The sequence below is a fragment of the Citrobacter sp. KH_055_1 genome, assembly GCF_057838705.1.
Map to the genome: position 1 here is coordinate 4,425,280 of NZ_CM174473.1, position 115,343 is coordinate 4,540,622.

A 115,343-nucleotide genomic window follows, 5' to 3' on the forward strand; every position below is an offset into this window, starting at 1 on the left:
ATCCTCGCATTGTCTGCATTGACGACGATGATGTTTTCCGCCTCGGCTCTCGCCAAGATTGAAGAGGGCAAACTGGTTATCTGGATCAACGGCGACAAAGGCTATAACGGCCTCGCTGAAGTGGGTAAAAAATTCGAGAAAGACACCGGCATCAAAGTCACCATTGAACATCCGGATAAGCTGGAAGAAAAATTCCCGCAGGTTGCCGCGACCGGTGACGGCCCGGACATCATCTTCTGGGCACATGACCGTTTTGGCGGCTACGCGCAATCGGGTCTGTTGGCTGAAGTTACGCCAGACAAAGCGTTCCAGGACAAACTGTTCCCGTTCACTTGGGATGCCGTACGTTACAACGGTAAACTGATCGCCTACCCGATCGCCGTTGAAGCACTGTCGCTGATTTACAACAAAGACCTCGTGCCAAACCCACCGAAAACCTGGGAAGAAATTCCTGCACTGGATAAAGAGCTGAAGGCGAAAGGCAAATCCGCCCTGATGTTCAACCTGCAAGAACCGTACTTCACCTGGCCGCTGATTGCTGCCGACGGCGGATACGCGTTCAAGTTTGAAAACGGCAAATACGACGTCAAAGACGTGGGCGTGGATAACGCTGGCGCGAAAGCGGGTCTGACCTTCCTGGTCGATCTGATTAAGAACAAACACATGAACGCGGATACCGACTACTCCATCGCTGAAGCGGCCTTTAACAAAGGCGATACCGCGATGACCATCAACGGTCCGTGGGCCTGGTCGAACATCGATAAGAGCAAGGTGAACTACGGCGTAACGCTGCTGCCAACCTTCAAAGGCAAAGCGTCTAAACCGTTTGTCGGCGTACTGAGCGCCGGTATTAACGCCGCCAGCCCGAACAAAGAACTGGCGAAAGAGTTCCTCGAAAACTACCTGCTGACCGATCAGGGTCTGGATGAAGTGAACAAGGACAAACCGCTGGGTGCCGTCGCGCTGAAATCCTTCCAGGAAGAGTTAGCGAAAGATCCACGTATCGCGGCCACCATGGGTAACGCCGAGAAAGGCGAAATCATGCCGAACATCCCGCAGATGTCTGCATTCTGGTATGCCGTTCGTACCGCAGTGATCAACGCCGCCAGCGGTCGTCAAACCGTTGATGCTGCGCTGAAAGATGCACAAGGTCGTATCACCAAGTAATGCTGTAGCGCACGTGCCGGATGGCGGCATGAATGCCTTATCCGGCCTACAAATCACTGTAGGCCTGATAAGCGCAGCGCCATCAGGCATTTTTGCCGACAGATGTTCAAAGTTGTAGAGGAAGATCCCCATGGATGTCATTAAAAAGAAATACTGGTGGCAAAGCGACACGCTGAAATGGTCAGTGATGGGTCTGCTGGGTCTGCTGGTGGGCTACCTTGTTGTTTTGATGTACGCTCAGGGGGAGTACCTGTTTGCCATCATGACGCTTATTTTAAGCTCTGCTGGCCTGTATATTTTCGCCAACCGTAAAGCCTATGCCTGGCGCTATGTCTATCCTGGCGTGGCTGGTATGGGGTTATTTGTTCTGTTTCCACTCATTTGCACCATTGCAATTGCCTTTACCAACTACAGCAGTACCAACCAACTGACCTTTGAACGCGCCCAGGAAGTCCTGATGGACCGTTCTTATCAGGCGGGTAAAACCTACAACTTTGGTCTGTATCCGGCGGGTACGGAATGGCAACTGGCCCTCACCGACGGTGAAACAGGTAAAAATTATGTCTCCGACGCCTTTAAATTTGGTGGCGAGCAGAAACTACAACTGAAAGAAGCCGAAGCGCTGCCAGCAGGTGAACGTGCCACGCTGCGTATCATCACGCAAAACCGCCAGGCGCTGACCCAACTGACCGCCGTGCTGCCGGATGACAGCAAGGTTATTATGAGCTCGCTGCGCCAGTTCTCCGGTACGCAGCCGCTGTATACGCTTGCTGATGACGGCACGCTCACCAACAATCAGAGCGGCGTAAAATACCGTGCCAATAACGATATTGGTTACTACCAGTCACTCGCGCTAGACGGTAGCTGGGGTACAGAGAAACTCAGCCCAGGCTATACCGTCGCCATCGGCTGGGATAACTTCACCCGCGTCTTTACCGATGAAGGCATTCAGAAACCGTTCTTCGCGATCTTTATCTGGACCGTCGTCTTCTCGGTGCTCACCGTCATCCTGACCGTTGCCGTCGGTATGATTCTGGCCTGTCTGGTGCAATGGGAATCGCTGAAAGGCAAAGCGATTTATCGCGTGCTGCTGATTCTGCCTTACGCCGTGCCGTCGTTTATCTCGATACTGATTTTCAAGGGGTTATTTAACCAGAGCTTCGGTGAAATCAACATGATGTTGAGCGCGCTGTTCGGCATCAAGCCGGCCTGGTTCAGTGACCCAACCACCGCGCGTTCGATGATTATCATCGTCAACACCTGGCTGGGCTATCCGTACATGATGATCCTGTGCATGGGGCTGCTGAAGGCGATTCCCGACGATCTGTATGAAGCCTCGGCAATGGATGGCGCTGGCCCATTCCAGAACTTCTTTAAGATTACGCTGCCGTTGCTGATCAAGCCGCTGACGCCGCTGATGATCGCCAGCTTTGCCTTTAACTTTAACAACTTCGTGCTGATTCAGCTGTTGACCAACGGTGGCCCGGACCGACTCGGTACCACCACGCCAGCCGGTTATACCGACCTGCTCGTCAGTTACACCTACCGTATCGCCTTTGAAGGCGGCGGCGGTCAGGACTTCGGTCTGGCGGCGGCGATAGCCACCCTGATCTTCCTGCTGGTCGGTGCGCTGGCCATTGTGAACCTGAAAGCTACACGTATGAAGTTTGATTAAGGGAGATAACGACAATGGCTATGGTCCAACCGAAATCACAAAAGTTACGTTTATTCGCAACGCACTTAGGTCTGCTGATTTTTATCGCGGCAATTATGTTCCCGCTGCTGATGGTCATTGCCATCTCGCTGCGCGAAGGTAACTTCGCCACCGGCAGTCTGATCCCGGAAAATATCTCCTGGGAGCACTGGAAACTGGCGCTGGGCTTTAGCGTGGAACACGCGGATGGCCGCGTGACGCCGCCTCCGTTCCCGGTGCTGCTGTGGCTGTGGAACTCGGTGAAAGTGGCCACCATTACCGCGATCGGTATCGTGACCCTCTCCACCACCTGTGCTTACGCCTTCGCCCGCATGCGCTTCCCAGGTAAAGCCACGTTGCTGAAAGGCATGCTGATTTTCCAGATGTTCCCGGCGGTACTGTCGCTGGTGGCGTTATATGCCTTGTTTGACCGTCTGGGCCAGTACATTCCGTTTATCGGTCTGAACACCCACGGTGGCGTGATCTTCGCCTACCTTGGCGGCATTGCGCTGCACGTCTGGACAATCAAGGGGTATTTCGAAACCATCGACGGTTCACTGGAAGAAGCGGCCGCGCTGGATGGCGCAACGCCGTGGCAGGCATTCCGCCTGGTGCTGTTGCCGTTGTCGGTGCCGATTCTGGCGGTGGTGTTCATTCTGTCGTTCATCGCCGCAATTACCGAAGTCCCGGTCGCCTCACTGTTGTTGCGTGATGTGAACAGCTATACCCTGGCAGTCGGTATGCAGCAGTATCTCAATCCACAGAACTATTTGTGGGGCGACTTTGCCGCTGCAGCCGTGCTTTCTGCTATTCCGATCACCCTGGTGTTCCTGCTGGCCCAGCGCTGGCTGGTTAACGGCCTGACGGCAGGCGGTGTGAAAGGCTAAGTTTCATCGATGTACCCGCCCGGCAACGGGCATGCCACTGCAACCCTCAACTTATGTTATCCCAACCTGTGACTGTTTTTCGGCGCTCTACGGAGCGCCCTTTTTTTATGTAATTTTGCATTGCTGTTACGATTATTTTCTTTCGTGCTCGCCATCACTGCAATTTTATTTCTCGCCTGAGCGGACATTAATTAAACAGAGTGAAGATCACAGAAAAGACAAAACGTAATTGCAATGTAAAAAATGATAATTGTCATACCTGCCTGTTAAATCCACCATCACAACACTGATAAAAAGAGCTGTATCTTCTAAGGCAGGTCTGAATGAATACCCAATATAATTCCAGTTATATTTTTTCGATTACATTAGTTGCCACATTAGGAGGACTGTTATTCGGCTACGACACCGCCGTCATCTCCGGTACCGTCGAGTCCTTAAATACGGTTTTTGTCGCCCCACAACATCTGAGTGAATCCGCCGCAAACTCACTGTTAGGCTTCTGCGTCGCCAGCGCGCTAATTGGCTGTATCATCGGTGGTGCGCTGGGTGGCTATTGCAGTAACCGCTTTGGTCGTCGCGATTCACTCAAAATCGCCGCGATCCTGTTCTTTATTTCCGGCATCGGTTCCGCATGGCCGGAATTAGGATTTACCGCCATTAATCCGGATAATGCTGTTCCTGTTTATTTAGCCGGATACGTCCCCGAATTTGTTATTTATCGCATTATTGGTGGTATCGGCGTCGGTTTAGCCTCCATGCTCTCACCGATGTATATCGCAGAACTGGCCCCGGCACATATTCGTGGAAAACTGGTTTCCTTTAACCAGTTCGCGATTATTTTCGGGCAACTGATGGTCTACTGCGTAAACTATTTTATTGCCCGTTCCGGCGACGCCAGCTGGCTGAATACCGATGGCTGGCGTTATATGTTTGCCTCTGAAAGCATTCCCGCCCTGCTGTTTTTAATGCTGTTGTATACCGTACCGGAAAGCCCACGCTGGCTGATGGCGCGCGGCAGACACGAGCAGGCGGAAGGTATTCTGCGCAAAATTATGGGCAGCAATCTTGCTACCCAGGCGATGCAGGAGATCAATCAGTCACTGGAGCACGGTCGCAAAACAGGCGGGCGTCTGCTGATGTTTGGCACTGCGGTCATCGTCATCGGCGTCATGCTGTCCATCTTCCAGCAGTTCGTCGGCATCAACGTTGTTCTCTACTACGCGCCGGAAGTTTTTAAAACCCTGGGCGCCAGCACCGACGTCGCGCTGTTGCAGACCATCATCGTGGGCGTAATCAACCTGAGCTTCACCGTGCTGGCGATCATGACGGTCGATAAATTTGGCCGTAAACCGCTGCAAATTATTGGCGCGCTGGGTATGGCCATCGGCATGTTCAGCCTCGGTACTGCGTTTTATACCCAGGCTTCTGGTCTGGTGGCGCTGCTGTCGATGCTGTTTTATGTTGCGGCATTCGCCATGTCCTGGGGCCCGGTGTGCTGGGTACTGCTGGCTGAGATTTTCCCCAACGCGATCCGTGGCAAAGCGCTCGCCATTGCGGTGGCCGCCCAGTGGTTGGCGAACTACTTTGTCTCCTGGACCTTCCCGATGATGGACAAAAATTCGTGGCTGGTTGCCCATTTCCACAACGGTTTCTCCTACTGGATTTACGGTTGCATGGGCATTCTGGCGGCGCTGTTTATGTGGAAGTTCGTACCGGAAACCAAAGGCAAAACGCTGGAAGAACTCGAAGAGCTGTGGGAACCCGCAGCAGAGAAAACGCAGCCCGCGTCTGCGCAGTAATCAACGTAAACAACACGCCGCAGCCCAATGCGGCGTGTTATTTTTTACTCACGCTTCAACCGTTTGGAATTACACAGCCACAGCGTGATCACCAGCAGCAGGATCGCTGCGGAATAGATCAACACGTCCATGGGAGCTTTATGATCGACGATGATCAACCGCACAATCGCCGTGATCCCGATATAAACAAAGTAGCGCAGCGGAAAGTGAAAACCTGACTGAAAGTACTTCACAATCAGCGCGATAAATTCAAAGTAGAGGAAGTAAACCACCAGCCCTTCCACCAGCTCATATTTGCTGGTTTGTTCCGGCGCGAACAGCACATCCGCCAGATGCAGCGTCTCTTTGCCGAGGAATACCACCAGAATCAGCCCCAGACTCAGTAGCCCAAGATTCAACACAGTCTGTAACATCGTGGAGATAAACTCCACGCGCGGACGAGATATCGGCGTCATAGCAGCCCCTTTTGCTCAATGGCGAAGTTCCTGTATAACGCAAAAATGTGACGGAGATCTACATTTTTTGTTTATGTTTTGTTCACTCAACGGTTCTTGCCGGATGGCGGCTTTGCCTTATCCGGCCTACCGTAGGCCCGGTAAGCGTGGCGTCACCGGGCGATCAACATTCACATCAACGGAAGTTCTCACTCCTGTCACTGGTCATATCGTACAAACCAAACTTACGCCCAAGCTGCTGACCACCGTCGCGCGTCAACGGCGTCCAGCCAATTGCCGCACGGCTGCGGGTTGGTCCCGAGGAGAAGAGATCCAGCGGCACGGAGACATACACGCCTTTGGTGAAATCACCTTCCCCATACTCATCCGGTGATGCATCGGTGAGGGTTGCATAACCGCCGACCACCACGCCGCTGTCGAAGCGTTTGGCGATTTCAAGGGTCCCGCCTTTATCGCCCGCCAGGTACTGCCCCACGCTGGCTTTTACCAGTACATCCTGGGCAAACGACGGGTTCCAGTACGCCGTCAGATGTCCGGTCTTCACGCTGTAGTCGGTGAATTTCATCATGTCCTGCGCACTGCGCCAGTCACGCTGCTTCACATAGTTGGCGTCAACGCCAAACGCCCAATTGCTGTCCAGTGGACGGTACAGCACTTCAGCCCCTGCGCCGCCAAACATGGTTTCCAGATAGCCACCGTACACTTGTCCGTAAAACCCGTTGCCGAGTGACTGGAAGTAGTTGGCCTGCAGGTTATTCACATACACATCGTTCTGCACGTAGTCACGGACGTGAGTACGGACCCGCGGCAAATGTGAATCACTGGGCGGATTGGTGTAGTTAAACTTGTCGTAGTTATTGGCCAGGTTAGCAAACAGACTGCCGGTCGTGAGCAGATGGTCTGTCACCCACAGATCTGCCGTTCCCATGACACCCAGCTGATACATATAGAAGTTTTCCGGGCCGCCCACGGACTGGTTGAGTACCGGATCAATGTGAAAATCAAAGCGTGATTTATCGATATACCAGCCCTGCTCGGTGGTCTGCGGCACCACGGGCTCCACGCGCTTTTGCACCAGCGGTGTTTCATGGCCCAGCGGCTCGCCTTGCAGATGATCCTGCAGACTCGCAACATCTGTTTCGGTGGTGACCTGCGGTAAATTCAGGCGATTTTCCGTAATACGGATCGTACGAATCCCCTCAGGGAGATCGTTCATTACGATCCGATTTGCCCGTTCGATCCCTTCCCGCGAGTCACGGTATTTCACCTGTTCGCCGGTCACGTACAGCGTATCGCCCTGCACCTGGAGTTTCGGATCCGCCAGCCCGGCGTTGTATTTCAGTAGCGTGAGCTGATTCGCCACCACCGAATGTTGCAGGATGGCATCCTGCGGCTGGGGCTGATATTGCGGTCGCGCGTTGTCGTTATACGTTGGTCGCAGATCGTTGAAGTTCGTGCGTAGCGTGACACCGAACATAAAGGTATTACCGCGCTCGTAGCTGAGGTTAACGTCGGCCCAATCGGTGACGCGGTAAATGGCGCCGACGTTAAACTTGCTCTTCTGATCCAGCTTGCCGGCAAAATCCTGCTGGTAGTTGTTACCCTCATATTCCAGCTTCAGGCGCAGCGGCTGCCAGGGCGTCTGGTATTCCACGCCGCCAAACAGTGACGCAGGGCCGTGGAACATCTGGCTACCGTCGATGGAGCCCGCCTGTTTATAGCTGTTATCGCGATAACAGAATTTATCGCTGTACGAGCACAGCGGATTACTCACATTACCGCTGGTACCAAGATATCCCCAGCCAAGACCAAGCGAGAAATCAAACGGCCCCCAGGCTTTGTTGGCCACGATGTATTCCGCATCAAACAGACCGGTTCCGCCGATATCCCGTGCGCCAACCGCGACCTGCGGCATCCAGTAGCTCTCTTCCCACAATCGCAATTTGAGATCGAACGCTTTGTCTTTATACGTCTGATCGCCTGAAAATGACTCCACGCTACTGTATTTTTTGGTGCGCACATCGGTATAGCGTAAGGTCGTTTCCAGCCACGGGAACAACTGCACCGACGCGGAGTAGTAACGGTACTGATCGTTATCGCGGTAGTTGAGGCTCATTTCCCCTTCACGCGCCATCCGCGCGGTTGGCGTTTGCAGCAGCCCCACACCGCCAAAGTCAGACTGGGAAGGCCCAATCGGCGCAGGGTACGTTTCACCGTGGCAGGCCGTGCTGATACCCAGCGCCAGCAGGCTGAGCAGATAAGTTTTTCTCATTATTCAGGTATCCGCTGGGTCAGAGTACGAAGAATGTCGGCATTGATTTGATCCGGGGCGCGGCTCCAGACAGAGTCAGACAGCCCAACAAAAATGATGCTGCCGGGCATCGGCTCAACGTGACGTTTATTCCAGTAAGCGACCGGTACTTTTTGCGTGCGTCCATCGGGATAGACCACCCACGCATAGCTGCGATCTGCACCGCTCAGCAGACTTTGTCCGGCGAGATAGCTGGCGATATCACGCCCTGGCATAAACGGCTGTTTACCCGGATGATTGATCGCGCCAAACAGGGTGATTTCCGTTGGCTGAGGCCCAACCCACAGCGTGTAGTTGCCCTGCAACGGCGGATTCCCCCGTTCACTCACCCGCACCGCGTCCGGGTCGAGATTCACCCGCTGTCTGCCGGTTACCTTCAGGGTCTGAATTTGCTGGCGTAGCGTGTTGATAGCGGCTGCATCGTCGCCGCCTTCTTCTGCACTCAGCGCCGCCAGCCGTCCCAACAGCGTCTGTTGCTGGCGCTGCGCGGTAACCGTCGCCAGCTCTTCCCCGATCACCGCCGCGGGCCACCAGCTATTCGCCAGCGTGGGTTGACCCACCAGATCGATAAGATGTTCCGCGCCGGTCAGCGTTTTCGGTTCTGCACTGCCTGAGGTGATCACTTTTACCGTTCCTGCGGCAAAAACAGATGCCGCACAAAGGCTAAAAGTCAGCGCGGTAATCATTCGTTTCATCATGATTTTGCCGCCTTGATCAGCGTGGTCTTCACCGGGAAATAATTCGCACCCAGATACTGCTCTGACTGGCGAATCATCCCGTCACTGTCGATCCAGTAACGGTTATGCCAGCGAGTCCGATCGGTGGTGACTTCTTCATCCAGTACGCGTACCGGGGTATCTTCGCTGGCAACCCGAATGCTGTCAGTGCCGTCCCATCTGAAGACCGAACGGGCAGTGGCGTAGCGCACCTGCTTATGCTCGGTCCAGCCCATCGTGCGGGTCCAGGTGACGCCATCAACAATCTGGTTTGGTTTGATAAGCGGGTCCGCCGCCAGATTATTCACCGCGATCAGGTTGTCTCCGCCCAGCAGCGTTTTCACCAGACGCCCGTGTTGCGTTACGAGCATGGCCTGGTCCTGGGTGACCCATTTCTGCTGCCCGTTTTCAGCGAAAGCGAGCACCACAAACAGCTGCGGACCGCCGTTAAGCTGCATGTACTGGCTGGCGTAAGGCATGTTGTGGATATCATCATCCGTCATCTGTACGCCGGGAGTACCCAACACGCTTTGCCACAGCGAATGACCCAGCCCTTCGGTGGTAGCTGAACACGCCTGTAATAACAGACAAACCAATATGAGCGCTGGTCGCATCACGACGTTTCTCCGCATTATTGCCGGGTGGCGCGACGCTTACCCGGCCTACAAATCCCACAGGCTTTTGGAAATTCAAAATAACCACACCGAAGTGTGGTTATGGTTAATCCCCTTCATACTTCAGGGGCTACGTACCGGAATTACTGGGTACTGGTGGTCGTGGTGGTGGTGGTTCCGGTATTCGAACCATCGCCACCGCCGGTTGCCGCCAGGGCGACCCCCACCGCGGAGCTTACGGTGCTCACGCTGGTTGCGGAGGAACTTCCTGCCGAAACCGACGCGGCTGCCGACCCTGCCGCCTCCCCCACCTGAACGGGGGCAGCATAGACAGAGGTCGTCGCAAGCGCAGATATAGCCAACAGGCCATACAGTACTTTTTTCATCACAATATCCCTTCATTGTATGAATGGAGATTTACCCAAAAGAATTTCGGGCGAGATCGAGTATACACAACCGAAAGTGTGTAAATTACGCCGCGCAGGAATTTAGGATAATTAGAAAAAAGTGGGAGATAACATTATTAAAAAATACACAAATCAATATAAATCAATCACATGTAATAAATACATAAATAATGCAATATCCGTAAAATCTGAAAATCATTGTGTTAAATCTAACGTGGTATAATTATTTTAGGATTAAACTCAATTAAATCCCATGTAATGCGGAAGACAAGATAAATTATCTTATAAAAAAAGCCGATAATAATATCGGCTTTTTTTATAAGTAATCAGTAAATTCATTCGAATTGCAGCAAGGCGGCAAGCCCGTTAATCCCCGGGAGCATAGATTACTATGTGACCGGGGTTAACGAACGCAGCCAACACCGCTGCGGTTCGAAGGAAGAAGCTGATTAACGCCAGGACTTATAACGGTTAATCAAACCGTTAGTCGAGCAATCATGGCTGTTGATCTCTTGATCATCGTTCAACTCAGGCAGAATGCGGTTCGCCAGCTGTTTGCCCAGCTCTACGCCCCACTGGTCGAAGGTGAAGATGTTCAGGATAACGCCCTGAGTAAAGATTTTATGCTCATACAGCGCAATCAGTGCACCCAGGCTGTACGGAGTGATTTCGCGCAGCAGGATAGAGTTCGTAGGACGGTTGCCTTCGAACACTTTGAACGGCACAACGTGGTCCAGCGTCGCCGGATCTTTACCCTGGTCGCGGTATTCTTGTTCAACCACTTCACGAGACTTGCCAAACGCCAGCGCTTCGGTCTGGGCGAAGAAGTTAGACAGCAGCTTCGGATGGTGGTCAGACAGCGGGTTATGCGTGATAGCCGGAGCGATGAAATCACACGGCACCATTTTGGTCCCCTGGTGGATCAACTGATAGAACGCATGCTGACCGTTGGTCCCCGGCTCACCCCAGATGATTGGGCCAGTCTGGTAATCCACCGCATTGCCGTTACGGTCAACGTATTTACCGTTGGATTCCATGTTGCCCTGCTGGAAGTAGGCCGCAAAGCGGTGCATATACTGGTCGTACGGCAGAATGGCTTCGGTTTCGGCACCATAGAAGTTGTTGTACCAGATACCGATCAGCGCCAGCAGTACCGGCAGGTTTTTCTCCGCTGGGGTAGTGGAGAAATGTTTATCCATGGCGTGCGCGCCGGACAGCAGTTCAACGAAGTTGTCGTAGCCCACGGACAGGATGATCGACAGACCAATCGCTGACCACAGGGAATAACGACCGCCAACCCAGTCCCAGAACTCGAACATGTTGGCCGTATCGATACCGAACTCACCGACTGCTTTCGCATTGGTGGACAGCGCCGCGAAGTGTTTTGCCACGTGTTTTTCATCACCGGCGGTCGCCAGGAACCAGTCGCGCGCGCTATGGGCGTTGGTCATGGTTTCCTGGGTGGTGAAGGTTTTAGAGGCGACCAGGAACAGCGTGGTTTCCGGATTCACTTTCTTCAGTACTTCGGCGATGTGCGTACCATCGACGTTAGACACAAAGTGCATATTCAGGTGATTTTTGTACGGACGCAGCGCTTCGGTCACCATGAACGGACCGAGGTCGGAGCCACCGATACCGATGTTCACCACATCCGTAATCGCTTTGCCGGTGTAGCCTTTCCAGCTGCCGGAGATAATCGCTTCAGAGAAGGATTTCATCTTCTCCAGCACCGCATTCACTTCCGGCATCACATCTTTGCCGTCCACGATGATCGGGGTATTGCTACGGTTGCGCAGCGCCACATGCAGCACTGCACGATCTTCCGTACGGTTGATCTTCTCACCGGAGAACATGGACTTGATAGCACCGCTCAGGTCGGTCTCTTTTGCCAGGTCCTGCAGTTTCGCCAGCGTTTCTTCGGTGATGCGGTTTTTGGAAAAATCCACCAGCATCAAATCGTCAAACGTTGCGGAAAACTTGACGAAACGATCGCTATCTTTCGCGAACAAGTCCGCGATCGTAACGTCTTTCATCTCTTCAAAGTGTTTTTGTAGTGCCTGCCAGGCTGAGGTCTGCGTTGGATTGATGTTTTTCATTAGCAATACTCTTCTGATTTTGAGAATTGTGACTGAGATCGATTGTAACGCCAGTCACAGAAAAGTGTGATTGTTTTAGTGCCGTTGTCCTGGCGTCCATCAAACAGGGGTAATTATAAGCTCGGTTACTCAGGGCTACAGCAGCATGAAAAATCCGCATAATCCCAGCATTGACAGTATCCCTCACACCTTTTATTTATAAATACGGTATTTGCGCCTGCACCGGTTTCCGTTCTGCCCTTGTGCCATGGTCGCTCTATTCATTCCCTGACACGAGGTAGTTATGACTGATGTAGTTGTCTCCAAGTTTGGCGGTACCAGCGTCGCGGATTTCGACGCCATGAACCGCAGCGCTGATGTGGTGCTTTCCGATGCTAACGTCCGTTTAGTGGTGCTTTCCGCTTCAGCGGGTATTACTAACCTGCTGGTCGCTTTGGCTGAAGGGCTGGAGGCAACTGAACGCTTCGAGAAACTCGACGCTATTCGTCAGATCCAGTTCGATATTCTGGAGCGTTTGCGTTATCCAAACGTGATACGCGAAGAGATCGAACGTCTGCTGGAAAATATCACCACGCTGGCGGAAGCGGCTTCGCTGGCGACCTCAACCGCGCTGACTGACGAACTGGTCAGCCACGGTGAACTGATGTCCACCCTGCTGTTTGTCGAAATCCTGCGCGAGCGTAATGTTCAGGCGCAGTGGTTTGACGTGCGTAAAGTGATGCGTACCAACGATCGTTTTGGTCGCGCAGAACCAGATGTCGTGGCGCTGTCTGAACTGGCCACGCTGCAGCTGGCACCGCGCCTTGAAGAAGGTCTGGTGATCACCCAGGGCTTTATCGGCAGCGAAAGCAAAGGCCGCACTACCACGCTGGGGCGCGGCGGCAGCGACTATACCGCCGCCTTGCTGGCAGAAGCCCTGCACGCCACGCGCGTCGATATCTGGACCGATGTACCGGGCATTTACACGACCGACCCGCGCGTGGTGCCAGCCGCAAAACGCATTGATGAAATTGCCTTTGAAGAGGCCGCAGAACTGGCGACCTTCGGCGCAAAAGTCCTGCACCCGGCGACGCTGCTCCCTGCCGTGCGTAGCGATATTCCGGTGTTTGTCGGCTCCAGCAAAGACCCCAAAGCAGGTGGCACACTGGTGTGTAATAAAACCGAGAATCCACCGCTATTTCGTGCCCTGGCGCTGCGTCGCAAGCAAACGCTGCTGACGCTGCATAGCCTGAATATGCTGCATTCTCGCGGGTTTTTAGCGGAAGTGTTCGGCATCCTGGCGCGCCACAATATCTCGGTGGATTTGATAACAACCTCAGAAGTCAGCGTCGCACTGACGCTGGATACCACCGGTTCAACGTCCACCGGCGATACGCTGCTCACGCAATCCCTGCTGATGGAGCTGTCTGCGCTGTGCCGGGTCGAGGTAGAAGAAGGTTTGGCATTGGTCGCCCTGATCGGGAACGACCTGTCTAAAGCCTGCGGCGTGGGAAAAGAGGTGTTCGGCGTGCTGGAACCGTTCAACATCCGCATGATTTGCTACGGCGCATCCAGCCATAATCTGTGCTTCCTGGTGCCGGGCAGCGAAGCCGAGCAGGTCGTACAGAAACTGCATCATAATTTGTTTGAGTAATACCAGCCGGATGGCGGATGCGGCGAAACGCCTTATCGGGCCTACGGTGAATTCGGAGGCCCGATAAGAGGCCATACCATCGGGCAACACAGTCATGACATCACTGTCTCATATAACAGTCGGTCCAGTTCCCTGACATCGCCTTCCCGGCTATCCGGTAACACCGGTGGCGTTTCGCCTCGCGCCAGCTCCTCGCGGATAAACGCATGCAGCAGTGGGCGACGCAGTCCATATTCCGCTTCCCCTGCCCGCTGCTTGCGTTCCAGCAGGTCGTCTATCTCCTGACGCAGCGGCGCATCCAGCTCGCTCCCCGCCAACAGTTCGGCAAAGCGCATGGGTGGCACGCCTTTTCCCGCTTCGACCCAACGCACGGCCAGCAACGGACGCAGCACGTAGAAGTATTTTTTTAGTCGCACTTCATTGCCTTGCAGATAGCCACGGAAGTTTTTTCGCGCCATCGAATAATAGTGCCAGCGGGCACGCACAGGCGAAAACCATTTTGGCACCAGCGCTTTCAACGCAGACACCGTCGCGTCATCCTGCTGATAAACCACCGGCGAATCCAGCCACTCGATAAGCGTCGGGTTAGCCCCTTTCAGCAGACCCAGCGCTTTTCGCCACTCCCAGCCACACACGTCCAGTTCATCGTCTATGGGCAGTTCAATAACATCACGCGGCGCTTCCACCCGCAGATACCATTCTGGCGGATGAACGTACAAAAATCGCACGTCGTAATCACTGTCCGGAGAGGCGAATCCCCAGCCACGGCTGCCAGATTCACAGGCGTACAGCACCTTCACGCCATCGCGCTGTTCCACCTTTTTTAGCTGGCGCACTACCCGTTCGCGCATCGCAGCGTTCACTCCGTTATTGCTCATTTTACTTATCCTTTTATATTCACCAGACCGTGAAGAACCTGGTCCAGACCGCCAAATACCGAGATTTTATCGATACGCTCCGCCACTCTCTCGAGGGTTTCCAGCTCTTTTAAACGCAGCGCCACCGGGTTGTTTTCCATCACTTTCGCTGTGTTCAACAACGAGCGCGTGGCGGCCGTTTCTTCACGTCGACGAATGACGTTGGCCTGCGCCGATTTTTCGGCCTCCACCAGCTGCGACAGGATGGTTTTCATATCGCCGGGCAGCACGATATCCTTCACGCCCAGCGAAGCGACCTCAATGCCAAACGGCGTCATGCGGTTTTTCACCTGCGTGCTTACCACGTCGTCAATCACCTGCTTATCTTCCAGCAGTTCGTCCAGCGTTCGGGTACCAACCGCCTCGCGCAGCGCAAACTGCAGCTCACGGTACAAGTGATCCAGTGGTTTTGTCAGTTGGCCAAACGCCTGTAACACACCGCTGTAGCGCCAGTTCGCCGCCAGATTCAGACGCAGGTTAACCTTATCTTTGGTCAGGATCTCCTGCCCGCCGACCTCCAGAACCTGCAAGCGGGTATCAACGACTTCCGCTTCCACCAGATGATTCACCTTCCAGTACGCACTCAGCCCCGGCGGTAACAGCGCCTGCGTCTCACCATCAATTTTCAGCACACCGACGTGCCAGGCCGGAACCTGCACCGTTAAGATCGCATCACGACCTTTTACCGCACCGCTACGGCGTGGCTGTAACACGGCATTCATCACGTCCGTTGGGACCTGGACCTGACGCGTATCCATGCGTACCAACGTTAACGCCTCCTCGGCTCGCCAGTACAGGCGACGGGTTGAAGGCGGTAAAATTTCCTGCAAGACGCCGTTCACATACAGCGCACCGGCTTCGGTATCGGTTAAATCTGACGCCACACAGTACTGTTCCACCCACGCAGGCTGGAAGCGACGCAGGTACTCTGCCAACGCCTCAGGAACATCGCTGCCATCGGCATTTACCACCAGAACATCCGGTGTGTTAAACCACGGCAAACGGTGTTCACCTGCATCCAACACCTTGTAGTAGTCACCCTGGCGGGATAACAGACCAAGCTGGCCTTTACGAATAGTGATTTTCTTCATCATTTATTATTCCTTATTGTGAGTCAGGCGCGGGAGCAGGGGCGAAGCGGCAGGGGAATTCCCTTTTGCCTGTCGCACGGCGTCATTACCGGCAGCCTGTTTTTGGGCGGTGCTGACTGCGCACGAACCCGTTTTATTTCTATGATTAACAACCAGTTTTCATTTGGAGGATGAAATTGGGAATCGAACCCACTTGGTGGTCATCGGCTGACGGAACACCCCGGGAAAACAGCCTGTGCCGTTCCTGACGTGCCGGCGGGGTTTAACCCCCTGCGTTTTCAGCGTTGTTGACGTATCAGGTATTGCCATAAGCGTGCCAGAAAGAAAAATCATCAAATTTATTTTTTATTCCATTGATTAATATAGTTTTTATTTTTAACCCTCAGATTAATGATTGCCGTTGCGCAGAGATTTTTTTATCTTTCAATATCGATATTTATCTTTATGGATAAAGTATGAAAAAAAGGCGGGTGGTGATTGGCGTTCTGGGCACGGTGCTGGATAAGCGCGGTAAACGGGCGAATCGGTTTAAGAAATGGCGCCCTACGGTTGGACTGTGCCAGCAGGCTGATTTCCCCATCGACAGACTGGAACTGCTCCACCAGCCGCGCGACGAAAGCATGGCACAGCGGCTGATTGAAGATGTCGCCCTGCTCTCTCCTCATACCGAGGTGCGCCCGCATGCGGTGACCATTAACGACCCGTGGGATTTTGAGGAGGTTTACGCCGCGTTCCTCGACTTCGCCACCCACTACACATTTGATACTGAAAACGAAGAGTATCTGGTGCATATCACCACCGGCACACACGTGGCGCAGATTTGTTGGTTCCTGCTGACGGAGGCGCGCTATCTGCCGGCCAGCCTTTTGCAATCCAGCCCGGCACCGCGAGGTTCATCTGATGAGGCCGTCGCCGCAGGCGTCTGCTCGGTTATCGATCTCGATTTAAGCCGCTATACCACGCTGACCAGCCGCTTTCAGCGTGAGCAGCAGCAATCGGTCTCCTTCCTGAAAGCCGGTATTGATACCCGTAATGCCACGTTTAATACGCTCATCGACCGTATTGAGCGCGTGGCGCTGCGCTCGACCGATCCGATTCTACTGACAGGTCCCACCGGCGCGGGGAAATCGTTCCTCGCCAAACGGATTTTTCAGCTACGCCAGTCACGCCATCTGGTGGCCGGTAAACTGGTAGCGGTTAACTGCGCCACACTGCGCGGTGACAACGCGATGTCGACGTTATTTGGACACGTCAAAGGCGCGTTTACCGGCGCGCTCACGCCACGCACCGGGCTGTTGCGCGAGGCTGACGGTGGCGTGTTATTTCTCGATGAGATTGCCGAACTGGGGCTGGACGAGCAGGCTATGCTGCTGAAAGCGATTGAAGAAAAAACCTTTTTCCCGTTTGGTGGCGACAAAGAGGTGCACAGCGATTTCCAGTTGATTGCCGGGACGCATCGCGATATGCAGCAGTGGGTGGCAGAAGGTCGTTTTCGCGAAGATCTCTACGCGCGCATCAATATGTGGCGCTTTGCCCTGCCCGGTCTGGCGCAGCGGCGGGAAGATATCGCACCCAACGTGGAGTATGAGCTCCAGCGCTTTTCCAGCCTCAAACAGGCGCAGACTCGCTTTGATAAAGAAGCGCGCGAGCGCTATCTGGCTTTCGCCTGTTCACCAAAGGCGCTATGGCGCGGCAACTTTCGCGAGCTGAGTTCATCCGTTGCACGCATGGCGACGCTGGCCGAACAGGGGCGCATCACGCTCGCGCTGGTCGAAGAGGAGATCGCGTTATTGCAGGAAAGCTGGCAGCTCACCGATTCACAGCCGGAATTCGATCTGGACATTGACCTGTTTGATAAGCGTCAGTTAGAAACGGTGATCGATGTCTGCCGACGCAGCGCATCGTTGTCTGAAGCGGGCCGCGAGCTGTTTGCCGTTTCCAGGCTGAAGAAAGCCAATCCTAACGACGCCGACCGCCTGCGCAAATATCTGGCCCGTTTTGGGCTGAGCTGGGAAAACGTCCGTAGCCAATCATAAAATTAAAAAAAGTACCGGGTGACGCATGCTTACCCGGTCTGGATGCTATCAGCCAGCCCAGGATTACCGTACACTGGGTTAATCGGCAAACTGAGGGCAACCGTATGGCACTCCCCCGCATTACCCAAAAAGAGATGACCGAGCGCGAACAGCGCGAACTGAAAACGCTGCTCGACCGCGCGCGTATTGCACACGGTCGACTGCTAACCAACGCGGAAACCAACAGCATTAAGAAAGAGTACATCGATAAGCTGATGCTGCAGCGCGAAGCTGAGGCTAAAAAAGCCCGCCAGTTGAAGAAAAAGCAGGCTTATAAACCGGATGCGGAATCCTCGTTTTCCTGGTCAGCGAATACGCCAACGCGCGGCAGACGTTAACGCCCTTTCTTCTTACGCCCCGGCTGAACAAAACGTTTACCGTTGGATGCCGGGCGCGCTTTCTCTTTCTCAGCAGCTTTTTCGATTTTCACCACCGGGCGCTTAATGCCTGCAGTTTTTGGCTTCGCTTTCGGCTTCGGTTTCGCTTCCGAGGAAGAGTTCTCAATCAGCTTGAACAGATCGATCAGCTCATCATCGGTCAGGTCACGCCATTCACCCAGCGGCAAACCAGACAAGCCGATGTTCATGATCCGCGTACGTTCAAGTTTTACCACTTCATAGCCAAAATGTTCGCACATCCGACGGATCTGACGGTTCAGGCCCTGCACCAGGGTGATACGGAAGACAAACGGTGCCTCTTTCCTGACCTTACATTTCTTGGTGACGGTACCGAGAATGGGGACGCCCGCCCCCATGCCACGAATAAAGTCATCGGTTACGGGTTTATCGACCGTCACCAGATACTCTTTCTCATGATCGTTACCGGCACGCAGGATTTTATTCACCAGGTCGCCGTGGTTAGTGAGAAAGATCAGCCCCTGGGAATCTTTGTCCAGACGACCAATCGGGAACACGCGCTTACTGTGGTTAACAAAATCAACGATGTTATCGCGCTCACCGTCTTCAGTGGTGCTGACAATACCGACCGGTTTGTTCAGCGCGATAAAAACCAGATCTTCCGCTTCACGCGGCTCAATCAACTGACCGTTCACTTTCACGACGTCGCCAGGCATCACCTGATCGCCAATGGCGGCGCGTTTGCCATTCAGGAAGACATTCCCTTGTTCGATAAAGCGATCCGCTTCGCGACGCGAGCAGATTCCGCTTTCACTGATGTATTTGTTTAATCGGATGGATGAGTCGGGCAGCATAATTTCTCCTGTATACACTTCATCCTTCAAGCTGTCTCTGCGTTGGCTGCCCTCACTCACCCAGGTCACATAGCAATCTATGCCCCCAGGGATTCGCTCCCTTGCCGCCTTGATACAACTTGAATGATCTTGTGTATTAAAAGCGAAATATACCCTACCTTGCGGGCGATAAAAATAATCGTGAACGCCAGTCCCGACACTATTTGCGATCTGTCACGCCTTTCAACATAATCAGCCCCGTCATAGCGCTCTAATAACCATTAATCAGAAAATCAATTGCATCTCGAAGTTCAGCCCTGTTTGCGGTCAGGTCTCCCACACAGTTACCCATATTTTTCAAAGGGATGCCTGTCATCATGTGCGTCATCACCACATAGGCTTGCCCACCAATACTAACAACAGGACAAATTTTAGCTGGAGGTACTTCGTCAGGGAACTGACTGAGCGCTATAACGGGTGCAACCAGTACATGCCGCAAAACAGCGGCCACCGGATGCTGTAAGCTAATTAAAAACGGATAAACACTTTTTCCACTTCCAGTGTTCTCATAAGCGCAATACTGCTCCATCAGAATGTCCTTTGAAAATCACTGAACGAACCGTTTTCTTCCACCCATTGATTTAATACTTCTATCGATTTTTTATTATCCCGCAACCATTCTTCGCGTCTGTTCTCACGAAATTTTTCGATTAGGGCTTCGGTTAAAACAGCTGACAGATTGATTTTAAGCTTACGTGCCTCTTCCAGTATCTCTGGAGCCAGAGAGACATTAACTGATTTTTTTACCTTAGATACAGTGCGCATGATAACCCCCATAGTAATGCGCATGACGTACCTAAGGTTAGCGTAATAAGCGAGCATTTTCTATTCCCCGACCAGCAAATCATCATGTCACAGTAGGGTGGTTGCACAGACCCGTCACGCCCCGAAGAAGAAGTCTGCGAGGCGCTTTCCAGATTAGTTTAGGGGATCGCGAGCAAACAGCTGCTGGTCCGCTTTCGCTTCCAGCTGTGCCAGTGCAGGAATCAACTGGCTGATGTTCACCAGACTGTGTCCTAACTGACATACGCTTTCATACGCAAAATGTTCCTGACCTTCACCCGCCATAGTCAGCAGGCTTTCGCCCATAAAATTCAGCGTCTGGTACAACCCTGCCAGCGCCTCTTCGCAGCCAAACGATAGCACCAGATTTTCTTCGGTGGTGAGATGGCTACAATCAAGATGGCGGAACGCCTCGGCAAGAGGAAAATGAAGCAGGTCAGCCTGCGAAACAGGAGAAAAAGACGCGGAACAGGCGTTAGTGGTACTATTAGCATCAGCCATAGCATTACCTCGTATAATGTTGTGGTGAGAAGCTCGGTATGTGTTCGCGCACTGCCGGGCTTCGTTGTTTCTGTAAGACAATTGACTTACACTTGTCTTACGACCATCAATGTAAGTCAGGTGTCAGACACATGTCAACGGTAGAGTTTAAAAAGAAAGGTAACAAACAAATCGCTTTACGTGTCGAACCGGAACTGGAAGCAGGGATCCAGAAAGCACTTTCAATGGATGGTGATGCTTCAATATCCGCATGGATTAAGCGCATTATCAGGAAAGAGCTGAAGCAGAAAGGGATTGAAGTGTAAGTGGCAGTGCTTGGTATCGTTTTTCTGTAGGTCTGTTTAGAGCGATGAGCCGACATGCAATTCAGAATAAGATGTAGTTATTCAAACCATCACAGGTATATCGCTGCTTCATCGCATCAATAAACATTCAGGAAAGGTCAATGTCTTCAGTTTTACAACATCGTTTCATTCTTACAGGTGGCCCAGGATCAGGCAAAAGCACGATAATTGATACGATGATAAAACGAAGATTTGGGTGTTCTAAAGAAGCTGGAAGAGGTGTGATTCAAGACCAGGTTAACATCGGCGGCGATGCATTACCGTGGGCTAACCAGAGTGCATTTGCAGAACTGATGCTATCTTGGGAAATGCGTTCGTGGCATGAAGCGGAAGGGCAAACACAACCCTGCTTCTTCGACCGTGGTGTTCCTGATGTTGTGGGTTATTTACGTTTTTCTGAGCTTACCATACCGAGGCATCTGGAAAACGCTATCGAGAAATTTCGCTATAACCGAATCGTATTTATTGCACCCCCGTGGCGTGACATATATGTACAGGACACAGAGCGCAAACAATCTTTCGATGTTGCCATCGCGACATATCACGCCATGGTGAAAACATATCGTATGTATGACTATCAGTTGATTGAATTACCATGTGATTCAGTAGAGGAACGTGTGGATTTCATCCTTTCCAGGATAGAGCATATCAAATATAGCCTAAATGTTTAAAAATTCTCTGATAGATATCGTGTACCACTTTACTTTTATTTTCATGATATTTTTGAATGTTAAAGCTGCAACCTTTGATTGCCTCAAATTTGGTATCAGCATAAAGTTTGCAGTCTTTTTCTGACTGTCTAAGCCAATCTCGGAAAAGCAAATGCCGAGCTGTTTCAGGGGTGTCTTGAGTAAAAATATGTAGGTTAACTCTAGGATTTTCATGATGAAAAAGACGATGACCATGAAAGCGAGGTTCACGAACAATTAGTCTATACCCAAGGTTTTCAAGCGCTAACAAATATATTTCTTCATCCGCGGCATCGGCAACCGTCACGTCAATATCAATAACGGGTTTAGCTGCCAGGCCAGGTACTGCCGTAGAACCCACATGATCAATTTTTAGTAGATTCGACCCTAATTTATGCTTAATTTTAGATTCCAGTGCTGAATATATTTCCGGCCACGAGGGATCATAAGCAACGACCGCAATATTCTCAATCGGCGGTACACCATTAACAAAGTAGCTATCCTGAGGATTGATGACATAATGCTCCATCATCTCTTTTTTGCTAACCATGAACTGATATCCATAGATCATTCAAATTATGAACGATAGTGTACAGGAGATGGGGTTGGATGTCTCTCAAACGTCGGCTCCTGGCACAAGAGGACAAGTTAACTGAGCTGAAGGTCCGCTGTGAGCGAAGAGCGGACACGCTAGGTATTAACTCGAGCAGTAATACCCTTACTTGTCATATCGCTGCGATGCGAAACCCCACAATCTAGGGCCTGCTGTGTTTTAATACTGCTGCGGTTCATCATTTAAAGGACAAATTATGCTATTTATCTTCAGTGGATTGCCTGGTAGCGGGAAGAGCACGATCGCTCAGGCTTTGGCAAAGCAGTTAAGCGCATTTTACTTGCGAATCGACACGATTGAGCAAGCCATACTCAAAGCCGAAGAAGATGACCATGAAATGGGTCCTGCTGGTTATTTTGTCGCTTACTCACTCGCCAGAGAGAATCTGCTATTAGGAGCAACAGTAATCACTGACTCAGTGAACCCACTGGCGTTAACCCGTGATGCCTATCGAGAAATCGCTTTATCCGCAAGCACCGGCTTTTTAGAAATTGAGATTGTATGCTCCGATGAGATAGAACATCGTAAACGAGTAGAAACCAGAGTATCTGAAGTAGAGGGGTTAACCCTGCCTGACTGGAAAGATGTCACAGATTTGACTTATGAACCATGGAACAGAGAGCACCTCATTTTAGACTCATGCAGTTTATCCAGTGATGAATGTGTCTCGCGGATCATCGACGTTCTTTCCCAATGACTCAGTCTTGAGAAACACTCCAGCGAGGATTTAGCAATGTCCGTTGTTGGCACAAAGCAGCCCCTCTTCCCTGTTATCGTTTCCCGAACCAACCGTAGCATTCTAGAAAATGACACCGTCTTGCGAGGCGCATTCCAGAACCTCACTTCCAACATCGTGAGCCATATCAGTGAGGCGTTATACTGACGGTGGTAACATGACCGCGGTTTGTAATTTTTTGATTACATGGAGAAATGATGGAACTGCTTTTATTGAGTAACTCGACGCTGCCGGGCAAAGCCTGGATGGAACACGCGCTACCGCTGATTGCTGAGCAACTGAACGGTCGCCGTACTGCGGTGTTTATCCCGTTTGCTGGCGTGACGCAAACCTGGGATGAGTACACGGCGAAAACGGCCGCCGTCTTTGCTCCCATGGGCGTCGACGTCACGGGTATTCATACCGTTGCCGATCCGGTGGCGGCAATTGAAAATGCAGACGTGGTGATTGTCGGTGGTGGTAACACCTTCCAGTTGCTGAAAGAGAGCCGCGAACGCGGGCTGCTGGCGCCGATTGTTGACGTGGTCAAACGCGGCGCGCTGTACATCGGCTGGAGTGCAGGTTCCAACCTCGCCTGCCCAACCATCCGTACCACTAACGACATGCCGATTGTCGATCCAAAAGGCTTTGATGCCCTGGGCCTGTTCCCACTGCAGATTAACCCGCACTTCACCAACGCGTTGCCGGAAGGCCACAAAGGCGAAACGCGTGAACAGCGTATTCGCGAGCTGCTTGTGGTTGCGCCAGAGCTGACGGTAATTGGTTTGCCAGAAGGCAACTGGATCAAGGTGAGCGATGGTCAGGCGGTTCTTGGCGGCCCGAACACCACATATATCTTTAAAGCGGGTGAAGACGCGGTTGCCGTTGAAGCAGGCCACTGCTTTTAGTGGATTTGTTGTCTGATGCCGGATGGCGGCTGCGCCTTATCCGGCCTACAAGATTGACGACAAAATTGACGGTTATCCGTAGGCCCGGTAAGCGTAAGCGCCACCGGGCAACATTTCACCTGTCCCCGTTAGTAATCATCCCGTTCGTCGTCTTCGTCCGGTTGCTCCAGCACGCTGTAGGCAACGGAGCAAAATAACGAGTTCAGACGCTGCATGTCGCCTAACAGCGCGAGGTGCAGGGAACTGGTTTCGATGCTCTGCACGTTTTGCTGATGCAGGCGATCGACGTGTGCGTGCGAATAACGACGGTTAAGAATACGAAAACGGTGTTTGCTGCGACGCAGTCGACGGGCGCTGGTCACGTCACCAGAGAAGAACACTGACATCGCCAGCTTCAGGTTGTTGAGCAGCTGATCGTAGAGCGCATCCAGCTCTTTCAGACCTTCCAGAGAAAAGGCCCGGCGCGCGGCCAGCGACTTATCGGCAATCTCGCTCCCCATGCGTTCGACGATATCGGAAGCCTGCTCCAGGTTGAGCGACATCTCGATAATCTCCGCCCAGCGCTTTGACTCCTCTTCCGCCAGCTCATCTTTTGGCATCCGCGCCAGGTAAAGTTTGATCGCGGTGTACAACACGTTGATATCGTCGGCCATCCTGCGCAGCTCTTTTTCCTCGCGCGGCTCACCGTGCATCACCCGCTTCAGCCCCTCCATCATCTGCTCCATGGCGTCACCAATACGCAGGGCTTCGCGAGCCGCATTCGCCAGTGCGAGCGTAGGGGTATCGAGTGCGCTGACGTCCAGATGCTTGGGCTTCAGATGGCCGTCCAATTCCGGCTCATCGCGGATAATACGTTTGCAAAAGCGCGCCATCGGTTCGGCGAACGGCACCATTGCCACGCAGCGCACCAGGTTGTAGAAGACGTGGAAGTAGATAACCAGTTCGGATTTTGGCAGCGGCAGTTCATCCATCAGATTCGCCAGCGGATGCACAAACGGCAGAATAATCAGACTGCCCACCAGCTTAAACAGCAGGCTGCCGAGCGCCACGCGGCGGGCGGCAGCGTTGGCGGCACTGTTATTGAGCATCGCCAGCAGGCCGGAGCCGAGGTTCGCACCAATCACCAGACACAGCGCTACCGGGAACGAAATAATACCCGCGGCTGTCAGCGTTGCCGTCAGCAGGACCGCCGCCAGGCTGGAGTAACTGATAATCGCGAACATGGCACCAATCAGCGCATCGAGCATGATATCGCCGGTGAGCGAGGCAAAAATGACCTGCACCCCGTTGGCCTGAGTGATCGGCGTGACCGCCTGCACAATCAGCTCCAGCGCCAGTAAAATGAGCCCCAGCCCGATGCCTACGCGCCCCAGTTGCCCAACGCGGGACTGCTTACGCCCGAGGAAGAAAACAACGCCAATGAAAATCAGCAGCGGCGACAGCCACGAGAGGTCAAAGGTCAGGATACGCGCCATCAGCGCGGTCCCGACGTCAGCGCCAAGCACAATCACCAGCGCAGGCGTCAGCGCCACCAGATCCTGGGCGACAAACGACGTCACCAGCATGGTGGTGGCGTTACTGCTTTGCACCAGAGCAGTAACGCCAATGCCCGCGCAAAAGGCGAGCGGCTTCTTTTCAACGCTACGGCTGAGCACGGTACGCAGGCGTGCGCCAAAGACGCGCATCACGCCGGTACGCACGATATGGGTACCCCAAACCAGCATCGCCACAGCAGAAAGCAGGTGTAACAGAGTTAGCACGGAATCAGGTTCTCCTTATCGTTATATGCTCCTGAGGCTCATGACACCAACGCGCACAAGTTCCCTTCAGTATAAGGGTTTAAACGTAATAAAGAGACAGGGCACTCATTGAGCGCCCTGTTTGTTGTAAAGAAAGATAACAGTTTTGTGAATCAGTCGGCGTCGTAGCCTAAGTTAGGCGCTAACCAGCGCTCAACCTCTGCCACGCTCATGCCTTTACGGAAGGCATAATCTTCAACCTGATCGCGTTGAATTTGTGCGACGGCGTAGTACTTGCTGTCAGGATGACTGAAGTACCAACCGGAAACCGATGCACCAGGCCACATGGCAAAAGATTCAGTGAGTTTCATACCGGTGTGCGTTTCTACATCCAGCAGTTCCCAGATGGTCGCCTTCTCGGTGTGCTCAGGGCACGCCGGATAGCCCGGAGCCGGACGAATACCTTGATAGTTCTCGCGGATCAGTTCGTCATTACTGAGGTTCTCGTTCGCCGCATATCCCCAGTAAACTTTACGCACCCGTTCATGCAGATATTCAGCGAAGGCTTCCGCCAGACGATCGGCAATCGCTTTCACCATAATTTTATTGTAATCATCATGCTGTGCGTCGAACGCGTCAGCCAGCGTGTCTTCTTCCAGGCCGCCGGTGACGGCGAAAGCGCCAATGTAATCCGCTTTGCCGGAGGTTTTCGGTGCCACAAAGTCAGACAGGCAGTAGTTAGCAAAACCAACCTTCTCCGTCTGCTGGCGCAGATGGTGGCTGACGGTCAGGACGTGCGTCCGCGTTTCATCCCGGTAGATCTCAATGTCATCACCTACGCGGTTAGCCGGGAACAGGCCAACGACACCACGCGGGTTCAGGGTTTTCTCGGCGCTCAATTTATCCAACATGTCGTTGGCATCTTTGAACAGGCGTTTAGCCTCTTCACCCACCACCTCATCTTCCAGAATGCGCGGATATTTCCCGGCCAGCGACCAGGTCATAAAGAACGGTGTCCAGTCGATGTAGTTGCGCAGCGTTTCAATGCTGGCTTCAACTTCCTGCACGCCCAGGCGGTGCGCCACTGGCGGGGTATAGTTTTCCCAGTCGAAGGCCAGGTCGTTATCACGCGCGGCCTCCAGCGTCACCGGCGGGGTACGCGGTTTTTTACGCGCATGCTGAATACGCACAGTTTCGTACTCTTTACGCGTGCGGGCGACAAAGTCATCGTGTTGGGTATCAGACAGCAACGCAGCCACCACGCCGACGGTGCGCGAGGCGTTCTGCACATAGACCGTCGGGCCGCTGTAGTTCTGCTCGATTTTCACCGCCGTGTGCGCTTTTGAGGTGGTCGCGCCGCCAATCAGCAGCGGAATAGTAAAGCCCTGGCGCTCCATCTCTTTCGCTACGTTGACCATTTCGTCCAGCGACGGGGTGATCAGCCCGGAAAGGCCAATCAGGTCAGCATTCACTTCGCGTGCGGTGCGCAGGATTTTCTCTGCCGGCACCATCACGCCAAGATCGATAATTTCGTAGTTGTTACACTGCAGCACCACGCCAACGATGTTTTTACCGATGTCGTGCACGTCGCCCTTGACGGTGGCGATCACCATCTTGCCGTTGCTGGAGCCTTTCTCTTTGCTGGCTTCAATGTACGGTTCAAGGTAGGCCACCGCCTGCTTCATCACGCGAGCAGACTTCACCACCTGCGGCAGGAACATTTTACCGTCGCTGAACAGGTCACCAACCACGTTCATGCCGTCCATCAGCGGCCCTTCGATAACCTCAATCGGGCGCGCAGCCTGCTGACGGGCTTCTTCGGTATCCTGCTCGATAAACTCGGTAATGCCTTTCACCAGCGAGTATTCCAGGCGTTTTTTCACGTCCCAGCTGCGCCATTCTGCCAGTTGCGTATTAGCTGTTTCGTCAGTTTTGCTGCCGCGATATTTCTCTGCCAGCTCCAGCAGGCGTTCGGTACCGTCATCGCGGCGGTTGAGGATCACGTCTTCAACCGCATCGCGCAGTTCGGCAGGCAGATCGTCATAAATCGCCAGCTGACCAGCGTTCACAATGCCCATGTCCATGCCGTTGCGAATGGCGTAGTACAGGAACACTGCGTGGATCGCTTCGCGCACCGGGTCATTGCCACGGAACGAGAACGACACGTTGGAGACACCACCGGAGATTAGCGCATGCGGTAGTTCGCGTTTGATGTCTTCACAGGCACCGATAAAGTCCTGTGCGTAGTTGTTGTGCTCTTCGATGCCGGTCGCGACGGCAAAGATGTTCGGGTCAAAGATAATGTCTTCCGGCGGGAAGCCCACTTCTTCGGTGAGAATTTTGTACGCCCGGCGGCAAATCTCAATTTTACGCGCGCGGGTGTCGGCCTGGCCCTGTTCATCAAAGGCCATTACCACCACGGCAGCACCGTAGCGACGGACCAGTTTTGCATGGTGGATAAACGGCTCAACGCCCTCTTTCATCGAGATGGAGTTAACGATGCCCTTACCCTGAATGCACTTCAGCCCTTTTTCAATGACGTCCCATTTCGAGGAGTCGATCATGATCGGTACGCGAGCAATATCCGGTTCACCGGCGATCAGGTTGAGGAAACGCACCATCGCCGCTTCGGCGTCAAGCATCCCCTCATCCATGTTGATATCGATAATCTGCGCGCCGCTTTCCACCTGCTGGCGAGCAACATCCAGCGCTTCGCTGTATTTTTCTTCTTTAATCAGTCGCTTAAATTTGGCAGAGCCGGTGACGTTAGTACGTTCACCGACGTTAACAAACAGGCTGTCATCACCAATGTTCAGCGGCTCAAGGCCTGAAAGACGGCAGGCAACCGGCAGTTCCGGCAGTTGACGCGGCGGTAAACCTTCAACCGCACGGCTCATGGCGGCAATATGTTCCGGCGTGGTGCCGCAGCAGCCGCCGACGATGTTCAGGAAACCCGCTTCAGCCCATTCGCGGATTTGCTTCGCCATGGTGTCAGCGTCGAGATCGTATTCGCCGAAGGCATTTGGCAAACCGGCATTCGGGTGCGCGGTGACATAGCAGTCGGCAATCCGCGACAGTTCCTGTACGTACTGGCGCAGCTCGTCCGGGCCTAACGCACAGTTGAGGCCGAAGGTCAGCGCGTCAGCATGGCGCAGTGCGTTATAGAAGGCTTCGGTGGTCTGCCCGGAGAGCGTACGCCCGGAAGCGTCGGTGATGGTGCCGGAGATCATAATCGGCAGCTCAACGCCCAGGGCTTCAAATTCGGTTTTTACCGCAAAAATAGCGGCTTTGGCATTAAGCGTGTCAAAAACGGTTTCGATCAGGATCAGGTCGCTACCGCCTTCCACCAGCGCTTTAGTGGATTCACGGTACGCGGCCACCAGCTGATCAAAAGTAATATTGCGGTAGGCGGGATCGTTGACGTCCGGTGAGATAGACGCGGTGCGGTTAGTCGGACCGAGAACACCCGCGACATAGCGCGGTTTATCCGGCGTACGCGCTGTCCATTCGTCGGCGCAGGCGCGCGCCAGTTTTGCCGCGGTGAAGTTGATTTCCGCCGACAGGGATTCCATCTGGTAATCCGCCATGGCGATAGTCGTCGAGTTGAAGGTGTTGGTTTCAATGATATCCGCGCCCGCTTCAAAGTAGGCATGATGAATCGCGGTGATAACCTCCGGCTTGCTCAGCACCAACAGGTCGTTGTTGCCTTTCAGATCGCTCGGCCAGTCGGCAAAGCGTTGGCCGCGGAAATCGTCTTCACTCAAACGATAACCCTGGATCATGGTGCCCATACCGCCGTCCAGCACCAGAATACGTTCTTTTAACTGCTGACGTAATTGTTCAACTTTGCTGCTCACACTCACTCCCGACAACGCTCAACCAGACCGAAAAAAGGCCAACAAAGCATACTGGCATAAACCAGTGAGGTGGAAAAGCAAACAACGACCAACATGAGACATGTTCAGCTTCACTCATCCGATCAGTACAGGAACTCTTGCATTATAATTGAATAAAACGAAAATGATTTCCACGATACAGAAAAGGAGTCTGCCATGGTTGCCACTGTCCCCGCGAAACGCGGTAGAAAACCCGCCGCCACAACTACGCCTGCAACCGGGCAGGTTCAGTCTTTGACCCGAGGTCTGAAGCTGCTGGAATGGATTGCGGAATCCAACGGCAGCGTAGCGCTGACCGAGCTGGCGCAGCAGGCCGGTCTGCCCAATTCCACCACGCACCGTTTATTGACCACCATGCAGCAGCAGGGTTTTGTGCGTCAGGTGGGTGACTTAGGACACTGGGCCGTGGGCGCCCATGCGTTTATCGTCGGTAGTAGTTTCCTGCAAAGCCGCAACCTGCTGGCAATCGTCCACCCGATTCTGCGCAAGTTGATGGAAGATTCCGGTGAAACAGTGAACCTGGCGGTGCTGGATCACAGCGACCATCAGGCGATTATCATTGATCAGGTACAGTGCACACAGCTGATGAGAATGTCTGCCCCTATCGGTGGCAAACTGCCGATGCACGCCTCTGGCGCGGGGAAAGCGTTCCTGGCGCAACTCAGCGAAGAACAGGTTACCAGCCTGCTGCACCGCAAAGGCCTGCACGCGTATACCCACGCCACGCTGGTCTCGCCGGTGCATCTGAAAGAAGATCTCGCCCAGACCCGTAAGCGCGGTTATTCGTTTGATGATGAAGAACACGCGCTGGGCCTGCGCTGTGTGGCGTCGTGCATTTACGACGAACATCGCGAACCGTTCGCCGCCATTTCGATCTCCGGCCCGATCTCCCGCATTACCGACGACCGCGTCACCGAGTTCGGTGCGATGGCAATCAAAGCGGCCAAAGAGGTCACACTGGCATACGGTGGGATTCGGTAAGATGGGACTGCCGGGTGGCAGCTACGCCTGGCCCGGCCTGCTATCCAAGGTTGGGATGATTTGTAGGTCTGATAAGCGCAGCGCCATCAGGCACGGCGCACATTGCCGGATGGCGGCGCAAAGGCCTTATCCGGCCTACGGTCGGTTTCATAACGCACGCTAAACCGCTGGCGGCGCCGATAGGCGTAAACGTCTTCCACGTGCCCTTCACGGATCCGCGTTTGCAGACCTCGCCAGTAGTCGGCGCAGAACAAATCGGCATGCATCTCTTCAAATAACGGTCCAATACGCGGATCGGCGCACAGCCAGTGACGAAATTCTTCCGGAAATACATCTCCCGGCGAGACGCTGTACCACGGTTCGCTGGCCAGCTCATCCTCCGGGTAACGCGCGGGCGGGATATGGCGGAAATTCACCTCCGTCATGTAGCAAATTTCATCATAGTCGTAGAACACCACCCGCCCGTGTCGGGTCACGCCGAAGTTTTTAAACAGCATGTCACCCGGGAAAATATTGGCGGCAGCCAGTTGGCGAATAGCGTTACCATATTCTTCTATCGCATCCCGCAGCTGCTGGCCTTCGACCTGCTCCAGCCAGATATTTAGCGGCACCATCCGCCGTTCGATATACAGATGACGAATCACGATCTGCTCGCCGAGATCGGTCATTTTTTCGGGTACTTCCTGCTGCAACAACGCCATCAGCGCCGGGGAAATTTGCCGTTTATCCAGCACAAAATTTTCGAATTCCTGGGTATCGGCCATGCGTCCCACGCGATCGTGCTCTTTGACCAGTTGGTAACAGGCGCGGACGTGGGCCGCAGACATCTCTTTTTGCGGCGCAAATTTGTCTTTAATAATTTTGAAGACCCTATCGAATCCAGGCAGAGTAAACACCAGCATCACCATGCCGCGTATTCCCGGCGCTTCGATAAACTGTTCATCGCAGTCGGCCAGATACAGCAGATATTCACGGTAGCTTTCGGTTTTCGCATGCTTCTGACAGCCAATCGCCATATACAGCTCGGCGGTGGTTTTACCGGGCAGGATCTCACGCAGCCACTCGACCAGTGCCGCAGGCAACGGCGCGTAGACCATAAAGTAAGAGCGGGCAAAACCAAACACAATGCTGGCTTCCGCCGTAGTCGTCAGACAAGTATCGACAAACAATTCGCCTTCGTCAGTGCGGTGAATAGGCAGTAAAAACGGCAGCGTGACCTCTGGTGTGATCAGTTTTCCCACCAGCCAGGCGGCCTTATTGCGATAAAACAATTCGTTCGCCACCTGCAAATGGCAGCGCGCCAGCACCGCTTCGCCAACAATTTCCGTCAGGTGCTCGATGATGTAGCGAATATCACGCTGTTTATTCTGCCATGGCAGACGAAGGGGGAGATCGCTGAGCACGCGCGTGAGCAGCCCTTCCCAGCCTGAATCTGGGAAAAAGTCTTTCGCCAGCGGGCGCGGGATAGTACGAAATCGACGTTCTGACTGAGAGCTGAAAATAAACAACCGCTCGGGCGTCAGCGAGCGGTGATCAAATAACCGGCAGTACACGGAGTTAAAAAAGCTCTCGGCAATCTCAAAGCGCGGATAGTCCGGCAGCAGCTGGGTGTAATGCTCTTTTACACGAAGTAAAAATGCCGCATCGGTACTTTTGCCGTCGGTAATGCAGCGCAACTGTTCCACTACCAGACCAACGTGATGATCGTAGAGATGGATACGGCTTTTCATCGCCTGCTGCACAGCATGCCAGTCAGCGTGTTCAAAACGCTGCTGCGCGCCGGACGTCACTTCCAGAAACCGGCCATACTGCGCATCAAAACCTTGCAGGATGGTTTGGGCAATCAGCAATTCCAGGCCACGCGACATCTTTTGCCCTCGTTCAGAATCGAATAATGCCGGATGGCGCATTCGCGTATCCGGCCTACACAGAACTGTAGGCCCGGTAAGCATTACGCCACCGGGCATCAGGTCGATCAGAACTGTGATTCTTCAGTGGACCCGGTCAGCGCAGTAACGGATGACGCGCCACCCTGAATGATGGTCGTCACTTTGTCGAAATAACCGGTACCCACTTCCTGCTGGTGGGATACGAAGGTGTAGCCATCTTTCGCCGCCGCAAATTCTGGCTGCTGAACTTTCTCAACGTAGTGGCGCATGCCTTCGCCCTGTGCATAGGAACGCGCGAGGTCAAACATGTTGAACCACATACTGTGGATGCCCGCCAGGGTAATGAACTGATATTTATAACCCATATCGGACAGCTGTTGCTGGAAGCTGGCAATGGTTTTGTCATCCAGGTTCTTCTGCCAGTTAAACGACGGCGAACAGTTGTAGGCCAGCAGTTTGCCCGGATATTTAGCATGGATGGCATCGGCAAAGCGGCGCGCCAGTTCGAGATCCGGTGTGGAGGTTTCGCACCACACCAGGTCAGCATACGGGGCGTAGGCCAGTCCGCGACTGATCGCCTGCTCAATACCCGCATGGGTACGGTAGAACCCTTCGCTGGTGCGCTCGCCGGTAATGAACTCGCTGTCGTAAGGGTCGCAGTCAGAGGTAATCAAATCCGCTGCGTCAGCATCGGTACGGGCAATAACCAGCGTCGGGACGCCCATCACGTCTGCCGCCAGACGGGCCGCCACCAGTTTCTGGATAGCTTCCTGAGTCGGTACCAGCACCTTGCCGCCCATGTGACCGCATTTTTTCACCGAGGCGAGCTGATCTTCGAAGTGAACCGCCGCTGCACCGGCTTCAATCATCGACTTCATCAATTCAAACGCGTTCAGGACGCCGCCAAAACCGGCTTCGGCATCGGCAACGATCGGCAGGAAGTAATCCACATAGCGCGGATCGGTTGGCTCAATGCCGGTTGACCATTGGATCTGATCCGCCCGACGGAAGGTGTTGTTGATCCGATCCACCACGGCGGGCACAGAGTTCGCCGGGTACAGCGATTGATCCGGGTACATGCTGGAGGCCAGGTTGGCGTCTGCCGCCACCTGCCACCCGGAAAGGTAGACCGCTTCAATACCGGCTTTCGCCTGTTGCAGCGCCTGACCACCAGTCAGTGCACCGAGGCTGTTGATATAACCTTTCTTCGATCCGCCGTGCAGCAAACGCCACATTTTCGCTGCGCCAAGCTGCGCCAGCGTACATTCCGGGTTGACCGAGCCACGTAACTTCACCACTTCCTCCGCGCTGTACGGGCGGGTAATGCCTTCCCAGCGTGGTTGTGTCCATTCTTTCTGTAAGTCTTCGATTTGTTGGGTACGGGTTTTCATGTGCAGATGCTCCATATTATTCTCCTGGCTTCCCAGGCGTTATTGGTGAAGGCAGTTTGGTCACGGCCAGCGCGCAAAAACCGGAGCGTACTTATAGTACGTGAGGATTTTGAGCACTGCCCGGGGCTAAAATGGCGAACAAAATAGCCTGGGCTGTTAAGCCAGTAAGCGGTAGCCTGGCAAGGTAAGGAAGTCGATCAGTTCGTCAGAGGTGGTGATTTGCTCCATCAGGCGTGCGGCGTCATCAAAGCGCCCGCTGCTGTAGCGGTGTTCACCCAGCTCGTCCTGAATCACCCGCATTTCTTCGGCCAGCATCTGACGGAACAGCGGTTTGGTCACCGGCTTACCGTTGCTGAGGGTTTTCTGATGGTGGATCCACTGCCAGATGGAGGTACGGGAGATTTCGGCAGTTGCCGCATCTTCCATCAGGCCATAAATCGGTACGCAACCGTTGCCAGAGATCCACGCTTCGATGTACTGCACGGCAACGCGAATATTGGCGCGCATGCCTTCTTCAGTACGTTCCCCTTCGCACGGAGCCAGCAGTTGTTCTGCGGTAATCGGCGCATCCTCTTCTCGGGTGACAAACAGCTGATTTTTGTTGTTGCCCAGCACGTCGTTGAAAATCGCCATGGCGGTATCTGCCAGTCCAGGGTGAGCAACCCAGGTCCCGTCATGACCGTTATTGGCTTCCAGCGCTTTATCCGCTTTAACTTTTGCCAGCACCTGATTGTTGCGCTCAGCGTCTTTGCTGGGGATAAACGCCGCCATACCGCCCATCGCAAAAGCACCGCGTTTATGACAGGTTTTAATCAGCAGACGCGAGTAGGCGCTGAGGAACGGCTTATCCATCGTTACCACCTGACGATCGGGCAGAACACGATCCGGGTGATTCTTGAGGGTTTTGATGTAGCTGAAAATGTAATCCCAACGACCGCAGTTGAGGCCGACAATATGGTCACGCAGCGCGTGCAGGATCTCATCCATCTGGAAAACGGCTGGCAGTGTTTCGATCAGCAACGTGGCTTTTATCGTGCCGCGTGGCAGATTAAATCGGTCTTCTGTATAGCTGAAGACTTCACTCCACCAGGCCGCTTCTTGCCAGGCCTGCGTTTTCGGCAAATAGAAGTAAGGACCACTGCCTTTAGCCAGCAAGGCTTTGTAGTTGTGGAAGAAATAGAGGGCAAAGTCGAACAGACTGCCGGGAATCGCTTCCTCACGCCAGGTGACGTGTTTTTCCGGCAGATGCAAGCCACGTACGCGACAAACCAATAACGCCGGATCGGGCTTCAGCTGGTATATCTTGCCAGCTTCGTTGGTGTAACTGATGGTACCGTTCACCGCATCGCGCAGGTTGATTTGCCCGTCGATCACTTTACTCCACTCGGGAGCCAGTGAATCCTCAAAGTCAGCCATAAAGACTCTAACGTTGGCGTTGAGCGCGTTAATCACCATCTTGCGTTCAACGGGTCCGGTGATTTCCACGCGACGATCCTGTAAATCATCAGGAATACCGCGAATCTTCCAGCCACCTTCACGAATGGAAGCTGTTTCCGAAATAAAATCAGGCAACTTACCGTCATCAATATCCTGCTGCTGCTGAATACGCGCGGCGAGAAGTTTATTGCGTTTTGGCGTAAATCGAGTCACCAATTCGGTCAGGAATTCCACCGCCTCTGCGGTCAAAACCTGCTGTTCCTGCTCGCCATGCGGCCTGGTAAAAACCAGCTCATCGGTTGTTGTTGCCTGTTGATTCATTGCGTAGTTCCTCGTCATTGATCCAAACACATCCCCAATGCGAACGAAGGATCGTTGTGCGGTTTTCGTTCAGCACAACTAAGACTACCCATTTAAATTTCAAAATCAAAAACAATTTCCATTTTTAATTTAATTATCAATTAACTTATTGATAACAATCATAATAAAAATTAATCACACAGTGAGGTGCGTTTCGGAAATAAAAAAAGCACCCGAAGGTGCCTGATTCAACATGCTGAAACGCTTAAGGATCGTTTGCTACAGAAGATTAATCCAGCGTTGGATTCATGTGGCGCAGATCGTATGGCGTGATCTGGTAGACGTAATAGTTGAGCCAGTTAATAAACAGCAAATTGCCATGGCTACGCCAGCTTGCCCGAGGTTTGTTTTGTGGGTCATCTTGCGGGAAATAGTTGTACGGAACGTCCGGGGTCAACCCCGCTTCGGCGTCACGAAAATATTCACCGGCCAGCGTATCGGCGTCATATTCCGGATGACCCGTCACGAACGCAATACGTTTATCTTTACTGGCAAACAGGTAGGCATCGCCCTCTTCCGTCTCGGCAAAAATCTCAAGATCGGTGTAATCCCTGATCAACGCAGCAGGGAAATCAGCATAGCGTGAGTGCGGCGCAAGGAAAGCATCATCAAAACCACGCGTCAGCAGGGCATGAGGATGAAGGATATGGTGTTCGTATACACCTGAAAGCTTGTCGTTGCGGGTTTGCTTGGGGATGCCATAAAGGATATTCAGTGCGGCCTGCACCGCCCAACAGACAAACAATGTTGATGTGACGTGGTCTTTCGCCCACTCCAGTACCTGTTTGATCTGCGGCCAGTAGGCCACATCGTTAAACTCAACCAGGCCTAACGGTGCCCCGGTGACGATCAGTCCATCAAAGTTCTGATCGCAAATATCCTCGAAATTACAGTAAAAGTTATTCAGATGCTCCGTCGGCGTATTGCGCGACTCGCGGGCATCAATGCGTAATAGCTGAACGTCTACCTGCAGCGGTGAGTTCGACAATAACCGGAGAAACTGGTTTTCCGTTTCGATCTTCTTCGGCATCAGGTTGAGGATAAGCACCTTCAGAGGACGAATTTCCTGACCGGATGCGCGGGATGTCGTCATGACAAAGACGTTTTCCTCACGCAAGAAATTGACGGCGGGTAGCTCGTCCAGCACGCGAATTGGCATAACCTGATAACCTCACAACATACGTTTAAACGTTTAGACATCCAGATAGCTGACAATAACCAGGAATCGTGTGAATGTCGAGCCTGCATGCTCAAGGTGAGAAAGTTTCACGACTCACTCGCTGTAGAATAGTGCAGTAAGAGTCAAAAGGAGAATGCTTTGTCGTTCACGGGCAGGATAAAGGACATTTTACGCGGACAGAAGAGAGGTTTTGCTGGGCAGATAAGGCGCTGACGCGGCTATCCAACCGCTTTTACATACAACAGACGCAAAAAAGCCCATCCGTCAGGATGGGCTTCTTCACTTGTTTGATGCCTGGCAGTTTATGGCGGGCGTCCTGCCCGCCACCCTGCGGGCCGTTGCTTCGCAACGTTCAAATCCGCTCCCGGCGGATTTGTCCTACTCAGGAGAGCACTCACCGACAAACAACAGATAAAACAAAAGGCCCAGTCTTTCGACTGAGCCTTTTGTTTCTGTTTGATGCCTGGCAGTTCCCTACTCTCGCATGGGGAGACCCCACACTACCATCGGCGCTACGGCGTTTCACTTCTGAGTTCGGCATGGGGTCAGGTGGGACCACCGCGCTACAGCCGCCAGGCAAATTCTGTTATCAGACCGCTTTTGCGTTCTGATTTTATCTGTATCAAGCTGAATTTGATGTCTCTTTCGCCAAAACATCTTTGGCGTTGTAAGGTTAAGCCTCACGGTTCATTAGTATCGGTTAGCTCAATGTATCGCTACACTTACACACCCGACCTATCAACGTCGTAGTCTTCAACGTTCCTTCAGGACTCTCAAGGAGTCAGGGAGAACTCATCTCGGGGCAAGTTTCGTGCTTAGATGCTTTCAGCACTTATCTCTTCCGCATTTAGCTACCGGGCAATGCCATTGGCATGACAACCCGAACACCAGTGATGCGTCCACTCCGGTCCTCTCGTACTAGGAGCAGCCCCCCTCAATTCTCCAGCGCCCACGGCAGATAGGGACCGAACTGTCTCACGACGTTCTAAACCCAGCTCGCGTACCACTTTAAATGGCGAACAGCCATACCCTTGGGACCTACTTCAGCCCCAGGATGTGATGAGCCGACATCGAGGTGCCAAACACCGCCGTCGATATGAACTCTTGGGCGGTATCAGCCTGTTATCCCCGGAGTACCTTTTATCCGTTGAGCGATGGCCCTTCCATTCAGAACCACCGGATCACTAAGACCTGCTTTCGCACCTGCTCGAGCCGTCACTCTCGCAGTCAAGCTAGCTTATGCCTTTGCACTAACCTCCTGATGTCCGACCAGGATTAGCTAACCTTCGTGCTCCTCCGTTACTCTTTAGGAGGAGACCGCCCCAGTCAAACTACCCACCAGACACTGTCCGCAACCCGGATTACGGGTCTACGTTAGAACACCAGCCATTAAAGGGTGGTATTTCAAGGTTGGCTCCATGCAGACTGGCGTCCACACTTCAAAGCCTCCCACCTATCCTACACATCAAGGACCAGTGTTCAGTGTCAAGCTATAGTAAAGGTTCACGGGGTCTTTCCGTCTTGCCGCGGGTACACTGCATCTTCACAGCGAGTTCAATTTCACTGAGTCTCGGGTGGAGACAGCCTGGCCATCATTACGCCATTCGTGCAGGTCGGAACTTACCCGACAAGGAATTTCGCTACCTTAGGACCGTTATAGTTACGGCCGCCGTTTACCGGGGCTTCGATCAAGAGCTTCTCCTTACGGATAACCCCATCAATTAACCTTCCGGCACCGGGCAGGCGTCACACCGTATACGTCCACTTTCGTGTTTGCACAGTGCTGTGTTTTTAATAAACAGTTGCAGCCAGCTGGTATCTTCGACTGATTTCAGCTCCACGAGCAAGTCGCTTCACCTACCATCAGCGTGCCTTCTCCCGAAGTTACGGCACCATTTTGCCTAGTTCCTTCACCCGAGTTCTCTCAAGCGCCTTGGTATTCTCTACCTGACCACCTGTGTCGGTTTGGGGTACGATTTCGTGTTACCTGATGCTTAGAGGCTTTTCCTGGAAGCAGGGCATTTGTTACTTCAGCACCGTAGTGCCTCGTCATCACACCTCAGCGTTATACAGAAGTCCGGATTTACCTAAACTTCCCGCCTACATGCTTAAACCGGGACAACCGTCGCCCGGCTAACATAGCCTTCTCCGTCCCCCCTTCGCAGTAACACCAAGTACAGGAATATTAACCTGTTTCCCATCGACTACGCCTTTCGGCCTCGCCTTAGGGGTCGACTCACCCTGCCCCGATTAACGTTGGACAGGAACCCTTGGTCTTCCGGCGTGCGGGTTTTTCACCCGCATTATCGTTACTTATGTCAGCATTCGCACTTCTGATACCTCCAGCACCCCTCACAGGACACCTTCAACGGCTTACAGAACGCTCCCCTACCCAACAACACATAGTGTCGCTGCCGCAGCTTCGGTGCACAGTTTAGCCCCGTTACATCTTCCGCGCAGGCCGACTCGACCAGTGAGCTATTACGCTTTCTTTAAATGATGGCTGCTTCTAAGCCAACATCCTGGCTGTCTGTGCCTTCCCACATCGTTTCCCACTTAACTGTGACTTTGGGACCTTAGCTGGCGGTCTGGGTTGTTTCCCTCTTCACGACGGACGTTAGCACCCGCCGTGTGTCTCCCGTGATAACATTCTTCGGTATTCGTAGTTTGCATCGGGTTGGTAAGTCGGGATGACCCCCTAGCCGAAACAGTGCTCTACCCCCGAAGATGAGTTCACGAGGCGCTACCTAAATAGCTTTCGGGGAGAACCAGCTATCTCCCGGTTTGATTGGCCTTTCACCCCCAGCCACAAGTCATCCGCTAATTTTTCAACATTAGTCGGTTCGGTCCTCCAGTTAGTGTTACCCAACCTTCAACCTGCCCATGGCTAGATCACCGGGTTTCGGGTCTATACCCTGCAACTTAACGCCCAGTTAAGACTCGGTTTCCCTTCGGCTCCCCTATACGGTTAACCTTGCTACAGAATATAAGTCGCTGACCCATTATACAAAAGGTACGCAGTCACCCTGATAAATCAGGGCTCCCACTGCTTGTACGTACACGGTTTCAGGTTCTTTTTCACTCCCCTCGCCGGGGTTCTTTTCGCCTTTCCCTCACGGTACTGGTTCACTATCGGTCAGTCAGGAGTATTTAGCCTTGGAGGATGGTCCCCCCATATTCAGACAGGATACCACGTGTCCCGCCCTACTCTTCGAGTTCACAACACATGCGATTTTGTGTACGGGACTATCACCCTGTACCGTCGGACTTTCCAGACCGTTCCACTACCACACATGCTGATTCAGACTCTGGGCTGCTCCCCGTTCGCTCGCCGCTACTGGGGGAATCTCGGTTGATTTCTTTTCCTCGGGGTACTTAGATGTTTCAGTTCCCCCGGTTCGCTTCATTACGCTATGTATTCACGTAATGATAGTGTGTCGAAACACACTGGGTTTCCCCATTCGGAAATCGCCGGCTATAACGGTTCATATCACCTTACCGACGCTTATCGCAGATTAGCACGTCCTTCATCGCCTCTGACTGCCAGGGCATCCACCGTGTACGCTTAGTCGCTTAACCTCACAACCCGAAGATGTTTCGTAAAACACATCGTGTTGCGAAAATTTGAGAGACTCGAACACACCGCTTATCTGTTCTTATTACGGAGAACAGACACAGTGTGTCGTTTCAATTTTCAGCTTGATCCAGATTTTTAAAGAGCAAAACTTCTTAATGCACTCGGAAGTACATTCAGAAGTTCATCATTCATCAGACAATCTGTGTGGACACTACAAAGAACGTTTCTTTAAGGTAAGGAGGTGATCCAACCGCAGGTTCCCCTACGGTTACCTTGTTACGACTTCACCCCAGTCATGAATCACAAAGTGGTAAGCGCCCTCCCGAAGGTTAAGCTACCTACTTCTTTTGCAACCCACTCCCATGGTGTGACGGGCGGTGTGTACAAGGCCCGGGAACGTATTCACCGTAGCATTCTGATCTACGATTACTAGCGATTCCGACTTCATGGAGTCGAGTTGCAGACTCCAATCCGGACTACGACATACTTTATGAGGTCCGCTTGCTCTCGCGAGGTCGCTTCTCTTTGTATATGCCATTGTAGCACGTGTGTAGCCCTACTCGTAAGGGCCATGATGACTTGACGTCATCCCCACCTTCCTCCAGTTTATCACTGGCAGTCTCCTTTGAGTTCCCGGCCGAACCGCTGGCAACAAAGGATAAGGGTTGCGCTCGTTGCGGGACTTAACCCAACATTTCACAACACGAGCTGACGACAGCCATGCAGCACCTGTCTCACGGTTCCCGAAGGCACTAAAGCATCTCTGCTAAATTCCGTGGATGTCAAGAGTAGGTAAGGTTCTTCGCGTTGCATCGAATTAAACCACATGCTCCACCGCTTGTGCGGGCCCCCGTCAATTCATTTGAGTTTTAACCTTGCGGCCGTACTCCCCAGGCGGTCGACTTAACGCGTTAGCTCCGGAAGCCACTCCTCAAGGGAACAACCTCCAAGTCGACATCGTTTACGGCGTGGACTACCAGGGTATCTAATCCTGTTTGCTCCCCACGCTTTCGCACCTGAGCGTCAGTCTTTGTCCAGGGGGCCGCCTTCGCCACCGGTATTCCTCCAGATCTCTACGCATTTCACCGCTACACCTGGAATTCTACCCCCCTCTACAAGACTCTAGCCTGCCAGTTTCGGATGCAGTTCCCAGGTTGAGCCCGGGGATTTCACATCCGACTTGACAGACCGCCTGCGTGCGCTTTACGCCCAGTAATTCCGATTAACGCTTGCACCCTCCGTATTACCGCGGCTGCTGGCACGGAGTTAGCCGGTGCTTCTTCTGCGAGTAACGTCAATGAATGCGGTTATTAACCACATCCCCTTCCTCCTCGCTGAAAGTACTTTACAACCCGAAGGCCTTCTTCATACACGCGGCATGGCTGCATCAGGCTTGCGCCCATTGTGCAATATTCCCCACTGCTGCCTCCCGTAGGAGTCTGGACCGTGTCTCAGTTCCAGTGTGGCTGGTCATCCTCTCAGACCAGCTAGGGATCGTCGCCTAGGTGAGCCGTTACCCCACCTACTAGCTAATCCCATCTGGGCACATCCGATGGCAAGAGGCCCGAAGGTCCCCCTCTTTGGTCTTGCGACATTATGCGGTATTAGCTACCGTTTCCAGTAGTTATCCCCCTCCATCGGGCAGTTTCCCAGACATTACTCACCCGTCCGCCACTCGTCACCCAAGGAGCAAGCTCCTCTGTGCTACCGTTCGACTTGCATGTGTTAGGCCTGCCGCCAGCGTTCAATCTGAGCCATGATCAAACTCTTCAATTTAAGTTTGATGCTCGTGAATTAAACTTCGTAATGAATTACGTATGTTCACTCAGAGACTTGGTATTCATTTTTCGTCTTGCGACGTTTAAGAATCCGTATCTTCGAGTGCCCACACAGATTGTCTGATAAATTGTTAAAGAGCAGTGCAACACGGCTTTCGCTCACTGTTGCGAGGTGGCGTATATTACGCTTTCCTCTTTCAGAGTCAACCGTTTATTTTCAGGTTTTTCTCTTCAACCGAACCGGCTGTTTGTGTGAAGTGATTCACATCCGCCGTGTCGATGGAGGCGCATTATAGGGAGTTCTCTGGCGCCCGCAACCCTTAAATTACAGAAAAATGACTGACTGCTGCATTCCACAGCAAAACCCCGCCTTATACCTATTTGCACACAGAGTTATCCACAAACATCCCCATCATTTCGGCGATCCTTTCTACCTATATACGGTTTTAAGCTCTCGAAATAAGGGTCAACATTGAAAAAGAAAAATTCGCGAGCGTTGCGCAAACGTTTTCGTTACAATGCTGCGGCAAAACAAGGATGCCCCGTAAGGGGCGTTAGCTGAGTTTTTACGCAAAAACTCAGCTAACGCTCTCTGTTATAGTCAAATCCAGGGGATTTACCATGCAACAACGTCGTCCAGTCCGCCGCGCTCTGCTCAGTGTTTCTGACAAAGCAGGTATTATCGAATTCGCTCAGGCACTTTCCGCACGCGGTGTGGAGCTGCTGTCTACAGGTGGCACTGCGCGCCTGTTAGCAGAGAAAGGTCTGCCAGTGACCGAAGTTTCCGATTACACCGGTTTCCCGGAAATGATGGATGGACGCGTGAAGACCCTGCATCCAAAAGTACACGGCGGCATTCTTGGCCGTCGCGGTCAGGATGACGGAATAATGGAACAACACGGTATCAACCCTATCGATATGGTGGTTGTTAACCTGTACCCGTTTGCCGAGACCGTGGCTCGCGTTGGCTGCTCGCTGGAAGATGCGGTAGAGAATATCGATATCGGCGGCCCAACCATGGTGCGCTCGGCTGCCAAGAACCATAAAGATGTGGCTATCGTGGTAAAGAGCAATGACTACGACGCCATTATTAAAGAGATGGATGCCAACGAAGGTTCTCTGACCCTCGACACCCGTTTCGATCTCGCCATTAAAGCGTTCGAACACACCGCCGCCTACGACAGCATGATTGCCAACTACTTCGGCAGCATGGTCCCGGCCTATCACGGTGAAAGCAAAGACGCTGCAGGTCGCTTCCCACGAACCCTGAACCTGAACTTCATTAAGAAGCAGGATATGCGCTACGGCGAAAACAGCCACCAGCAGGCTGCCTTCTATATAGAAGAGAATGTTAAAGAGGCGTCCGTTGCCACCGCTACGCAGGTCCAGGGCAAAGCGCTCTCTTATAACAACATCGCCGATACCGACGCCGCGCTCGAGTGCGTGAAAGAGTTCAACGAGCCAGCCTGCGTTATCGTTAAGCACGCCAACCCGTGCGGCGTGGCAGTCAGCTCCTCTATTCTTGATGCCTATGACCGCGCGTACAAAACCGATCCAACCTCCGCGTTCGGCGGCATCATCGCTTTTAACCGCGAACTGGATGCTGAAACGGCACAGGCCATTATCTCCCGCCAGTTTGTTGAAGTGATCATCGCCCCGTCAGCAACTGAGGAAGCGCTGAAGATTACGGCGGCTAAGCAGAACGTTCGCGTCCTGACCTGCGGTCAGTGGGCTGAGCGTGTTGCGGGCCTGGATTTCAAACGCGTGAACGGCGGACTGCTGGTTCAGGATCGTGACCTGGGTATGGTCACCGAGGGTGAACTGCGCGTAGTGTCCAAACGTCAGCCTACTGAGCAGGAGCTGCGTGATGCGCTGTTCTGCTGGAAAGTCGCGAAGTTCGTGAAATCCAACGCCATTGTCTACGCCAAAGAGAACATGACCATCGGCATAGGTGCAGGCCAGATGAGCCGCGTTTATTCCGCGAAGATCGCCGGGATTAAAGCCGCCGACGAAGGTCTGGAAGTCAAAGGTTCGGCAATGGCGTCTGACGCCTTCTTCCCGTTCCGCGACGGGATTGATGCCGCAGCAGCCGTTGGCGTGAGCTGTGTTATCCAGCCAGGCGGTTCCATTCGTGATGACGAGGTGATTGCCGCTGCCGACGAACACGGTATTGCGATGATCTTTACCGACATGCGCCACTTCCGCCATTAATCCACGGAGCAGACGATGAAAGTATTAGTTATTGGCAACGGCGGGCGCGAACACGCGCTGGCCTGGAAAGCAGCCCAGTCACCGCAGGTTTCAACCGTTTATGTCGCACCGGGCAATGCGGGTACCGCACTGGAACCGACGCTGCAAAACGTGGCTATCGGTGTAACCGACATTCCGGCACTGCTGAGCTTTGCCCAGAGCGAGAAGATCGATCTCACTATCGTTGGTCCGGAAGCGCCGCTGGTGATTGGCGTGGTCGATGCCTTCCGTGCCGCCGGTCTGAAAATCTTCGGCCCAACCGAAGGTGCTGCGCAGTTGGAAGGTTCTAAAGCGTTCACCAAAGATTTCCTCGCGCGCCATAATATTCCCACGGCGGAATACCAGAACTTCACTGAAGTGGAGCCCGCGCTGGCCTATCTGCGTGAGAAAGGCGCGCCGATCGTCATTAAAGCCGACGGCCTGGCTGCCGGTAAAGGCGTTATCGTGGCAATGACGCTTGAAGAAGCTGAAGCCGCCGTGCACGACATGCTGGCAGGCAACGCGTTTGGCGACGCGGGCCACCGCATCGTGATCGAGGAGTTCCTCGACGGCGAAGAGGCAAGCTTTATCGTGATGGTCGACGGCGAGCATGTCCTGCCGATGGCTACCAGTCAGGACCACAAACGTGTGGGCAATGGCGATACCGGTCCGAACACCGGCGGGATGGGTGCATACTCTCCAGCGCCTGTTGTAACTGATGACGTTCACCAGCGCACCATGGAACGCATCATCTGGCCAACCGTAAAAGGCATGGCGGCAGAAGGTAACACCTACACCGGTTTCCTGTACGCAGGCCTGATGATCGACAAACAGGGCAACCCAAAGGTTATCGAGTTTAACTGCCGCTTCGGCGACCCGGAAACCCAGCCGATCATGCTGCGCATGAAGTCGGACCTGGTGGATCTGTGTCTCGCCGCCTGCGACGGTAAGCTGGACGAAAAAACCTCCGAGTGGGACGAGCGCGCCTCGCTGGGCGTGGTAATCGCCGCCGGGGGTTATCCGGGCGACTACCGTACCGGAGACGCGATCCACGGCCTGCCGCTGGAAGAAGCCGCTGACGGCAAAGTGTTCCACGCCGGCACTAAACTCGCCGCCGACGACACGGTATTGACCAATGGGGGCCGCGTCCTGTGCGCAACCGCACTGGGTCATACCGTTGCAGAAGCGCAGAAGCGCGCTTACGCGTTAATGGCCGACATCCGCTGGGAAGGCAGCTTTAGCCGTAACGATATCGGCTGGCGCGCCATCGAACGCGAGCAGCGCTAACGCGAAATTTTCGCCAATAGCGTTTTGCGCGTGATGCCTAACTGACGGGCGGCTTCAGTTTTGTTGCCGCCCGTTTTTTCCAGTGCTGCCAGAATCACCTCTTTTTCAACATCCACCAGCGGTTGGATCTCCGGACTGTTCTCTGCTTTTATTGGCGTCGCGGCAATCGCCAACGGCAGCTCGCGTTCAGAAATGTATTCTCCCGTCAGCAGAACCACAGCACGCTCAATCGCATTTTCCAGCTCACGAATGTTTCCCGGCCAGTCGTAATGGATCAGCAGATCCATTGCCTGCGGGGTAAAACCTTTCACCGCTTTGCGGTTACGCTCAGCAAAGCGCTGGAGAAAATGCCCGGCCAGCAGCGGAATATCTTCCCGGCGTTGACGTAATGCGGGCATCTCGATAGTGACGACGTTCAGGCGATAGTAGAGATCCTGGCGAAAACGTCCGGCGTTGACCTCTTGCGCCAGATCGCGATGGGTGGCGGCAATCAGCCGGACATCCACAGCAATAGTCTGATTACTGCCTACCCGCTGAACTTCACGCTCCTGAATCGCCCGCAGCAGGCGCACCTGCATCAGCGGCGAGATATCGCCAATCTCATCAAGAAACAGCGTACCGCCGTCGGCTTCCACAAAGCGCCCTTCCCGGCGTTTATCGGCACCCGTAAACGCGCCTTTTTCATGGCCGAACAGTTCAGACTCCAGCAGGGATTCATTCAGCGCCGCGCAGTTGAGCGTCACCAGTGGTTTATCACTGCGCGCACTGCTGGCGTGAAGCGCCCGGGCGACCAGTTCTTTGCCCGTTCCGGAGTCTCCGTGAATAAGCACCGTCGCATCCGACGGCGCAACCATCGCAATTTCGTTAAGCAGGTGCTGCATCGCCGGACTGTTGCCAATCATGCCAAACTGCGCTGCCGGGGCTGCTACGGGGTCGACGCCGGTCGCCCGGGTATGCGCCAGCGCCTTTTCCAGCGTGTGCTGCAGACTGTCAAAATCCAGTGGTTTGATTAAGTAATCCAGCGCCCCGGTTTTTAACGCTTCCACCGCGGTCTCCACGCTAGAAAAAGCGGTCATAATCAAGACCGGAATCGCCGGATTCAGGGCTTTGATCTCTTTCAGCGTTTCAATGCCGTCCATCTCCGCCATACGCACATCGCACAATACCAGATCAAAGACGTGTTCACGCACCTGCGCCAGCGCCTCTCGTCCGCTATAGGCAAGCGCAACGTCATAGCCCCAGCCACGCAGCAGCGCTTGTAGAATAGTGCAGTGGCTGACGTCATCGTCCACAACCAGAATATCGATTTTTCCGTGTGTCATCCTTGTCAATCCTGTGGTTTCGCATTGATCGGCAGCCAGAGAGTAAAGACGGTGCCTCTACCTTCCACGCTGGTCACCTGAATGGTTCCGCCGTGCTGCTCAATGATGTTTTGCACCACCGCCAGTCCCAGCCCGGTACCGTCTGCCTTCGTCGTAAAGTAAGGAGTAAAAATAGCCTCCAGCTGGTCGGGCGCAATTCCCTTTCCGCTGTCGGTAACCCTAATTTTAACCCGTTCGGCGCTACTTTCACTCGCTGAAACCGTAACCGTCCCCTGATGTCCGATAGCATGAATGGCGTTGAGGTATAAATTCAGCAGGACCTGCGTGAGTCGGTCGGGATCGGCTTGAATAGCGGGTAACGCAGCATTCGGCGTAAACTGCAGTTGAATTTCCCGGCTCTGAGCATCCTGGCTAACCAAATGCAGCGAGTGGGTGATGACTTCATTAAGATCGACCCGCTGCAGCGTCAGGTGCGCGGGCTTCACCAGCTCCAGCAATTCACTCACCACCCGATTTAAGCGATCGGCCTCTTTCGCCATCACCTGCGCCAGTTCATGCGACTCGCCCCCCGCCGGAGTGCGTTCGGCAAAATATTTCGCTAACCCCTTGATGGATGACAGTGGATTACGGATTTCATGCGCGACTCCCGCCGCCAGATGTCCGAGCGCCATCAGCTTTTCTTTACGCTTCATCGCGTCCTGTAGCTCTTTATAAGAACGCTGATAGCGTTGGTACCAGAAAAACGTCAGCACGGTAGCCAGCAGCACCGCCGCCAGAGCAGACAGAACGATCAGCGTATTACGCCACTCTCTGGCCTGAGTCGCGGCCAGGTCGCTGGCATCAAAAGCGATAAAGATGGTTTGCGTAGGCGTATTCGCATGATCGTCATTACCGGAGCAGCGTGCCATACCGTGCCTCCCGGCCCCATACAACGGCTGGAACTGGCGATAAATTTCCAGGGCTGGTATTTGATCATGCCCATCGGGCGATGAGTCGATATTCCGCCAGCGTTCTTGTTCCCCAGGATTTAACTGACGCAGGACATCCGGCGAGTAGAGGGATTTACCAACCATAGAGGAATCACTGTGGGTGATGATCACGCCATGCTCATCGACAACGGCAAACCAGAGTACGCCCGGCTGTACCGCCATTTGCTCCAGCAGCGTTTGTTGCTGCGCATGATGCATACGCATTCCCATGCCCACACGCGTACCGGACTCAAGGGCGCGGATCAGCACGCTTCCCTTTTCCAGTAACGTTTGTCGAGCGGCATCACTTTCCCGGCCGTAGTCCCGAATGGTCATGATGGAAAACCACCCCACCAAAATCAGGATCGCCGCCGGTAATAACCGGCTCAGCCACTTTGCTGCCGTATCCTTATCAAGACGCATACGTTCTCCCTTTCCCGCCGTTCCTTTCTTCATTTCAGGTATACAGCAGAAATCATGCCATCTTTTCACCCTGATAACCCTGTTCTCAGGCACAAACCCTCACAACGGGTGGGTAAAAATGACCCACCGGGCTGTTCTGGCGAGTCATTTTTACTCGCTTACGCCCGGGCGGCAGCCGCGCGATCCCCGCAGCATAAGGACGTCCAGGTTGGCACGGAAGATGCAAAAGAGAAAGTAAGCTAACCAACAGGAGAACGAACGATGAAACGGAATAATAAACTGGCGCTAATGGTCCTCTCGCTGATGGCTCTGGGTTCCACCCCGGCACTGGCGCAACATCACTGGGGCAATGGTGAGGGAATGTGGCAACAGGGTGGTACGCCAATGACCACCGAGCAGCAGGCCGCAGCCCAGAAAATCGCTGATGATTACTACACGCAGACCCGCGCATTGCGCCAGCAGTTGACGTCTAAACGTTATGAGTACAACGCGTTGCTCACCGCCAGCCCGCTGGACAGCGCAAAAATTAATGCCGTCGCAAAAGAGATAGAATCTCTGAATCAGGCGCTTGATGAGCAACGGGTGAAACGGGATGTCGCCATGGCGGAGGCGGGCGTGCCTCGTGGTGCCGGCATGGGTTGCGGTGGCGGCAGTTACCATCGTGGCGGGGGTCATATGGGTATGGGCCACTGGTAAAGAACTTAATGCCTGATGGCGCTACGCTAATCAGGCCTACAGATGGATACCGTAAGCCGGATAAGACGCTTTTGCGTCGCCATCCGGCGTTAAAATGTTTTATCTTTTGGCTGCCAACGACAGAAATCAGAATTCGCGACCAGCAACAGCTGAGATCCCTCAGGCGCTTCCAGCCATGCCACGCTCACGTCGACCGACGAGCGGCTCTGGCGGCGCTCGATATGGTTTATCGCCCATGAATCTAAATCAGGTTTGATCGTCTCGCCTTCACACGTAGTGACCGTGCGTTCGGCGGCATGCCAACGCCCCTGCCGTAATACCACACGCCCCTGGCGCAGCGCATCGCTGGTCTGACGGGTTTGATCGGCACGGTAGCGGTAGAGCGCAATTTGATCGCTGGAAAGCTGCTGCTTTTGTCCATCGACTTCACGCTGCATAAAACTCAGTTCACCCCGATCGTCGAAACGGATGCGAACATGCTCCGGCGGTTGGCTGTATACGTTGAGTTCTATCAGAGAGAGGGTGTCACCCTGCCAGCGGTACTCACTGGTGGTTGTGTCGCCGCTTCGCCACGGACTAAAAACGGAGAGCAGATGCACATCATTGTTGGAATCTTTACGCCAAACGCGTACCGCTCCGTGATCGCCAACATAACCGCTGGCCGTGAACGGAGGAAGCTCAGAGTGGCGACTGCAGGCAGACAGCAACAGAACACCTGAAAGCCAAAGCGTATGACGCCAGATGGACAAAAGGGGCGAAACCGCCCCCTCGTTAAAACTGTTCACTGCCACGCGAATTACTTAACCGCGTCTTTCAGTGCTTTACCAGAAACAAATGCCGGTACGTTAGCTGCGGCGATTTTGATTTCTTGACCGGTCTGCGGGTTGCGGCCAGTACGCTCAGCGCGGTGGTTCACTTTGAAGGTACCGAAACCAACCAGTTGTACAGCATCGCCTTCTTTCAGAGACTCAGTAATAGCAGCCAGAGTGGATTCCAGAGCAGCTTTAGCCTGTGTTTTGGACAGTTCTGCTTTGTCTGCAATTACATCAATCAGTTGAGTCTTGTTCATAAGTTATCCTTACAATGTGTTTATCGCTTGCTAAGCATCGAGTGCGACGGAAATGCCAGAAAAGCACTCTCCTGCATACACGCACCGATAGCCACTTTTCTTCGCCCCCCAAATGTAGACCAGACGGGGGGCGGATGGGAAGCCTTCAGGCACGACAAATCAGGCGTTAAATCACGTTTTGTGGTGTCATTGCTGAAAAATTATACCAATATTGCTCTCGCCAGCCTCGCGCAGGTCTGCACGCAGCCCTTTTATCAGCTCAAGATCGCGTTCTTCGCAATCGGCTAAAAGTCGGAATATTTCCCACTGAATATCCCATTCTTGCTCAACGGCAGGGTTCTCTTTCAGCTCTTCATCGGTCATTTCGCGACCCGCTTGCGTCATTTCCAGCATCGCGACGCTGGTAATCGAAGCCTTACTGACTTCAATCGCGTGTTCCAGCGTTTCACCGCTCAGACGAGAATGCATGACTTCGCTCAGGGCAACACAAGCGTCAATAGCCGGATAAACGCCGTACAGATCGTAGTCATCTGCGGACGGAATAGCCTCTTCAAACTTCTCCAGCTGGCTGTCAAAATTGATTTTCGCATCCTTGACGGTCAGCACTTCCCAGACTAAATCCAGGATTCGGCGGTAAATCTGCCCATCACCAAACTCCGTTTGCTTGCAGAACATGGCGTAGTTTGGGTACATGCGCTCACACAGACAGGCCATAAAGGTGACGTGCTGCCAGCTTTCCAGCTTCTCCAGACGCAGATGAATCGGGTTTTGTAACATGATGAGTTCTCGAATACGGAAATTAGTCGCAGTTTACCCGATATGGGGCGTTTTTGCTGCAAGCCGCGTAAAAGCCGGGCGTTCCGATGCCACCGCATCCGCCCAACGTGTCGGTTCCGGCAGGCGATAGCCGTTCATACAACGCTGCACCCACGCCAGCGCGCTATCCATGCCCACGCGATGTCCGGTAGAGATAAACAGTGGATTACAGCGTGCTTTGCTGCGCCAGACCCACGCCAGCTGCTCGCCTTTATCCAACAGTGGCGCTAGCGCCCCGGGTTCAGCAGATAAGGGTTCAAACTTGCCGCACAGCCGTTTTTTCGCCACGCCAATCGTCGGGATATCCACCAGCAGACCAAAATGGCTGGCAACGCCAAGACGACGCGGGTGGGAAATACCGTGACCATCAACGAACACTAAGTCAGGCTTCTGCGATAATTGTTCCCAGGCAGCCAGCAGCGCAGGATATTCGCGAAAAGAGAGAAAACCGGGGATATACGGCATGGTGGTGGCGATACGCGCCACCTTATATTCAACCAGCTCAAGAGAAGGATACTTCAGTAGCACGATGGCGGCTCGCGTCACCTCTCCGCCCTGCTCAAACCCGACATCTGCCCCAGCGATCAGATCCGGCGGATCGCTTTTAAAGCGATCTTCACGGATCACCGCAGAGGCCAGTTCAAGCTGTTGGGCGCGTAGCGACGCGAGATCCATCGTGACTCCTTAGCGGTGGTACTGCTCAGACAAGCGATGTACCGCCTCCACAAACACCCCGGCATGTTCCGGCGGCACATCCTGGTGGATACCGTGGCCCAGGTTAAAGACGTGGCCTTCCCCTTGACCGAAGCCCGCCAGTATCGTGGCGACTTCTTCTTCGATACGCGGTGCCGGTGCGTAGAGCATGGACGGGTCCATATTGCCCTGTAACGCCACTTTATGACCGACACGACGACGCGCATCGGCAATATCTGTCGTCCAGTCGAGACCCAGCGCATCACATCCAGTTTCCGCCATCGCTTCCAGCCACTGTCCGCCGCCTTTGGTGAACAAGGTGACCGGCACGCGGCGGCCGTCGTTTTCACGCAGCAGACCATCGACAATTTTGTGCATGTAATAGAGAGAGAACTGCTGATAGTCGCGACCGGTCAGCACGCCGCCCCAGGTGTCGAAAATCATCACCGATTGCGCGCCGGCTTTGATCTGCGCATTCAGGTATAGCGTGACGCTTTTCGCCAGCTTATCGAGCAGCAGATGCAGCGACGTTGGATCGGCGTACATCATCTTTTTAATCACGGTGAAGGCTTTGCTGCTGCCGCCTTCCACCATGTAAGTCGCCAGCGTCCACGGACTGCCAGAGAAGCCGATCAGCGGCACGTCGCCCTTCAGCTCGCGGCGAATAGTACGTACCGCGTTCATCACGTAGCCCAGTTCCCCTTCCGGGTCCGGGATCGGCAGCTTATCCACATCGGCCTTACAGGTGATGGGAGAGGTAAAGCGTGGGCCTTCGCCAGCTTCAAAGTACAGCCCAAGTCCCATCGCATCCGGGATGGTCAAAATGTCCGAAAAGAGGATCGCCGCATCAAGTTTATACCTGCGCAGCGGTTGTAGCGTCACTTCGCAGGCCAGCTCGGCGTTTTTGCACAGCGCCATGAAATCGCCCGCTTGCGCACGAGTGGCTTTGTACTCCGGCAAATAGCGGCCCGCCTGGCGCATCATCCATACCGGAGTAACATCAACGGGCTGGCGCAGCAGCGCACGCAGGTAACGATCGTTCTTCAGTTCGGTCATTTTTATCTTCCTTTTAGCGTCAGGCCGTCAGTGTATCATTACTCGTTCTTTACTCGTACTCAACCCGACACATCGCCACAGTATCTTCGATCAGTCGACGTGCGACGGTACCCGGCGGGGGAAGTAGCGGTAAGTCATCGTAGCGATACCAGTTCGCTTCCAGCAGTTCTTTCGGGTCGATGACGATCTCCCCGCTATCATATTCCGCCATAAACGCGGTCATCAAAGACTGCGGAAACGGCCAGGGCTGGGAGGTAACGTAGCGCAGGTTTTTCACCTTAATGCCGCTTTCTTCCATCACTTCTCGCGCTACCGCTTGTTCTAACGTCTCCCCCACTTCAACAAAACCGGCCAGCACGGTATGCACGCCGTTGCGGTGGCGAACATGCTGAGCCAGCAGCAGGGAGTCTTCACGACGGATGGCGACAATAATGCAGGGGGCAATTTGCGGATAATAACGTTCACGGCAGTGGCTACACAGCATTGCCCATTCGGTTTTGCTTGGGTGCATCGGATGGCCACAATAACCGCAGAATTTATGCGAACGGAAAAACTCAGCCAACTGTACGCCGCGTCCGACCAGTTGAAACAGTCCCACATCCTGATCGAGGATCTGGCGCACTGAGCCCATATCGTGGCGACGCTGCTGCTGCACCAGCCAGACGGTTTCACCTTCCCACTCGCCTATCGGCAACCCGCGCTGACCCAGCAGATCAAAACCAGCCGCGTCACCATGTGGCAGCTCTCCGTGAGGCAACCACAATTTTTGTTCATGACTGACGATCCACCAGCCGCTGTCTAATTTTTCAATAATACGATCCATATCTCTTGCGCAACCTTTGCTTCACAGGCATGTTGTTTACATTATTTTTACATTTATCGGTGAGCCGTTTTTCAACACCACCTTGCGGAGTCAATCATGCTAAACCAGCTGGAAAGCCTGACGGAACACGTCGGAGGAAGTAATAAACTGGTTGATCGCTGGCTACATGTACGTAAGCACCTGCTCGTGGCTTACTACAATCTGGTTGGCATTAAGCCTGGCAAAGAATCGTACATGCGGCTCAATGAAAAAGCGCTGGATGATTTTTGTCAGAGCCTGGTCGACTACCTCTCCACCGGACACTTCAGTATTTATGAACGTATTCTGCATAAATTGGAAGGGAACGGGCAGCTTTTAAAAGCCACAAAAATTTGGCCTCTTCTGGAAGCCAATACACAACAGATTATGGACGACTATGATTCCAGTCTGGAAAACGCCATTGACCACGATAATTTCCTTGAATTTCAACAGGCATTGTCGGATATCGGCGAGGCGCTGGAGGCCCGGTTTATGCTGGAAGATAAGTTGATTATGCTGGTGCTTGATGCGGTACACGACAGCGCAATGATCAAACGCCCTGCTTGAGATTTGCGCGAGTAACAGGTAGTTTACAACCATTCCTCCTCGCCAGAGGGGGAATTATCTTGTCGGAGTGCTTATTTTCCACATCAGCATGAGTGGAAAAGGCTGAGACCGTTAATTCGGGATCCGCGGAACCTGATCAGGCTAATACCTGCGAAGGGAACAAGAGTAAATCTACAGTTGTATCGCCCATGGGCGATCTTCCCTCTTGCTTCATCCGTCGTCTGACAAGCCATATCCTTACTTTTTGGAATGAGCTATGTCTGCCACTACTAAACCATCCCGCCGCGAACAGCGCGCCCAGGCCCAACACTTTATCGACACCCTGGAAGGGACCGCCTTTCCTAACTCAAAACGCATCTATATTGCTGGTTCACAGCCAGATATCCGTATTCCTATGCGTGAAATCCAGCTCAGCCCGACGCTCATTGGCGGCAGTAAAGATACCCCGCAGTACGAAGAGAACGAAGCCGTGCCGGTATATGACACCTCTGGCCCGTATGGCGATCCTGATGTGGCGATTAACGTCCAGCAGGGTCTGGCAAAACTGCGCCAGCCGTGGATATCCGCACGTAATGACAGCGAAGAGCTGGACGACCGTAGCTCCGCCTACACCAAAGAGCGCCTGGCCGATGATGGCCTGGACGAGCTGCGTTTCAACGGCTTGCTGACGCCTAAGCGCGCCAAAACCGGCCGCTGCGTGACCCAGTTGCACTACGCGCGCCAGGGCATCGTCACTCCGGAGATGGAGTTTATCGCTATCCGCGAAAATATGGGCCGCGAGCGCATTCGCAGTGAAGTGCTGCGCCACCAGCATCCAGGCATGAGCTTTGGCGCCAGCCTGCCGGAAAATATCACGGCGGAATTCGTGCGTGATGAAGTCGCTGCCGGGCGCGCCATCATCCCCGCCAACATCAACCACCCGGAATCAGAGCCGATGATCATCGGACGTAATTTCCTGGTGAAGGTCAATGCCAACATCGGTAACTCAGCGGTCACTTCCTCCATCGAAGAAGAAGTGGAAAAGCTGGTGTGGTCCACGCGCTGGGGGGCGGATACGGTGATGGACCTGTCCACCGGTCGCTATATTCACGAAACCCGCGAATGGATCCTGCGAAACAGCCCGGTGCCGATCGGCACCGTACCGATCTACCAGGCACTGGAGAAGGTCAACGGGATCGCCGAAGATCTCACCTGGGAAGCGTTCCGCGATACGCTGCTGGAGCAGGCCGAACAGGGTGTCGACTATTTCACTATCCACGCGGGTGTGCTGCTGCGCTATGTGCCGATGACCGCTAAACGCCTGACCGGAATTGTCTCGCGCGGCGGTTCCATCATGGCGAAATGGTGCCTCTCCCATCACAAAGAAAACTTCCTGTTCGAGCACTTCCGCGAAATCTGTGAAATCTGTGCCGCCTATGACGTTTCCCTGTCATTGGGCGACGGCCTGCGTCCGGGTTCCATTCAAGATGCCAACGACGAAGCGCAGTTCTCTGAGCTGCATACGCTGGGCGAGCTGACCAAAATTGCCTGGGAATATGACGTGCAGGTGATGATTGAAGGCCCTGGCCACGTACCGATGCAGATGATTAAGCGCAACATGACCGAAGAGCTGGAACACTGCCATGAAGCGCCGTTCTACACTTTAGGGCCATTAACGACCGATATTGCGCCGGGCTATGACCACTTCACCTCCGGTATTGGTGCGGCAATGATTGGCTGGTTTGGCTGCGCGATGCTGTGCTACGTCACGCCAAAAGAGCACCTCGGCCTGCCGAACAAAGAAGACGTGAAGCAGGGGTTGATTACCTACAAGATTGCCGCGCATGCCGCCGATTTAGCTAAAGGGCATCCGGGTGCGCAGATCCGCGATAACGCCATGTCAAAAGCGCGCTTCGAATTCCGCTGGGAAGACCAGTTTAATCTGGCGCTCGACCCGTTCACCGCCCGCGCCTACCACGATGAAACCCTGCCACAGGAGTCCGGCAAAGTCGCTCACTTCTGCTCAATGTGCGGGCCGAAATTCTGCTCGATGAAAATCAGCCAGGAAGTGCGCGACTACGCTGCCGCACAAACCATCGAAGTGGGGATGGCGGGTATGTCGGAGAACTTCCGCGCCAAAGGCGGTGAAATCTACCTGAAAAAGGAGGAAGCCTGATGTATCAGCCTGAATTCCCAACGGTACCTTTCCGCCTCGGGCTGTACCCGGTGGTCGACAGCATTGCGTGGATTGAACGCCTGCTTGATGCAGGCGTACGTACTATCCAGCTGCGAATCAAAGATAAACGCGACGAAGAGGTCGAAGCCGACGTGATTGCCGCTATTGAACTGGGGCGTCGCTACGATGCCCGTCTGTTTATCAATGACTACTGGCGACTGGCGATTAAACACCATGCTTACGGGGTACATCTGGGCCAGGAAGATCTTGAAACCACCGACCTAAAGGCGATTCAGGCCGCAAGGTTACGTCTTGGGGTATCCACCCACGATGATATGGAGATTGACGTGGCGCTGGCCGCGCGCCCTTCTTACATCGCACTGGGTCACGTCTTCCCGACACAAACCAAGCCGATGCCATCTGCCCCACAGGGATTGGTACAACTCGCCACGCATATCGAACGACTGGCTGACTACCCTACTGTCGCCATTGGCGGTATCAGCCTTGAGCGGGCACCGGCTGTGCTGGCGACCGGGGTGGGCAGCATTGCGGTAGTCAGCGCCATCACGCAGGCCGCTGACTGGCGAGGTGCCACGTCACAGCTGCTTTCAATTGCAGGAGCAGGCGATGAATGATCGCGATTTTATGCGCTATAGCCGCCAGATTTTACTCGGTGATATTGCGATAGAGGGCCAGCAGACACTGCTCAACAGCCACGTGCTGATTGTTGGCTTGGGCGGATTAGGCTCCCCTGCCGCGCTGTATCTGGCGGGTGCGGGAGTAGGCACATTGACGCTAGTGGACGACGACGACGTGCATCTGAGTAATCTTCAGCGCCAGATCCTGTTCACGACTGATGATATCGCCCGGTCAAAATCCCAGATGGCCCAACAGAGACTGACACGGCTCAACCCGGATATCGAACTGGTCGCGCTACAGCAGCGCCTGAAAGGCGATGCGCTCAGGCACGCGGTGGCGCGCGCTGACGTGGTGCTCGACTGCACCGACAATATGGCGACGCGTCAGGCGATCAATACCGCCTGCGTCGCCCTGAATACACAACTTATCACTGCCAGCGCTGTTGGCTTTGGAGGCCAATTGATGGTGCTGACGCCGCCGTGGGAACAGGGCTGCTACCGCTGTCTGTGGCCGGATGACATCGAGCCCGAACGCAACTGCCGTACCGCAGGCATTGTCGGTCCGGTCGTTGGCATCATGGGTACCCTGCAGGCGCTGGAAGCCATCAAACTTCTCAGCGGTATTGAAACCCTAAGCGGTGAATTACGCCTGTTCGATGGTAAAACCAGCCAGTGGCGTAGCCTGGCGTTACGCCGCGCCCGCGGTTGTCCGGTATGCGGAGGGCAACATGCAGATCCAATTCAATGATGAGCCAGTACAGTGTGCCGAGGGGCAAAATATCAGCGCGCTGCTGGCAGAGCTTAATCAGCTCAAGCCGGGGATAGCGCTGGCGCTGAATCAGCAGATCCTGCCGCGCGAGCAGTGGGAACAGCAAATCGTGCAGGAAGGCGACCAGATCCTGCTTTTTCAGGTTATTGCAGGGGGTTGATATGCTACGTATTGCCGACAAAACGTTTGATTCACATCTGTTCACCGGCACGGGGAAATTTGCCTCATCGCAACTGATGGTCGACGCCATTCGCGCCTCCGGTAGCCAACTGGTGACATTGGCAATGAAGCGCGTGGATTTACGCCAGCACAACGATGCCATTTTGGTGCCACTGGTCGAGGCAGGGGTAACGCTGCTGCCGAATACCTCAGGGGCGAAAACGGCGGATGAAGCTATTTTTGCCGCGCAGTTGGCGCGCGAAGCGCTGGGGACGCACTGGCTGAAATTAGAAATACATCCTGACGCTCGATGGCTGTTACCAGATCCTATCGAAACGCTGAAAGCCGCCGAGGCGCTGGTGAAGCAGGGTTTCGTGGTGCTGCCCTACTGCGGCGCGGACCCGGTGCTGTGCAAGCGGCTGGAAGAAGTGGGCTGTGCGGCGGTCATGCCGCTCGGTGCGCCCATTGGCTCAAATCAGGGCCTGGAAACCCGCGCCATGCTGGAGATCATTATTCAGCAGGCCACCGTCCCAGTGGTGGTTGATGCCGGGATCGGTGTGCCCAGCCATGCCACGCAGGCGTTGGAAATGGGGGCCGACGCGGTGTTGGTCAACACGGCGATTGCCGTAGCGGACGACCCGGTAATGATGGCGACGGCGTTCCGGCTGGCGGTTGAAGCGGGCCTTCTGGCACGTCAGGCCGTTCCGGGGAGCCGAAGTACCAATGCTTGCGCCACCAGCCCATTGACCGGATTTCTGGAGGTCTCAGCATGAAAACCTTCAGCGATCGCTGGCGACAGCTGGAGTGGGATGATATCCATCTGCGCATTAACGGCAAAACCGCCGCCGATGTCGAGCGCGCACTTAACACTGCACAGCTGAGTCGTGATGACCTGATGGCGCTGCTCTCGCCAGCCGCCGCTGATTATCTGGAGCCGCTGGCGCAGCGAGCGCAAAAGCTGACCCGCCAACGCTTTGGTAATACCGTCAGCTTTTACGTACCGCTGTATCTTTCGAATCTGTGCGCCAACGACTGCTCTTACTGCGGCTTCTCCATGAGCAACCGCATCAAGCGTAAAACTTTGGATGAATCAGAGATTCAACGGGAGTGTGCGGCGATCCGCGAGCTGGGTTTTGAGCATCTGTTGCTGGTCACCGGCGAGCATCAGGCGAAAGTCGGCATGGACTATTTTCGCCGCCATTTACCCGCCATCCGTCGTCAGTTTTCTTCGCTACAGATGGAGGTACAACCGCTGTCAGTTGCTGAATATGCTGAGCTAAAGATACTCGGTCTGGACGGTGTGATGGTGTATCAGGAGAGCTACCATGAGGCGACTTATGCCCGGCACCATCTGAAGGGAAAAAAGCAGGACTTCTTTTGGCGGCTGGAAACGCCGGACCGACTTGGTCACGCCGGTATCGACAAAATTGGCCTTGGGGCACTGATTGGCTTGTCTGACAGTTGGCGGGTTGATTGCTATATGGTAGCCGAGCATTTGCTATGGATGCAGCAACATTACTGGCAAAGCCGTTATTCAATCTCGTTCCCACGCCTGCGCCCATGTACCGGAGGTATTGAACCGGCATCGATTATGGATGAGCGTCAACTGGTACAAACCATTTGTGCGTTTCGCTTGTTGGCGCCGGACATCGAGCTGTCGCTCTCCACGCGTGAATCACCGTGGTTTCGCGACCACGTCATTCCGCTAGCAATCAATAACGTCAGCGCCTTCTCAAAGACGCAGCCCGGCGGCTATGCCGACAATCACCCGGAGCTGGAACAGTTTTCTCCGCATGATGATCGGCGCCCTGAAGATGTTGCCGCAGCACTCAGTGCGCAGGGTTTACAGCCCGTGTGGAAAGACTGGGATAGTTTTCTCGGACGTGCGTCACAGATGTAGTGAATCCGGATGTAAAAACGAAAAAACCCGCTTTCGCGGGTTTTTTATTCACTATCACTTATCTGCTCAGGCTCTGGCCTTCATCGCTATCGTAAGCGTTCGTGAGATTATCGGCGATTACAGCGCGATAACGTTAACAGCAGACGGGCCTTTCGCGCCGTTCTCAACGGAGAACTCGACTTTTTGGCCTTCGTCTAAGGTTTTATAATCGTTGCTCTGGATAGCGGAAAAATGCACAAACACATCTTTGCTACCGTCCTGAGGAGTGATAAAGCCGAAGCCTTTCTCAGAGTTAAACCATTTTACTAAACCAGTCATTTTGTTAGACATAGATACTTCCTTTCATATTTTGAGCCGCTTATGCAGCGAAGATGGCCTGTTTTGCAGAAATTAACTTATTGGGCACTTAGGAGGAGGCTCATGAAGAAGAGTATCTGAGGATAACGCTTGAACTGAGAACTGCTTTACTAAAACTGCTTTCATAAGGTCTGTGTTCCAAACCGATGCAGCTATAGTAGCCTTACTTCTAATCATTACGCAAGCATTAATTTATTTAATGCCTTTAACTGGTGAAATGTTGAGCTGATTTGGTTAAGAGCCTAAGATAACACCTTGATGTATATATAATAAAAGCCCTGACCGTTGCAGCCAGGGCTTTAAGTTACTACAAACTTCAGATTTAACATTAATTGACTTACAATTTGATACTGCTGTTTGTACTACATTTTAAATGTACACGTTTACCACAGATAATATTGGAGAATGCTACTAACGAACCTTCCTCTATTTACCGTTAAACATATTTCGCCAGCTTGATGAATTCACTCAAGAATGGCGGCCTAAACAAGTACACTTCCCCTCGCGACATATACTCTTTGATGCGTTGCCTGACTTCCCTTGCGATTGCTCAATAATGGAAACCGCAAACATTAACTTTTAAATCATGGCCTTACATCGTCGCGCTTACTTAACTTTTTGCGATTACATATATCAACTACGTAGCCTTAAAGCATCGTCGATGTGAAATAAAATAACTTCAACGTCGACTACCCCATACAACAAAATACTTCGTGGCCTTTATCGCAATCCCCCTATCGAACTCTACTAACTCTTACTGCTTTAACAGCTAACTACTCTTTCGCTGCTGTTAAGTATTAACATACGGATTTTAAAAACAGTGTCAATACTGTTTTTAATGACATGTCTTTATTGACAGTATTCATAAGACTGCATGTCAGGCAAAAAAAAACCCGCCGAGGCGGGTTTTTCATTACGGTCAGCAACGATTAATCGTTGTTAGAACCGCCCAGACCTGCGTTCAGCAGTTCTGCCAGGCTGGCAGATGCATCTTCCGCAGTAACCTGAGGCGCTGCCGGCTGTTCGCCCGCTGCGCGACGGCGCATACGATCCTGGTGGTACGCATAACCGGTACCGGCAGGGATCAAACGACCCACGATAACGTTCTCTTTCAGGCCACGCAGTTCGTCGCGTTTACCCGCAACGGCTGCTTCGGTCAGGACACGCGTGGTCTCCTGGAACGATGCGGCAGAGATGAACGATTCGGTTGCCAGAGACGCTTTGGTGATACCCAGCAGGTCGCGAGAGTAAGTTGCCGCAACTTTGCCGTTCGCTTCCAGATCGCGGTTAGCAATCTTGACGCGGGAGTATTCAACCTGTTCGCCTTCCAGGAAGTCGGAGCTACCAGCACTGTCAATGGTCGCTTTACGCAGCATCTGACGAACGATAACTTCAATGTGTTTATCGTTAATCTTAACGCCTTGCAGACGGTAAACGTCCTGAACTTCGTTGGTGATGTAACGCGTTACCGCGTGTACGCCACGAAGACGCAGGATGTCGTGCGGTGCTTCCGGACCGTCGGAAACAACGTCACCACGTTCTACACGTTCACCTTCGAACACGTTGAGCTGACGCCATTTCGGAATCATCTCTTCGTACGGTTCGCTGCCGTCTAACGGGGTGATAACCAGACGACGCTTCCCTTTGGTTTCTTTACCGAAGGAAATGATACCGCTGATTTCCGCAAGGATAGCTGGCTCTTTCGGACGACGTGCTTCGAACAGATCCGCAACGCGTGGCAGACCACCGGTGATGTCCTTGGTACCGCTTGATTCCTGAGGAATACGCGCCAGAGCATCACCCGCACTGATCTGGATACCATCTTCCAGCTGGACGATTGCTTTACCCGGCAGGAAGTACTGCGCAGGCATATCGGTACCTGGGATTAGAACGTCGTTACCGTTAGCATCAACAATTTTCAGTGCCGGACGCAGGTCTTTACCACCTGCAGTACGCTCTGCAGAATCCAGAACCACCAGAGAAGACAGACCGGTCAGCTCGTCGGTCTGACGAGTAATGGTCTGGCCGTCGATCATGTCAGTGAAGCGGATGAAACCACTTACTTCAGTGATGACAGGCATGGTATGTGGATCCCAGTTTGCTACGGTTTCGCCGCCAGTAACCTGTTCGCCATCACCTTTCGCCATAACAGCACCGTAAGGCACTTTATAACTCTCTTTGGTACGACCGAATTCGTCGATCAGTTTCAGCTCGGTGTTACGCGAGGTCACTACCAGCTTACCGGCAGAGTTCACAACCGACTTCGCATTGCTCAGACGGATGCTACCTTTGTTTTTCACCTGGATGCTGGATTCAGCAGCCGCACGAGATGCCGCACCACCGATGTGGAACGTACGCATCGTCAGCTGTGTACCCGGTTCACCGATGGACTGTGCCGCGATAACGCCGATGGCTTCACCTTTGTTGATGATGTGGCCACGTGCCAGGTCACGACCATAGCAGTGCGCACATACACCAAAGTCGGTGTCACAAGATACAACGGAACGTACCTTGACGGAGTCAACGGAGTTCTCTTCCAGCAGGTCACACCAGTGCTCGTGCAGCAGCGTGTTGCGTGGAACCAGAATATCCGCGGTGCCCGGCTTCAGAACGTCTTCAGCAGTCACACGACCCAATACGCGATCGCGCAGCGGCTCTTTAACGTCACCACCCTCGATAACCGGGGTCATGGTGATGCCTTCCAGTGTGCCGCAGTCATCTTCAGTCACAACCAGATCCTGCGCGACGTCAACCAGACGACGTGTCAGATAACCGGAGTTTGCTGTTTTCAGTGCGGTATCCGCCAGACCTTTACGCGCACCGTGAGTAGAGATGAAGTACTGGAGTACGTTCAGACCTTCACGGAAGTTCGCGGTGATTGGCGTTTCGATGATGGAGCCATCCGGCTTCGCCATCAGACCACGCATACCTGCCAGCTGACGAATCTGTGCTGCAGAACCACGCGCACCGGAGTCGGCCATCATGTAGATGCTGTTGAAGGAAACCTGCTGCTCTTCGACGCCGTCACGGTTAATAACAGTTTCGGTTTGCAGGTTGTCCATCATCGCTTTGGATACACGATCGTTCGCCGCAGCCCAGATATCGATAACTTTGTTGTAGCGTTCGCCCGCGGTAACCAGACCAGACTGGAACTGCTCCTGGATCTCAGCAACTTCAGCTTCCGCTTCAGAGATGATCTCGTATTTCTTCTCTGGGATAACCATGTCGTCAATACCAACAGATGCGCCTGAGCGCGCTGCATAGGCAAAGCCGGTGTACATGGTCTGGTCAGCGAAGATAACGGTCGGCTTCAGGCCCAAAATGCGGTAACAGGTGTTCAGCATTTTGGAGATAGCTTTCTTACCCAGCGCCTGGTTGACGATGGAGAAAGGCAGACCTTTCGGTACGATCATCCACAAAATAGCACGGCCAACGGTCGTGTCTTTCAGGCTGGTATGCGCAACGAATTCGCCGTTTTCATCTTTTTCGTATTCGGTGATACGCACTTTAACGCGCGCATGCAGAGAGGCCAGGCCAGCGCGATAGATACGCTCAGCTTCTTTCGGGCCAGTCAGCACCATGCCTTCGCCTTTGGCGTTAACACAGTCACGGGTCATGTAGTACAGACCCAATACAACGTCCTGAGACGGAACGATGATAGGTTCGCCGTTCGCCGGGGACAGGATGTTGTTGGTAGACATCATCAGCGCACGCGCTTCGAGCTGGGCTTCCAGCGTCAGCGGTACGTGAACAGCCATCTGGTCACCATCGAAGTCGGCGTTATATGCCGCACAAACCAGCGGGTGCAGCTGGATAGCTTTACCTTCGATCAGTACCGGTTCAAATGCCTGGATACCCAGACGGTGCAGTGTTGGTGCACGGTTCAGCAGTACCGGGTGTTCGCGGATAACTTCGTCCAGGATATCCCAAACGACAGCTTCTTCACGCTCAACCATTTTCTTAGCGGCTTTAATGGTGGTGGCGAGGCCACGCAGTTCCAGCTTGCCGTAGATGAACGGTTTGAACAGTTCCAGTGCCATTTTCTTCGGCAGGCCGCACTGATGCAGACGCAGGTATGGACCTACGGTGATAACAGAACGACCGGAGTAGTCAACACGCTTACCGAGCAGGTTCTGACGGAAACGACCCTGCTTACCTTTGATCATATCGGCCAAAGATTTCAGAGGACGTTTGTTAGAACCGGTGATCGCACGACCGCGACGACCGTTATCCAGCAGGGCGTCAACCGCTTCCTGCAGCATACGTTTTTCGTTACGTACGATGATATCTGGCGCCGCCAGATCCAGCAGACGTTTCAGACGGTTGTTACGGTTAATGACGCGACGATACAGATCGTTCAGGTCAGAAGTCGCAAAACGACCACCATCCAGCGGAACCAGCGGACGCAGATCTGGCGGCAGAACCGGCAGAACGGTCAGGATCATCCACTCTGGCTTGTTGCCAGACTGTACGAACGCTTCCAGCAGTTTGATACGCTTGGTCAGCTTCTTACGCTTGGTTTCGGAGTTGGTTTCGTTCAGCTCTTCGCGCAGAGTTTCACACTCTTGCTCCAGATCCATGCTCTTCAGCAGGGCCTGGATAGCTTCCGCACCCATCTTCGCGTCGAATTCGTCACCGAACTCTTCCAGCGCGTCCAGATACTGCTCTTCAGTCAGGATCTGTTGACGTTCCAGATTGGTCATACCGCCTTCGATAACAACATATGATTCGAAGTACAGTACGCGTTCGATATCACGCAGCGGCATATCGAGCAACAGACCGATACGGGACGGCAGTGATTTCAGGAACCAGATGTGCGCAGTCGGAGACGCCAGCTCGATGTGGCCCATACGCTCACGGCGTACTTTAGTCTGGGTCACTTCAACGCCGCACTTCTCACAGATCACACCACGGTGTTTCAGGCGCTTGTACTTACCGCACAGGCACTCGTAATCTTTTACTGGCCCAAAGATACGGGCGCAGAAAAGGCCGTCACGCTCAGGTTTGAACGTACGGTAGTTAATGGTTTCCGGCTTCTTAACTTCACCGAAAGACCATGAACGGATCATGTCTGGCGAAGCCAGAGCAATTTTGATCGCATCAAACTCTTCGGTTTTAGTCTGCGCTTTCAGAAACTTTAATAAATCTTTCACGGATTTGCTCCCGTCGGAGTTAGCACAATCTGGCGCCGGGTCTTACCCCGGCACCAGTGACCTGTTTGAGCGAGAGTTACTCGTCTTCCAGCTCGATGTTGATACCCAGCGAACGAATCTCTTTCAACAGTACGTTGAAGGATTCTGGCATGCCTGGTTCCATCTGATGGTTGCCGTCCACGATGTTTTTATACATCTTGGTACGACCATTCACGTCATCAGACTTAACGGTGAGCATTTCCTGCAGGGTGTATGCCGCGCCATATGCTTCCAGCGCCCACACTTCCATCTCCCCGAAGCGCTGACCACCGAACTGAGCCTTACCACCCAGCGGCTGCTGAGTAACCAGGCTGTAAGAACCGGTAGAACGCGCGTGCATCTTGTCATCAACCAAGTGGTTCAGTTTCAGCATGTACATGTAGCCAACGGTAACCTGGCGCTCGAATTGCTCACCGGTACGACCGTCGAACAGTGTGATCTGACCAGAAGTCGGCAGGCCACCCAGCTGTAACAGTTCCTTGATTTCAGACTCTTTCGCACCGTCGAAGACCGGCGTTGCGATCGGCATACCTTTTTTCAGGTTTTCAGCCAGACGCAGAACTTCTTCATCACTGAAGGTATTCAGGTCAACTTTCTGACGAACGTCGGTACCCAGATCGTAGGCACGCTGGATGAATTCGCGCAGTTTGGCGACTTCTTCTTGCTGCTTCAGCATGGCGTTGATTTTCTCGCCGATACCTTTCGCAGCCATACCCAGGTGGGTCTCAAGGATCTGACCGATGTTCATACGCGATGGTACGCCCAGCGGGTTCAGTACGATATCAACCGGCGTACCGTTAGCATCGTGTGGCATATCTTCGATCGGGTTGATCTTAGAGATAACACCCTTGTTACCGTGACGACCTGCCATCTTATCACCAGGCTGGATCCGACGTTTAACCGCCAGATAAACCTTAACAATCTTCAGCACGCCTGGTGCCAGATCGTCGCCCTGAGTGATTTTACGGCGTTTCGCTTCGAGTTTTTTCTCGAATTCGTGTTTCAGTTCGTCGTACTGCTCAGCCAGCTGTTCCAGCTGATTTTGTTTCTCTTCGTCGGTCAGGCCGAGTTCCAGCCAGCGATCGCGCGGCAGTTTGTCGAGCTTCTCAGCTTCAACGCCACCGGCAACCAGCACCGCGTAGATACGGCTAAACAGGCCAGCTTCGAGGATCTGCAGTTCTTCAGACAGGTCTTTCTTCGCCTGCTTCAGCTGCATCTCTTCGATTTCCAGCGCACGTTTGTCTTTTTCTACGCCATCGCGAGTAAAGACCTGAACGTCGATAATCGTACCGGAAACACCGTTTGGTACACGCAGAGAAGAGTCTTTAACATCAGACGCTTTCTCACCGAAGATGGCACGCAGCAGCTTCTCTTCTGGGGTCAGCTGGGTTTCACCTTTCGGCGTTACCTTACCTACCAGAATGTCGCCACCGGTGACTTCTGCACCAATGTAAACGATACCGGACTCATCCAGTTTGGAGAGCGCAGCTTCACCCACGTTCGGGATATCAGCGGTGATCTCTTCCGGCCCCAGCTTGGTGTCACGGGACACACATGCCAGTTCCTGAATGTGGATGGTAGTGAAACGGTCTTCCTGAACAACACGCTCGGAAACGAGGATGGAGTCTTCGAAGTTGTAACCGTTCCATGGCATGAATGCCACGCGCATGTTCTGACCCAGAGCCAGTTCACCAAGGTCGGTGGACGGACCGTCTGCCAGCACATCACCACGTTCAACCGGCTCGCCCAGAGAGACACAAGGCATCTGGTTGATACAGGTGTTCTGGTTAGAACGGGTGTATTTGGTCAGGTTATAGATGTCGATACCCGCTTCGCCCGCATGCATCTCGTCTTCGTTAACTTTGATAACGATACGGGAAGCATCAACGTACTGAACGGTACCGCCACGCTTAGCAACAGCAGTAACACCGGAGTCAACGGCAACAGCACGCTCCATACCGGTACCAACCAGCGGCTTATCAGCACGCAGAGTCGGAACCGCCTGACGTTGCATGTTCGCACCCATCAATGCACGGTTGGCGTCATCGTGTTCCAGGAACGGGATCAGGGACGCACCGACGGATACCACCTGCTGGGTGGATACGTCCATGTAGTCAACCTGGTCACGGCTGAACAAGCTGGATTCGCCTTTGCTACGACATGTTACCAGGTCTTCTACAAAGTGGCCTTCGTCATCCAGGTTGGAGTTCGCCTGAGCGATAACGTAGTTGCCTTCTTCGATAGCAGACAAGTAATGAATTTCGTCGGTAACAACACCGTCAGTCACTTTACGATACGGCGTCTCAAGGAAGCCATATTCGTTAGTCTGTGCGTACACGGACAGGGAGTTGATCAGACCGATGTTCGGACCTTCAGGGGTTTCGATTGGACATACGCGACCGTAGTGAGTCGGGTGTACGTCTCGAACTTCGAAGCCTGCACGTTCACGGGTCAGACCGCCTGGGCCGAGGGCAGAGATACGACGCTTGTGCGTAATCTCAGACAGCGGGTTGTTCTGGTCCATAAACTGAGACAGCTGGCTGGAACCGAAGAACTCTTTCACTGCGGCAGAAATCGGCTTGGCGTTGATCATATCCTGAGGCATCAGGGTATCCAGATCGCCCAGAGACAGACGCTCTTTCACCGCACGCTCTACACGTACCAGGCCAACGCGGAACTGGTTTTCCGCCATTTCGCCAACGGAACGGATACGACGGTTACCGAGGTGGTCGATATCATCGACTTCGCCTTTACCGTTACGGATATCGATGAGCTTCTTCATCACTTCGATGATGTCGTCTTTGCTCAGGATACCGGAACCTTCGATCTCGTCACGCAGCAGAGAACGGTTGAACTTCATACGACCAACCGCAGACAAGTCATAGCGGTCTTCGGAGAAGAACAGGTTCTCGAACAGGCTTTCAGCAGCTTCGCGAGTCGGCGGCTCACCAGGGCGCATCATGCGGTAGATTTCTACCAGCGCGCTCAGACGATCGTTGGTTGGGTCGACGCGTATAGTTTCAGAAATATACGCACCGTGATCCAGATCGTTGGTAAACAGCGTTTCGATACGCTTGTGACCAGACTGGCTCAGCTTCGCCAGTAGATCCAGGCTCAGCTCCATGTTCGCTGCGCAAATCAGCTCACCGGTTGATGCGTCAACGTAGTCTTTAGCCGCAACTTTGCCCGCGATGTATTCAACTGGAACTTCGATAAGCTTGATATCGTCTTTTTCCAGCTGACGAATATGGCGCGCAGTGATGCGACGACCTTTTTCGACGTAGATTTTGCCGTTGGCTTCGATATCAAAGGAGGCGGTTTCACCACGCAGGCGTTCCGGCACCAGTTCCATCTGCAGCTTGTTGTCACGAATTTCGAAGACAACTTTCTCAAAGAACAGGTCAAGGATCTGTTCAGTGGTGTACTGCAGCGCACGCAGAATAATGGTCGCTGGCAGTTTGCGGCGACGGTCAATACGTACGAACAGGTTGTCCTTCGGATCGAATTCGAAATCCAGCCAGGAACCACGGTAAGGAATGATACGCGCGTTATAAAGCACTTTACCCGAAGAGTGGGTTTTACCCTTATCGGAGTCAAAGAAGACGCCTGGGCTACGGTGCAACTGGGAAACAATAACACGCTCGGTACCGTTGATGACAAAGGTACCGTTGTCAGTCATGAGTGGAATTTCACCCATGTAGACTTCTTGTTCTTTAATGTCTTTTACGGTGCCTTCCGGCGCTTCGCGCTCGTAGATCACCAGACGCAGTTTGACGCGCAGCGGTGCGGAATAAGTCACGCCACGGATCTGACATTCCTGAACGTCAAAAACAGGTTCGCCAAGGCGGTAGCTGACGTACTGCAGCTCAGAATTACCGCTATAGCTTTTAATAGGGAAAACGGAACGGAAAGCTGCTTCCAGACCATACTGCCCTTCAGGATCTTGCTCGATGAACTTCTGAAACGAGTCAAGCTGGATAGAAAGGAGATAAGGTATGTCCAACACTTGCGGACGTTTACCAAAATCCTTACGAATACGTTTTTTCTCGGTATAGGAGTAAACCATTAGGGTTCCTCAGCTCGCTGACAAGTCGACCCATCTGTCCGACGAAGGGACAGTTTGTGCAACACTATTTTGTTGACCGGAAAATCGAATACTTTCCGCAATGCCTGTTGCTATCACGCTTAAACCATTTCGTTGCGATTTACACAGAGCGGAGGCTCTGTCGCAATATATTAAGGCGTCGATAGAAACAAACATTGAAAGGCACAACAGTAGTCAAACAGTGTGAAATGCTACTGGCGCCTTACAGCGCAAAAAGGCTGGTGACTAAAAAGTCACCAGCCATCAGCCTAATTTCTTAGGCTGCAACTAGAAAAGTTGGCTTATTTAACTTCAACTTCAGCGCCAGCTTCTTCCAGAGATTTTTTCAGTGCTTCAGCGTCATCTTTGCTCACGCCTTCTTTCAGAGCGGCCGGAGCAGATTCTACCAGGTCTTTAGCTTCTTTCAGACCCAGGCCAGTTGCGCCACGTACTGCTTTGATTACTGCAACTTTGTTCGCGCCGATACCTTTCAGAATCACGTCGAATTCAGTTTTTTCTTCAGCAGCTTCAGCCGGGCCCGCAGCTACAGCTACAGCAGCAGCAGCAGAAACACCGAATTTTTCTTCCATTGCAGAAATCAGTTCTACAACGTCCATTACGGACATAGCGGATACTGCTTCAATGATTTGATCTTTAGTGATAGACATTTAAATTGTTCCTGAAAATCAGAATAAGTTTATACGTAAGCAGATGCTTGATAAAGATAACTGCGATTAAGCAGCTTCTTTCGCATCGCGAACAGCAGCCAGAGTGCGAACCAGTTTGCCAGCCGAAGCTTCTTTCATGGTTGCCATCAGGCGTGCAATTGCTTCTTCGTAGGTCGGCAGAGTTGCCAGGCGATCGATTTGCGATGCCGGGATCAATTCACCTTCAAAGGCTGCGGCTTTGACCTCAAATTTTGCATTCGCTTTCGCGAAATCTTTGAACAGACGAGCAGCTGCGCCCGGGTGTTCCATAGAATATGCAATCAGGGTCGGACCAACGAACGCGTCTTTCAGGCACTCGAACTGAGTACCTTCAACAACACGGCGCAGCAGAGTGTTACGAACAACACGCATGTATACGCCGGCTTCGCGACCTGCTTTACGCAGTTCAGTCATTTTGTCTACAGTAACGCCACGGGAATCCGCAACTACTGCAGACAGCGCGCCTTTGGCTACTTCGCTGACTTCAGCAACAATCGCTTGTTTGTCTTGAAGATTTAAAGCCATTAGCTTTGCTCCTGGATGTTTGCCGGGACTCATGTCCCGGAACTCACTTCACTCTTCCCAACGGACAGAGCGTCTTAATACGGTGAGCAGAAACAAGCCAGAGTATCAGAAATAATCTTAGCGTTCTGTCACCGTCTACGCAGGGCATTAAGCTTCTTTCGAAACACCTGCGGTCTTCGACGGAGGCCTGGATAGGCCAGGCTCCAACGAACAAATCTTGTCTATCTGTCGCTATTCAATCTGTGACGGCGTTGACTGCCTTCGTTCACACCAGTCACATAGTTAACTATGCTCCTGGCGATTCACTCAGTTGTCGCCTTGCCACAGCCTGAATATCTTGGATATACGTCTGCAATTAGCAGAAACGTGGGGGTAAGATTGTAGACAAAATCACCGCCCACGTAAAGGCGAATATTAGTTCGCCACAGTCGCGGTCAGACCGGACTGATCAACGGCAACACCAGCACCCATGGTGGTGGAGATGCTAACTTTCTTGATGTACACGCCTTTAGCCTGAGTCGGTTTCGCTTTTTTCAGCGCAACCAGCAGAGATTCCAGGTTTTCTTTCAGTTTGTCAGCGTCAAAATCCACTTTACCGATGGTAGTGTGGATGATGCCGTTTTTGTCGTTACGGTAACGAACCTGACCCGCTTTAGCGTTCTTAACCGCTTCAGCAACGTTAGGGGTTACAGTACCAACTTTCGGGTTTGGCATCAGGCCACGCGGACCCAGAACCTGGCCCAACTGGCCAACAACGCGCATTGCATCCGGGGAAGCAATAACAACGTCAAAGTTCATTTCGCCTTTCTTGATCTGGTCAGCCAGATCTTCCATACCTACCAGTTCAGCGCCAGCAGCTTTAGCAGCTTCAGCGTTTGCGCCCTGGGCAAATACGGCTACGCGAACGGAACGGCCAGTACCGTGCGGCAGTACAGTTGCACCACGTACGTTCTGGTCAGATTTACGAGCATCGATACCGAGGTTAACGGCAACGTCAACGCTTTCTACGAATTTAGCAGTGGCCAGCTCTTTCAGCAGAGCAATAGCTTCGTTGATATCATACTGTTTAGTTGTATCAACTTTGTCACGGATCACGCGCATACGCTTGGTCAGTTTAGCCATTTCTTAATCCTCCACTACCAGGCCCATGGAACGTGCAGTACCTTCAATGGAGCGAGTCATCGCTTCAATGTCGGAACCAGTCATGTCGGCAGCTTTGGTCTGCGCGATTTCCTGCAGCTGGGCGCGGGAAATTTTACCCACTTTGTCTTTGTTCGGCTTACCGGAACCAGACTTGATACCTGCCGCTTTCTTCAGCAGAACTGCTGCCGGAGGCGTTTTGGTAACGAAAGTGAAAGAACGGTCAGCGTAAACGGTGATAACAACCGGGATCGGCAGACCTTTCTCCATGGAATCAGTTTTTGCGTTAAACGCTTTGCAGAATTCCATGATGTTCACGCCTTGTTGACCCAGTGCTGGACCTACCGGCGGGCTCGGGTTAGCCATACCAGCTGCAACCTGCAGCTTGACATAGGCTTGGACTTTCTTAGCCATTCTAAATTCCTCTAGTTGGGTTATAGCGCCTCAAAAAGGCTCCCCGTGATAAAATTCGTTTTACGGATGCTATCCATAAAAACAAAAGGCGCGAAATTGTATTCCAATCTCGCGCCTTGTGCAACGATTAAATCGCCGCTTTTTTGATCGACTTGTTAGGCTTTCTCAACCTGAGCGAAGTCCAGCTCAACCGGCGTTGCACGGCCAAAGATAGATACGGAAACCTTCAGACGAGACTTCTCATAATCCACTTCTTCAACTACGCCGTTAAAGTCAGCAAACGGACCGTCGCTAACGCGAACCATTTCGCCCGGTTCAAACATCGTTTTCGGACGTGGCTTATCGCCAACCTGCTGCAGGCGGTTCATGATCGCATCAACTTCTTTGTCGCTGATCGGAGCTGGACGGTCAGAAGTACCGCCAATAAAGCCCATCACACGCGGCACGCTACGCACCAGGTGCCAGCTCGCATCGTTCATGACCATCTGGACCAGTACATAGCCCGGGAAGAATTTACGTTCGCTTTTGCGACGCTGGCCGCCACGGATTTCGACCACTTCTTCAGTCGGCACCATGACTTCGCCAAACAACTCTTCCATATTTTGTAACTTGATATACTCACGCAGCGATGTGGCTACGCGGCCTTCAAAACCGGAAAACGCCTGAACGACGTACCAGCGCTTTTTAGGAGCTTCAGACATCTTAGAACCTCAGGCCAGTGATAAAGGATACCAGGCGAACCAGAATACCATCCAGTCCCCACAGGATCAGTGACATTACCGCAGTGACCGCAGCAACGATCAGCGTGGTGTGCAGCGTTTCCTGGCGAGTTGGCCAAATGACCTTACGGACTTCGGTACGCGCTTCACGGGCAAAAGCAACGGTCGCTTTACCTTTTGTCGTCAACAGCGCGACACCGCCCGCTGCAGCAATCAGAATCACTACGGCTAGCGCACGCAACGGCAGCATCATGTCACGATAGAGGTAGTTGCCAACGATAGCGACAAGCAGCAATACAGCGACAACAACCCACTTCATCGCTTCCAGGCCGCGCCCGCTTCCTTGAGCTTCGGTATTCGCACTCATAAACCAACCTGTCAGAAGTATTCTACAAACATTTTCACCCCGCGTACGCGAGGCGATCCAAACCGAAATGCTCTGGTGCGTTTCGGACTAAACGCCCTCTTCAGAGCCTGTCTCAGCAATGATTATGGCAAAAAAAATCACTGATGAGCCAGGTTCTGGTTCGACAGCGTATAAAAAGGGCATCAAATGATGCCCTTTTATTGCGCATTGCGTCAAATAATATCAGCAATTAGCTCAGAACTTTAGCAACAACGCCCGCACCAACAGTACGGCCGCCTTCACGGATTGCGAAACGCAGACCGTCGTCCATCGCGATCGGGTGGATCAGGGTAACAACCATTTTGATGTTGTCGCCCGGCATTACCATCTCTACGCCTTCCGGCAGTTCGATGGTACCCGTCACGTCAGTAGTACGGAAGTAGAACTGCGGACGGTAGCCTTTGAAGAACGGAGTATGACGGCCGCCTTCGTCTTTGGACAGGATGTAAACTTCAGATTCGAATTTGGTGTGCGGCTTGATAGAGCCCGGCTTAGCCAGTACCTGACCACGTTCGATTTCTTCACGTTTGATACCACGCAGCAGAACACCAACGTTCTCACCAGCACGGCCTTCGTCCAGCAGTTTGCGGAACATTTCAACGCCAGTACAGGTAGACTTAGCAGTCTCTTTGATACCAACGATTTCAACTTCTTCGCCAACTTTAACGATACCGCGCTCTACACGACCGGTAACAACAGTACCACGGCCGGAGATGGAAAATACGTCTTCGATAGGCAGCAGGAACGGCTTGTCAATCGCACGTTCTGGTTCCGGGATGTAAGAATCCAGGTAGCCAGCCAGTTCAACGATTTTAGCTTCCCACTCAGCTTCGCCTTCCAGCGCTTTCAGAGCAGAACCACGAACGATCGGAGTATCGTCGCCCGGGAAATCGTACTGAGACAGAAGTTCACGAACTTCCATTTCTACCAGTTCCAGCAGCTCTTCGTCATCAACCATGTCGCATTTGTTCAGGAACACGATGATGTACGGAACGCCAACCTGACGACCCAGCAGGATGTGCTCACGAGTCTGCGGCATCGGGCCGTCAGTCGCAGCAACAACCAGGATCGCGCCGTCCATCTGCGCAGCACCGGTGATCATGTTTTTAACATAGTCGGCGTGGCCCGGGCAGTCTACGTGTGCGTAGTGGCGAGACGGGGTGTCATATTCAACGTGAGACGTGTTGATGGTGATACCACGTGCTTTTTCTTCCGGTGCGTTATCGATCTGATCGAATGCACGAGCAGAACCGCCGTAGGTTTTAGCCAGTACGGTAGTGATTGCAGCAGTCAGCGTTGTTTTACCATGGTCAACGTGGCCGATAGTACCGACGTTAACGTGCGGTTTTGTACGTTCAAATTTTTCTTTAGACATCGATTGTCCCTCTAAGACACGGATAAATCGGTGATATCACCACATCAACCAGGCAATATACCTGAACTGTTGAATGCTTTTAAAAGTAAACAGAGAGAAACGGGAAGGAGAAGTGAAGTGGTGCTGATACCCAGAGTCGAACTGGGGACCTCACCCTTACCAAGGGTGCGCTCTACCAACTGAGCCATATCAGCACGTCTGGAGCGGGCAGCGGGAATCGAACCCGCATCATCAGCTTGGAAGGCTGAGGTAATAGCCATTATACGATGCCCGCATCCTGAAACTCGGCTACCCAGTTCTTTCTGTAACAAAAAAGAGATTTCTCTCTTTTCTGTTTGAGCTGGTTAATTTTTCTAACCAACCCAGGCGGCGATAACGCTGCCAGAAAGTGGTGGTGGGGGAAGGATTCGAACCTTCGAAGTCTGTGACGGCAGATTTACAGTCTGCTCCCTTTGGCCGCTCGGGAACCCCACCGGACTTGATGGTGCCGACTACCGGAATCGAACTGGTGACCTACTGATTACAAGTCAGTTGCTCTACCTACTGAGCTAAGTCGGCATCAAGTAGCGCGCATTTTATGGAGACCTGCGCTTTCATGCAACTAAAAAATCGCATAAAACGTTCTATCGCTCACATTTTACACTATACGGCCGATAAATAATCTATTCTCGCGCCTGACTGTACAAATTTACAACGTTTCACGACCGTCCAGGAGGTGTTTTACTCCATCATATGTATACCAACTGATGCAAAGTGCCTCTTTTTACATCTGGAATACCCGTCACATTGCTTTTCAGGGGATGATTTTTTCTTATTATTCCCTCCCATCTGGTGTTACCCTCCTGCCCATTGTCCAAATTAACTGAAATGTGACGTGCCATTGCGTGCCAGGGATGAATTCATTTTTTATTACTGACCTGATATCGCAATGACAGCCAGACCATGCGTATGAGTATAAAAGAGCAAGCGTTAATGACGCCTTACCTACAGTTTGATCGCAACCAGTGGGCTGCGCTTCGTGATTCCGTGCCGATGACCCTGACCGAGGAAGAGATTGCTCGTCTGAAAGGCATTAATGAAGACTTATCGCTGGAAGAAGTTGCCGAGATTTATTTGCCCTTATCGCGTTTGCTAAACTTTTACATCAGTTCAAACCTGCGCCGTCAGGCTGTGCTGGAGCAATTTTTAGGCACCAACGGCGAGCGTATTCCTTATATCATCAGTATTGCTGGCAGCGTTGCGGTAGGAAAAAGTACCACTGCGCGCGTCCTGCAGGCATTGTTGAGTCGCTGGCCTGAGCATCGCAAGGTTGAGTTGATTACCACCGATGGCTTTCTTCACCCTAACCAGGTGTTGAAAGACCGTGGACTTATGAAGAAGAAAGGCTTCCCTCAGTCCTACGATATGCACCGTCTGGTAAAATTCGTTTCCGACCTCAAGTCAGGTGTCCCTAACGTCACGGCGCCGGTTTATTCACATCTTATCTATGATGTGATCCCTGATGGAGACAAGACCGTCGCACAACCCGATATTTTAATTCTCGAAGGATTAAACGTATTACAAAGTGGGATGGATTACCCTCACGATCCACATCATGTATTTGTTTCTGACTTTGTCGACTTCTCTATTTACGTTGACGCACCAGAAGAATTACTCCAGACGTGGTATATCAATCGTTTCCTGAAATTCCGTGAAGGGGCATTTACCAACCCCGACTCTTATTTCCATAACTACGCCAAACTGTCTGAAGATGAGGCTATCAATACCGCCACAACACTTTGGAAAGAAATTAACTGGCTGAATTTAAAACAAAATATCTTACCAACGCGTGAGCGAGCCAGCTTAATCATGACTAAAAGCGCCAACCATGCTGTTGAACAAGTGAGATTACGGAAATAAACAAAAAGGGGAGCTATCGCTCCCCTTTTTATTACCCTGCGCTTCTGAGTGATATTTCTCCACCCATCCACGGTTTGATCACGCCATCCTGTTCAAGTAATAGCGCACCTTGCGCATCTATTCCCCGGGATACACCAAATATTTCTTTATCGCCGATAATCAATTTAACGGGACGATTGATAAAATTATCCAGCGTCTTCCAACGTGGTAAATAAGGCGTTAGCCCTTCTTGCTCAAACAGTACGAGTGCTGCACGCAGCTCACGGATCAACCGAGCGGCAAGGGTGTTACGATCAATGTTAATTCCCGCTTCCTGCAGGTTAATCCAGCCCTGATTAACCACACTCTCTTCCACCCGACGCATTGCCATATTAATACCCGCGCCAATAACAATTTGCGCAGCGTCACCCGTTTTACCGGTAAGCTCCACCAGAATGCCGGCGAGTTTACGATCGAGCAGATAGAGGTCGTTAGGCCATTTCACGCGCACCTTATCGGCACCCAGATCGCGTAATACTTCTGCCATGACGATACCAATGACCAGGCTCAGGCCAATCGCAGCCGCCGGTCCCTGCTCCAGACGCCAGAACATTGAGAGGTAAAGGTTTGCTCCAAACGGAGAAAACCATTTACGCCCACGACGGCCACGTCCGGCCTGCTGATATTCAGCGACGCAGGCATCACCTGATTCCAGTTGCCCAATACGATCCAAAAGGTATTGGTTGGTCGAATCAATGACCGGCAGGACGGTAATATTTCCACCACCCAGTTGGGAATGAATAACTGATGAATCCAGGAGCTGAATAGGTTCCGGTAAGCTGTATCCTTTACCGGGAACGGTAAATACATCAACACCCCAGTCACGTAACGTCTGGATGTGTTTATTGATAGCCGCACGACTCATGCCTAGCTTTTCACCTAGCTGTTCACCCGAATGAAATTCACCATCAGCCAGCAATGAAATAAGCGTCAGAGGTACAGTATGATCCTTCATGCTATGATCTCCACGGCGTTCATTTCCCCCTGAGGTCCAATAAATCGGACCTCAGGCTCAAGCCAGACATTAAATTTCGCACCCACTTTCTGGCGAACGTGATGGGCAAGCTGCACCACATCCTGGCTTGTTGCATCGTTGGCATTAATGAGTACCAGCGCCTGTTGCTGATGTACCGCAGCACCACCTATACTCGCCCCTTTTAGCTGACATTGATCGATAAGCCAGCCAGCAGCCAGTTTCACAGAGCCATCTTTTTGAGGGTAATGAGGCGCTGTTGGGAATTGTGACAGCAGCACCTGAGCAACTTCTGCGGTAACGACGGGATTTTTAAAGAAGCTCCCCGCGTTACCCTGTATTTTAGGGTCGGGTAGTTTAGTTGTACGCATATGACAGACGGCATCAAACACTTGCTGCGGCGTCACCGTCGAGGGATCCAGGCGAGTTAAGTCGCCGTAGGTCAGCACCGGCTGCCATTGTTTTGGCAGTTTCAGCCCAACTGCAACGATCGCAAAGCGATCCTGGTATTCATGTTTGAAGATACTATCACGATAGCCAAAACGGCATTCCGCTGCTGCGACGCGTAAATGTTTACCCGTCGACAGTTCAACGCAATCAACATATTCACAGACACGCTGTAGTTCTACGCCGTAAGCACCGATATTCTGGATCGGCGATGAACCGACACAACCGGGGATGAGCGCAAGGTTTTCCAGCCCTGGCATGCCCAGTAGCAGAGTATGCTGTACCAGATGATGCCAGTTTTCCCCCGCACCTACGTGCAAATGCCAGGCATCAGGTTGTTCTGTGACCTGAATGCCCTTAATACGGTTAACAATCACCGTTCCATAGAAGGCATCAAGAAACAGGACGTTACTCCCTTCACCGAGGATCAGCACTGGATGTTGTAATGCATTGGCTGATTGCCAGGCATTCAGTAATTGTTGCTCATTTTCGGCGCAGACAAGTTCATTAGCATACTGATCAATACCGAAGGTGTTCCAGACTTTAAGGGAGTGATTCATAGACGCTTTCCTGATGCAAAATCGTGCTTAGTTTACCGCATATGCCTCAGGATGGCTTGTGTTATGGAAGAGTGGGATATTGAGCACTCACCGACAAACAACAGACGCAAAAAAGCCCATCCGTCAGGATGGGCTTCTTCACTTGTTTGATGCCTGGCAGTTCCCTACTCTCGCATGGGGAGACCCCACACTACCATCGGCGCTACGGCGTTTCACTTCTGAGTTCGGCATGGGGTCAGGTGGGACCACCGCGCTACAGCCGCCAGGCAAATTCTGTTTATCAGACCGCTTTTGCGTTCTGATTTTATCTGTATCAAGCTGAATTGATGTCTTTCTTTCGCCAAAACACCTTTGGCGTTGTAAGGTTAAGCCTCACGGTTCATTAGTATCGGTTAGCTCAATGTATCGCTACACTTACACACCCGACCTATCAACGTCGTAGTCTTCAACGTTCCTTCAGGACTCTCAAGGAGTCAGGGAGAACTCATCTCGGGGCAAGTTTCGTGCTTAGATGCTTTCAGCACTTATCTCTTCCGCATTTAGCTACCGGGCAATGCCATTGGCATGACAACCCGAACACCAGTGATGCGTCCACTCCGGTCCTCTCGTACTAGGAGCAGCCCCCCTCAATTCTCCAGCGCCCACGGCAGATAGGGACCGAACTGTCTCACGACGTTCTAAACCCAGCTCGCGTACCACTTTAAATGGCGAACAGCCATACCCTTGGGACCTACTTCAGCCCCAGGATGTGATGAGCCGACATCGAGGTGCCAAACACCGCCGTCGATATGAACTCTTGGGCGGTATCAGCCTGTTATCCCCGGAGTACCTTTTATCCGTTGAGCGATGGCCCTTCCATTCAGAACCACCGGATCACTAAGACCTGCTTTCGCACCTGCTCGAGCCGTCACTCTCGCAGTCAAGCTAGCTTATGCCTTTGCACTAACCTCCTGATGTCCGACCAGGATTAGCTAACCTTCGTGCTCCTCCGTTACTCTTTAGGAGGAGACCGCCCCAGTCAAACTACCCACCAGACACTGTCCGCAACCCGGATTACGGGTCTACGTTAGAACACCAGCCATTAAAGGGTGGTATTTCAAGGTTGGCTCCATGCAGACTGGCGTCCACACTTCAAAGCCTCCCACCTATCCTACACATCAAGGACCAGTGTTCAGTGTCAAGCTATAGTAAAGGTTCACGGGGTCTTTCCGTCTTGCCGCGGGTACACTGCATCTTCACAGCGAGTTCAATTTCACTGAGTCTCGGGTGGAGACAGCCTGGCCATCATTACGCCATTCGTGCAGGTCGGAACTTACCCGACAAGGAATTTCGCTACCTTAGGACCGTTATAGTTACGGCCGCCGTTTACCGGGGCTTCGATCAAGAGCTTCTCCTTACGGATAACCCCATCAATTAACCTTCCGGCACCGGGCAGGCGTCACACCGTATACGTCCACTTTCGTGTTTGCACAGTGCTGTGTTTTTAATAAACAGTTGCAGCCAGCTGGTATCTTCGACTGATTTCAGCTCCACGAGCAAGTCGCTTCACCTACCATCAGCGTGCCTTCTCCCGAAGTTACGGCACCATTTTGCCTAGTTCCTTCACCCGAGTTCTCTCAAGCGCCTTGGTATTCTCTACCTGACCACCTGTGTCGGTTTGGGGTACGATTTCGTGTTACCTGATGCTTAGAGGCTTTTCCTGGAAGCAGGGCATTTGTTACTTCAGCACCGTAGTGCCTCGTCATCACACCTCAGCGTTATACAGAAGTCCGGATTTACCTAAACTTCCCGCCTACATGCTTAAACCGGGACAACCGTCGCCCGGCTAACATAGCCTTCTCCGTCCCCCCTTCGCAGTAACACCAAGTACAGGAATATTAACCTGTTTCCCATCGACTACGCCTTTCGGCCTCGCCTTAGGGGTCGACTCACCCTGCCCCGATTAACGTTGGACAGGAACCCTTGGTCTTCCGGCGTGCGGGTTTTTCACCCGCATTATCGTTACTTATGTCAGCATTCGCACTTCTGATACCTCCAGCACCCCTCACAGGACACCTTCAACGGCTTACAGAACGCTCCCCTACCCAACAACACATAGTGTCGCTGCCGCAGCTTCGGTGCACAGTTTAGCCCCGTTACATCTTCCGCGCAGGCCGACTCGACCAGTGAGCTATTACGCTTTCTTTAAATGATGGCTGCTTCTAAGCCAACATCCTGGCTGTCTGTGCCTTCCCACATCGTTTCCCACTTAACTGTGACTTTGGGACCTTAGCTGGCGGTCTGGGTTGTTTCCCTCTTCACGACGGACGTTAGCACCCGCCGTGTGTCTCCCGTGATAACATTCTTCGGTATTCGTAGTTTGCATCGGGTTGGTAAGTCGGGATGACCCCCTAGCCGAAACAGTGCTCTACCCCCGAAGATGAGTTCACGAGGCGCTACCTAAATAGCTTTCGGGGAGAACCAGCTATCTCCCGGTTTGATTGGCCTTTCACCCCCAGCCACAAGTCATCCGCTAATTTTTCAACATTAGTCGGTTCGGTCCTCCAGTTAGTGTTACCCAACCTTCAACCTGCCCATGGCTAGATCACCGGGTTTCGGGTCTATACCCTGCAACTTAACGCCCAGTTAAGACTCGGTTTCCCTTCGGCTCCCCTATACGGTTAACCTTGCTACAGAATATAAGTCGCTGACCCATTATACAAAAGGTACGCAGTCACCCTGATAAATCAGGGCTCCCACTGCTTGTACGTACACGGTTTCAGGTTCTTTTTCACTCCCCTCGCCGGGGTTCTTTTCGCCTTTCCCTCACGGTACTGGTTCACTATCGGTCAGTCAGGAGTATTTAGCCTTGGAGGATGGTCCCCCCATATTCAGACAGGATACCACGTGTCCCGCCCTACTCTTCGAGTTCACAACACATGCGATTTTGTGTACGGGACTATCACCCTGTACCGTCGGACTTTCCAGACCGTTCCACTACCACACATGCTGATTCAGACTCTGGGCTGCTCCCCGTTCGCTCGCCGCTACTGGGGGAATCTCGGTTGATTTCTTTTCCTCGGGGTACTTAGATGTTTCAGTTCCCCCGGTTCGCTTCATTACGCTATGTATTCACGTAATGATAGTGTGTCGAAACACACTGGGTTTCCCCATTCGGAAATCGCCGGCTATAACGGTTCATATCACCTTACCGACGCTTATCGCAGATTAGCACGTCCTTCATCGCCTCTGACTGCCAGGGCATCCACCGTGTACGCTTAGTCGCTTAACCTCACAACCCGAAGATGTTTCGTAAAACACATCGTGTTGCGAAAATTTGAGAGACTCGAACACACCGCTTATCTGTTCTTATTACGGAGAACAGACACAGTGTGTCGTTTCAATTTTCAGCTTGATCCAGATTTTTAAAGAGCAAAACTTCGCAGTGAACCTTTTCAGGTACACTCTGAAGTTTTCTTGTGTTTTTGCAGTAAAGGATGGTGGAGCTATGCGGGATCGAACCGCAGACCTCCTGCGTGCAAGGCAGGCGCTCTCCCAGCTGAGCTATAACCCCATCGTAATACTATTCTCTGTTACCCTAATTCGTTTCCGGGCAAGGCGCGGTGATGCGAAGCATACATCAGTATGTGAGCATCGCCGTAACACAGCACGGAGGCGAATTTGGTAGGCCTGAGTGGACTTGAACCACCGACCTCACCCTTATCAGGGGTGCGCTCTAACCACCTGAGCTACAAGCCTGCAGAGATTTTTACTGCTAATTTTTCATCAGACAATCTGTGTGAGCACTACAAAGAACGTTTCTTTAAGGTAAGGAGGTGATCCAACCGCAGGTTCCCCTACGGTTACCTTGTTACGACTTCACCCCAGTCATGAATCACAAAGTGGTAAGCGCCCTCCCGAAGGTTAAGCTACCTACTTCTTTTGCAACCCACTCCCATGGTGTGACGGGCGGTGTGTACAAGGCCCGGGAACGTATTCACCGTAGCATTCTGATCTACGATTACTAGCGATTCCGACTTCATGGAGTCGAGTTGCAGACTCCAATCCGGACTACGACATACTTTATGAGGTCCGCTTGCTCTCGCGAGGTCGCTTCTCTTTGTATATGCCATTGTAGCACGTGTGTAGCCCTACTCGTAAGGGCCATGATGACTTGACGTCATCCCCACCTTCCTCCAGTTTATCACTGGCAGTCTCCTTTGAGTTCCCGGCCGAACCGCTGGCAACAAAGGATAAGGGTTGCGCTCGTTGCGGGACTTAACCCAACATTTCACAACACGAGCTGACGACAGCCATGCAGCACCTGTCTCAGAGTTCCCGAAGGCACCAAAGCATCTCTGCTAAGTTCTCTGGATGTCAAGAGTAGGTAAGGTTCTTCGCGTTGCATCGAATTAAACCACATGCTCCACCGCTTGTGCGGGCCCCCGTCAATTCATTTGAGTTTTAACCTTGCGGCCGTACTCCCCAGGCGGTCGACTTAACGCGTTAGCTCCGGAAGCCACTCCTCAAGGGAACAACCTCCAAGTCGACATCGTTTACGGCGTGGACTACCAGGGTATCTAATCCTGTTTGCTCCCCACGCTTTCGCACCTGAGCGTCAGTCTTTGTCCAGGGGGCCGCCTTCGCCACCGGTATTCCTCCAGATCTCTACGCATTTCACCGCTACACCTGGAATTCTACCCCCCTCTACAAGACTCTAGCCTGCCAGTTTCGGATGCAGTTCCCAGGTTGAGCCCGGGGATTTCACATCCGACTTGACAGACCGCCTGCGTGCGCTTTACGCCCAGTAATTCCGATTAACGCTTGCACCCTCCGTATTACCGCGGCTGCTGGCACGGAGTTAGCCGGTGCTTCTTCTGCGAGTAACGTCAATGAATGCGGTTATTAACCACATCCCCTTCCTCCTCGCTGAAAGTACTTTACAACCCGAAGGCCTTCTTCATACACGCGGCATGGCTGCATCAGGCTTGCGCCCATTGTGCAATATTCCCCACTGCTGCCTCCCGTAGGAGTCTGGACCGTGTCTCAGTTCCAGTGTGGCTGGTCATCCTCTCAGACCAGCTAGGGATCGTCGCCTAGGTGAGCCGTTACCCCACCTACTAGCTAATCCCATCTGGGCACATCCGATGGCAAGAGGCCCGAAGGTCCCCCTCTTTGGTCTTGCGACGTTATGCGGTATTAGCTACCGTTTCCAGTAGTTATCCCCCTCCATCGGGCAGTTTCCCAGACATTACTCACCCGTCCGCCACTCGTCACCCAAGGAGCAAGCTCCTCTGTGCTACCGTTCGACTTGCATGTGTTAGGCCTGCCGCCAGCGTTCAATCTGAGCCATGATCAAACTCTTCAATTTAAGTTTGATGCTCGTGAATTAAACTTCGTAATGAATTACGTATGTTCACTCAGAGACTTGGTATTCATTTTTCGTCTTGCGACGTTAAGAATCCGTATCTTCGAGTGCCCACACAGATTGTCTGATAAATTGTTAAAGAGCAGTGCAACGCGGCTTTCGCTCACCGTTGCGAGGTCCCGTATAATACGTTTTCCTCATTCAGAGTCAAGCATTTCTTTCCGCTTTTCTCCGCAGGGTTCTCAGTGGAACCCCGCTGACCCGGCGGCTTGTAATCCGTTGTTCCGTGTCAGTGGAGGCGCATTATAGGGAGTTATTTCAGGCTGACAAGGGGAAATTTAAAATAATTTTCCGAGTGCGCATTATTTCACCAAAACTGATTAAACTGCCAGTTTTTCGAGCGTTTTGAAGCCATAACGCTGGAGGACTGGCAGTAATTGTTCAGCTTCAGGCGTCATTGCCATACAAAAAGCAATATTCTCGTCAGCTGATTTTGCGTCAGGTGCTTCATGTTCTAACAACCAAGCCGTGCGACGCGCAATCGCGGCACCGGAATCCACCAGTCGCGTCCCTTCAGGTAGAACCTGTAAAAGTTCTTCCTGTAATAGAGGGAAATGCGTACATCCGAGAACAACCGTATCCGGCGGTTCCGACATCCGCAACCATGGTCGCAGAATGCGGCGCAACTCATCCAGAGGAACTGCTTCTCCGTGCAGCTTCGCTTCCGCCAGTTCCACCAACTCAGCGGAACCCAACATCGCGATCTGACACTCGTTCGCAAAGCGCGCAATCAACTCATGCGTATATGAACGCTTCACCGTCGCTCGCGTCGCCAGCAGCCCCACTACACCGTTAGCCGTAAGGCGCGCCGCCGGTTTAATTGCAGGTACCACGCCGACGACCGGGAAAGCGAACTTTTCGCGTAACGCAGGGAGTGACACCGTGCTGGCGGTATTGCAGGCGATAACAGCCAGTGAAAGGGGGTAGCGCTGCTGAACGGCAGTCACAATCTCAACAACACGCTCGACAATAAATTCCTCGCTCTTCTCTCCATAAGGAAAGGCAACGTTATCGAAAGCGTATATATAGTGGAGATCCGGCAAGAGGTTGCGGATCTCATTGTAGACCGACAACCCACCGACGCCGGAATCAAACACCAGCACGGTGGGACGTGGATCAGAAAGTGTAGCTGCCAGACAAGGTGTATTCCCGTCCTGCAGTTGGGTAGCCATAAACTGTCTCGTAATCTTTATCGAACAGGTTGGCGATTTTACCACGAACTGTCAGCTGTGAGGTGATCGGATATGACACCGCCAGATCCCACAAACTCACTCCACCCAATTTTACCGGCTGGTTAGTGACATAGTCCTTGTCATATCGTGTTCCCAGATATTGATACGTCAGGCCCCAGTCAAAATCATAGACCTGCCAATCGAGCTGATACTTCACCTGCTGTTTTGAACGGCGGGCCAGCGGCTTGTCCGTAATCGCATTACGCGCATCGACATAGTCATAGCTCAGCGTATGCGCCAGCGGACCCGTATCGAAACTCGCCGTCGCTTCAACGCCTTTAATCCGCACTTTCCCTTCGTTATAGTATTTCAGAGTGTGGGGGTCATAATCGATCATGTTATCGATATCGTTGCGATATCCTGACAAACGCCAGTTTACATCCGCCGTTAACCCTTCAAACGCCCCTTCCCACTGCTTGCTCTCTTCAGGATCAAGGTTTGCATTGCCATACATACCGTACAGCTGCCCCAGATTAGGTGCTTTATAAGAGGTGCCATAAGAAGCAATGAAACGATAGCCGTCAATGAACGCCCATCCGGCGCTGGTTTGCCATGTGCCATGCCGACCAAACTGGGAGTTGTCGTCACTGCGCGCCGCGCCTTCGAAGGTGAAGTCGCCAAGCTGTTGCAACCCGGTCAGATAAATACCGGTATTACGCTGATCGTAACCGTCCGTAACATACCCGGTGCCTGGCTCTGTGGTTTGCTTTTGCCAGTCGACGCCAGCGCCCACATTGCCGTGGCCAACCACCATACTGTTTGACCACTGCACGTTATATTGCTTCATCTCATCCAGGGTTGCCGAGGAGTCGTAGCGACCATAGTCCGGGTCATAGTTGTAGTCTTTGCTATGGCTGTAGCTGGAAACCAGTTGTGATTGGATTTGCTCGCCATTAAAGCGCAGTCCGGCATCCCAGCTTTGGCTATAGAGCTTACGGGTATCGACTAACGGCGTGCCTGGATAGTAGTAAGAATCATAATTGGTGCGGTTATCATAGCCATAGCCGCGCACAAACCCGCTCCAGGTGTCGGAGAAGTTATGTTCCAGTGCGCCGTACAGCGTCTTACTTAAAAAACCATCTTTATCGGGCTGCGCTTGCTCACCAGTGCTACCGTAGGCGACAACGTCAAAACCTTTGGTATAGGCATAATCCCCCATCAGCGTCACGCGCGTATTCTCACCGAGCTGTTGCTGCGTCGAGATGTCGTAATTCTGATAACCATTACTGCCCACACCGGCGGTCAATTCCGTCCCCGGTTTTTCTCGCGTGGTAATGATATTCACCACACCGCCGATCGCATCAGAACCATAAACAGCGGAACGCGGCCCACGAATGTATTCAATACGTTGCACCAGTGATACCGGGAACTGGCTGAGATCGGCGGCACCACTCACCCCAGCTAAATTCAGGCGCACGCCGTCAATCAGCACCAGTACATGGCTGGCGTTGGTCCCACGAATAGAAATAGACGAATTTTGTCCCATACCACCGTATTGCGCGATATCGACACCCGGCAGGCGGCGAAGAACGTCATTCACAGAGGTAGATTGCCAGCGATCGATTTCCTGGCGCGTAACAACGGTGATGGGAGCAAGCACTGCACTAAGGGGTTGCTGAAAACGGTTAGCCGTAACGACGAGAGTATCCGGGCTAGCATCCTGCGCCCAACCAGAAAATGCCGCGACGGAAAGTGCCGTCAGCAGCAATGATTTTTTGATCATTGTAAAGCATCCACAATATAAGAAGGATGCCGCAGGTCCCACCGATAGTACGCGATGATGAAAACCAGATGCGACGTTAGCCGGCAGGTCTTCGGGCTTGGAAGGTTATTCAATATAGCGAATAAAAAGAAATGAAGACTTCCCACCCAAAGGCAGTGTCTGCTTACGCTCTCATTTCACCTTTCCTTACCGCTGCGCGTCAGCTCCAGATTTACACTGGATTCCCTTTTAACTCACAGGACCGGAACGCGGATGCTACAGTTTGTTATTACCGACTGTCCAGACTGCGTATCACAATATTAGAAATCATCAATAACTGGACATCTACTGAGCAATCCCTACAATCCCCGCGTACTTTTATTTTTCAGGACGCATCATGACCCCCGAACACCTCCCGACAGAACAGTATGACGCGCAGCTAGCCGATAAAGTGGCTCGTTTACAGAGCTTAATGACGCCATTTACTGATCAGGCTCCGGAAGTGTTTCGCTCGCCGGTCAGTCATTACCGCATGCGCGCTGAATTCCGCCTGTGGCATGACGGTGACGACCTGTATCACATCATGTTTGAAAGCCAGACCAAAAGCCGTATTCGCGTCGACAGCTTTCCGGCAGCCAGCGAACTCATCAACACGCTGATGACAGCCATGATTGACGGCGTTCGTCACAATCACGTCCTGCGTCATAAATTGTTCCAGATTGATTACCTCACCACCATGAGCAATCAGGCGGTGGTATCCATGCTGTACCATAAAAAGTTAGATGACGAATGGCGTCAGGAAGCCGAAGCACTGCGGGATGCGCTACGCGCGCAAAACCTGAATGTGCATCTGATTGGCCGGGCGACCAAAACCAAAATCGCGTTGGATCAAGATTACATCGATGAACGTTTGCCGGTTGCGGGTAAAGAGATTATCTACCGCCAGGTTGAGAACAGCTTCACGCAGCCGAATGCCGCCATGAACATTCAGATGCTGGAATGGGCGATTGATGTCACCAAAGATTCGCAGGGCGACCTGCTTGAATTGTACTGTGGCAATGGCAACTTCTCGTTAGCGCTGGCGCAGAACTTCAACCGCGTACTGGCCACTGAAATCGCTAAACCGTCCGTGGCTGCCGCGCAGTACAATATTGCGGCTAACCATATTGATAACGTGCAAATTATTCGTATGGCTGCAGAAGAGTTTACTCAGGCGATGAATGGGGTGCGCGAGTTCAACCGTTTACAGGGCGTCGACCTGAAGAGTTACCAGTGTGAAACCATTTTTGTTGATCCACCGCGCAGCGGCCTGGACAGCGAAACAGAGAAGATGGTGCAGGCGTATCCGCGTATTCTGTACATCTCCTGCAACCCGGAGACACTGTGTAAGAACCTGGAAACGTTGAGCCAGACGCACAATGTGTCACGTCTGGCGCTGTTCGATCAGTTCCCGTACACGCACCACATGGAGTGCGGAGTATTACTGACCGCGAAGTGATTTTTTTGTAGGCCGGGAAAGCAAAGATACCCCCGGCCTACAAATACTATTCCGCAATTTCTTGCTTACGGTTACGCACCTTAAAGCCGATCCAGAACACCAGAATCACTGACAGGACCGCTGGGAAGAAGTTCGAGCCGATATCCGGGTATTCCGCGCGCACCACGGTGCTGTACAACAGAACGCCAAGAATAAAACAGGCCGCAGCCAGACCCGGCAGCCCCACAGGCATTGTGCGATTCTGGTAACGTTGATGCAGGCAGTAAACCGTCAGCACCAGCGAAATAATCGGGAATACAGAGAATGGCACAATGGAGCTAAACAGCGCCGCAAATGTACCATTGATCGATAAGCCAGCAACCAGCGCCAGCAGCAGCGTACCTTTATCTTGACCTGACTGTTTCATTGCTCGTCCTTCTCGTTACTCGGAGTGATGCGTCATCTTCTCTTGTTCACGGCGATACCAGTAAAATGCGCCTTTGGCGATCATGCGCAGTTGCAATACCAGCCGCTCTTCCAGTTGTCGACGCTGTTCGGCGCCAACATCCAGCGCTTCTGCCCCCGCACTGAAAACAATCGTCACCATGGCTTCGGCTTGTGCTTCAGTAAACGCACGAGGCATATGGTTTTCGAGTTCCAGATAGTCCGCAAGTTCCGCAATGAAATGCTGAATTTCGCGAGCCACGGCGGCACGAAACGCCGCGGAGGTACCAGACCGCTCGCGCAATAATAAACGGAAGGCGTTGGGATTGTTGCCGATGAACTCCATAAATGTTGAGACCGAGGTGCGGATCACACTGCCGCCCTTGGCGATACGCTGACGCGCCTGGCGCATCAACTGGCGTAGCATCAGGCCGCTCTCATCCACCATCGTCAGGCCGAGCTCATCCACATCGCGAAAATGGCGATAAAATGAGGTTGGCGCAATGCCCGCTTCACGAGCAACTTCACGTAAACTGAGGCTGGCAAAACTGCGCTCTGCACTCAATTGACTAAATGCGGCCTCAACCAGCGAACGCCGGGTTTTTTCTTTTTGTTGCGCTCTAACGCCCATCACGATGTCTGAATCCTTCCTTATACCTTGCTGGCACTATACCAGAGATTAGGCGGTTGGCATGGCTTTGTGAATGATTGTTTACGCGCAGTTTGTGCTTCGACTTCGCAAAAAAGCACAACGATAATTGGGTTATCCTGACAACGATGTTACTATTCTGTTGCTTTTATGTATAAGAACAGGTAAGCCTGACCATGTCACATTCCTACGATTACGATGCAATAGTAATAGGTTCCGGCCCCGGCGGCGAAGGCGCTGCAATGGGTCTGGTTAAGCAAGGCGCGCGCGTCGCCGTTATTGAGCGCTATCATAACGTCGGCGGCGGTTGTACCCACTGGGGCACCATCCCATCTAAAGCACTCCGCCACGCCGTCAGCCGTATCATTGAATTCAATCAGAACCCACTCTACAGCGACCATTCCCGGCTTCTTCGCTCTTCTTTTGCCGATATTCTTAACCATGCCGATAACGTCATTAATCAGCAAACGCGTATGCGGCAAGGATTTTACGAGCGAAACCACTGTGAAATTTTGCAGGGGAATGCCCGTTTTGTTGACGAACACACCCTCGCTCTGGAGTGCCACGACGGTACGGTGGAAACGCTCACGGCAGATAAATTTGTTATTGCCTGCGGTTCGCGTCCCTACCACCCAAATGATGTCGATTTTTCGCATCCGCGCGTTTACGACAGTGATTCCATACTCAGCCTGCACCATGAACCTCGCCACGTTCTGATCTATGGCGCGGGCGTCATTGGCTGTGAATATGCGTCGATCTTCCGGGGAATGGACGTCAAAGTTGATTTGATCAATACCCGTGACCGTCTGCTGGCGTTTCTTGATCAGGAGATGTCCGACTCGCTGTCTTATCACTTCTGGAACAGCGGCGTGGTGATTCGCCATAACGAAGAATACGAGAAAATTGAAGGCTGCGATGATGGCGTCATCATGCACCTGAAATCCGGAAAGAAACTAAAAGCCGACTGCCTGCTGTACGCCAACGGTCGTACCGGTAACACCGATTCATTAGCGCTGGAGAATATTGGCCTGAAGACGGACAGCCGCGGCCAGCTAAAAGTGAACAGCATGTACCAGACGGCGCTGCCGCATGTGTATGCCGTAGGGGATGTGATCGGTTATCCGAGCCTTGCTTCCGCAGCCTACGATCAAGGCCGTATCGCCGCCCAGGCGCTGGTCAAGGGTGAGGCCACCGCGCACTTGATCGAAGATATTCCGACAGGCATTTACACCATTCCCGAAATCAGCTCCGTCGGTAAAACTGAACAGCAACTGACGTCAATGAAAGTCCCTTACGAGGTTGGCCGCGCGCAGTTTAAACATCTGGCACGCGCACAAATCGTCGGGATGAGTGTCGGAACATTGAAGATTCTGTTCCATCGGGAGACCAAAGAGATTTTAGGGATCCACTGCTTTGGCGAACGCGCTGCCGAAATTATTCATATCGGTCAGGCAATAATGGAGCAAAAAGGTGGTGGTAACACCATCGAGTACTTCGTTAACACCACCTTTAACTACCCAACCATGGCGGAAGCCTATCGGGTAGCTGCACTGAACGGCTTAAACCGCCTGTTTTAACGTGTTGTCGAAATGGCCATCCATTGCACCACGGATGGCCTCTGCCAGCTGTTCATAACGGCTGCGCAGCGGCGAACCCGGACGGTACACCAGACCAATGGTACGACGCGGTTCTGGCTTAATGCACGGCACATAGACCACACCATCACGCTTACGCTCCGGTGGGACAGCCAGCGCGGGCAGTAAAGTAATCCCGCTGCCTGCTGCCACCATGTTACGCAACGTTTCCAGACTGGTTGCCCGGAAATGGGTGTCTTCATCAGCACCGGCTTCAAAACAAAAGCCCATCGCCTGGTCACGCAAACAGTGACCATCTTCGAGCATCAACAGTTTTTCACCTGCCAGATCGGACATCGGTACGCGGTCGCGATTTGCCCATGGGTGATCTTCATAGATCGCCAGCATCATCGGCTCATCAAACAGCGGTACCTCGATAAACGCTTCACTCTCTTTCACCAGCGCCAAAATCACGCAGTCGAGTTTACCGCTGTCCAGTTGCGCCAGCAGCTGATGCGTTTGCGCCTCATGCAGGTACATTTCCAGTTTCGGGAAGGTCTGGTGCAACATAGGAATAATATGCGGCAGCAGGTAAGGTCCTACCGTTGGGATCAAACCAATATGTAGCGGGCCAGACATTGTCTCACCCTGTTGGCTTGCCATCTCCTTGAGCACTTTGACCTCGCGCAACACGGTGCGCGCCTGATCCACCAGCAGTAAACCCGCTTGAGTGAACAGCACTTTACGACTCGTCCGCTCCAGCAGCATAACGCCAAGCTCATCTTCGAGTTTGCGGATTTGCCCACTCAGCGTTGGCTGGCTGACGTGACAGGAGTCTGCCGCTCGTCGGAAGTGACGGTGTTCGGCAAGTGCTACCAGGTATTCAAGATCACGAATATTCATTATTCATCCTCCATTGCCACGATAGTTCGTAGCGATAGGTAGCATAGCAACGAACGATTATCCCTATCAAGCATTCTGTTTAATAATGCACCACAGAAACGGAACGGTACCCCTTTAACCCTTGAAGCTACTGTCCGTTCTCATACTCGAAATAACTAAAGCCAACGTGAACGTTTGCGGACCTCTGGTCCGCTTTTTTTTGCATAAAAAAGCCCGGCTTGATGCCAGGCTCAGATAACTATTTGCCGGATGGCGACGCGAAGGCGTTTACCGCCATCGGGCAAAACACACGTTACGCCAGGCGCGCCTTCGCGTAGTCGATCGCCTGCGCTACCTGCTGCGGTGAAACGCCCCCTTTCGCCACACGCTTATCGAGGCACGACTGTAGCGAGAGGATCGGGTACACGTCATCGCCAATCACGGCGCTGAATTTTTGCAAATCAGCCAGTGACAGTGCTTCCAGCGGTTTGCCCTGACGAATCGCCTCAACTACCGTTTCACCCACGATATGGTGTGCTTCACGGAACGGGACGCCTTTCGCCACCAGATAATCGGCCAGCTCCGTAGCGTTGGCATAGCCCTGCTGCGCGGCTTCCTGGCAACGTGGGCGTTTTACCTGAATACCGTCCAGCACCAGCGCCGCCATATGCAGGCAGTCCAGCCAGGTATCGAGTGCATCGAACAGCCCTTCTTTGTCTTCCTGCATATCCTTGTTATACGCCAGCGGCAGTCCTTTCAGCGTCATCATCATGCCAGTCAACGCACCTTGCACGCGGCCACATTTGCCACGAATCAGCTCTAATGCGTCCGGATTTTTCTTCTGCGGCATTAATGATGAACCGGAGGTTACGCGATCGGACAGTTCCACAAAACCGGCTTCCCCGGTATTAAAGAAAATCAGATCTTCAGCAAAGCGTGACAGGTGAACCATACCGATAGAGGCATCAGAGAGGAGCTCCAGCACATGGTCACGATCGGATACGCTGTCCAGACTATTGCGGGTCGCCGAGGCGAAACCCAGCCAGCCAGCCAATTGCTCGCGATCGATTTCATAGGCAGTACCCGCCAGTGCACCGCAGCCTAACGGGCTGACATCCAGACGCTTGAGCGCATCCTGCAGACGGCTCTCATCACGCGCCAGCATTTCAACATAGGCCAGACACCAATGAGCAAACGTCACCGGCTGGGCACGCTGCAGGTGGGTATAACCCGGCATGACGGCATCCTGATTATTCTCTGCTGTCACCACCAGCGCGCTTTGCAACTGACGGTTAGCAGACAACAATTCAAGCACCGTGTCTTTGCACCACAGTTTAAGATCGGTTGCTACCTGGTCATTACGGCTACGCCCGGTATGCAGTTTTTTACCCAACGGCCCGACTTTATCGATGAGCTTGCCTTCTACCCAACTGTGAATATCTTCCGCATCGCTTTGCAGGATCTGTTGCGGGTCGAGGCGTACTTCTTCCAGCAGAGTATTCAACGCCTCTTCCAATTGACATTGTTCATCAGCAGTCAACACACCGACCGTGACCAGCGCTTTGGACCAGGCCACAGAGCCGACGATATCCTGCTCGGCCAAGCGGTAGTCGAAGCGCAAAGAGTCGTTGAACTGTTTGAACCGCTGATCTGCTGCCTGTGTAAAACGCCCACCCCAAAGTGCCATAACGAATTTCCTTAATATGATATTTTGCCCGGTGGCGCTACGCTTACCGGGCCTACAAAACCCATGCAGGCCGGATAAGGCGACGCTGCCATCCGGCACAATAATAGTTAAGCCAGAATACGCGTACCGATCGGCGTGCCGTTAAACAGCGCCGGGAGTTGTTCAGCATGACGCCAGGAAGCGATATCCACTGGACGTCCCAGCGTACGTGCCGCGTCCAGCGCCGCGTTCACCTTCACAATCATGCCATCGGTGATAATACCCTGCTCAATCAGCTGTTCTGCTTTGGCTGCGGTCATTTCGGCAATCCGCTGGCCTTTACCATCCAGAATACCGCTGACGTCAGACAACAGGATCAGATCCGCACCCAGCGTTGCCGCCAGCACCGTCGCAGCCTGATCGGCATTGACGTTCATCAGTTGCCCTTCTTCCGTGACGCCTATCGAGCTGACGACCGGTAGAAAACCGTTTTCCAGTAGCGTGTTAATCAGCTTAGGAGAACCAGGCTGTGCCAGTCCAACATGACCTAACGCTACATCGAGCTGGGTCACTTTTACGCTGTCGCCATCGCCAAGGTACAGACCAACAGCGTCAATATGGTGTTTCTTCGCCCACGCCAGCAGCGTTTTATTCGCCGTTCCGGCCAGGGCACCGGTAATGATGTCGATCTGGTCGGCTGGCGTCACGCGCAGACCATTTTTCTTTGTCACCGGCAAGTTGAGCCCTTTCATCAGCTCGTCAACCACGCAGCCGCCACCGTGCACAATGACCAGCGGACGCTGGTGCGACTCGCGATAATTGACCAGAGCGGTAAACAAACGCTCCAGCGCCTCTTCGCTATCCAGTAAAACGCCGCCCAGCTTGATAATTAATGGATTCATCATTGCACCCTTAAAGAAGAGACTGCGTTTCAGCAAAGCCGAAACGGATATTTGCGCACTGCATCGCCTGTGCGGCAGCGCCTTTCAATAAATTGTCTTCGGTTGCCACCACAATCAGGTGCTCGCCCTGAACGGCAAAACCGATATCGCAGAACGGTAAACCCACCACATTTTTCAGGGCCGGGACACCGTTGTCATACAGACGAACCAGCGGTTTATCACCATAGGCCTGCTGCAGTGCTTGCGCCACCTGCGCATGGGTCACGCCCGGCTTCAAACGACAGGTGATGGTTTCTAAAATGCCGCGCGGGAAGTTTCCCAGATGCGGAGTGAAAATCACGTCCACCCCCAAATGTGTGGCGATTTCCGGCTGATGGCGGTGGGTAAATACACCATACGGTTGCAGGCTCACTTCACAGAAGCTGTTCGAGATGGCAGCTTTACGTCCTGCTCCACTCACACCACTGGTGGCGTTAATTACCGGCCACTGGCTGAGATCAAGCAGATTGGCATCAATCAGAGGCTTAAGCGACAACTGCGCCGCCGTAGGATAGCAACCCGGTATGGCAATTAGATTCGCGTCTTTAAGTTTGCTTGCACTCCACTCCGCCAGCCCGTAGACCGCTTGCTCCAGCAGCTCAGGATGCTGATGAGTAAAGCCATAATACTTTTCATAGAAGGCGCCGTCGTTAACACGGAATGCACCAGAGAGGTCAAACACCACGCAGCCCGCTTCCAGAAACTGTGGCGCCAGGTCATGACTAACCTCATGGGCCGTCGCCAGAAACACAACGTCTACCCCTGCGCTAAACTCGCGGATATCCGACATGGGTTGCAACGGCAAATCAACAATGCCCTTTAACTGCGGATGTAAATCAGAGATTAATTTTCCTGCATCATTGCTTTGCGCTGAGACAGTCAAAGCGGTTATGTTCATATCAGGATGGCGATTTACATAGGTCACAAGCTCTGCACCAGCATAGCCACTGGCGCCCACAATCAGCGTATTCAACATCGGGGCTGTTCACCTTCTTATATTCGGTTGCCAGGTATAAGCCTTTATCACCTCACCTTACACTTGGTGGGTTTTATTTCGCTCAACATTATTGTATTTTTATTCACAAATACTGCATGAATATTGATACTATCATGACCCGAGGTGTGTCAACAATGAAAAACAATTTACCGCCATTTATCGAGATTTACCGCGCTCTGATTGCCACACCATCGATCAGCGCCACCGAAGAAGCGCTCGATCAAAGTAATGCAGGTTTAATCACTCTGCTGGCGGATTGGTTCAAAGATTTAGGCTTCAGCGTTGAGGTACAACCGGTTCCCGGCACCCGTAATAAATTCAATATGCTGGCAAGTACAGGCACCGGTGCAGGCGGCCTGCTGCTCGCCGGTCATACCGACACCGTACCGTTTGACGACGGACGTTGGACGCGCGATCCGTTCACCCTGACCGAACATGACAACAAGCTCTACGGACTGGGTACGGCGGATATGAAAGGTTTCTTCGCGTTTATTCTCGATGCACTGCGTGATGTCGATGTGAAACAGCTGAAAAAGCCGCTCTACATCCTGGCCACCGCCGATGAAGAGACCAGTATGGCGGGCGCACGCTACTTCTCTGAAAATACGGCGATTCGCCCGGATTGCGCGATCATCGGTGAGCCAACATCCCTGCAGCCAATTCGCGCACACAAAGGCCATATCTCCACGGCGGTGCGCGTGCTCGGCCAGTCTGGCCATTCCAGCGATCCAGCGCGCGGCGTGAACGCCATTGAACTGATGCACGATGCCATCGGCCATATTATGCAGTTGCGCGACTCGCTGAAAGCACGCTATCACCACGATTCATTCACCGTGCCTTACCCGACGCTGAACCTCGGCAGCCTGCATGGTGGCGATGCCTCCAACCGTATTTGCGCCTGCTGCGAACTGCACATGGATATCCGCCCGTTGCCGGGAATGACGTTAAGCGACCTGAATGGCTTACTGACGGACGCGCTGGCCCCGGTGAGCGAACGCTGGCCTGGCCGACTGACGGTTTCCGAGCTGCACCCGCCGATCCCAGGTTACGAATGCCCGCCGGATCACCAACTGGTCGAGGTGGTGGAAAAACTGCTCGGCGAGAAAACCGATGTGGTGAACTACTGCACAGAAGCACCGTTTATCCAGACGCTGTGCCCGACGCTAGTACTGGGACCAGGTTCCATTAATCAGGCACATCAACCAGATGAATATCTGGAAACACGCTTCATTAAGCCAACCCGCGAATTAATTACCCAGGTTGTGCATCATTTTTGCTGGCATTAACCGAACGTCGCCTTGCTAATCCTTTAGTGGTAAGCAAGGCGATTCTTTTAACATTTGCATAAGCAACGCTTATTTGACGCGATGTGAATTAAATAACGTAAATTCCCGCCATTTTTTCGTTTGCTGAACCGATTTCGCAGCAATTGACGTCAGGTGTTTTACGTGGCTTTATAAAAGACGACTAAAAAGTTAAGTCCGAAAGATTTCGCGTTGCAGCCAATGCCGCTGGGACGCGAAAGATACAGGACATATTCAAAACAGATGGGGTGTCTGGGATCATATGAACGAACAATATTCCGCGTTGCGTAGTAATGTCAGTATGCTCGGCAAAGTGCTGGGAGAAACCATCAAGGATGCGCTGGGAGAGAACATTCTCGATCGCGTAGAAACAATCCGTAAGCTGTCTAAATCATCCCGCGCTGGCAATGAAGCGAACCGTCAGGAACTGCTCACTACGCTGCAGAATCTGTCTAACGACGAGCTGCTGCCAGTTGCCCGTGCGTTTAGTCAGTTCCTGAACCTGGCCAATACCGCCGAACAGTACCACAGCATTTCGCCAAAAGGCGAAGCTGCCAGCAACCCGGAAGTGATTGCCCGTACCCTGCGTAAACTGAAAGACCAGCCTAACCTCGATGAAGCGACAATCAAAAAAGCCGTGGAATCGCTTTCTCTGGAGCTGGTCCTGACCGCACACCCAACCGAAATCACCCGCCGTACGTTGATTCATAAAATGGGTGAGGTTAACGCATGCCTCAAGCAGCTTGATAACAAAGATATCGTCGATTACGAACGCCACCAGTTGATGCGCCGCCTGCGCCAGCTAATCGCCCAATCATGGCACACGGATGAAATCCGTAAACTGCGTCCCAGCCCGGTTGATGAAGCCAAATGGGGCTTCGCCGTGGTTGAAAATAGCCTGTGGGAAGGTGTACCGAACTATCTGCGTGAACTGAATGAACAGCTGGAAGCGCATCTGAACTACAAGCTGCCCGTCGATTTTGTCCCGGTCCGATTCACCTCGTGGATGGGCGGTGACCGTGACGGTAACCCGAACGTAACGGCAGATATCACCCGCCACGTGCTCCTGCTCAGCCGCTGGAAAGCGACCGATCTGTTCCTGAAAGACATCCAGTTTCTGGTTTCTGAACTGTCGATGGTCGAAGCCACGCCTGAGCTATTAGCACTGGTGGGTGAAGAAGGCGCGGCAGAACCCTATCGCCATCTGATGAAAATGCTCCGTTCGCGTCTGATGACGACCCAGGCCTGGCTGGAAGCGCGTCTGAAAGGCGAAAAATTGCCGAAACCTGCAGGTCTGCTGACACAAAACGAGCAGCTATGGGAACCGCTGTACGCGTGTTATCAGTCACTGCAAGCCTGCGGTATGGGCATCATCGCCAATGGCGAACTGCTCGATACCTTGCGCCGAGTGAAATGTTTTGGCGTCCCGCTGGTGCGTATCGATATTCGTCAGGAAAGTACCCGTCATACCGAAGCGCTGGGCGAACTGACCCGTTACCTGGGCATTGGCGACTACGAAAGCTGGTCAGAAGCAGACAAACAGGCCTTCCTGATCCGAGAACTGAACTCCAAACGTCCACTGCTGCCGCGCAGCTGGGAACCGAGTAACGATACCCGCGAAGTCCTCGATACCTGTCGGGTGATTGCCGAAGCACCTCATGGTTCTATTGCTGCCTACGTGATCTCGATGGCAAAAACACCGTCGGATGTGCTGGCCGTTCACCTGCTGCTGAAAGAAGCTGGCATTGGTTTTACCATGCCGGTAGCGCCGCTGTTTGAAACGCTGGACGACCTCAACAATGCTGACGATGTAATGACTCAGTTGTTGAATATCGACTGGTACCGCGGTCTGATTCAGGGCAAGCAGATGGTCATGATTGGCTACTCTGATTCCGCAAAAGACGCAGGCGTGATGGCGGCGTCCTGGGCGCAATATCAGGCGCAAGATGCGTTGATCAAAACCTGCGAAAAAGCCGGCATTGAACTGACGTTGTTCCACGGCCGGGGGGGTTCAATCGGCCGCGGCGGCGCTCCGGCCCATGCGGCACTGCTCTCACAACCACCTGGCAGCCTGAAAGGCGGACTGCGCGTCACTGAGCAGGGTGAGATGATCCGCTTCAAATACGGTCTGCCGGAAGTGACCATCAGCAGCCTGTCTCTGTACACCGCCGCGATCCTGGAAGCCAACCTGCTACCACCGCCGGAACCGAAAGACAGCTGGTGCCATATTATGGATGAGTTGTCAGATATCTCCTGCAAGCTGTACCGTGGCTACGTGCGTGAGAACAAAGACTTTGTACCTTACTTCCGCTCAGCAACTCCCGAGCAGGAACTGGGTAAATTACCGCTCGGCTCACGTCCAGCTAAGCGCCGTCCGACCGGTGGGGTAGAGTCTTTGCGTGCCATTCCATGGATCTTCGCCTGGACACAAAACCGCCTGATGCTCCCGGCCTGGCTGGGCGCAGGTACCGCACTGCAAAAAGTGGTTGAAGACGGTAAACAGAGCGAACTTGAAGCGATGTGCCGCGACTGGCCATTCTTCTCCACGCGCCTTGGCATGCTGGAAATGGTGTTCTCGAAAGCGGACCTGTGGCTGGCAGAATACTACGATCAGCGTCTGGTCAAAAAAGAGCTGTGGCCGTTAGGTGAAGAACTGCGCCACCGTCTGGAAGCCGACATCAACGTGGTACTGGCAATCGCCAACGACTCACATTTGATGGCCGACCTGCCGTGGATTGCCGAGTCAATTCAGTTAAGAAATATTTATACCGATCCGTTGAACGTGCTACAGGCTGAACTGTTACACCGTTCGCGTCTGGCAGAAGAACAAGGTGAAGCCCCCGATCCGCGCGTTGAACAAGCGCTGATGGTCACCATCGCCGGTGTCGCAGCGGGTATGCGTAATACCGGTTAAGTAAGCCCCCCCTGTCACCCTCGTACAATTGCGCGGGGGTGACCTCAAAAACGCTTGTCATAACCGTTTCATTTCAAATATATTCTTGCCTTGATTCATTTATTTTATGAATGAATCATCAACGAAACGCGATCTTAACGTCGCGACGCTTCAGATCTCCTTAAGATTTAGCCGCTACTCTTGGCGACACGATTAATGACAGGCTCACACTATGCAATCCTTACAACTCCAGACTAAACCCCCGTTTAGCTGGAAAGCCCTAGGTTGGGCACTTCTCTATTTTTGGTTTTTTTCTTCATTACTGCAGGCCATTATCTATTTTAGCGGTTATAGCGGATCGACCGGATTACGTGACTCATTATTATTTAGTTCGCTATGGTTGATCCCGGTATTCTTATTCCCTAATCGTATCCGTATTATTGCCGCCGTCATTGGCGTCGTGCTGTGGGCCGCGTCGCTCGCCGCACTGAGTTATTACGTCATTTACGGGCAGGAGTTCTCACAGAGCGTGCTGTACGTGATGTTTGAGACTAATGCCAACGAAGCCAGCGAATACTTAAGTCAGTATTTCAGCCTTAAAATTGTCTTCATCGCGCTGGCCTATACCGCCGTAGCGATTCTGCTGTGGACGCGCCTGCGCCCGGTTCATATTCCCTCCCCCTGGCGTTATCTGGTGTCGTTTGCGCTGTTATACGGCTTGATTCTGCACCCGATGACCGTCAATACATTTATTAAGCATAAACCTTTCGAGCAAACGCTGAACGGTCTTGCTGCTCGTATGGAGCCCGCCGCACCGTGGCAGTTTATTTCTGGCTATTATCAGTATCGTCAACAACTAACCTCATTGAACAGTCTGCTGAATGAGAACAATGCGCTACCGCCACTGGCGCACTTTAAAGACAACTCTGGCGATGCTCCGCGCACGCTGGTGCTGGTGATTGGTGAGTCAACTCAGCGTGGGCGCATGAGCCTGTACGGCTATCCGCGTAAAACCACGCCGGAACTGGACGCGCTGCACAAATCCGATCCTAACCTGACCGTATTCAATAATGTCGTGACCTCTCGTCCTTACACTATTGAAATCCTGCAGCAGGCGCTGACCTTTGCTAACGAGAAGAACCCGGATTTATATCTGACACAGCCGTCGCTGATGAACATGATGAAGCAGGCGGGGTATAAGACCTTCTGGATCACTAACCAGCAAACCATGACCGCCCGTAACACCATGCTGACCGTATTTTCCAAGCAGACGGATAAGCAGTTCTATATGAACCAGCAGCGAACGCAAAGTGCGCGCGAATATGACAGCAACGTGCTGGCACCGTTTAAAGAAGTGCTGGCCGATCCGGCGCCGAAAAAATTCATCATCGTTCATCTGCTGGGAACACATATTAAGTACAAATTCCGCTATCCGGATGGTCAGGGGAAATTCGACAACAATATCGACCACGTTCCTGCAGGCCTGAGCAACGATGAGCTGGAAGCCTATAACGATTACGACAGCGCTAATGTGTATAACGACCACATCATTGCCAGCCTGATTAACGACTACAAAGCCACCGATCCGAACGGCTTCCTGCTCTACTTCTCCGACCATGGCGAAGAGGTGTATGACACGCCGCCGCATAAAACGCAGGGGCGTAATGAAGACAACCCAACGCGTCATATGTACACGGTGCCGTTCCTGCTATGGACGTCTGAAAAATGGCAGGCTGCACACCCGCGTGACTTCTCACAAGATGTCGATCGTAAGTACAGCAGCTCTGAACTTATTCATACCTGGTCTGATTTAGCGGGCTTTACCTACGATGGATTCGACCCGACACGTGCCATTACCAACCCGCAGTTCAAAGAGACAACCCGCTGGATTGGTAATCCGTACAAGAAAAACGCCCTGATTGATTACGATACTCTGCCTTACGGCGATCAAATCGGTAATCAATAACAGGCTGCCGGATGCGCTACGCTTATCCGACCTACAGCTCGCAATGACTTGTAGGCCGGATAAGGCATTAGCCGCCATCCGGCAATAATCACTTGAGGGCGGTTGCTTTCAACGTTACTGTGGCCCTGTCTGTTGCCAGCAAGGGATTCACATGTATCACGACGTCAGCCACCTTCTCTCCCGCCTGATTAACGGTCCCCTCCCGCTGCGGCAGGTGTGTTTCGCCAGCACCAACGGTTCAATGCCGGAATTAGCCTATCAGGTTGATTTTCCCCGTCTGGAAATTGTACTGGAAGGCGAGTTTGCTGATGTCAGCATCGGAAACAAACTTACCTCTGGTGATGTGCTGTACGTCCCGGCAGGTGGTTGGAATCTCCCGCAGTGGCACACGCCGGTCACCACGCTCAGCATCCTGTTCGGCAAACAGCAGTTAGGTTTCAGCATCGTTCAGTGGGATGGAAAACAATGTCAAAACCTCGCCAAACAACACGTTGCGCGGCGCGGACCGCGTATTGGCTCCTTCCTGCTGCAAACGCTACATGAGATGCAGATGCAGCCACAGGAGCAACAAACGGCCAGGCTGATCGTCGCCAGTCTGTTAAGCCACTGTCGCGATCTGCTGGGCAGCCAGATCCAGACCGCGTCGCGTAGTCAGGCGCTTTTCGACGCTATTCGCGACTATATCGACGAACGCTACGCCTCGCCGCTGACCCGCGAATCCGTCGCCCAGGCATTCTACATTTCACCGAATTACCTCTCACACCTGTTTCAGAAAACCGGGGCGATTGGTTTTAACGAGTATCTGAACCATACGCGACTGGAACACGCTAAGGCGCTGCTGAAGGGTTACGACCTGAAGGTGAAAGAAGTGGCACACTCCTGTGGATTTGTCGACAGTAACTACTTCTGTCGCCTGTTTCGTAAGAATACAGAGCGTTCTCCGTCAGAGTATCGTCGGCAATATCACAGCCAGTTAACGGAAAAAGAGGCACATCGGCAGTGAAGCCGTTGCGTAGCGACACAGACTGAGCACAAATCCATCATTTACTGGATTTTTGTAATATTCAAGAACCCTCAAAACTCTCTATACCCCAGAATAAACCCATAGCTAATTAACATGTGATGTATCTCTCACTTTGACAGACACATTACATTTATCCAGTTTTTGGCAGATTTGTCAGATAGCGCACGACTGTAAAACGCTCTTATCCTGTACGCAGAACAGCATTCCGGCAACGGGCGGCTAACCGAATATTAAGAGGGTGTTTTGTATGGAACTGTACCTGGATACCGCCAACGTGGCGGAAGTTGAACGTCTGGCACGCATCTTCCCGATTGCTGGCGTCACTACCAACCCAAGCATCGTGGCGGCAAGTAAAGAGTCCATCTGGGAGGTACTGCCGCGTCTGCAAAAGGCAATGGGCAAAGACGGCATTCTGTTCGCGCAGACCATGAGCCGTGATGCGCAGGGGATGGTGGAAGAAGCTAAGCGCCTGAGCCTCGCCGTACCAGGTATCGTCGTTAAAATCCCGGTCACCGCCGAAGGTCTGGCGGCCATCAAGCAACTGAAAAAAGAAGGTATTACCACCTTAGGCACCGCCGTGTACAGCGCAGCGCAAGGACTGCTGGCCGCGCTGGCGGGAGCAAAATATGTCGCCCCTTATGTGAACCGTGTTGACGCCCAGGGCGGAGACGGTATCCGCACGGTACAGGAACTGCAAACATTGCTGGAGCTGCATGCGCCAAGCAGCATTGTGCTGGCAGCCAGCTTTAAAACGCCACGCCAGGCGCTGGATTGCTTACTGGCAGGATGTGAAGCAATCACCCTGCCATTAGATGTAGCGCAACAAATGCTCAATACCCCTGCGGTAGAGTCTGCAATAGAGAAGTTTGAGCAGGACTGGAACAACGCATTTGGTCGGATCACTCTTTAAGGAGATAACGTATGGATCGCATTATTCAATCACCGGGTAAATACATCCAGGGTGCCGATGTTATTACTCGTCTTGGCAGTTACCTCAAACCGCTGGCGGAACGCTGGCTGGTTGTTGGAGACAAATTTGTCTTAGGCTTTGCCCAACCCGCCCTGGAAAAAAGCTTCCAGGATGCCGGTCTGGCGCTGGAAATCGCCCCGTTTGGCGGCGAATGTTCACAAAACGAAATCGATCGCCTGCGCGGCGTCGCGGAACAAGCGCAGTGTGGCGCGGTATTAGGCATTGGTGGCGGTAAAACGCTGGATACCGCCAAAGCACTGGCCCACTTTATGGGCGTGCCGGTTGCCATTGCACCGACCATTGCCTCAACCGATGCCCCCTGCAGCGCGCTGTCGGTAATTTACACCGATGCAGGTGAGTTCGATCGCTATCTGCTGCTGCCGAACAACCCGGACCGGGTCATTGTGGATACCAAAATTGTCGCGGGGGCACCGGCTCGTTTACTTGCCGCCGGCATTGGCGATGCGCTGGCAACCTGGTTTGAAGCCCGCGCCTGTTCACGCAGCGGCGCCACCACCATGGCCGGTGGTCAGTGTACTCAGGCGGCACTGGCGCTAGCCGAGCTGTGCTACAACACGCTGATCGAAGAAGGCGAAAAAGCGATGCTGGCCGCCGAGCAGCACGTGGTGACCCCAGCACTGGAGCGCGTGATTGAAGCCAACACCTACCTGAGCGGCGTCGGTTTTGAAAGCGGTGGGCTGGCCGCAGCACATGCTATTCACAACGGCCTGACGGCCATCCCGGATGCACATCACTATTATCACGGTGAAAAAGTGGCATTCGGTACGTTAACGCAGTTAGTACTGGAAAATGCGCCGGTAGAAGAAATTGAAACCGTGGCGGCACTGTGCCACTCCGTTGGTCTGCCAATCACCCTTGCCCAACTGGATATCAAGCAGGATATTCCGGCCAAAATGCGCATCGTGGCCGAAGCAGCCTGTGCCGAAGGCGAAACCATTCACAACATGCCTGGCGGAGCCACGCCGGATCAGGTTTACGCCGCGCTGCTGGTGGCAGATCAGTACGGTCAGCGATTCCTGCAAGAGTGGGAATAAGCACGGTTTGACCGGATGGCGGCTTCGCCTTATCCGGCCAACAAAATCCACATGCCTAACGGCCAATAAAAATCCCCGCAATTGCGGGGATTTTCTGTATGCCATCCGGCCTATTGCTTTACAGCAGGTCGAAACGGTCCAGATTCATCACTTTCACCCATGCCGCGACAAAGTCTTTCACAAACTTCTCGTGGGCATCGCTGCAGGCATACACTTCAGCCACAGCACGCAGGACCGAGTTAGAACCAAACACCAGGTCAGCGCGGGTTGCCGTGTACTTCACTTCGCCGCTCAGACGGTCGCGACCTTCAAACAGCTCCTGTGACGCATCAACCGCCTTCCACTCATGACGCATATCCAGCAGATTGACAAAGAAGTCAGTGCTGAGCACGCCTGGGCGATCGGTAAAGACGCCATGCTGGCTACCATCGAAGTTTGTTCCCAGCACACGCATACCGCCCACCAGCACGGTCATTTCCGGCGGGGTTAACGTCAGTTGCTGCGCTTTATCGATCAGCAGCGACTCGGTGGTCGAAACCTCAGGACGGGAACGATAATTACGGAAACCATCGGCAATCGGCTTGAGCAGTTCAAACATCTCAATATCAGTCTGATCCTGACGCGCATCCACACGACCCGGCGCAAAAGGTACATTGATACTGACACCTGCCGCGCTTGCCGCCTTCTCTACACCAACGACGCCTGCCAGCACGATGATATCGGCTAACGAGGCGGTATGCGCCGATTTATAAATACCTTCCAGCACCGGCAGAACACGGGCTGCCGTCGCATTCACATCCCAGCCGCGTTGCGGATTCAGCGCCAGACGCGCCCCGTTAGCCCCGCCGCGTTTATCGCCCCCGCGGAACGTTGACGCAGAAGCCCATGCCACCGACACCAACTCACCCACGGAAAGCCCGGAAGCCGCAATGGTCGCCTTCAGGTTAAGGATATCTTCTTCGCTTGGGTTGAAGAACGCGTGCGGCAGCGGATCCTGCCAAATCAGATCTTCCTGCGGGACTTCTGGTCCAATGTAACGTGATTTTGGCCCCATATCCCGGTGCGTCAGCTTAAACCACGCGCGAGCAAAGGCTTCGTTAAACGCCTGCGGATCGTTGAGGAAACGACGGGAGATCTTCTCGAATTCCGGATCAAAACGCAGCGTCAGATCGGTAACCAGCATCGTCGGCTTACGTTTTTTCGACGGATCAAACGGATCCGGAATAATTTCAGGGGCATCGACCGCTTCAAACTGGATAGCACCGGCCGGGCTGCGGGTCTGTACCCATTCGTATTTGAACAGGTTCTCGAAGAAATAGTTGCTCCACTGGGTCGGCGTTTGCGTCCAGACCACTTCCAGACCGGAGGTGATGTTGTCTGCGCCCACACCGCTACCGTAGCTGCTGGCCCAACCTAAGCCCTGGGCCTCAATCGGTGCCGATTCTGGATCGGGGCCGACGTGCGATGCAGGACCTGCACCGTGGGTTTTACCCAACGTATGACCACCGCCAATCAGCGCCACGGTTTCTTCGTCATTCATCCCCATGTTGCCGAAGGTGGCACGAATCGCTGCTGCCGCGGAAAGCGGTTCGCCGCTGTGATCCGGCCCTTCCGGGTTCACGTAGATAAGTCCCATCTCAGTCGCACCCAGCGGGGCTTTCGCCAGCTCTTCCGGATGGCGGTGCGTCAACCAGGCTTTTTCGTCACCCCAGTTCACATCAAGATCCGGTTCCCATACGTCTTCACGACCGGCACCAAAGCCAAAGGTACGGAAGCCGGAGTTTTCCAGCGCCACGTTACCCGCGAGGATAAACAGGTCGGCCCAGGAAATTTTCTGACCATACTTTTGCTTAACAGGCCACAACAAACGACGGGCTTTATCCAGGCTCACGTTGTCCGGCCAGGAGTTCAGTGGTGCAAAACGCTGCTGTCCGCGACCTGCGCCACCGCGTCCATCAATGGAGCGATAGGTCCCTGCGCCGTGCCATGCCATACGGATAAACAAACCGGCATACGTGCCCCAGTCAGCGGGCCACCACGGTTGAGATTCGGACAGGAGGGCTCTGAGATCCCCTTTCAGGGCAGAATAGTCGAGTTTGCTAAATTCTTTGCGGTAATTGAAATCTTCACCCAATGGGTTTGAACGGTTGGAGTGTTGGTTCAAAAGGTCTACGCGGAGTTGATTCGGCCACCAGTCGCGGTTATTTCTTCCTGCTCCCGCGCTGGGATCGTGACCGCCTTGATGGAAAGGACACTTACCGGCAGTTGATGCGTTTTGGCTATCGTCGGACATGCTCATCTATATGCTCCCTTTACAGTGTTCTAGCTACGATATACACCACCAGAGATAAGATATAGTCGAAAAAACCCACAGATTCGATAGCTAAATCCTTTTATATTTTTAGTTACAGAGATGTAGATCAAAATGATCAACAAAAAGCCCTCCGTAGAGGGCTGATGTTACAATTAAGCAGGCCTAACGCCCAGCGTATGGCATATTGCGTAGCTCATCTCGGCGCGATTGAGCGTATAGAAATGGAAATCTTTCACCCCTTCACGGCTTAAAATCTTCACCATGTCCATGGCAATGTTAGCGCCCACCAGCTTGCGGGTTTCCGCGTCATCATCCAGACCGTCAAACATCGTCGACATCCAGGAAGGGATGCGCACGTTGGTCATGTCAGCGAATTTTTTCGCCTGCTTAAAATTAGAGACCGGCAGGATACCCGGGATAATTTCCACATCGATACCTGCGGTTACGCAGCGGTCACGAAAACGCAGATAGCTTTCCACGTCGAAGAAAAACTGGGTGATCGCGCGATTCGCTCCGGCGTCGACCTTACGCTTCAGGTTGAGCAGATCGGCCTGGGCGCTTTTCGCTTCCGGGTGGACTTCCGGATAGGCCGCAACAGAGATATCAAAGTCTGCCACTTCTTTGAGTAACCCAACCAGATCGGCGGCGTACATATCCGGTTTGCCACTGCCTGGCGGCAGGTCGCCGCGCAGGGCCACAATATGACGAATCCCGTTGTTCCAGTAATCCTGAGCGATAATTCGCAGCTCGTCGCGAGTAGCATCAATACAGGTCAGATGCGGGGCCGCTTCAAGACCGGTGCGATCCTTAATCCCCTTAATGATGCTGTGCGTGCGGTCACGCTCACCGGAGTTTGCGCCGTAGGTCACGGAGACAAACTTGGGCTTCAGACTGCTCAGGCGATCGATTGAGTTCCACAGTGTTTGCTCCATTTCACTGGTGCGCGGCGGGAAAAACTCAAACGAAACGTTAATCTGACCCTGGACTTCAGCCAGGCTCTGATTCAGGGCTTCCCGCTGGTTGGCGTGAAAAAAGCTCATACCTTACCTCATCAATCTTTTGTCGTTATATGTTGTGTTGTGAACTGCTATACGTTTAGACGTCTAGATGTAAAAATGACGGAAAAGCGCCGTAACGTCAACATAAAAATCATCGTGAAAGGTGAGGAATACTCAGTGAAGATGAAAATAATTCACTTTAACGTGCAGAAAGGAAGGACGCCGAGAGTAATAAAGGAAGCCATTGCAGGCGAGATTCTTGTTCAGTCGGTAATACCAGTCCGACAGTGATGCACAATTCCGTGTCGCATAGCGGACGAAAAACCACCCCCTGCCGCTGGATAGCTGCAAACGATGCCGGAAACAGGCTCACCCCCTCGCCACGCGCAATACGCGCAAGCAGAACATCATGCTCCAGCGGCTCTTCAATGCAGACAGGCGAGCGGGATCACGGTGAGTCCAGTAGCCTCCAGCGGCAGCGCCACACTAGCCGCGTCCAGTTTTCCACGCCGCACCTGGCGCGTTAGGTAACGCCACACCGCAGCTAAAGGTGCACATTGCCGCCGCACTGCACGTGGGGTTAACGCAGGAGGAGATTACTGAAGTGATTATACAGATGGCAGTATACGCAGGCTTTCCCGCTGCGCTGAACGGGCTGTTCGCCGCAAAAGAGGTGTTTGCGAAACAGTAAAGATGCCGGATGGCGATGCTTGCGCATCTTATCCGGCCTACACAGCATTACCCTTACTACGTAGGCCGGATAAGCGTAGCGCCATCCGGCAACACACACCCTACAGCAACTGCGCCAGACGATTAATATCCGACTGAATCGCCCCGGCGGTCACATCACGACCCGCCCCCGGCCCACGGATCACCAGCGGGTTATCGCGGTACCAGCGGCTTTCGATGGCGAACACGTTATCGCACGGCAGCAGCGCCGCCAGCGGGTGCTCAGGACGGACCGCTTCCACCCCCACACGCGCTTTGCCGTTGGCATCGAAACGTGCCACGTAGCGCAGTACCAGCCCCATTTCACGGGCGGCCTCCAGCCGCTGAACCATCTGCTCATTCAGCTCATCGCCATTTTCAAAGAAATGGTCAATAGAGCCTTCTTCACAGTGCGCAGGTACCAGTGACTCCACGCGAACCTGGTCCGGCTCGATGTCGTAACCCGCTTCACGCGCCAGGATCACCAGCTTGCGCATCACATCTTTACCAGAAAGGTCAACGCGCGGATCCGGCTCAGTCAGCCCCTGCTGCCACGCTTGATCCACCAGGTCGGTAAACGGAACAGAACCGTCAAATTGCAGGAACAGCCACGACAGCGTGCCGGAGAAGATCCCGCTGATCGACAAAATGGTGTCTCCGCTGTCAATCAGATCCCGTACGGTATGATTGATCGGCAATCCGGCACCGACAGTGGCGTTATACAGCCAGTGACGACCGGTTTTCTCAAAGGCGTCGTGGATTTGGCGATACTTATTACTCGTGCTTGCGCCAGCCAGTTTATTGGCGCTAATCACGTGAAAACCGTGGCTGGCGAAATCCAGATACTGATCCGCCAGTTGTTCACTGGCGGTGACGTCCAGCACGACTAAATCGTCATACGGGTGCGCGCGCATCCACAGGAACAAGGATTCTTCATCCTGTTCTACCGCTTCATCATCAAAGAAGGCTAACGCGCGGCTGGCGTCCAGTCCTTCGTAATTCAGCAGGCTACGGCGGCTATCCACCACGCCTGCCAGCACGAATTCAAAACCGGTACGCGCAGACAGCGTGCTCTGCTCACGGGCAAACAGCTCCAGCCAGCGAGAACCGATATTCCCCTTGCCAAACAGCACCAGGCCGATGCGTTTTTCAGCGCGGAAAATTGACTGGTGCAGACCCTGGATCAGGCTTTCGGTCGGGCCAGTACGCAGCACGGCAACCAGGCTGATACCCTCTTCTGACTGCCAGGTAAACTCAACCGGCTGGCCCTTCAGTTGTTGCCAGAAACGGTGGCAGTGCAGCGGGTTACGCGTCACCCCAGCACCCACCATCGCCACCAACGCCAGGCCTTGACGCAAACGCAGCTCGCCCGGCAGGCCTGCTTCATCAAGAATTTTCAGCGCGCCGTCAGCGACTTCAGAGGTGTAGCAAAATTGCAGCAGTTGGCGATCAGGATGCACACCTACCGCCAGCGGACGCACCTGTGCACGTTTTAAAATCTGGTCGATATCTTTGTAAGCCAGCTTAAAGTCCTGACCTGTGGGCACCTGGAACTCAATCAGGCAAACGTCGTCATGGCTGGTGACAATACGCGCCCCGGTACCGGAAGCTAGCACGCGTTCAATGCGCGTCGATCCTTGCTCCGGCGTATAGCTACAGCGCAACTGGAGATCAATATCGCTGCCGGAAACCGGCTGTAAGGTACGGGCATGGAGAACCGGTGCCGCCAGACGCGCCAGTTCGCTGGCTTCATCAAGGCGCAGCAACGGCAGCAAACACGCATCTTTTACTTTGCGCGGATCCGCGCTGTACACCCCGGCGACATCGCTCCAGATAGTCACGCGGGAAACACCCGCCAGTGCGCCAACCTGGGTCGCGGAGTAGTCAGAACCGTTACGCCCCAACAGCACCGTTTCGCCCGCATTACTGCGGCTGATAAATCCGGTCACCACCAGGCGTTTCCCCGGATGCTGCGCCAACAGCTGTTGCAGTAAGGGATACGAAAGGCCTTCATCCACCTGCGGTTGAGCGCCGCGTTCCGCGCGCAAAAACTCGCGCGCATCCAGCCAGGCAGATTCCAGACCCTGCTGGTTAAGTACGGCAGACATCAGACGCGCTGACCACACTTCACCATGCCCGACTACTTCAGCGTAGACCGTATCGTTGATGCCGCCGTCGAGTAAACCGGCCAGGCGCTCCAGATCGTGAATAAACTCGCCAATCAGCCCATCGGCCACGTCTGGTGGTAACAGACCGCTAATAAGCTCGCTCTGATAGCGGCGTAACGCCTGCTGAACCTGATGCGCAGAAAGGCGATCGGTCTGGCTTAACTTCAGCCAGCTAATCAACTGGTTAGTGGTACTGCCCGCCGCGGAAACAACCATCATGTCGTCAGGCTGAGAGTACTCAGCCATAATGCCTGCGACACGTAAATAACATTTCACGTCAGCCAGACTACTACCACCAAATTTGTGCAGTTGACGACCCTTCGCCCCTGCCTGCGCAATCACACTCATGTTTACCCCTTGTTTGCAGCCCGGAAGCCATTTTCCAGGTCGGCAATTAAATCTTCGCCATCTTCAATACCGGTGGAGATACGCAGCAGCGTCTCAGAAATGCCGGCAGCAGCACGTGCTTCTGGTGCCATCCCCGCGTGGGTCATGGTCGCGGCATGGGAGATCAGGCTTTCGACGCCCCCCAGTGATTCTGCCAGCGTAAACAATGATAACCCGCCAAGGAAGTCGCGCAGCGTTTGCTCATCACCATCCAGTTCAAAACTCAACATCGCGCCAAAGCCTTTTTGCTGACGCGCGGCAATTTCATGCCCCTGATTATCCGGCAGTGACGGGTGATACAGTTTTTTCACCAGCGGCTGGGTTTGCAAATAGTCGACAATCGCCTGGGCGTTGCGTTGTGCCACCTCCATACGAGGTGACAGCGTACGCAGGCCGCGCAACAGCAGATAACTATCAAATGCGCCGCCGGTGACGCCAATATTATTCGCCCACCATGCCAGCTCAGTGACCAGTTCTGGATCTTTTGCAATCACCACGCCAGCCACGACATCTGAGTGACCATTTAAATATTTCGTGCATGAATGCAACACCAGATCGGCGCCTAATGCCAGTGGATTTTGCAGTGCTGGGCTTAAAAACGTGTTATCAACGACGCTTACCGCGCCAGCCTCACGCGCCAACTGGCAGATTTTCGCAATATCGACCACGCGTAACAGCGGATTACTTGGGCTTTCTACCAGCACCAACGTCGGTTTCTCCGCTAACGCGGCCTTCAGCGCGGCTTCATTGCCTTGATCGACAAACAGCACGCGATAACACCCACGCTTCGCCAGACTGTCAAACAGGCGATAGCTGCCGCCGTAACAGTCGTGCGGCGCCACCAGCAGGTCGCCCGGCTTCAGGAACACCGTAGTTACCAGATGAATTGCCGACATACCGGTACTGGTCAGCACCGCGCCCGCACCGCCTTCCAGCTCCGCCAGCGCACGCTGGACAACATCACGCGTCGGGTTACCGCGACGTGAATAGTCATGGGCCCGAGGCTCGTTGAATCCGGTAAAATTATAGGTGCTTGAAAGGTGAATCGGCGGGACAACGCAACCGTACTGCTCGTCGTCATTTAATCCGCTACGCACTGCGATGGTGGCCTGTTTACGCGTCATATTGAGGAGTTCCTGGCTGAGCCGGTGAATAGTCAGACCCCAGAGTAATCATTGTTACAATAGCCGTCAATACATCTGGACATCTAAACTTCTTTGCGTATAGATTGAGCAAATTCAAAATAGCCGTTAAAATTATATGCATTAGCGTACATCTGCGTCGGCTAACTTCGTGTCAGGGCCGCGCCACTACGATAAACTACGCACAGTTATGGTCCGGGCTCAGGTTCTGGCCTCAAATTTAATGACAAAGAGGATTAAGTATCTCATGGCTGAATGGAGCGGCGAATATATCAGCCCATACGCTGAGCACGGTAAGAAGAGTGAGCAAGTCAAAAAGATTACGGTTTCCATTCCTCTGAAGGTGTTAAAGATCCTTACCGATGAACGCACGCGTCGTCAGGTGAACAACCTGCGCCACGCCACCAACAGCGAGCTGCTGTGTGAAGCGTTTCTGCATGCCTTTACCGGACAACCGTTACCCAACGATGACGATCTGCGCAAAGAGCGCAGTGATGAAATCCCGGAAGAAGCCAAGGTAATTATGCGTGAACTGGGGATCAACCCGGAGACGTGGGAGTACTAACTAGTTAAAACGGCGGCTAACGTTGCAAAAGATGAGAAGACGCGGGACTGCTCCCGCCTCTTCTCGTCCTGTTTCTCCTAACGCATAACGCGCGAGACAGAGCCTCATACCTTCACGACGTTACTTACTAATACCATTGAGCTTGTTCAATGTTTCTTCCATTTTGAGCGTTTCTTTACGGTTCAACGGATAGAAATAAATCAGCACGACCGCCGCCAAAAACAAGCATAAAGCCGGCAAGAGATTCGCCATCGTATAAATATTTTCCTGCACAATGCTGGTTTGCACCGCACCGCCGGTTGATGACGATTGATAACCAATGATCGCCAGCATAAAGCCGCCAATGGCCCCTGCGCACGCCTGACCCACCTTGCGGGCAAAGAAGTTCACGCCATAAACGGTACCATCCTCACGATCGCCGGTGACATACTGGTGGTAGTCGCAAACATCGGTCATGAACGCCCAAATCATCAGGTTGAATAACCCCGCCCCCAACGTCGCCAGGAACAGGAAAACCAAATAGACTTTCGCGTCGGTGATATGGGTGAAGTACATGATCACGTACATGACCACCGAAAAGAGCAGCGCACCTACGCTAGCTTCTTTCTTACCAAATCGCTTCGTGAGCCAGGATGCCGAGGGTGCCAGCAAAATCAAGGAACCAAAGGTAAACAGTAACGCGACAGACATCGCCTCTTTATTGTGGAAATAGTCATTAAACAGGTAGGTCATATTGGTGCCGGAAAGTCCCTGATTAATCACGATCAGCAGATCCACAACAACTAAAACAATCAATGCTTTATTGCGTATCAACCCTTTCAGAAGCACCGACACGGGCATGCTATCTTTTCTTTCCACCCGCACGCGTTCCGTCGTTAAATGGCAGGTCAGCGTTAAAAAGATAAAGCCCAGTATTGCGCAACCAATGGCGATCCAGAAGAAGTGCTGCCCGGAAATCACCTGGCTTCCGTCCACCAAAGTGGTGTACATCAGGATAGGAATAAAAAATCCGGTTGCCCCGCCGCCGATTGCGGACCCAACGCTGCGATAGGTTGAAAGCGATACGCGATCTTCCGGGTTAGAGCTAATCGCCGCAGACATGGCACCATAAGGAATACTCACAGTCGATAGCAGTGAGCCGTAAATGAAATAGGAGACGCAGATGTAGATAATTTTCGCCGTATAAGAAAAGTCTTGTACAAACGGCAGAAACAGGACGACCGCAATGATACAGAATGGATACTTCATGCGGCGTACCCAAGGGTTAAAACGCCCGTACGCCGTCAGTTTAGACGTATCACATAAGCGCCCTACGCCAACATCGACAAACGCATCAAAGAGTTTGGTCACAAAATAAAGTGAGCCAACAATAACGCCAGAAACACCGAGTACGTTGGTGTAATAAATCATTAAAAAGCTATTCACTAACCCAAGAATAAAACAGGTTCCCAGGTCACCACATAAATAACCAATTTTATCTCTGAATCCGAAAGGTCTGACGGCAATACTGCTATTGCTTCTAATCATAGTTCCATCATTGGACATGATGTCAACTCCTTAGATACACTATTCACGCAAATTATGCTTATATCCCGATACTCAGCGTAATAAACCGATGAGAAGAGTATTAGCGATCAGAAGTTATAACCGAGACCGACACGATAACGGGTCTGACGATCGTCTGTCGTTGTTGTGTTATAACCTGATGAAACATTACCGATTTCAACAAAAGGAACCCAGGAACCTATGTTATAAGCAACCCGGAAGTTATACTCATAATCTTCGCTTTTGTTGTTATATAAATCTTCACTATCGGCAATTTTATAAATGCCGTTCAGTTCAAACATCCAGTTATTGATGTTATAACCAACCCAGGCTTCAGGGCGATAAACCATACGGTCATCTTTACCCTCCGTATTTCTACGCATGTACTCTTGACGATAGCGGAACGCGGTCCACCAGTTGTCATTGATGTTATACTGCACGCGAATATAAGGCTTATAAATCGTGATGTTATCACCAGTCTCGATTGCAATACCCGGCTGCCAGGTAAGCCCCTGCGAAGTAAATTGATAGCTTGCTGTATACTCATTGCCGTTACTTTCCATATTGTTCCACGCATCATTCGATTGCGAGTCATCGGAACGTGAGATAGCTTCGACTGCCACACCAAAACCGGTAGCAAAACGGTGAGACATATAAACACGGTCATAGTTACGGCCATCGTCATAATATTCATGGCGGTAATCAACATAGCCTGCGTGTGCAGCTGCAGAGAATAATGGAATAAGTAATAATGCGGAGTTTAATTTCATAAACGTCCCTTCCCATAAACAATTAAGGAATGAATCCATATGATCTCCCTAAAAAGGATAATCAAATTGGATCTATGAATAATTTTAGATTTCCCAAAAATTGTATTTAAGCTGGAGGGACAAAACCTTTTAAATTTTGCCAAAAACTCAAATCAGTGGCAAAGACGTAAAGATAAAAACGATAAAGATCACCAATAGAAACATTTTACCGATAAAATAAAAACACCGTTTTATTTATGCATTGGTT

The 115,343-nt window shown here is 52.9% G+C and carries 85 protein-coding genes, 6 tRNA genes, 6 rRNA genes, 2 pseudogenes and 2 riboswitches (1 of these 101 running past the window's edge); of the genes and pseudogenes, 33 read left to right on the forward strand and 66 right to left on the reverse strand.

The window, feature by feature from the left end; all coding sequences use genetic code 11:
• The 4 genes from malE to xylE all read left to right on the forward strand — a co-directional run.
• Window positions 1-1,167 carry the 3' portion of a maltose/maltodextrin ABC transporter substrate-binding protein MalE gene (gene malE, locus AC3ITF_RS20805; protein ID WP_096758727.1) on the forward strand. 24 nt of this gene lie to the left of the window's left edge, so only the last 1,167 of its 1,191 coding nucleotides appear in the window; the start codon falls outside the window, past its left edge; the stop codon is at window positions 1,165-1,167.
• 130 nt (window positions 1,168-1,297) lie between these two features.
• On the forward strand, window positions 1,298-2,842 hold the full coding sequence (gene malF / locus AC3ITF_RS20810; protein WP_117343610.1) for a maltose ABC transporter permease MalF: 1,545 nt from the start codon (window positions 1,298-1,300) through the stop codon (window positions 2,840-2,842).
• A gap of 14 nt (window positions 2,843-2,856) precedes the next feature.
• The gene (gene malG / locus AC3ITF_RS20815; protein WP_043018069.1) at window positions 2,857-3,747 is read left to right on the forward strand and encodes a maltose ABC transporter permease MalG; all 891 of its coding nucleotides are present in this window, start codon (window positions 2,857-2,859) and stop codon (window positions 3,745-3,747) included.
• A 323-nt stretch (window positions 3,748-4,070) separates the two neighbouring features.
• The gene (gene xylE, locus AC3ITF_RS20820) at window positions 4,071-5,546 is read left to right on the forward strand and encodes a D-xylose transporter XylE (RefSeq protein ID WP_489175990.1); all 1,476 of its coding nucleotides are present in this window, start codon (window positions 4,071-4,073) and stop codon (window positions 5,544-5,546) included.
• A 44-nt stretch (window positions 5,547-5,590) separates the two neighbouring features.
• On the opposite strand, the gene psiE is transcribed toward xylE, so the two are convergent.
• From psiE to pgi, 6 genes are all read right to left on the reverse strand, one after another.
• Window positions 5,591-6,001 carry a phosphate-starvation-inducible protein PsiE gene (gene psiE, locus AC3ITF_RS20825; protein ID WP_096758732.1) on the reverse strand — a complete coding sequence of 137 codons (411 nt, stop codon included), beginning with the start codon at window positions 5,999-6,001 and terminating at the stop codon, window positions 5,591-5,593.
• A 175-nt stretch (window positions 6,002-6,176) separates the two neighbouring features.
• Window positions 6,177-8,273, reverse strand: coding sequence for a YjbH domain-containing protein (locus AC3ITF_RS20830; protein WP_174361432.1), 2,097 nt, complete (start codon window positions 8,271-8,273; stop codon window positions 6,177-6,179).
• The gene (locus AC3ITF_RS20835) at window positions 8,273-9,010 is read right to left on the reverse strand and encodes a capsule biosynthesis GfcC family protein (RefSeq protein WP_137399217.1); all 738 of its coding nucleotides are present in this window, start codon (window positions 9,008-9,010) and stop codon (window positions 8,273-8,275) included. Before AC3ITF_RS20835 ends, AC3ITF_RS20830 begins: the two co-directional genes overlap by 1 nt.
• The gene (locus tag AC3ITF_RS20840) at window positions 9,007-9,645 is read right to left on the reverse strand and encodes a YjbF family lipoprotein (RefSeq protein ID WP_115259714.1); all 639 of its coding nucleotides are present in this window, start codon (window positions 9,643-9,645) and stop codon (window positions 9,007-9,009) included. The genes AC3ITF_RS20835 and AC3ITF_RS20840 overlap by 4 nt, the downstream gene beginning before the upstream one ends.
• Window positions 9,646-9,785: 140 nt before the next feature.
• Window positions 9,786-10,028, reverse strand: coding sequence for an exopolysaccharide production protein YjbE (gene yjbE / locus AC3ITF_RS20845; protein ID WP_096758736.1), 243 nt, complete (start codon window positions 10,026-10,028; stop codon window positions 9,786-9,788).
• A gap of 470 nt (window positions 10,029-10,498) precedes the next feature.
• Window positions 10,499-12,145, reverse strand: coding sequence for a glucose-6-phosphate isomerase (gene pgi / locus AC3ITF_RS20850; RefSeq protein ID WP_137399218.1), 1,647 nt, complete (start codon window positions 12,143-12,145; stop codon window positions 10,499-10,501).
• 283 nt (window positions 12,146-12,428) lie between these two features.
• On the opposite strand from pgi, the gene lysC reads away from it, so the two are divergent.
• A complete protein-coding gene (gene lysC / locus AC3ITF_RS20855) occupies window positions 12,429-13,778 on the forward strand; it encodes a lysine-sensitive aspartokinase 3 (protein ID WP_117343613.1) in 1,350 nt (449 codons plus the stop codon).
• 92 nt (window positions 13,779-13,870) lie between these two features.
• Here lysC and AC3ITF_RS20860 read toward each other — a convergent pair whose 3' ends face one another.
• Together AC3ITF_RS20860 and AC3ITF_RS20865 are read right to left on the reverse strand one after the other, a co-directional pair.
• On the reverse strand, window positions 13,871-14,656 hold the full coding sequence (locus tag AC3ITF_RS20860) for a nucleotidyltransferase domain-containing protein (RefSeq protein ID WP_489175991.1): 786 nt from the start codon (window positions 14,654-14,656) through the stop codon (window positions 13,871-13,873).
• A 5-nt stretch (window positions 14,657-14,661) separates the two neighbouring features.
• Complete coding sequence (locus AC3ITF_RS20865) at window positions 14,662-15,789, reverse strand: slipin family protein (protein ID WP_489175992.1); 1,128 nt, start codon at window positions 15,787-15,789, stop codon at window positions 14,662-14,664.
• A gap of 452 nt (window positions 15,790-16,241) precedes the next feature.
• Here AC3ITF_RS20865 and rtcR point away from each other — a divergent pair, with 452 nt between their 5' ends.
• A complete protein-coding gene (gene rtcR, locus AC3ITF_RS20870; protein WP_137399221.1) occupies window positions 16,242-17,822 on the forward strand; it encodes an RNA repair transcriptional activator RtcR in 1,581 nt (526 codons plus the stop codon).
• Between the two features lie 104 nt (window positions 17,823-17,926).
• Complete coding sequence (locus tag AC3ITF_RS20875) at window positions 17,927-18,199, forward strand: YjbD family protein (RefSeq protein ID WP_096758747.1); 273 nt, start codon at window positions 17,927-17,929, stop codon at window positions 18,197-18,199.
• Here AC3ITF_RS20875 and rluF read toward each other — a convergent pair.
• From rluF to AC3ITF_RS20895, 4 genes are all read right to left on the reverse strand, one after another.
• Window positions 18,196-19,071: a 23S rRNA pseudouridine(2604) synthase RluF gene (gene rluF, locus AC3ITF_RS20880; protein ID WP_137399222.1), complete on the reverse strand. Its 876-nt coding sequence runs from the start codon at window positions 19,069-19,071 to the stop codon at window positions 18,196-18,198. The genes AC3ITF_RS20875 and rluF overlap by 4 nt on opposite strands.
• Window positions 19,072-19,321: 250 nt before the next feature.
• The gene (locus tag AC3ITF_RS20885; RefSeq protein ID WP_115259720.1) at window positions 19,322-19,639 is read right to left on the reverse strand and encodes a CcdB family protein; all 318 of its coding nucleotides are present in this window, start codon (window positions 19,637-19,639) and stop codon (window positions 19,322-19,324) included.
• Complete coding sequence (locus AC3ITF_RS20890; protein WP_135912738.1) at window positions 19,639-19,932, reverse strand: type II toxin-antitoxin system CcdA family antitoxin; 294 nt, start codon at window positions 19,930-19,932, stop codon at window positions 19,639-19,641. The genes AC3ITF_RS20885 and AC3ITF_RS20890 overlap by 1 nt, the downstream gene beginning before the upstream one ends.
• A gap of 96 nt (window positions 19,933-20,028) precedes the next feature.
• Window positions 20,029-20,394, reverse strand: coding sequence for a hypothetical protein (locus tag AC3ITF_RS20895; protein ID WP_117343619.1), 366 nt, complete (start codon window positions 20,392-20,394; stop codon window positions 20,029-20,031).
• 131 nt (window positions 20,395-20,525) lie between these two features.
• On the opposite strand from AC3ITF_RS20895, the gene AC3ITF_RS20900 reads away from it, so the two are divergent.
• Entirely contained in the window at window positions 20,526-20,699 is a 174-nt protein-coding gene (locus tag AC3ITF_RS20900; protein WP_032938222.1) for a hypothetical protein, read from the forward strand.
• A 140-nt stretch (window positions 20,700-20,839) separates the two neighbouring features.
• On the forward strand, window positions 20,840-21,409 hold the full coding sequence (locus AC3ITF_RS20905) for an AAA family ATPase (protein ID WP_489175993.1): 570 nt from the start codon (window positions 20,840-20,842) through the stop codon (window positions 21,407-21,409).
• On the opposite strand, the gene AC3ITF_RS20910 is transcribed toward AC3ITF_RS20905, so the two are convergent.
• Window positions 21,387-21,977 (reverse strand): GrpB family protein, encoded by a 591-nt coding sequence (locus AC3ITF_RS20910; protein WP_223240324.1) that lies wholly within the window; start codon window positions 21,975-21,977, stop codon window positions 21,387-21,389. The genes AC3ITF_RS20905 and AC3ITF_RS20910 overlap by 23 nt on opposite strands.
• Window positions 21,978-22,236: 259 nt before the next feature.
• Between AC3ITF_RS20910 and AC3ITF_RS20915 the strand changes: the two genes are divergently transcribed.
• Window positions 22,237-22,737: a P-loop nucleotide/nucleoside kinase family protein gene (locus tag AC3ITF_RS20915; RefSeq protein WP_117343258.1), complete on the forward strand. Its 501-nt coding sequence runs from the start codon at window positions 22,237-22,239 to the stop codon at window positions 22,735-22,737.
• A gap of 236 nt (window positions 22,738-22,973) precedes the next feature.
• Window positions 22,974-23,663 carry a dipeptidase PepE gene (pepE, locus tag AC3ITF_RS20920; RefSeq protein WP_115259724.1) on the forward strand — a complete coding sequence of 230 codons (690 nt, stop codon included), beginning with the start codon at window positions 22,974-22,976 and terminating at the stop codon, window positions 23,661-23,663.
• Window positions 23,664-23,791: 128 nt separating this feature from the next.
• On the opposite strand, the gene AC3ITF_RS20925 is transcribed toward pepE, so the two are convergent.
• Window positions 23,792-25,423, reverse strand: a complete 1,632-nt coding sequence (locus AC3ITF_RS20925) for a Na/Pi cotransporter family protein (RefSeq protein WP_096758756.1) — start codon at window positions 25,421-25,423, stop codon at window positions 23,792-23,794.
• Between the two features lie 152 nt (window positions 25,424-25,575).
• Window positions 25,576-29,259 (reverse strand): methionine synthase, encoded by a 3,684-nt coding sequence (gene metH, locus AC3ITF_RS20930; protein WP_096758757.1) that lies wholly within the window; start codon window positions 29,257-29,259, stop codon window positions 25,576-25,578.
• A gap of 195 nt (window positions 29,260-29,454) precedes the next feature.
• Between metH and iclR the strand changes: the two genes are divergently transcribed.
• On the forward strand, window positions 29,455-30,279 hold the full coding sequence (iclR, locus tag AC3ITF_RS20935) for a glyoxylate bypass operon transcriptional repressor IclR (protein ID WP_096758758.1): 825 nt from the start codon (window positions 29,455-29,457) through the stop codon (window positions 30,277-30,279).
• 86 nt (window positions 30,280-30,365) lie between these two features.
• On the opposite strand, the gene aceK is transcribed toward iclR, so the two are convergent.
• The 7 genes from aceK to AC3ITF_RS20970 all read right to left on the reverse strand — a co-directional run bounded on the left by aceK (window position 30,366) and on the right by AC3ITF_RS20970 (window position 41,889).
• Window positions 30,366-32,147, reverse strand: coding sequence for a bifunctional isocitrate dehydrogenase kinase/phosphatase (aceK, locus tag AC3ITF_RS20940; protein WP_182296889.1), 1,782 nt, complete (start codon window positions 32,145-32,147; stop codon window positions 30,366-30,368).
• Between the two features lie 107 nt (window positions 32,148-32,254).
• Window positions 32,255-33,559 carry an isocitrate lyase gene (gene aceA, locus AC3ITF_RS20945; RefSeq protein ID WP_096759483.1) on the reverse strand — a complete coding sequence of 435 codons (1,305 nt, stop codon included), beginning with the start codon at window positions 33,557-33,559 and terminating at the stop codon, window positions 32,255-32,257.
• Between the two features lie 156 nt (window positions 33,560-33,715).
• Entirely contained in the window at window positions 33,716-35,317 is a 1,602-nt protein-coding gene (gene aceB, locus AC3ITF_RS20950) for a malate synthase A (protein WP_489175994.1), read from the reverse strand.
• 268 nt (window positions 35,318-35,585) lie between these two features.
• Window positions 35,586-36,515 carry a homoserine O-acetyltransferase MetA gene (gene metA, locus AC3ITF_RS20955; RefSeq protein WP_096758761.1) on the reverse strand — a complete coding sequence of 310 codons (930 nt, stop codon included), beginning with the start codon at window positions 36,513-36,515 and terminating at the stop codon, window positions 35,586-35,588.
• A 482-nt stretch (window positions 36,516-36,997) separates the two neighbouring features.
• Window positions 36,998-37,113, reverse strand: a 5S ribosomal RNA gene (gene rrf, locus AC3ITF_RS20960).
• 92 nt (window positions 37,114-37,205) lie between these two features.
• Window positions 37,206-40,115, reverse strand: a 23S ribosomal RNA gene (locus tag AC3ITF_RS20965).
• 232 nt (window positions 40,116-40,347) lie between these two features.
• Window positions 40,348-41,889, reverse strand: a 16S ribosomal RNA gene (locus AC3ITF_RS20970).
• Together the 16S, 23S and 5S rRNA genes form the textbook arrangement of a ribosomal RNA operon.
• Window positions 41,890-42,512: 623 nt before the next feature.
• Between AC3ITF_RS20970 and purH the strand changes: the two genes are divergently transcribed.
• Both purH and purD read left to right on the forward strand, forming a co-directional pair.
• On the forward strand, window positions 42,513-44,102 hold the full coding sequence (purH, locus tag AC3ITF_RS20975) for a bifunctional phosphoribosylaminoimidazolecarboxamide formyltransferase/IMP cyclohydrolase (protein WP_181517666.1): 1,590 nt from the start codon (window positions 42,513-42,515) through the stop codon (window positions 44,100-44,102).
• A gap of 15 nt (window positions 44,103-44,117) precedes the next feature.
• Window positions 44,118-45,407, forward strand: a complete 1,290-nt coding sequence (gene purD / locus AC3ITF_RS20980) for a phosphoribosylamine--glycine ligase (protein ID WP_135912742.1) — start codon at window positions 44,118-44,120, stop codon at window positions 45,405-45,407.
• On the opposite strand, the gene zraR is transcribed toward purD, so the two are convergent.
• Window positions 45,404-46,729 (reverse strand): sigma-54-dependent response regulator transcription factor ZraR, encoded by a 1,326-nt coding sequence (gene zraR / locus AC3ITF_RS20985; RefSeq protein ID WP_115259730.1) that lies wholly within the window; start codon window positions 46,727-46,729, stop codon window positions 45,404-45,406. The genes purD and zraR overlap by 4 nt on opposite strands.
• A gap of 5 nt (window positions 46,730-46,734) precedes the next feature.
• On the reverse strand, window positions 46,735-48,120 hold the full coding sequence (gene zraS / locus AC3ITF_RS20990; protein ID WP_117344001.1) for a two-component system sensor histidine kinase ZraS: 1,386 nt from the start codon (window positions 48,118-48,120) through the stop codon (window positions 46,735-46,737).
• Window positions 48,121-48,381: 261 nt separating this feature from the next.
• Between zraS and zraP the strand changes: the two genes are divergently transcribed.
• Window positions 48,382-48,816 (forward strand): zinc resistance sensor/chaperone ZraP, encoded by a 435-nt coding sequence (zraP, locus tag AC3ITF_RS20995; protein ID WP_096758766.1) that lies wholly within the window; start codon window positions 48,382-48,384, stop codon window positions 48,814-48,816.
• An 89-nt stretch (window positions 48,817-48,905) separates the two neighbouring features.
• Here zraP and AC3ITF_RS21000 read toward each other — a convergent pair whose 3' ends face one another.
• The 6 genes from AC3ITF_RS21000 to nudC all read right to left on the reverse strand — a co-directional run bounded on the left by AC3ITF_RS21000 (window position 48,906) and on the right by nudC (window position 53,273).
• The gene (locus tag AC3ITF_RS21000; RefSeq protein ID WP_117344006.1) at window positions 48,906-49,601 is read right to left on the reverse strand and encodes a DUF1481 domain-containing protein; all 696 of its coding nucleotides are present in this window, start codon (window positions 49,599-49,601) and stop codon (window positions 48,906-48,908) included.
• A gap of 11 nt (window positions 49,602-49,612) precedes the next feature.
• Window positions 49,613-49,885 carry a nucleoid-associated protein HU-alpha gene (hupA, locus tag AC3ITF_RS21005; RefSeq protein WP_096758767.1) on the reverse strand — a complete coding sequence of 91 codons (273 nt, stop codon included), beginning with the start codon at window positions 49,883-49,885 and terminating at the stop codon, window positions 49,613-49,615.
• 186 nt (window positions 49,886-50,071) lie between these two features.
• On the reverse strand, window positions 50,072-50,662 hold the full coding sequence (locus AC3ITF_RS21010; protein ID WP_096758768.1) for a YjaG family protein: 591 nt from the start codon (window positions 50,660-50,662) through the stop codon (window positions 50,072-50,074).
• Window positions 50,663-50,695: 33 nt separating this feature from the next.
• A complete protein-coding gene (nfi, locus tag AC3ITF_RS21015; protein WP_489175995.1) occupies window positions 50,696-51,376 on the reverse strand; it encodes a deoxyribonuclease V in 681 nt (226 codons plus the stop codon).
• A gap of 9 nt (window positions 51,377-51,385) precedes the next feature.
• Complete coding sequence (hemE, locus tag AC3ITF_RS21020; protein ID WP_096758770.1) at window positions 51,386-52,450, reverse strand: uroporphyrinogen decarboxylase; 1,065 nt, start codon at window positions 52,448-52,450, stop codon at window positions 51,386-51,388.
• 49 nt (window positions 52,451-52,499) lie between these two features.
• Entirely contained in the window at window positions 52,500-53,273 is a 774-nt protein-coding gene (gene nudC, locus AC3ITF_RS21025; RefSeq protein WP_489175996.1) for an NAD(+) diphosphatase, read from the reverse strand.
• A 96-nt stretch (window positions 53,274-53,369) separates the two neighbouring features.
• Here nudC and rsd point away from each other — a divergent pair, with 96 nt between their 5' ends.
• The 7 genes from rsd to thiH all read left to right on the forward strand — a co-directional run bounded on the left by rsd (window position 53,370) and on the right by thiH (window position 59,479).
• A complete protein-coding gene (gene rsd, locus AC3ITF_RS21030) occupies window positions 53,370-53,858 on the forward strand; it encodes a sigma D regulator (protein WP_096758772.1) in 489 nt (162 codons plus the stop codon).
• A gap of 53 nt (window positions 53,859-53,911) precedes the next feature.
• Window positions 53,912-54,034, forward strand: a riboswitch (TPP riboswitch).
• A gap of 80 nt (window positions 54,035-54,114) precedes the next feature.
• A complete protein-coding gene (gene thiC / locus AC3ITF_RS21035) occupies window positions 54,115-56,013 on the forward strand; it encodes a phosphomethylpyrimidine synthase ThiC (protein WP_181506350.1) in 1,899 nt (632 codons plus the stop codon).
• Window positions 56,013-56,648, forward strand: coding sequence for a thiamine phosphate synthase (thiE, locus tag AC3ITF_RS21040; RefSeq protein ID WP_489175997.1), 636 nt, complete (start codon window positions 56,013-56,015; stop codon window positions 56,646-56,648). The genes thiC and thiE overlap by 1 nt, the downstream gene beginning before the upstream one ends.
• A complete protein-coding gene (locus AC3ITF_RS21045) occupies window positions 56,641-57,399 on the forward strand; it encodes a HesA/MoeB/ThiF family protein (RefSeq protein ID WP_489175998.1) in 759 nt (252 codons plus the stop codon). Before thiE ends, AC3ITF_RS21045 begins: the two co-directional genes overlap by 8 nt.
• Window positions 57,380-57,580 carry a sulfur carrier protein ThiS gene (thiS, locus tag AC3ITF_RS21050; RefSeq protein WP_096758776.1) on the forward strand — a complete coding sequence of 67 codons (201 nt, stop codon included), beginning with the start codon at window positions 57,380-57,382 and terminating at the stop codon, window positions 57,578-57,580. The genes AC3ITF_RS21045 and thiS overlap by 20 nt, the downstream gene beginning before the upstream one ends.
• Before the next feature lies 1 nt (window position 57,581).
• Window positions 57,582-58,352, forward strand: a complete 771-nt coding sequence (thiG, locus tag AC3ITF_RS21055) for a thiazole synthase (RefSeq protein ID WP_115259736.1) — start codon at window positions 57,582-57,584, stop codon at window positions 58,350-58,352.
• Window positions 58,349-59,479 (forward strand): 2-iminoacetate synthase ThiH, encoded by a 1,131-nt coding sequence (gene thiH, locus AC3ITF_RS21060; RefSeq protein ID WP_096758778.1) that lies wholly within the window; start codon window positions 58,349-58,351, stop codon window positions 59,477-59,479. The genes thiG and thiH overlap by 4 nt, the downstream gene beginning before the upstream one ends.
• Window positions 59,480-59,596: 117 nt before the next feature.
• Here the strand turns inward: thiH and cspE are convergent, their stop codons facing one another.
• The 14 genes from cspE to AC3ITF_RS21130 all read right to left on the reverse strand — a co-directional run bounded on the left by cspE (window position 59,597) and on the right by AC3ITF_RS21130 (window position 74,956).
• The gene (gene cspE, locus AC3ITF_RS21065; protein WP_096758779.1) at window positions 59,597-59,809 is read right to left on the reverse strand and encodes a transcription antiterminator/RNA stability regulator CspE; all 213 of its coding nucleotides are present in this window, start codon (window positions 59,807-59,809) and stop codon (window positions 59,597-59,599) included.
• 956 nt (window positions 59,810-60,765) lie between these two features.
• Window positions 60,766-64,989 (reverse strand): DNA-directed RNA polymerase subunit beta', encoded by a 4,224-nt coding sequence (gene rpoC, locus AC3ITF_RS21070; RefSeq protein WP_115259738.1) that lies wholly within the window; start codon window positions 64,987-64,989, stop codon window positions 60,766-60,768.
• A 76-nt stretch (window positions 64,990-65,065) separates the two neighbouring features.
• Window positions 65,066-69,094 (reverse strand): DNA-directed RNA polymerase subunit beta, encoded by a 4,029-nt coding sequence (rpoB, locus tag AC3ITF_RS21075; RefSeq protein ID WP_096758781.1) that lies wholly within the window; start codon window positions 69,092-69,094, stop codon window positions 65,066-65,068.
• Window positions 69,095-69,414: 320 nt separating this feature from the next.
• On the reverse strand, window positions 69,415-69,780 hold the full coding sequence (rplL, locus tag AC3ITF_RS21080; RefSeq protein WP_049842133.1) for a 50S ribosomal protein L7/L12: 366 nt from the start codon (window positions 69,778-69,780) through the stop codon (window positions 69,415-69,417).
• Between the two features lie 66 nt (window positions 69,781-69,846).
• Window positions 69,847-70,344 carry a 50S ribosomal protein L10 gene (gene rplJ / locus AC3ITF_RS21085; protein WP_007704673.1) on the reverse strand — a complete coding sequence of 166 codons (498 nt, stop codon included), beginning with the start codon at window positions 70,342-70,344 and terminating at the stop codon, window positions 69,847-69,849.
• A 414-nt stretch (window positions 70,345-70,758) separates the two neighbouring features.
• A complete protein-coding gene (gene rplA, locus AC3ITF_RS21090; protein WP_096758782.1) occupies window positions 70,759-71,466 on the reverse strand; it encodes a 50S ribosomal protein L1 in 708 nt (235 codons plus the stop codon).
• A gap of 3 nt (window positions 71,467-71,469) precedes the next feature.
• On the reverse strand, window positions 71,470-71,898 hold the full coding sequence (gene rplK / locus AC3ITF_RS21095; protein WP_003033122.1) for a 50S ribosomal protein L11: 429 nt from the start codon (window positions 71,896-71,898) through the stop codon (window positions 71,470-71,472).
• 155 nt (window positions 71,899-72,053) lie between these two features.
• Window positions 72,054-72,599, reverse strand: coding sequence for a transcription termination/antitermination protein NusG (gene nusG / locus AC3ITF_RS21100; protein WP_003033125.1), 546 nt, complete (start codon window positions 72,597-72,599; stop codon window positions 72,054-72,056).
• A gap of 1 nt (window position 72,600) precedes the next feature.
• Window positions 72,601-72,984 carry a preprotein translocase subunit SecE gene (secE, locus tag AC3ITF_RS21105; protein WP_003033128.1) on the reverse strand — a complete coding sequence of 128 codons (384 nt, stop codon included), beginning with the start codon at window positions 72,982-72,984 and terminating at the stop codon, window positions 72,601-72,603.
• A gap of 229 nt (window positions 72,985-73,213) precedes the next feature.
• Complete coding sequence (gene tuf / locus AC3ITF_RS21110; RefSeq protein ID WP_096759316.1) at window positions 73,214-74,398, reverse strand: elongation factor Tu; 1,185 nt, start codon at window positions 74,396-74,398, stop codon at window positions 73,214-73,216.
• 118 nt (window positions 74,399-74,516) lie between these two features.
• A tRNA-Thr gene (locus tag AC3ITF_RS21115) sits at window positions 74,517-74,592 on the reverse strand.
• A gap of 5 nt (window positions 74,593-74,597) precedes the next feature.
• A tRNA-Gly gene (locus AC3ITF_RS21120) sits at window positions 74,598-74,672 on the reverse strand.
• 115 nt (window positions 74,673-74,787) lie between these two features.
• Window positions 74,788-74,872, reverse strand: a tRNA-Tyr gene (locus tag AC3ITF_RS21125).
• 8 nt (window positions 74,873-74,880) lie between these two features.
• Window positions 74,881-74,956: transfer RNA gene (locus AC3ITF_RS21130), tRNA-Thr, on the reverse strand.
• A 390-nt stretch (window positions 74,957-75,346) separates the two neighbouring features.
• On the opposite strand from AC3ITF_RS21130, the gene coaA reads away from it, so the two are divergent.
• Window positions 75,347-76,297 carry a type I pantothenate kinase gene (gene coaA, locus AC3ITF_RS21135; RefSeq protein WP_096759485.1) on the forward strand — a complete coding sequence of 317 codons (951 nt, stop codon included), beginning with the start codon at window positions 75,347-75,349 and terminating at the stop codon, window positions 76,295-76,297.
• A 31-nt stretch (window positions 76,298-76,328) separates the two neighbouring features.
• Here the strand turns inward: coaA and birA are convergent, their stop codons facing one another.
• The 9 genes from birA to btuB form a co-directional block, all read right to left on the reverse strand.
• Window positions 76,329-77,291 carry a bifunctional biotin--[acetyl-CoA-carboxylase] ligase/biotin operon repressor BirA gene (gene birA, locus AC3ITF_RS21140; RefSeq protein ID WP_115259739.1) on the reverse strand — a complete coding sequence of 321 codons (963 nt, stop codon included), beginning with the start codon at window positions 77,289-77,291 and terminating at the stop codon, window positions 76,329-76,331.
• Window positions 77,288-78,316, reverse strand: coding sequence for a UDP-N-acetylmuramate dehydrogenase (gene murB / locus AC3ITF_RS21145; RefSeq protein ID WP_489175999.1), 1,029 nt, complete (start codon window positions 78,314-78,316; stop codon window positions 77,288-77,290). Before murB ends, birA begins: the two co-directional genes overlap by 4 nt.
• A 151-nt stretch (window positions 78,317-78,467) precedes the next feature.
• A 5S ribosomal RNA gene (rrf, locus tag AC3ITF_RS21150) occupies window positions 78,468-78,583 on the reverse strand.
• A gap of 94 nt (window positions 78,584-78,677) precedes the next feature.
• A 23S ribosomal RNA gene (locus AC3ITF_RS21155) occupies window positions 78,678-81,587 on the reverse strand.
• 206 nt (window positions 81,588-81,793) lie between these two features.
• A tRNA-Ala gene (locus tag AC3ITF_RS21160) sits at window positions 81,794-81,869 on the reverse strand.
• Window positions 81,870-81,977: 108 nt separating this feature from the next.
• A tRNA-Ile gene (locus tag AC3ITF_RS21165) sits at window positions 81,978-82,054 on the reverse strand.
• A gap of 70 nt (window positions 82,055-82,124) precedes the next feature.
• A 16S ribosomal RNA gene (locus AC3ITF_RS21170) occupies window positions 82,125-83,666 on the reverse strand.
• Window positions 83,667-84,043: 377 nt separating this feature from the next.
• Window positions 84,044-84,895, reverse strand: a complete 852-nt coding sequence (gene murI, locus AC3ITF_RS21175; RefSeq protein WP_115259740.1) for a glutamate racemase — start codon at window positions 84,893-84,895, stop codon at window positions 84,044-84,046.
• The gene (gene btuB / locus AC3ITF_RS21180) at window positions 84,840-86,678 is read right to left on the reverse strand and encodes a TonB-dependent vitamin B12 receptor BtuB (protein ID WP_137400459.1); all 1,839 of its coding nucleotides are present in this window, start codon (window positions 86,676-86,678) and stop codon (window positions 84,840-84,842) included. The genes murI and btuB overlap by 56 nt, the downstream gene beginning before the upstream one ends.
• Window positions 86,679-86,743: 65 nt before the next feature.
• A riboswitch (cobalamin riboswitch) is annotated at window positions 86,744-86,939 on the reverse strand.
• Between the two features lie 115 nt (window positions 86,940-87,054).
• Between btuB and trmA the strand changes: the two genes are divergently transcribed.
• Window positions 87,055-88,155, forward strand: coding sequence for a tRNA (uridine(54)-C5)-methyltransferase TrmA (gene trmA, locus AC3ITF_RS21185; RefSeq protein ID WP_135912755.1), 1,101 nt, complete (start codon window positions 87,055-87,057; stop codon window positions 88,153-88,155).
• A gap of 46 nt (window positions 88,156-88,201) precedes the next feature.
• On the opposite strand, the gene AC3ITF_RS21190 is transcribed toward trmA, so the two are convergent.
• Complete coding sequence (locus AC3ITF_RS21190) at window positions 88,202-88,561, reverse strand: YijD family membrane protein (RefSeq protein WP_003825114.1); 360 nt, start codon at window positions 88,559-88,561, stop codon at window positions 88,202-88,204.
• A 15-nt stretch (window positions 88,562-88,576) separates the two neighbouring features.
• Window positions 88,577-89,212: an HTH-type transcriptional repressor FabR gene (gene fabR / locus AC3ITF_RS21195; protein ID WP_003028862.1), complete on the reverse strand. Its 636-nt coding sequence runs from the start codon at window positions 89,210-89,212 to the stop codon at window positions 88,577-88,579.
• A 191-nt stretch (window positions 89,213-89,403) separates the two neighbouring features.
• Here fabR and sthA point away from each other — a divergent pair, with 191 nt between their 5' ends.
• Window positions 89,404-90,804, forward strand: a complete 1,401-nt coding sequence (gene sthA / locus AC3ITF_RS21200) for a Si-specific NAD(P)(+) transhydrogenase (protein ID WP_096758790.1) — start codon at window positions 89,404-89,406, stop codon at window positions 90,802-90,804.
• On the opposite strand, the gene oxyR is transcribed toward sthA, so the two are convergent.
• From oxyR to argC, 4 genes are all read right to left on the reverse strand, one after another.
• Entirely contained in the window at window positions 90,787-91,704 is a 918-nt protein-coding gene (gene oxyR, locus AC3ITF_RS21205; protein ID WP_115259743.1) for a DNA-binding transcriptional regulator OxyR, read from the reverse strand. The two genes, sthA and oxyR, sit on opposite strands and share 18 nt — an antisense overlap.
• A gap of 292 nt (window positions 91,705-91,996) precedes the next feature.
• Window positions 91,997-93,370, reverse strand: a complete 1,374-nt coding sequence (gene argH, locus AC3ITF_RS21210) for an argininosuccinate lyase (protein ID WP_146717395.1) — start codon at window positions 93,368-93,370, stop codon at window positions 91,997-91,999.
• Window positions 93,371-93,477: 107 nt separating this feature from the next.
• Complete coding sequence (gene argB, locus AC3ITF_RS21215; RefSeq protein ID WP_181624794.1) at window positions 93,478-94,254, reverse strand: acetylglutamate kinase; 777 nt, start codon at window positions 94,252-94,254, stop codon at window positions 93,478-93,480.
• A gap of 7 nt (window positions 94,255-94,261) precedes the next feature.
• Window positions 94,262-95,266 carry an N-acetyl-gamma-glutamyl-phosphate reductase gene (argC, locus tag AC3ITF_RS21220; protein ID WP_489176000.1) on the reverse strand — a complete coding sequence of 335 codons (1,005 nt, stop codon included), beginning with the start codon at window positions 95,264-95,266 and terminating at the stop codon, window positions 94,262-94,264.
• A gap of 155 nt (window positions 95,267-95,421) precedes the next feature.
• Here argC and argE point away from each other — a divergent pair, with 155 nt between their 5' ends.
• The 6 genes from argE to gldA all read left to right on the forward strand — a co-directional run bounded on the left by argE (window position 95,422) and on the right by gldA (window position 104,499).
• Window positions 95,422-96,573, forward strand: coding sequence for an acetylornithine deacetylase (gene argE, locus AC3ITF_RS21225; RefSeq protein WP_096758795.1), 1,152 nt, complete (start codon window positions 95,422-95,424; stop codon window positions 96,571-96,573).
• A 280-nt stretch (window positions 96,574-96,853) separates the two neighbouring features.
• On the forward strand, window positions 96,854-99,505 hold the full coding sequence (ppc, locus tag AC3ITF_RS21230) for a phosphoenolpyruvate carboxylase (protein WP_115259747.1): 2,652 nt from the start codon (window positions 96,854-96,856) through the stop codon (window positions 99,503-99,505).
• A 211-nt stretch (window positions 99,506-99,716) separates the two neighbouring features.
• Entirely contained in the window at window positions 99,717-101,450 is a 1,734-nt protein-coding gene (locus AC3ITF_RS21235) for a phosphoethanolamine transferase CptA (RefSeq protein ID WP_137400463.1), read from the forward strand.
• 151 nt (window positions 101,451-101,601) lie between these two features.
• The gene (locus AC3ITF_RS21240; protein WP_135912757.1) at window positions 101,602-102,453 is read left to right on the forward strand and encodes a helix-turn-helix transcriptional regulator; all 852 of its coding nucleotides are present in this window, start codon (window positions 101,602-101,604) and stop codon (window positions 102,451-102,453) included.
• A 268-nt stretch (window positions 102,454-102,721) separates the two neighbouring features.
• Window positions 102,722-103,384, forward strand: a complete 663-nt coding sequence (fsa, locus tag AC3ITF_RS21245) for a fructose-6-phosphate aldolase (RefSeq protein WP_115259750.1) — start codon at window positions 102,722-102,724, stop codon at window positions 103,382-103,384.
• Window positions 103,385-103,395: 11 nt separating this feature from the next.
• On the forward strand, window positions 103,396-104,499 hold the full coding sequence (gldA, locus tag AC3ITF_RS21250; protein ID WP_135912759.1) for a bifunctional L-1,2-propanediol dehydrogenase/glycerol dehydrogenase: 1,104 nt from the start codon (window positions 103,396-103,398) through the stop codon (window positions 104,497-104,499).
• A gap of 118 nt (window positions 104,500-104,617) precedes the next feature.
• Here gldA and katG read toward each other — a convergent pair whose 3' ends face one another.
• The 3 genes and pseudogenes from katG to AC3ITF_RS21265 form a co-directional block, all read right to left on the reverse strand.
• On the reverse strand, window positions 104,618-106,798 hold the full coding sequence (gene katG, locus AC3ITF_RS21255) for a catalase/peroxidase HPI (RefSeq protein ID WP_117343664.1): 2,181 nt from the start codon (window positions 106,796-106,798) through the stop codon (window positions 104,618-104,620).
• A 167-nt stretch (window positions 106,799-106,965) separates the two neighbouring features.
• Window positions 106,966-107,853 (reverse strand): methylenetetrahydrofolate reductase, encoded by an 888-nt coding sequence (gene metF / locus AC3ITF_RS21260; RefSeq protein WP_096758802.1) that lies wholly within the window; start codon window positions 107,851-107,853, stop codon window positions 106,966-106,968.
• A gap of 157 nt (window positions 107,854-108,010) precedes the next feature.
• A pseudogene (locus AC3ITF_RS21265) lies at window positions 108,011-108,338 on the reverse strand (LysR family transcriptional regulator); the annotation flags it as partial.
• Between AC3ITF_RS21265 and AC3ITF_RS21270 the strand changes: the two are divergent.
• Window positions 108,320-108,502 (forward strand): annotated as a pseudogene (locus AC3ITF_RS21270) (carboxymuconolactone decarboxylase family protein); the annotation flags it as partial. The pseudogenes AC3ITF_RS21265 and AC3ITF_RS21270 sit on opposite strands and share 19 nt — an antisense overlap.
• Before the next feature lie 100 nt (window positions 108,503-108,602).
• Here the strand turns inward: AC3ITF_RS21270 and metL are convergent.
• On the reverse strand, window positions 108,603-111,035 hold the full coding sequence (metL, locus tag AC3ITF_RS21275; RefSeq protein ID WP_146717399.1) for a bifunctional aspartate kinase/homoserine dehydrogenase II: 2,433 nt from the start codon (window positions 111,033-111,035) through the stop codon (window positions 108,603-108,605).
• 2 nt (window positions 111,036-111,037) lie between these two features.
• Window positions 111,038-112,198: a cystathionine gamma-synthase gene (metB, locus tag AC3ITF_RS21280; RefSeq protein WP_096758808.1), complete on the reverse strand. Its 1,161-nt coding sequence runs from the start codon at window positions 112,196-112,198 to the stop codon at window positions 111,038-111,040.
• Window positions 112,199-112,463: 265 nt separating this feature from the next.
• Between metB and metJ the strand changes: the two genes are divergently transcribed.
• Window positions 112,464-112,781 carry a met regulon transcriptional regulator MetJ gene (gene metJ / locus AC3ITF_RS21285; protein ID WP_003825168.1) on the forward strand — a complete coding sequence of 106 codons (318 nt, stop codon included), beginning with the start codon at window positions 112,464-112,466 and terminating at the stop codon, window positions 112,779-112,781.
• Window positions 112,782-112,901: 120 nt separating this feature from the next.
• On the opposite strand, the gene AC3ITF_RS21290 is transcribed toward metJ, so the two are convergent.
• Entirely contained in the window at window positions 112,902-114,326 is a 1,425-nt protein-coding gene (locus AC3ITF_RS21290; RefSeq protein ID WP_137400466.1) for an MFS transporter, read from the reverse strand.
• An 89-nt stretch (window positions 114,327-114,415) separates the two neighbouring features.
• Window positions 114,416-115,096, reverse strand: a complete 681-nt coding sequence (locus tag AC3ITF_RS21295) for an oligogalacturonate-specific porin KdgM family protein (RefSeq protein ID WP_096758810.1) — start codon at window positions 115,094-115,096, stop codon at window positions 114,416-114,418.
• Between the last annotated feature and the right edge of the window lie 247 nt (window positions 115,097-115,343).

What these genes read in the sequence shown, in the direction of transcription:
- psiE (WP_096758732.1), bottom strand. Translation starts at nt 6,001, where the DNA reads ATGACGCCGATATCTCGTCCGCGCGTGGAGTTTATCTCCACGATGTTA.
- zraS (WP_117344001.1), bottom strand. Translation starts at nt 48,120, where the DNA reads ATGCGTCTTGATAAGGATACGGCAGCAAAGTGGCTGAGCCGGTTATTA.
- argH (WP_146717395.1), bottom strand. Translation starts at nt 93,370, where the DNA reads ATGGCACTTTGGGGTGGGCGTTTTACACAGGCAGCAGATCAGCGGTTC.
- metB (WP_096758808.1), bottom strand. Translation starts at nt 112,198, where the DNA reads ATGACGCGTAAACAGGCCACCATCGCAGTGCGTAGCGGATTAAATGAC.
- AC3ITF_RS20895 (WP_117343619.1), bottom strand. Translation starts at nt 20,394, where the DNA reads ATGGCTGATGCTAATAGTACCACTAACGCCTGTTCCGCGTCTTTTTCT.
- AC3ITF_RS21010 (WP_096758768.1), bottom strand. Translation starts at nt 50,662, where the DNA reads ATGTTACAAAACCCGATTCATCTGCGTCTGGAGAAGCTGGAAAGCTGG.
- AC3ITF_RS21290 (WP_137400466.1), bottom strand. Translation starts at nt 114,326, where the DNA reads ATGTCCAATGATGGAACTATGATTAGAAGCAATAGCAGTATTGCCGTC.
- btuB (WP_137400459.1), bottom strand. Translation starts at nt 86,678, where the DNA reads ATGATCAAAAAATCATTGCTGCTGACGGCACTTTCCGTCGCGGCATTT.
- thiC (WP_181506350.1), top strand. Translation starts at nt 54,115, where the DNA reads ATGTCTGCCACTACTAAACCATCCCGCCGCGAACAGCGCGCCCAGGCC.
- sthA (WP_096758790.1), top strand. Translation starts at nt 89,404, where the DNA reads ATGTCACATTCCTACGATTACGATGCAATAGTAATAGGTTCCGGCCCC.
- thiS (WP_096758776.1), top strand. Translation starts at nt 57,380, where the DNA reads ATGCAGATCCAATTCAATGATGAGCCAGTACAGTGTGCCGAGGGGCAA.
- iclR (WP_096758758.1), top strand. Translation starts at nt 29,455, where the DNA reads ATGGTTGCCACTGTCCCCGCGAAACGCGGTAGAAAACCCGCCGCCACA.
- hupA (WP_096758767.1), bottom strand. Translation starts at nt 49,885, where the DNA reads ATGAACAAGACTCAACTGATTGATGTAATTGCAGACAAAGCAGAACTG.
- argC (WP_489176000.1), bottom strand. Translation starts at nt 95,266, where the DNA reads ATGTTGAATACGCTGATTGTGGGCGCCAGTGGCTATGCTGGTGCAGAG.
- hemE (WP_096758770.1), bottom strand. Translation starts at nt 52,450, where the DNA reads ATGACCGAACTGAAGAACGATCGTTACCTGCGTGCGCTGCTGCGCCAG.
- purH (WP_181517666.1), top strand. Translation starts at nt 42,513, where the DNA reads ATGCAACAACGTCGTCCAGTCCGCCGCGCTCTGCTCAGTGTTTCTGAC.
- tuf (WP_096759316.1), bottom strand. Translation starts at nt 74,398, where the DNA reads ATGTCTAAAGAAAAATTTGAACGTACAAAACCGCACGTTAACGTCGGT.
- cspE (WP_096758779.1), bottom strand. Translation starts at nt 59,809, where the DNA reads ATGTCTAACAAAATGACTGGTTTAGTAAAATGGTTTAACTCTGAGAAA.
- AC3ITF_RS20900 (WP_032938222.1), top strand. Translation starts at nt 20,526, where the DNA reads ATGTCAACGGTAGAGTTTAAAAAGAAAGGTAACAAACAAATCGCTTTA.
- lysC (WP_117343613.1), top strand. Translation starts at nt 12,429, where the DNA reads ATGACTGATGTAGTTGTCTCCAAGTTTGGCGGTACCAGCGTCGCGGAT.
- metJ (WP_003825168.1), top strand. Translation starts at nt 112,464, where the DNA reads ATGGCTGAATGGAGCGGCGAATATATCAGCCCATACGCTGAGCACGGT.
- aceB (WP_489175994.1), bottom strand. Translation starts at nt 35,317, where the DNA reads ATGAATCAACAGGCAACAACAACCGATGAGCTGGTTTTTACCAGGCCG.
- xylE (WP_489175990.1), top strand. Translation starts at nt 4,071, where the DNA reads ATGAATACCCAATATAATTCCAGTTATATTTTTTCGATTACATTAGTT.
- coaA (WP_096759485.1), top strand. Translation starts at nt 75,347, where the DNA reads ATGAGTATAAAAGAGCAAGCGTTAATGACGCCTTACCTACAGTTTGAT.
- malF (WP_117343610.1), top strand. Translation starts at nt 1,298, where the DNA reads ATGGATGTCATTAAAAAGAAATACTGGTGGCAAAGCGACACGCTGAAA.
- rplK (WP_003033122.1), bottom strand. Translation starts at nt 71,898, where the DNA reads ATGGCTAAGAAAGTCCAAGCCTATGTCAAGCTGCAGGTTGCAGCTGGT.
- rtcR (WP_137399221.1), top strand. Translation starts at nt 16,242, where the DNA reads ATGAAAAAAAGGCGGGTGGTGATTGGCGTTCTGGGCACGGTGCTGGAT.
- fsa (WP_115259750.1), top strand. Translation starts at nt 102,722, where the DNA reads ATGGAACTGTACCTGGATACCGCCAACGTGGCGGAAGTTGAACGTCTG.
- trmA (WP_135912755.1), top strand. Translation starts at nt 87,055, where the DNA reads ATGACCCCCGAACACCTCCCGACAGAACAGTATGACGCGCAGCTAGCC.
- argB (WP_181624794.1), bottom strand. Translation starts at nt 94,254, where the DNA reads ATGATGAATCCATTAATTATCAAGCTGGGCGGCGTTTTACTGGATAGC.
- yjbE (WP_096758736.1), bottom strand. Translation starts at nt 10,028, where the DNA reads ATGAAAAAAGTACTGTATGGCCTGTTGGCTATATCTGCGCTTGCGACG.
- AC3ITF_RS20835 (WP_137399217.1), bottom strand. Translation starts at nt 9,010, where the DNA reads ATGATGAAACGAATGATTACCGCGCTGACTTTTAGCCTTTGTGCGGCA.
- birA (WP_115259739.1), bottom strand. Translation starts at nt 77,291, where the DNA reads ATGAAGGATCATACTGTACCTCTGACGCTTATTTCATTGCTGGCTGAT.
- katG (WP_117343664.1), bottom strand. Translation starts at nt 106,798, where the DNA reads ATGAGCATGTCCGACGATAGCCAAAACGCATCAACTGCCGGTAAGTGT.
- ppc (WP_115259747.1), top strand. Translation starts at nt 96,854, where the DNA reads ATGAACGAACAATATTCCGCGTTGCGTAGTAATGTCAGTATGCTCGGC.
- rplJ (WP_007704673.1), bottom strand. Translation starts at nt 70,344, where the DNA reads ATGGCTTTAAATCTTCAAGACAAACAAGCGATTGTTGCTGAAGTCAGC.
- rsd (WP_096758772.1), top strand. Translation starts at nt 53,370, where the DNA reads ATGCTAAACCAGCTGGAAAGCCTGACGGAACACGTCGGAGGAAGTAAT.
- murI (WP_115259740.1), bottom strand. Translation starts at nt 84,895, where the DNA reads ATGGCTACCCAACTGCAGGACGGGAATACACCTTGTCTGGCAGCTACA.
- murB (WP_489175999.1), bottom strand. Translation starts at nt 78,316, where the DNA reads ATGAATCACTCCCTTAAAGTCTGGAACACCTTCGGTATTGATCAGTAT.
- metF (WP_096758802.1), bottom strand. Translation starts at nt 107,853, where the DNA reads ATGAGCTTTTTTCACGCCAACCAGCGGGAAGCCCTGAATCAGAGCCTG.
- metA (WP_096758761.1), bottom strand. Translation starts at nt 36,515, where the DNA reads ATGCCAATTCGCGTGCTGGACGAGCTACCCGCCGTCAATTTCTTGCGT.
- aceK (WP_182296889.1), bottom strand. Translation starts at nt 32,147, where the DNA reads ATGTCGCGTGGCCTGGAATTGCTGATTGCCCAAACCATCCTGCAAGGT.
- AC3ITF_RS20860 (WP_489175991.1), bottom strand. Translation starts at nt 14,656, where the DNA reads ATGAGCAATAACGGAGTGAACGCTGCGATGCGCGAACGGGTAGTGCGC.
- rluF (WP_137399222.1), bottom strand. Translation starts at nt 19,071, where the DNA reads ATGCTGCCCGACTCATCCATCCGATTAAACAAATACATCAGTGAAAGC.
- nusG (WP_003033125.1), bottom strand. Translation starts at nt 72,599, where the DNA reads ATGTCTGAAGCTCCTAAAAAGCGCTGGTACGTCGTTCAGGCGTTTTCC.
- rplA (WP_096758782.1), bottom strand. Translation starts at nt 71,466, where the DNA reads ATGGCTAAACTGACCAAGCGTATGCGCGTGATCCGTGACAAAGTTGAT.
- aceA (WP_096759483.1), bottom strand. Translation starts at nt 33,559, where the DNA reads ATGAAAACCCGTACCCAACAAATCGAAGACTTACAGAAAGAATGGACA.
- zraR (WP_115259730.1), bottom strand. Translation starts at nt 46,729, where the DNA reads ATGACACACGGAAAAATCGATATTCTGGTTGTGGACGATGACGTCAGC.
- AC3ITF_RS20875 (WP_096758747.1), top strand. Translation starts at nt 17,927, where the DNA reads ATGGCACTCCCCCGCATTACCCAAAAAGAGATGACCGAGCGCGAACAG.
- AC3ITF_RS21190 (WP_003825114.1), bottom strand. Translation starts at nt 88,561, where the DNA reads ATGAAACAGTCAGGTCAAGATAAAGGTACGCTGCTGCTGGCGCTGGTT.
- thiG (WP_115259736.1), top strand. Translation starts at nt 57,582, where the DNA reads ATGCTACGTATTGCCGACAAAACGTTTGATTCACATCTGTTCACCGGC.
- rplL (WP_049842133.1), bottom strand. Translation starts at nt 69,780, where the DNA reads ATGTCTATCACTAAAGATCAAATCATTGAAGCAGTATCCGCTATGTCC.
- gldA (WP_135912759.1), top strand. Translation starts at nt 103,396, where the DNA reads ATGGATCGCATTATTCAATCACCGGGTAAATACATCCAGGGTGCCGAT.
- nfi (WP_489175995.1), bottom strand. Translation starts at nt 51,376, where the DNA reads ATGGATCTCGCGTCGCTACGCGCCCAACAGCTTGAACTGGCCTCTGCG.
- thiE (WP_489175997.1), top strand. Translation starts at nt 56,013, where the DNA reads ATGTATCAGCCTGAATTCCCAACGGTACCTTTCCGCCTCGGGCTGTAC.
- AC3ITF_RS20910 (WP_223240324.1), bottom strand. Translation starts at nt 21,977, where the DNA reads ATGGTTAGCAAAAAAGAGATGATGGAGCATTATGTCATCAATCCTCAG.
- secE (WP_003033128.1), bottom strand. Translation starts at nt 72,984, where the DNA reads ATGAGTGCGAATACCGAAGCTCAAGGAAGCGGGCGCGGCCTGGAAGCG.
- zraP (WP_096758766.1), top strand. Translation starts at nt 48,382, where the DNA reads ATGAAACGGAATAATAAACTGGCGCTAATGGTCCTCTCGCTGATGGCT.
- rpoB (WP_096758781.1), bottom strand. Translation starts at nt 69,094, where the DNA reads ATGGTTTACTCCTATACCGAGAAAAAACGTATTCGTAAGGATTTTGGT.
- AC3ITF_RS21235 (WP_137400463.1), top strand. Translation starts at nt 99,717, where the DNA reads ATGCAATCCTTACAACTCCAGACTAAACCCCCGTTTAGCTGGAAAGCC.
- malG (WP_043018069.1), top strand. Translation starts at nt 2,857, where the DNA reads ATGGCTATGGTCCAACCGAAATCACAAAAGTTACGTTTATTCGCAACG.
- pgi (WP_137399218.1), bottom strand. Translation starts at nt 12,145, where the DNA reads ATGAAAAACATCAATCCAACGCAGACCTCAGCCTGGCAGGCACTACAA.
- AC3ITF_RS20865 (WP_489175992.1), bottom strand. Translation starts at nt 15,789, where the DNA reads ATGATGAAGAAAATCACTATTCGTAAAGGCCAGCTTGGTCTGTTATCC.
- AC3ITF_RS20830 (WP_174361432.1), bottom strand. Translation starts at nt 8,273, where the DNA reads ATGAGAAAAACTTATCTGCTCAGCCTGCTGGCGCTGGGTATCAGCACG.
- argE (WP_096758795.1), top strand. Translation starts at nt 95,422, where the DNA reads ATGAAAAACAATTTACCGCCATTTATCGAGATTTACCGCGCTCTGATT.
- AC3ITF_RS21240 (WP_135912757.1), top strand. Translation starts at nt 101,602, where the DNA reads ATGTATCACGACGTCAGCCACCTTCTCTCCCGCCTGATTAACGGTCCC.
- oxyR (WP_115259743.1), bottom strand. Translation starts at nt 91,704, where the DNA reads ATGAATATTCGTGATCTTGAATACCTGGTAGCACTTGCCGAACACCGT.
- AC3ITF_RS20885 (WP_115259720.1), bottom strand. Translation starts at nt 19,639, where the DNA reads ATGGAGCAGTATTGCGCTTATGAGAACACTGGAAGTGGAAAAAGTGTT.
- AC3ITF_RS20890 (WP_135912738.1), bottom strand. Translation starts at nt 19,932, where the DNA reads ATGCTCGCTTATTACGCTAACCTTAGGTACGTCATGCGCATTACTATG.
- AC3ITF_RS20915 (WP_117343258.1), top strand. Translation starts at nt 22,237, where the DNA reads ATGCTATTTATCTTCAGTGGATTGCCTGGTAGCGGGAAGAGCACGATC.
- purD (WP_135912742.1), top strand. Translation starts at nt 44,118, where the DNA reads ATGAAAGTATTAGTTATTGGCAACGGCGGGCGCGAACACGCGCTGGCC.
- nudC (WP_489175996.1), bottom strand. Translation starts at nt 53,273, where the DNA reads ATGGATCGTATTATTGAAAAATTAGACAGCGGCTGGTGGATCGTCAGT.
- AC3ITF_RS21045 (WP_489175998.1), top strand. Translation starts at nt 56,641, where the DNA reads ATGAATGATCGCGATTTTATGCGCTATAGCCGCCAGATTTTACTCGGT.
- metL (WP_146717399.1), bottom strand. Translation starts at nt 111,035, where the DNA reads ATGAGTGTGATTGCGCAGGCAGGGGCGAAGGGTCGTCAACTGCACAAA.
- AC3ITF_RS20905 (WP_489175993.1), top strand. Translation starts at nt 20,840, where the DNA reads ATGTCTTCAGTTTTACAACATCGTTTCATTCTTACAGGTGGCCCAGGA.
- thiH (WP_096758778.1), top strand. Translation starts at nt 58,349, where the DNA reads ATGAAAACCTTCAGCGATCGCTGGCGACAGCTGGAGTGGGATGATATC.
- pepE (WP_115259724.1), top strand. Translation starts at nt 22,974, where the DNA reads ATGGAACTGCTTTTATTGAGTAACTCGACGCTGCCGGGCAAAGCCTGG.
- AC3ITF_RS21295 (WP_096758810.1), bottom strand. Translation starts at nt 115,096, where the DNA reads ATGAAATTAAACTCCGCATTATTACTTATTCCATTATTCTCTGCAGCT.